This window comes from Gluconobacter cadivus (assembly GCF_015244745.1).
GTDB classification, from domain to species: domain Bacteria; phylum Pseudomonadota; class Alphaproteobacteria; order Acetobacterales; family Acetobacteraceae; genus Gluconobacter; species Gluconobacter cadivus.
This window is the reverse complement of record NZ_JABCQI010000007.1, coordinates 57,672-173,014: the sequence shown is the minus strand read 5'-3', so window position 1 is coordinate 173,014 and position 115,343 is coordinate 57,672. Positions and strand designations below refer to the sequence as shown.

The following is a 115,343-nucleotide window of genomic DNA, read 5'->3' as shown; positions in this document are numbered from 1 at the left end:
TCGCAGTCCGGATGGCGTTTTCGGGAGCGTGGTCGAAGCGGACGGAGAGCACGCCGTAACCGATCGGGCCGGATACGGCGTAATACAGTGCGGGCGTGACACTGGCGCGGCTGTTTTTGAACCGCATGTCGGCGACGACGCCAATGATCGTCTGGATGTCCTTGCCGTGCAGCGTGATGGGCGTTCCGATGGCGCTGGCAGCGTCTGCAAAGCCGAGCGCGCGGATGGCGGACTCGTTGAGGACGACGCTGTGGGTGCCGAATGTCCAGCTCTGTCCGGCCAGAAAGCTGTCGAAGGGTGCGACCGGCATGGCGCGGCTGTCATAATCGTGGCTCGTGTCGAACAGGCGACCGGCGAGGAGATGCGCGCCCCAGACAGGCAGCGTGGAGGGCTGCATCGCGACTATGGCCAGCAGAGGCGGTGGGTCTGAACGTCCCGGACGGGTCGTATCGAATGTTATGCCCGCTCTTCCGCCGCCGGGTGCGTCGTCCGCAACCGTGACGCCGGTGACGCCGGGCAGGCCACGGACGAGATCGCTCAGGCGTTGCTGGCGCAGGCGCTCGGCCTGTTCGTTCGGCAGATAGGCCATCAGAAGGCCGGACTGCTGAAAACCGCGATCCATCGTCTGGAGCAGATGGGTCTGACGCCAGATGACCAGTGTGCAGATCGTCAGCGTCACGGCGAAGGCGAATTGAGCGACGGTCAGCCCCTCCCGCAGACGGCTGCCAAGACGCCCACTTCCCGGCATCCGGGCCGAGGCGAGAACAGCCGCCGGGCGGAAGCGCGAGAGCATCCAGGACGGATAGGCCCCCGCGCAGGCCCCGCCGATGATTGCGGAAGCCAACAGCAGGGGCAGGGCGAAACCGAAATCGAGGCCGACCGGCCAGCCGCTTAATGTGCTGATCCAGGGGAGGCTCAGTTCGGTCAGGACGAGCGCGATGACGGCCGCGATCAGGGCCAGACCGATGGCCTCCGCCGTGAAAGACAGTCCGAGTGTCAGGACTGTGGCGCCCAGCACCTTGCGCATTGCGACTTCCCGCGCGCGGGTTGCGGCAAGGGCCGTGGAGAGCGTGACGAAATTGACCAGACCCGCCCCGAGTGCGAGCAGCCCGACGACACCGAGAATGATCGGCAGGCGTTCATCCGCCCCGCCCCAGCCAATGGTCGCGTCGAAGAAATGGAGTGTCGTGAGGGGCCGTGCGCGAATTTTGAACGCCTTGGCGTCTTCCGATGACAGTCCGGCGGCATGACGCTGTACGATACCACTGAGAAGATCGGGCAGTCGGGATGCGACGGCTGGTGAAACCCGCACCCAGGTCTCGGCTGCGCTCATTTCCCACGAGGACCCGACCTGCATTTCGGAGGCGGAGGTTGGGACGAGAAGATCGAATTGTGGCGTGGTGTTCGGCGGCAGGTCCTTCAGGACGCCGGTGACATGGAGCCGTTCGGTCCGGCCCTTCTGCGTGATGTCCAGCGTCTTCCCCAGAACATCGTGATCCCGGCCGAAGAAACGCCGCGCCTGCGTTCGTGTCAGCACCACGCCTTCAGGAACAAGGGCCGTGCGCGGATCGCCCTCCGCCAGCGGGAGCGCGAAGACATCGAACAGGTGGGTATCGGTCCGGGCAATGAAGACGTCCCAGGCGTTGTCGTTGACGCGGACGGTCGCTCCGGAGAAGCCACGCAGGATCGCGGTCGCGTTCCAGTCCGGATGCTCTGCGCGGAGCGCATCGATCAGCCGGATGCTGGAGACCGAGGCTTCCTCGTCGGAGAAGGCATCCAGCCGGTAGATATGCCCTGCATCGGGGATCCAGCGATCGAAGGTGAATTCGTAACGCACGATCAGCGCAAGCGTCAGGAACGCCGCCATGCCGAGCGCCATGCCCAGCACGTTCAGGGTCGTGAACAGGCGGCGCTGGAGAATGCCGCGCCAGAAAACGAGGGCGATATGGGAAAGCATGGCGTTTACTCCGCTCTGAGCGCGCGGGCCGGTTCGGCACGGGCGAGGCGCAGGGTCTGTCCGAGGACGGTGAGGGCGGCGATAAGCAGGGTCACGAGGACCACGACTGCGAAATCGAGCCAGGAGAGCGCGATGCGCTGGTGGAAGCCGGACAGCCAGGAGCGCATCACGAACAGCGCCGGAAAGGCCGCCATGATGCAGGCCAGCAGCACGGGACGCAGGAAATCGCCGAGCATGAGGGTCAGCACGTTGTGCGTCGTGGCCCCGAGCGCCTTGCGGATTCCGACTTCATGGGTGCGTCGCAGGGCCGTGAAGGACGCCAGACCGTACAGGCCCAGACAGGCGATGAAAATCGCGATGCCGGACGCGATGGAGAACAGCCATCCCCGGCGCTGCTCCGTGATGTAGAACGTGGACATACGGTCCTGCACCGTGCGGAAACTGGTCGGATCATCAGGGAAAACCGGGTCCCAGGCCGATTTGAGGCGCGTTTTCATGATGTTTTCGGGCACGCCCGAGAAACGGACCGACGCATGGGGATAATCGAGGGCGGCGGTTGAATTGAACGTAATCTGCGGGGAGACATCATCGCGGGCGGAGACGAAGCGCATGTCTTCCATGACGCCGATGACCCGCAGCGTGACGGGACCGCTTTTGAGGGGCGTGCCTATGGCGCTTTCCGGTGAGGCAAAGCCCAGCCGGGACACGGCCGTGCGGTTGAGGACGACGTTCCATGTCTTTCCGGGCGATTTGTGGAATGCGTCATCACCGGGGCTGTCGTCTTCGCCATGGCTGTTGTCGAACCACCGGCCTGCAAGCATGCGGGGGCGATAGGTCGTGGCGTAGTCTCCGACGACCGTATCGCCGAGGACATGAATGTCTTCGCGATGGGGGCCGACAGGCGTCACGTTGAAGCGGTGGCGGTTGTCGATGTTCGGGGTCAGCTCTGACAGCGATGCGGAGACGACACCCGGCGTATGGCGCAGGGCCTCAAGGATTGCCCGTTGCTTTGCGATATCGCTCGTCATGATGTCGGAGCTGATCAGGATGCCGTCACGGGCGAACCCCAGATCCTGTGACTGCATGAAATGGGCCTGCCGGTTCACCACCAGTGTGCAGATGGCGAAGGCCACTGCGAAGGCGAACTGCACGATGACGAGACCGTTCCGCAGACGCGTTGCCCCGCGTCCGCCAGACGGCATGCGCGTGGCCGCCAGAACATGCGCGGGCTGGTAGGAAGACAGGACGAGCGCGGGGTAGATCCCGCAGGCAAGCCCCGTCAGCAGCACGACACAGAGGAGGAAGGGCAGGGCGATCTCGCACAGGGCGAGCGCGAGTGCGCCGCCAATGGCGGTACTGGCGATCGCTTCGCCGACGAACTGGACGAACAGTGCCTTTCGCGTGGCGCCGAGCGTCTTGCGGATGGCGACTTCCCGCGCGCGCAGACCGGAGCGGGCCGTGGCGAGATTGATGGCGTTGAGCACGGCAAGAAGAAGCGCGAGGGCGCCGATCAGTGCGAGAATATTCACCACCGAGCGATCGGTCGCGTCATCGCCGCCGACGACATGCAGGTCATTGAAATGCGTCTCGCGCAGACTGACGAGGGACAGGGCGAAGCGCCGTTCGGGGTGGACGCCCTCGCTGCTGTCATCATTCGCCGTACCGGACGCATGGTCGATCACGAAGCGGGTCAGGTTTCTTGCGATGGCGGTACGGTCGGCTTCGCTCCGCAGATGAAGGAAGATATTGCCCGAGCTTGAACCCCAGCGTGTGAACTGTGGTTTCTGCATTTCATCGGACGGGAAAGGCGTGAGGGCGTCCGGGGCGATCGTGACCGGACCGGACGCGCGCGCCAGTACGCCTGTGACCGTCTGACTGCTGCGGTGCCCTTCATGATCGGTTGTGAGCGTGCGTCCCAGCACGTCGGTCGTGCCAAACAGCGCCTGTGCCGTATCGGCGGACAGGACGATGGCGTCGGGCCTGCTCAGGGCTGAACGCGGGTCGCCGTGTTCAAGCGGGAGGGCGATGACGTTGAAAAAGGACGGGTCCACCATGGCGGCATCGGCGGAGATGCTTCTGTCGCCGTTATGGAGCTGGTAGTCTTCCGTTTCGTAGCGCGTCGTATCGACGATCTGCGGGAAATCGGTGCGCAGGAACGGAAAGGCGATGAACGGGACATCGGCATATTCCTGCGGTGCGCTGCCCGGGAACATGAGATGGGAGTCCAGCCGAAGGACATGCGCCGCGTCGGGAATGGTCGCGTTGAAGCTGTATTCGTAACGGACCTGAAGGGTCAGCACGAGGCAGACCGCCATGCCGAGCCCCAGCCCGAGGACGTTGAGCGCCAGATAGAGCGGCTGACGCCGGGCCTGACGGAGGATGCTGCGCAGGATGGTGAAGAGCATGACGGTTACTCCGCGCGCAGGGCGCGTGCAGGCTCGGCCCGGGCGACGCGCAAGGTCTGGAACAGGACGGTCAGGGCGGCCACAAACAGCGCCGCCACGAAAACCGAGGCGAAATAAATCGGAGAGAGCGCAATCCGTGCGTCGAAGCCCGACAGCCAGTTCCGCATCATCATCCAGGCCAGGGCACAGCCGATCAGCCCGGCTCCCACAACCGGCTTGAGAAACTGTCCCATCAGCAGGCCCAGAACGCGGCCGGTCGTTGCGCCCAGTGTCTTGCGGATGCCGACCTCAAGCATCCGGCGGGCGACGGTGAAGGAGGCGAGAGCGTACATGCCCATCACCGCGATGAAGATGGCAATGCCCGCGCCGATGGCCAGAAGCTCGCCGCGCCGTTCGTCGTCACGATAGTCACCGGACAGCAGATCGGTGGCCAGAACGGCGTTAAATGCGAGACCGGGTGCTCTTTGCCGCCAGATCGCCTGAAGAGCGGTTTTGACGTCCTGTTTCGAACGGTTTTCAAAGCGGATGCCGGCGCTTGTGAAACGGTACGGGGAGGACGTGTAGAAATAAACATGGGGAACGCTCTGTTCGCGTGCCGATTTCAGGCGGATATCATTTACCACGCCGATGATGCGCCATGACGCACGATCAGTATTCTTGCGGATCGTCTGGCCCAACGCGGCTTCTGGCGTTGTGTAGCCCAGTGCGCGTGCGGAACTGACGTCGATGATGGCTGAATGGATGCCGCTTCCTTTCTGCTGGTCGTCTTCGCCATGGGCGTCGTCGAACAGACGCCCCGCTATCAGGTGCATTCCGAAGAGCTGAAAGTAGTCGCGTCCGATATCCTGCCATTCGAGCCGCGGGCGGTGATCCGGCATGGTTGCGGGCGAAAAATAATCACCTGCGAAGAAGCCGTAATTACCCGGCATCGTGTAGAAATAGGACACCGTCGTCACACCCGGAATGCTGCGGAAAGCATCCATGAGCGACAGTTGTGTGGCCGAGGGGCCGACATTGTCGATGAACGGAATGAAGGCCAGCCCGCTGCTTTCGAACCCGCGGTTCATGTCCCGCACGAAAACGGACTGGCGCAGGATTACCACGCTTGAGGCACTCAGCCCGATCGCAAAGCCGAACTGAACGACCACAAGTCCGAGACGGACGATGGCGCCAAGGCGGCCCATCGTCGCCATGCGCGAGGCCGCAAGCACTCTTGCGGGCTGGTAGGACGAAAGCCACAGAGCCGGATAGGCGCCCGCCATCAGGCCCACGACGATCGTCAGCGCCAGGAGTGTCGGCAGCACAAGGCCATAGGGAATGACGATATCCCATCCGCCCAGCGCGTTGACTGTCGGGATGGCGATTTCAATCAGGGCCAGGGCCGGGATGGCTGCGCACAGGACAAGCAGCATCGCCTCGCCCATGAACTGGACGATCAGATCGCGTCGTGTGGCACCCAGCGTCTTGCGCATCGCCACTTCGCGGGCACGGAGCAGACCACGGGCGGCAGACAGGTTGATCTTGTTGATAAGGGCGGAGAGGAGCGCCAGAACGCCGATGAGCCCCAGCATGATGACGCCGGTCCGGCTGGCGTCCGAGGCCCCCAGCGTTCCGTCAAGGAAATGCAGGGACGGCAGTTCGCGGACCCGCCAGTCGCGTAATTCCCCGTTCTCCCGCACCCGTGCGGGCACATGGTCGTTGGAAAACTGCGCCATCGCATTCTGCATGTGTCTGGCGTCGGAGGGGCTGCGGAGACGAAAGAAGAGATATCCGCCCTCGATCCCCCACTGCATGAAGGCCGGGGAGGCCAGCATTGCACTGTCGATCGGGATCAGCATGTCGGGTCTGAGTGTCGTATTGCCCGGGACCGGGCCGAGAACGCCGGTTACAGTGAGGTCCGCCTTGCGCCCGTCGTGATCGACCGTCAGTCTGCGCCCGATCACGTCGATCGTATGGAAATAGGCCAGTGCGCGTTCCTGCGAAAGAACGATGCTGTTTGGTGCCGACAGCGCGGAAGCCGTATTGCCGCGCAGAAGCGGGTAGGGCAGCGTCGCGAAGAAATCGGGATCCACATAGAGCGCGTTGGACGCGTGGATATCGTCCGGTGTGATAATGGAAATATTGTCGGGGCGGATGCGCGTGGCATGTGTGATTTCAGGGAAAGCTGTCCGGAGCGCGTCGTAAACCCGGAACGGGGCATCCGCGATTTCCGCCGGTTTCCCGCCGGACGCATTCACCGCATCCAGTCGATAGATGTCGCCTGAATCGGTGAGCCACCGGTCGAACGTGAATTCGTAGCGGACGATCAGCCCAAAGGTGAGGCAGGTCGCAAGCCCAAGGGCCAGTCCTGCGATGTTGATGGCCGTATAGAGCCGATGATGGCGCATCTGGCGAAAGAACGCCGTGAAAACAGGAGAGACGTATCGGGAGAGCATGACGGTCACTCCGCGCGAAGGGCACGGGCGGGTTCGGCCCGGGCGAGGCCGAAGGTCCGGCCGAAGATTGTCAGCGCACACAGCAAAGCGGCGAGCAGCGTGGTGAGCACGAAATACAGAGGCGTGAGTGCGACCGGGTTGTCGAAGCCCGTGAGCCAGTTCCGCATGAACAGCCAGGCCACAGGCCAGGCGATCAGGCTCGCGTACAGGACAGGGCGCAGGAACTGCCCCAGCAGCAGGCGCATGATCTGCGCGGTCGTGGCGCCCAGTGTCTTGCGGATGCCGACTTCATGCATCCGGCGTTCGGCATTGAAAGCCGCCAGTCCGTACAGACCGAGGCAGGCGATGGCGATGGCGACGGCCGCGCCAATGCTGAACAGACGGCCGCGTGCGAAATCGCCCCGGGTTGAGTCCGCGATGATTTCGGTCATGGTCTGCGGCTCGAACGGAACGCCGGGTGCCAGTGTCGGCCATGCCCTGCGCAGTGCATCCAGAACACGGGGCATTGCACCAGGTGCGGTCCGGAACGCGATGATCCCCTGCTCGATCGGGCCTGTTTCAAGTTCGTAGATCGGGGGAGGCAAGGTGTCCTGCCCGGAATTGAGAATGACGTCCTCGACGACACCGACAATCGTGCGTTTCTCGGCGATATGGCTGTCACCAAACATGAAGGTCTGTCCCAGAGCGGCCTGCGGCGAGGAAAAACCGAGCTTGCGCGTTGCTTCCCGGCTGAGGACAAAGTTCTGCGCCAGCACGTCCGGATTGCCGTTTTTCGTATGTGTGACATCTGTCGCGTGGGCGGATGTTGTCAGGCGTCCCGCGAGCAGGTGCAGCCGGAACGTCCTGAAGAATGCTTCGTCATGGGCGACGGTCTGCGCCATGAAGGCTTTCTGGCCGGGTGCGCGGTGGACGCTCCCGACGTCGTAGCGCCCGAGTGTCCCTCCCGCCGAGACGGACAGGTCGGTGACTTCGGGCATGGCGCGCAGGAGGTTCACGATGGCGGTCTGCTGCCTGTCCAGCGCGGTGAGGTTTTCCGTGGCGATAATGGCGAGGCCGGGGATCGTCATGCCCCGGTCCAGATGACGCAGATGCAGCGCCTGCGCGTTGACGACGAGGGTGCAGATCCCGAGCGTCACGGCGAATGCGAACTGGAGCCCCACCAGAAAGAGCCGGATCCGTGCACCGAAGCGCCCCTGTGCCGGAAGGCGGGCGGAAGCGAGGACCGGTGCGGGTGAAAAGGAGGACAGCATGAAAGCGGGATAAAAGCCGGCTCCCAGCGTGAGGACGACGATGACGCCGCAGAGGAGGGGGAGTGTCCAGCCGTAATCCAGCGCCACGGCCCAGCCCGAGAGGCTGGCGACCATCGGGAGCGCGATTTCCGTCAGGATCAGTCCCAGCATGGCCGCCAGCGTCGTCAGCACGAGGGTTTCCCCCAGAAAGCGGATCATCAGCCGGGTGTGGGAGGCGCCGAGAACTTTGCGGATGGCCACTTCCCGCGCCCGACCCAGAGACTGCGCGGTGGCGAGATTGACGTAATTCATCGCTCCCGCGAGCAGGGAGAGGGTGCCGATTGCGGCGAGTGCGAACAGCACGCTGCGTGATGCCCCGTCCTCCGCCACGCCATCGGAGCCGAAATGAACGAGCGGGAGAGGAACAATCTTGAGGGTCATTTTTTCACCCCCCGGATCTTTCTGCTCAATGGCGCGGGACATCGGGGAGGTCATCAGGACGTCATGGGCGTTTTGCAGAAAAGACTGGCGCAAGGCGGGTGTGGGCAGCACCGCGTAGGTTTGCGCGCACATCGTGTCCCAGCCGTCGCACGGGCGGTCCGCAGCAGTTTTCGGGATAGCGGCAATCAGATCGGTCGGGATCGTGGTGTTGGACGGATGGTCGCGAAGCACTCCCGCGACACGATAGACGGAAGTCTTGCCATGACGCGTAACCTCCAGTGTCTGGCCGAGCGCGGGTTTTTCCCCAAACAGCTGCCGCGCCATGGTCGCCGACAGGATGATGTTTTCGGGCGAGGAGAGAACGGCTGGCGAACCGGCTGTGAATTTCAGGTCGAAAAGGTCGAAGAAATTCGGATCGACGAAGCTGACCGTCTGGTCGTAATGCACCGTTTTGCTAATGTCCGAAGGCGCCACCAGGTCTGCGGAGATCTGTTCAAGGCGCGTGCCTTGCAGGCCGGGAATACGGGTTTGGACGGCCGGAAGCATCGGATCATGAAGCGCGGCCATATGAAATGTGCCGCTGCCGATCATGAAATCAGCCTGCAGTTCGTAGATCGACGCCGATTGCCGGTAAAAGCCGTCCCAGCCCAGTTCGTAACGCGCCACCAGCGCCAGGGTGAGAAACGTGGCCACGCCCAACCCAAGACCGATCACATTCAGGGCGGTGTAGAGCCTGTAGCGCACGGCCAGTCGCCAGAAATCCGACATCATCGTTCTCATGGCCCTCGTTCCTCCCTTGCTGTCGCTTCAGATCGCGTTGCGGACGGAGACGACGACCTGTCCGTCGAGCATGTCGATGCGGCGGCGGGCGAGGTCGGCGTGGCTTGGAGAGTGCGTGACCATGATGATGGTGGCGCCCTCGTCGTTCAGGCGCTGGAGGATGTCCATCACCTGTGCGCCGTTTTCGGTGTCGAGATTGCCGGTCGGTTCGTCGGCGAGGATCAGGCTCGGTTCGCCCACGATGGCGCGCGCGATGGCCGCGCGCTGCTGCTGACCGCCGGAAAGCTGGGACGGGTAATGCCGTGCACGATGGGCGATGCCGACATGGTCCATGGCATGGGACACACGGCTCTGCCGTTCGGCTTTGGGCATGTTGCGATAGATCAGGGCGAGTTCGATATTCTCCTCGATCGTCAGTTCGTCGATCAGGTTGAAGCTCTGGAACACGTAGCCCAGATGCTCGCGGCGGAATTTCGCCAGTTCTGCCTCGTTCATCGCCGTCAGTTCATGCTCACCGAAGCGGTATGAGCCCCCGGTCGGGCGGTCGATCGTGCCGAGGATGTTCAGCAGCGTGGACTTGCCGCAGCCCGACGGCCCCATGATCGCGACGAATTCGCCTTTTTCGATCTGGAGTTCGATGTCGTGCAGAGCGGTCGTCTCCACTTCGTCGGAGCGGTAGAGGCGCTGGATGTGCGAGAGTTCGATCAGCATGGTGTCCGGTCCTGCAATGCGTTGCGTCAGTGAATCGCGAGATGGCTGAAATTCTTGTAGGAATTGTAGGAAGAGACGATCACCCGATCGCCGTCATGCAGGCCGCCGGTGATCTCGACCTGTTCGGGATTGCGGCGGCCGGATGTGATCGACACGCGGTCCGCACTCTGCTCGCCCGAGGCTAGGACGAAGGCCGAAGAGCCGCCGCTGGCCTCCAGCCATGCTCCGTTGGGCAGGACGAGCGCGCGATGGGTTTCGCCCAGCGTGATGCGCAGATCGATGCTTTCTCCGCGCCGCAATCCGGCTGGCGGCGGTCTGTCGAATGTGAGTTCCGCGCGGAACTGACCGTTCGTGACCTGCGGGTGAACCCTTGAGACGGTCATGGGAAGTTTCGTGTCGCCCAGATCGGCTTCGGCCCGCTCGCCGACCGCGACGCGGCCGAGATAGAATTCATCGATATCCGCATCGAGCCTGTACTGGCCTTCGCTGTCGATCTGGCCGATCTTGTCTCCGGCCTTGAGAGACTGTCCCGGCTGGAGATCGAAATTGGTCAGGCGTCCATCCAGCGGCGCACGGAGGTCGAGCGCTCCAAGACTGGCCTCCACCACGTCCAGATTGGAGCGCAGGCGCTGGGCCTCCTCGTCGATTTCGCCACCCTGCCGGTCCGCGACCTTCAGATCCTGCGTCAGGGCGCTTTCAAGGCGTTTCAGGCGCTGGGCGTAATAGTCCGCTTCGTCGCGGTAGGACTGGACGTTGGCGTCGGATTCAAAACCCTGATCGTGCAACTGCTGGCGGATGGAGAGTTCGCGCTGGGCCTTGAGCAGATTGTAGCGTGCCTCTGCGCGCTGCGTTTCTTCGGTCGTGCGCGTCTGTTGCAGGGTCAGGCGCTGGGCGCTGACGGCCCCAAGCTGGCTTGCGATCTGGGCTTCGCGGGAGGTGACGTCGAGCTGGAGTTGGGGGTTGGTCAGATGCGCCAGAACGTCTCCCTTTTTCACGAGCGCGCCGTCCTTCGCCACGACTTCGGACACTTCGCCGCCCTGAATGGCATCAATGAAGGTCACGTTGAGCGGGGCCACGGTGGCGCGGACGGGAAGGTAGTCGAGAAAGGGCGCGGATTGGACGGTCGCCACTGTCAACTGCTCCTGGGAGACAGAAAGCGTTCCCGATGCCGGGACGAGGCGCCATCCGGCCCAGATCAGGCCCGCAACCGCGACGGGGGTACCATAACGCAGAGCCCGCCGGGTCAGGATCCTGCTCCGCGACGGGACGACTGCCCGGTCCATGACGGCACCGGATGCAGGGCGGAGTGCGGCGTTCGGCGGGGCTTTGGAAACGGGTTGATCCATGCACTGTTTCTCCTGTTGGCAAACAGTGTATCATGGCGGAAATGGAATTTAACTCATTGATAAATAACGATAAAATTTATTCTGATTTTACGGGTATGTCCGGTTTCGAACAGGGTGTCCGGAACCGGACACCCCTGAGAGGTCTGTCAAGATCACAATGAATGCAATCCGAAACGAATCGGGGGAATCCGCTCTTCCGGCACCGCGTCTTCTCTTCGTTGATGACGATCGCGATGTGCAGGTTGCGGCCCGTCTGCTGTTCCGTCGCAGCGGGCTGGACATTCTTTCCGCGCATGGGGCGGATGAGGCGTTGACGCAGCTGGCGTCGTTTCCTGTCGATCTCGTGCTGCTCGATCTCAATTATACGAAAGGAATGACTGCTGGTGCCGAAGGGCTGGCCCTGCTCAGGGACATGCTGGTCCTGCGTCCGGACCTGCCGGTGATTGTCGTGACCGGCCATAGTGGCGTGACGATTGCTGTTGCGGCGATGCGCGCCGGGGCTGTCGATTTCGTCATGAAGCCCTGGAATAACGAGCGTCTTCTGGCGCTGGTCGAGGGGACGCTGAAGAAATGCCGGGCCCGTCACGCGACTGAGGCAGAACCCGCTCTGATTATAGCGTCCGATGATCTGAGGCGGACCATTGCCGAAGCGGACCGTCTGGCTGTGACCCGCGCGTCACTGATCATCACGGGTGCGCCGGGTGTCGGGAAGATGCTGCTGGCGCGGCGCATTCATGCTCTTTCTTATGAAGACGATCCTGCGGTGATGCTCCGTGCGGAGGATTGCGAGGCTTTGCCGGAAGGGCGGGGAACGTGGATCTTTCGCAATATCGAGGCGCTGTCTGCGCCCATGCAGCGCCGTCTGGCGGACAGGCTGGACGCACGCGTGGCTCCACGGGTGATTGCTCTGTCCTCGCGGGATCATGCGGCTCTGGAGGGTATGCTGGATCCGCGGCTGATGCTGCATCTGGGAATGGTCGGATTGACCCTCTCTCCTTTGCAGGGGCGAGCGGACGATATCGTTGCTCTGAGCGCGCATTTCCTGCGGTATTTCGCAGCCCGGCATGGACTTGCGGAACCCGCAATGGACGAGGGCCGGCTTCGGTTGCTGTGTGAGGAAGAGTGGCCTCAGAATGTGCGCGGTCTGCGTGCGGTGATTGAGCGGGCTGTACTCACCGGGACATGGGAAACGGCTTCCGAAGAGGCCGAAGCGGTTCCGAACGCAGCGCTGACGCTGCGCGATACCGAGCGATCCCTGATCGAGACGGCATTGCGCAAGCATGGATTCAATGTGACGCAGGCTGCGCGGGAACTGGGTCTGACCAGACCGGCGCTGTATCGTCGTATGGCACGGTACGGGCTTTAGATGCGGGTCGTAGCTGAGACGTTCCTGCGGCTTTGCGGCATCGTGGCGGCCTGTCTGCTGACCATTCCGGCCTGGCAGCGGGGGTTTTATGCGACGGCCCTGCTGTGCATATGCGTCGGGCTGATCTGTGCAGGGTCTGTCGTTGCGGCGCAGATCCGGGTGACGCGGCGTCTGAAACGGCACGAGCCTTCCGTCGTGCGTCCCGTGGATCGGGAAAAGCTGCGGAACCGGGCGCTGCTCGATCATGCGCCTGTGCCGCTTCTGGTCCAGTATGTGGATGGGACCCTGCATGCCGCCAATCGTGCGGCGCGGCGTCTGTTCATGACGGAAGGGGTCCTGCGTGAGCCACCCGAAGCTCTCATTGCGGCTTTGGAGAAGGAGGCGTCGGGGCCGGAAAAACGCCTGATCCGTCTGCCATCCGTCGGGAGTGCGCCGCGGGTCTATGCGCTGTCGGTCGGAAAAGGTGCCGGGGCAGGAGGGATCGTTGCGTATCTGGCGCTGACGGACATCGAGGCCGGGTTGAACGCTGCGGAAGCTCAGGCGCTGCGTGGTCTTCTTCAGGTTCTCAGCCACGAGATCATGAATTCCCTCACACCAATCGTTTCCCTGTCCGCCACCGCCGAAGAGCTGTTTTCCGAATGTCGGGGACCGGCAGACAGCCGCCATGAGACAGGGCCATTGATTGCGGAGGCGCTTGGAACGATCCGGCGTCGTGCAGAGGGGCTGGATCGGTTCGTGCGCGGCTATCGCGATCTGGCGCGTCTGCCCAGACCGGATCTGAAGCCCGCAGACCTTGGCGCGCTGGTGCGTGAAATCGTCACGCTTTTTATGGCGCGCTGGGGTACGCGCGTGGTGCTGGACGTGGTGGTGCCTGCGGGGCGGCTCATGGTCCGACTTGATGCCGCGCAGATGGAACAGGCGCTTATGAATCTTCTGAACAACGGGGCCGAGGCTGCTCTGGGACAGTCTGCGCCCCGAGTGCAACTGGCTGTTGAAATGGCCGATCGGGCCGTTCTGATCAGAATCCGCGATAATGGTTCAGGGATTGATGCAGCGCTGCGGGAACAGGTTTTCGAGCCGTTTGTCTCGTTCAAGGCGGGCGGCAACGGGATCGGACTGCCTCTGGCGCGCCAGATTGTCAGGGGACATGGCGGGACGCTGGTCCTGAGCCAGGCTGGTGAGCGATCGGAATGGACGACGACCTTTGACGTGCAGATATGAATGGCCCGCTCAGGCTGGCTTCGGAGGGTCTTCTGACGCAGCAGCGGGATAGAAAATTTTTCCGCGGCTGATGTCGACGCGGACATTCTGCATCTCCTGTGGGGAGAGGTCTGTGGGTGTAATCATTTCAAATGCGGCCTCGGCGGTAACGATCTGATAGCGGAAAAGCCCGTTGGAAAAATGGGGGCGTTTTTCCACGGAAGCCTGTCCAGCCCCGGGCAGGAGGAAGACGTCATGTGGGCGGATAAAAGCGGTCGCGTCTCCGTCTGGCCCCTCGAACGGGAAAGGGGCGATGTCGGTATTGTCCGGAACGAACTGACCAGACCGGACGGTACCCGGAAATTTGAGGGTTTCGCCCAGAAACTCCATGACAAAGGGCGTTTGGGGGGCAGCATTCAGGGTGGAGGCGTCGGCGGCCTGAACGATGCGGCCCTCCTGCATGACGACGAGCGTGTCTGCGACGTCCATGGCTTCTTCGTGGTCATGGGTGACGAGAATGGTCGTCAGGTTCATCCGGTCGTGCAGGTCCCGGAGCCAGCGGCGGATGTCACGGCGGACCAGAGGGTCCAAGGCGCCGAAAGGTTCATCGAGCAGGAGAAGTCTGGGGCCGGTTGCCAGTGCGCGGGCAAGGGCCACGCGCTGTCTCTGGCCGCCGGAAAGCTGGTCCGGGTAGGCTTTTGCGAGATGGGGAAGCTGGATGAGGTCCAGAAGTTCAGTGACGCGGCGCTGGATGGCGGCGCGATCGGGGCGCCGCGCGCGGGGCAGGACGTCGAGGCCGAAGGCGATGTTCCGGGCCACGGTCATGTGTCGGAACAGGGCATAGTTCTGGAAGACGAACCCGATGCCCCGGTCCTGTACGGGGCGGTCGTGGATGGGAAGGCCGTCGATCAGCAGTGTGCCTTCGGAATGGGAGGAAAGGCCTGCAATGGCTCTGAGCAGGGTGGTTTTTCCGGCTCCGGATGGCCCGACAAGCGCGACGAACGCGCGGTCTTCGACGGTTAGCGCGATGTTATCGAGCAGTTTGCGCGAAGAGCGGGGAGCGTATTGCGTGAAGGCTTCGAGAGTGATGCTCATGGATGCTGTTTTCTGAAAGAACGCTCGAGAAACATGCGGATCAGGACCGTTGTCATTGCGACAAGGACGAGAAGGGCCGCCATCGCGAAGGCTGCTACGGACTGGTAGCCGTTATAGAGGGTCTCGATATGGAGCGGCATGGTTTCGGTGACGCCGGGGATGTGGCCTGAGATGACGGCGACTGCGCCGAATTCTCCCATGGCGCGGGCTGTCGTGAGAAGAACTCCCGAAAGAAGCGCCCAGCCTGCGTCGGGGAGCGTGACGTGGATCAGAGTTTTCCAGAAGCCCGCGCCCAGCAGGAAGGCGGTTTCTTCGGCGGCACGGCCCTGCTGTTCCATATAGGGCATGAGGGTGCGTGCGACGTAGGGGAAGGTCACGAAGAGCGTTGCAAGAATGATGCCGGGGACGGCGAAGGCGATGTGTAGGCCGTGATGGCCGAGCCAGTTTCCCCACCATCCCTGCCGGCCGAAAAGCAGCAGCCAGACCAGCCCCGCAATCACGGGAGAAACGCTGATGGGGAGTTCGATCAGGCTCACCAGAAGGCGGGCACCTCGGAAGTCGTATTTTGTCAATGTCCAGGCCGCAGCGACGCCGCCTGCCGTGTTGATGACCGTCACGATGGCGGTGACGCAGGCTGTCAGGCGGATGGAGGATCGGGCTTCCGGGTCTTTGAGGGTTTCAAGAGCCGTATGCAGGCCCTGACGCAGGGCTTCGTGCAGGATCAGGACCACAGGCAGGACGATGAGAAGGCCGATGATGGTGTAGCTGAGCAGGGTCAGGACAACGGGGGTTATCCGGGAAGACTGACGGGTCATGCGCCGTCCTCACGGAGCAGTCCGGAAGAAACCGAACGGCGCAGATGGCTGACGGCAACGAGGCAGAGCAGGGCCGTGACAAGCAGGATCAGGGCGATGGAGGTTGCGCCATCATAGTTGAATTCCTGAAGCCGCATGACGATCAGCAGCGGTGCGACCTCGCTGTGGAAAGGCTGGTTGCCCGCAATGAAGATGACGGAGCCGTATTCTCCGATGCCCCGTGCAAAGGCGAGCCCTGCACCGCTCAGAAGCGGGGGCGCGAGAGCGGGCAGGAGAATACGGCAGAAACGCTGCCATCCCGATGCGCCCAGAAGGAAAACGGCTTCCTCGACATCTTTGGGAAAGCTGCGAAGCACGGGTTCGACGGAACGGACGATGAAAGGCAGTCCGATGAAGGTCAGCGCGATGACAATTCCGGCGGGAGAAAAGGTGAGTTTCAGTCCCAGTTTTTCTGCAGGGGCGCCGATCCATCCGCCGGGGCCGTAAAGGGTGGCCAGAGCGATGCCGGTCACGGCTGTGGGAATGGCGAAGGGGAGGTCGATCAGGGCGTCTACGGCGCGATGGCCGGGCGGTCGGTAGCGGACGAGGGTCCAGGCCAGCAGCAGGCCGATCGGCAGGTCAATGAGGACCGCCAGGAAGGCGCAGATAAAACTGACCCGCAGGGCGGCATACATGCGTGCGTCATGCAGCGCATGGATCATCGGGCCGAGGCCGTGCTGCCAGGGCCGGAGCAGCAGCGCCGTCAGGGGGAGAACGACGAGCAGCCCGGTCCAGAGCAGGCTCAGGCCCAGCGACAGTGAAAAGCCGGGTAATGTCTGGCGTCGGCGCGGGAAAGAACCCAGGCCCGTCACGGTCAGGGGTTTCACACTCAGTGGCTGTAGATCTGGTCGAACACGCCGCCGTCCGAGAAATGGGTTTTCTGCAGGCGGGTCCAGCCGCCCAGGCTGGCGACGTCGAAGGTTGTGGTGTGTGGGAAGACTGCGGCTGTTTCGGCCTGAATCGCAGGGTCCACGGGGCGGAAATAGTGTCTGGCGCCGATCCGCTGGCCTTCTGGGGAGAACAGGAAGTCCAGATAGGCGCGGGAGACGGCTTCGGTTCCGTGTTCCTGCACGTTGCGGTCCACGGTGGCGACGGGAGGTTCGGCAAGAATGGTGAGGGGGGGCACGACAATATCGAATTTGTCCGGCCCCAGATCGCGCGAGGCCAGCAGGGCTTCGTCTTCCCATGCGATCAGAACATCGCCCAGGCCGCGCTGGACGAAGCTGTTGGTAGCGCCACGCGCGCCCGTATCAAGAACGGGGACATGCGCAAAGAGCGCCTTGAGGTATGCTGTTGCGGACTGTTCCGTCCCACCGGGCTGATGAAGCGCCCAGCCCCACGCGGCCAGATAGTTCCATCGTGCGCCCCCGGATGTCTTGGGATTTGGGGTGACAACCTGAATGCCATCGCGGATCAGATCGGGCCAATCGTGGATGTTCTTCGGGTTGCCTTTACGCACGAGGAACACGATCGTGCTGGTATAGGGCGTTGAATTGTGCGGCAGGCGTTTCTGCCAGTCTGTAGCCAGAAGGCCGTTCTGGGCGAGAATATCAATATCGTAGGCGAGACCCAGCGTGACGACATCCGCGGGTGCGCCCTCCAGAACCGAGCGCGCCTGCGCGCCGGAGCCGCCATGCGATGACGTTACGACAACGCTGTCTCCGCTATGGGTCTTGGACCAGAAGGCTGGGAAGGCATGGTTGATGTCGCTGTAAAGCTCGCGCGTCGGGTCATAGGACACATTCAGAAGGTGGTAATCCGCAGCATGTGCGGCGGACAGGCACGGACCTGCGATGAGGGTTGCAGCGAGAGCCAGTGTTCCTTTGAGGGTGTAACGGCGGGACGACAGGTTTTTCATGGCCATGGCCTTCGGGAGCAGGGGAATGTCGGGTCGATCTATATAACAAAAACAAAACGTAATTAATTAAAACAACGATATCATTTTGATTATAGATCTGCCTATTGCCGTCAAGCGTGTCCCGGAGCGATTCTTGAAAATCGGCTGAAAAACAAAGATTTCAGAAGAAAACAGAACGATTCTGCAACGCGGGATTGAAAATACCGAAGGGTTTGTGTTTTCAATAACGATGAAATAGAGGTTTTAAATAATAAAACTATCAGGATCAGTTTAATGACCCTCATCTCCGCTTCTGCTCACCCGAAAAAAGCGTGCTGCGTTCCGCAGGCGGCGCGGGCGTCTTCGCGCGCGCCGTCTGTTCCGGTGTTTCAGGATCGTCAGCCCTGCCGTACCTCGGGCTATGAGGACATGGTGCTGATCGGGGAGGGAACGCACCAGATTGGCGCTGATGATTCCGAAATCCATGTCGCGGATGGCGAGGGGCCGGTTCGGCTCGTGGAGGTCGATGCTTTCTGGATCGATAGATATGCTGTCAGCAACCGGCAGTTTGCGGCATTTGTCGCAGCTACGGGGTATGTGACGGAAGCCGAAGCGGAGGGGTGGTCGTTCGTTTTCGAAGGAGTGGCGACGGCGACAGCGAAGAAGCGCCGTCTGCGCGGTTCTGTTCCGCAGACGCCGTGGTGGCTGCCGGTCCGTGGCGCGCAGTGGCGTCATCCTGAAGGGCCGGGGTCGCATATTTCGGCCCGTCAGGATCATCCGGTCGTGCATGTGTCGTGGAATGATGCGACCGCTTATGCGGTCTGGGCGGGCAAGCGTTTGCCGACGGAAGCGGAATGGGAAATTGCCGCGCGGGGCCGGATGCAGAATTTCCGTTACCCCTGGGGAAATGAACTGCGTCCTGATGGGGAGGCGCAGTGCAACATCTGGCAGGGACGTTTCCCCGATGAGAACACCCGCCAGGACGGGTATGTGACGACCGTGCCCGTTACCGCATTTCCGCCGAATGGATACGGCCTTTACAACATGGTGGGCAATACGTGGGAATGGTGCTCCGATTTCTGGAGCCCGGTCTGGCATCAGGCTGAAAATGCCCTGACGCGATGCAATCCTTCAGGACCACCCGAGGGGACGGACAGGGTGATCCGGGGGGGATCGCATATGTGCCATCACTCCTATTGCAACCGGTATCGCAATTCGGCACGGACCCATACGACGCCTGACAGCTCTCTCGGCCATATCGGTTTCAGATGTGCGTCGTCGGCTGTGGTGGATCTGTGAGCATGGATCGACCCTCCAGAGCGGTGAGCCGCCGTCATCTTTTGGCGACGACGGGCGCGGCCGGTGTGGCGTTTTCGGCCGGTGCTGGTGTTAATGCCAGGGCGAAGACCATCTCTGCCGCGTCAGAGACCCCGGCAGGCCGGAAGCCGAACATTATCTGGATCGTCTGCCATGATATCCATGCGCCTCTTCTGGGATGTTACGGCAATCCTCTGGCGGTGACGCCGACGATTGACGCACTGGCCCGCGAGGGAAACCGCTTTAAAAGCGCCTATGCCACTACCCCGGTCTGCTCTCCGTCGCGTTTCTCGCTGGTCACGGGGCTGTATCCGCAAAGCTGTGGACCGGCGGAAAACATGCGCGCTGTGGCCCGCATTGCAGGACAGTTCGAAAGCCTTCCGGAACTGATGCGTGGGGCGGGGTATTACTGCACCAATAACGTCTTTACCGACTACAACTGTGACCTTGATCCTGCGACGATCTGGGATGCGTGTTCAGTGACGGCACACTGGCGGAACCGCCCGGCGGGGAAACCCTTTTTCGCGGTCTACAATTATCTCATCACGCATGAATCCCATCTGTTTGAGACGGGTGCGACCGTGACTGATCCTGCGCGGGTCCATATTCCGCCCTATCTGCCGGACACGCCCGATATCCGGGATTCGATTGCGCGCAACATCGACATGGTGAACCGGCAGGATAAAGCGGTGGCCCATATTCTGGGCGAGCTTGAACAGGACGGTCTGGCTCAGGACACGATCGTCATGTTTTTCGCCGATCATGGCGGGGTGCAGCCCAGAACGAAGCGATACTGTTATGAAGGGGGGCTGCACGTGCCCCTGATCGTGCGGTTTCCAAAGAAATTTCAGCATTTTGCGCAACGTGCGGCCGGGCAGGTCAGTCCGGATCTCGTGAGTCTGGTGGATATGGCGCCGACGACACTGTCGCTGGCAGGGGCGGCAATTCCCCGGCATATGCAGGGACAGCCATTTCTCGGGCAGCACGTTCCCGCGCCACGCGATCATGTGTTCAGTGGTCGTAACCGGATGGATGAACGGCTGGATCTGATGCGGACGGTCCGGAGTGGGCGTTACCGCTATATCCGTAACTACATGCCACATCGCATTTACGGACAGCATAATGCGTATGAGTGGAAAGGTCGCGGTTACCAGTCCTGGGAAGAGGAGTGGCTGGCGGGGCGTCTGAACGCTGTTCAGGCAGCCTTCTGGCAGGACAAGCCGGGTGAAGAGCTTTATGATCTTGCGAGTGATCCGCATCAGATCAGCAACCTGATCGACGATCCGGCGCATCAGGCTGAACTGCAACATCTGCGGGGTGTGCTTGATGCGCAGATGATTGCGATCAACGATAATGCGTTCCTTGCGGAAGGGCTGCGACATCAGGGGTATCAGGCAAGCCGCGAGCCTGGCGCTTATCCGTTGCCTGCGCTGATGGCGCTGGGGGCGAAGGTGACCCAGCGGAGTGCGGAACATCTTCCGGCGTTCAGGGCCTCTCTTGGAAATGATAGCGAAGCCGTGCGGTACTGGGCGGCTACGGGTATTCTTGCGGTGCAGACGCCGCTGGATGCCCGGACCACTCATGATGTGGCATTGGCATTTGGAAAAGAGCCGTCTGTGGTGATCAGGGCTGTGCTGGGTGAAATTCTGCTGAATGGCCCCGATGCTGCTCAGGCCATCGACTGGGTTGCGGGAAAGATCGCGCAAACGGGTGATCCGGAGGGGGCCCTGGCTGCGGTTCTGGCGGCGACTTATGGGCGGAATGTGCGCTCTCCCGCTGTAACGCCGGCTGTTCAGACGGCCCTGACGGCGCGTGTTTCGCCGCCTGACGTGCAGGGTGTTCTGGGACTTTTCGCGGTACGGGCCGCCGCACGGTATCTCAGCGAAAAACGCGCCGGAACCTATACGCCGCGTCTGAAACAGCCGTCCGATTTTGATGCAGCCGCCATGCAGAGTCCGGCAGGAAAGAAGCTGGTGGCGGCCATGGGAGGCAGGATCAGCGATCCGCAGATCTAGAGGCTGCGGGAAGAAACTCTCAATTCTCTCATACTCTCCGCAAAGCTTTTGGCTCTGCGCGGGGGCAGAATATCCGCAGGAACATCATGGTACAGGTCAGACGTCGCACCCTTCTTGCCTCAGGCGGAGGCGCCTTCATGGCAAAAGGATATGGGCAGTCCCTTCCGAAAGGCAGGTGGACGAATATTCTCTATCTTCATTCCCACGACAGTGGACGGTCGCTCGAGCCTTATGACAGCGCGGTCTCTACTCCGGAAATAGCCTCTCTGGCGCGTGAGGGCGTGACGTTCCGGCAGGCGTTCAGTGCGGCACCGGTCTGCTCTCCTAGTCGTGCGGCTCTGCTGACCGGTCAGTCTCCCCATCGTTCCGGAATGATTGGGCTGGCGCATCGGGGTTTCAGGCTGAACGATCCGCGGCAGCTCCTTTTCCGGGACCTGCAGAAATTCGGATATCAGGCCGTGCTGACAGGGATGCAGCATGTTGCCGCTGATCCGGACACGCTGGGGTATGACAGGAATCTTGCCTATCGCGACGAGAGCGGGAAATGGCGTGCGGAAGCTTCTGTGGTGGCACCGATAGCCGAGCGGTTTCTGGACAGCCGGCCCAGACAGCCGTTTTTTCTGGATGTCGGATTTTTCGAGACGCATCGGGAGTATCCGGACCCGACCCCCGCGGATCTGGAGCGTGTGCGGAGCGTTCCGCGTCCATTACCCGATACGCCGGAAATCCGCCACGATTTCGCGGCTTTCGGGGCAAGCGCGCGTCAGTTGGATGCGGGTGTCGGGCGGGTTTTGCAGGCTTTGTCCAGAAATGGTTATGACCGCAATACGCTGGTTATTTTCGTCACGGATCATGGCATCGCTTTTCCGGGCATGAAATGCAACCTGACGGATGACGGGATCGGAACGGCACTGATCATGCGAGGGCCGGGTCTGGCCGTGGGGCATCAGTCGGACGTGATGGTCTCGCAGATTGATGTTTTTCCGACAGTTTATGATTACCTGGGCATCCCGCGTCCTTCCTGGCTTGCGGGGCAATCTTTTCTTCCGGTCTTGCGGGGCAGTCAGGCGGAAATCCGGGATGCCGTCTATGCTGAGATGACGTATCACGCGTCATATGAACCGATGCGGGCCGTCCGGACGCAGCGATGGAAATATATTCGCAGATTTGGAAGTCGCAGGCAGCCCGTGCTGCCGAACTGCGATGACAGTCCCAGCAAGTCCGTCTGGGTCGGGGCCGGATGGCCGGATCATCGTCTGCCTGAAGAGGCTCTTTATGATCTGACGTTCGATCCTGCGGAAACCGGTAACCTGTGTCACGATCCGCAGTATGGAGACGTTCTGCGGGAAATGAGAAAGCGCCTGCGGCGCTGGATGCAGGAGACGCAGGACCCGCTTCTCAAAGGGCCTGTGGCGGCTCCGGTGGGGGCGGTTGTCAATCCGCCCGATGGTCAGTCCCCTTCGGAACCGACGGTGCCTGCCTGAGAAGGGAGGGCTGGCGTCATGACTTTGGCCGCCAGCCCTGCGATTGTATTATTTTTCCGGATCTGAAGCCGGAACCACGACTGTTTCGGTATGGGAGACGGTCGAGGGCACCCATCCATATGGCACGGGCTGGATACGATAGACCCAGTTGGAGCGCGTTGTTTTTCCTGAAGAGCTGCCGGGCGTTTCACCTGAATAGGGCGAAACATATTCCCACACGATTTCACCCGTGGGCGTGACCTGGAAGAAGCGTCCGTTCATGCCTTCGTCGATCAGGGTATTGCCATTGGGCAGCCGGTCCACGGAGCTGATGAAGCTGCTGTAGAAGGACCATGGCGGGCCGCCGGAATTCTCGCCTGTGTACTGCCAGACGACCTGCGCCGTTACGGGATTGATTTCCAGAATTCGCGAACCGTTGGCGACCTGCAACGGACGGGCGGGATAGCCTGCTTCTCCCTGATTGTCGAAAACGATCAGGTTGCCTGCCCCCGGTAGGCCTTCGGGAATAAGATGCGCGTCATGCTGTCCGACGAACTGGTCGACGGCGAAAGGAACAGCAGGTTCGCTGCGGCGCCGCTGCGGGAGGTTAGGGCCCAGACGCCAGACGACCTTGCCGGAATGGCGGTCCAGGATTGCGATGAAGTTGGCCTCCCGTGAATCGATCAGGATGTTGTCCGGTGCGAAACGTTTGTCTCCCGCGCGATACCAGTGGTTATCGCCTACAAGCTGCATGTTGTTGATATGAAGGTAATCCGGATTTTCAGCATGCGTTACCAGTTGAAGCTGGCTGTCGGTAAAGCCGAATTCCCGAAGATGGTCTCCGGCCTTCCAGGTCCAGCGGATTTTGCCGTCCGGGGCGATCTCATAAATCACGTCATCCAGTACCGGCTTGGCCCCGCCGGGGATGGAGCGGTTCTGGTTGGCCAGAAGAAGCGTGCCGCCATCGGGCAGGCGGGCCCAGTCATGATGCTGACGGGCATTGCCTTCAGGCGACTGAAGACCCCATTCCCAGAGCGTTTTGTCAGACCAGTCCACATAGCCGAACGTTCGGTTACGGAAACCGGCTGTGGCTCCGGGGATCTTGTGGGTGCCGTCCCCGCGGATTTCCGAAAGCTGTAGCCCGATAATGCCTTTCTGCCCCTGGACCAGAGCGGGATCAATGTATTTGGCGGGGAATCCGGCTTGTGCCCATTGCCGGACCTCGTGACCGTTCATGTCGATGAGATGGGTGTGATTGTCGCTTCCGGAAAACAGGATGAAGCTGTTGTAAGCCTTTTCGGGGTTGTAACGGGTGACGCCGGTCGGCACCACGCTGGGGACGGCTTTTGCTGCGTCGGGGATGGCCATGAGGGCAGTGCACAAGGCCATCGTGCCCATAGCGCCGGTGGAGAGCCTGAGTGGGAACGAAGCCATATCACTTACCCTGTTATCTGGAATCATGGTCTCCCGGAGGAGTTTGCCAACTGAAACCGCTTTTCGAGGTTCTTTCAACCATCAATATTGGTTTTTATGAATTTACATCCTATTTTTTGGTTGTTAATATTTTTAACCATAATTGATAGTTTAATAATCCAGACTGAAAGCCCGCAGATGACCCGATTTGTCCAGAGGCGTCGCGCCTTCCTTTCCACTGTCGCAGGGATCGGCCTTGGCGCAATGACGGGGCCGGGAGCGCGGGCGATCGCCCAGCCGGGGATTTCGGGCCGTTCCGGCGAAAGAGCAAAGGCACCGAACATCATTTTCATTCTTGCGGATGATCTTGGATACGCGGATGTGAGCTGCTTCGGCACGCCGGGTTTTACGACGCCTTCCATTGACCGTATCGCGCATGAAGGCATCAAGCTGACGCGCGCCTATGCGAATTCCGCCGTCTGTTCCGCGACGCGGACGGCCCTGATTACCGGGCGTTATCAGGACCGGATTACCTGTGGTCTGGAAGAACCGATTGCCTCATCCAGCGGGAAAATCGGGCTTCCGCCGGGATTGCCGACCCTCCCGGAGCAGCTTCACAGGGCCGGGTACAGGACGGCTCTGGTGGGGAAGTGGCACCTTGGGAGCCCTCCGGAGTTCGGGCCGCTCAAGAGCGGCTATGACCATTTTTACGGTATTTCTGGTGGCGCTGCCGACTATTTCACCCATCAGGGAAAACCCGGTGAGGACCAGTTTTATCGGGACGACCATCTGATCCACGATCATGGTTATCTGACGGGGCTTCTGGGGGACGAAGCCGTTCGGCTGGTCGAGACGTTTGCACAGGACCCGTCGCCATTTTTCCTCAGTCTGCATTTCAATGCGCCGCACTGGCCTTGGGAAGGGCCGGAGGATGAGGCCGAATCAAAGCGCCTGAAAGGCAGGATCTTCGACTATGATGGCGGAACGCAGAAGACCTATGGCCGGATGGTCAGAGCCATGGATGACCAGATCGGCCGGGTTCTTGCGACACTTGACCGCCATCAACTGACGGAAAATACGATCGTCGTGTTTACCAGCGACAACGGCGGCGAGCGTTTCTCCGAGATCTGGCCTTTTACGGGCATGAAGGGGGAGCTTCTGGAGGGTGGGCTCAGGGTGCCGGCGGTTCTGAGGTGGCCCGCACGGGTGAGGGCAGGGTCCGAGAGCGACCAGACCCTCATCACGATGGACTGGCTTCCCAGTTTCCTGGCTGCTGCGGGCGTGACGCCGGACGCAACTTTCCCGTCCGACGGCACAAATCTTCTGCCGTTCCTGAGTAATCCGGAGAAACGCCAGTCGCGCTCACTGTTCTGGCGTTACAAGATCCATGACCAGCACGCTCATCTCGATGGCGATTACAAATATTTGAAAATCGGGGAGAACGAATTTCTCTTCGACGTTGTCAGCGATCCGCGTGAGAGAGCCAATCTGAAAGATCGCAAACCGGAGCTTTTTGCCCGTCTGAAAAAGGAATGGGCAGTCTGGAATGCAACGATGCTGCCTTTCCCGCAGGGCAGTTACAGTTGGGGAGCGGATGCCCAGGATTTTGCGGATCATTATGATGCGTCCCGGTCTGACTGATGTGGGGTTCACCAAAGCAGACCAGAACATAGGACATATAACATTATAAAATAGTGTAAATAAATACATCCCGAATCCGATTCGTTCGTATGGACCGAATCAAAACGACGATATATCGTTCTTATGTAAAAACAACGATATATAAATGTTAATGCGGTTCGGGAATATTCTGGTCATGAAGAAAAAATACGTCCTGCTTACCGCCATCGCTGCCGTGGTTGATGTGACGGGGTGGGACAGTGCGCAGGCACAGAGCGCCGTCCCCAAAGAAGGAATCGCGGCCACGCATACCGCGCACAGGCACCATACGGCAAAATCGGTTCCGGCAGCTCGGCCCACTCTCAAAGCGGTCAGGGCGCCGGTCTCCGATCCGGAACGGATCCATGTGGTCGCATCTCCGGTGCAGGCAGCAGCGCATACGATTGACCAGGAAACGCATGCGCTTCAGAACGTTCCGCAGGCTGCGACACGGATCGGTGCACAGGAACTGAAGGCCGAACATATCACGGCCCTGCCTCAGGCCGCGCGTCTCCTGCCGACCGTTCAACTCAATATTTCCAATCCGCGCAACACCACAATCAATATCCGTGGTCTCGGAGCCGCCGGAACGGCAGCGACGGATGGGATCGAAGGGGGCGTGGCGGTGTATGTCGATGGTGTTTATCGTTCACGCCCTGCGACTGCGCTGAGCGATCTGGTCGATCTGAACGGGATCACCGTCCTGCGTGGTCCGGCGGGAACGGAAGGGGGCATGACGGCCACGGCAGGCGCCATCGAACTCACAACGGCCGCGCCGGATCTGCATACCCGACATGTCTATGGTGAAGCGGGGGTTGGAAATTATGATTATAACCGCTGGAGCCTTGGGGTGACGACGCCGCTCGTCAAGGACAAGCTTGCGGTCCGGCTGAGTGCGTTGGGATATGGCAACAGCGGCTGGGTCAAAAACCTTGCGGGCGGGGGCGATATTAATGGCCAGACAAGCCGCTCTTTCCGCGCACAGGTTCTGTATCACCCCACGGATGAGCTGAGTGTCCGGCTGACGGGAGATTATGCCCATCTTCGTGAAAACTGCTGCTCTGGGGGGCTCTACAAGATCGTTGCAACCAAGACGGATGGCAGCGCCGTAGCGGGAACGCTGCCGCAGCGTTTGGGTTGGGCGGGATATGGTGGCACGGCCCCCTCCAATGCGCCTTATACCATCAACCGAAGCTCTCTTTCTGACGCAGAGCAGGAAGACATGGGGCTTTCGGGCCATGTGGACTGGCACCATGCCAATTTCACGCTGTCCTCCATCACGGCTTTCCGGTGGTGGGACTGGGCACCGCATAATGACGGTGATCTGGGGCCGGCCAATGCCATTCTCAACAGCAATGCCAAGGTCGATCAAAGGCAGTTCACGCAGGAACTCCGTTTTTCCAGTTCTCTGGGGCGTCTGCTCGATTATCGGGTTGGAGCGTTTTACATGTGGCAGGAAAACCGTGTTTACGGCGATACCCGCTACGGGCCGGATGCCGGAGCGTGGTATGGATATGGAACCGGAAGCTCACCCGTCAGCGGTATTTCTGCCGAACAGGCCTCGAATGTCCTGAACAATTATGACGTGCGCAGCTATGGACAGCCCACCACCAATTATTATGGGCTTTACGCGAACGGGACCTGGCACATCACCCGCAAACTGGATTTCGTGACGGGCGTACGATATAATTACAGCACCAAGACGGGAAGTTTTTCCCAATGGCAGGTTACACCCGAAAGCTATAATTCAGCCATCACACCACTGGCTACGGCACAGAAAATCTGGGGCCTGTATGGTAGCAATACGGGGTATGGCGCGCATGTCGATAATGGTTTCGTAACCGGACAGTTCGTTGCGAAATACCATGTGGCGGATAATGCCATTGTTTACGGCCGCTATGGCCGCGGTGGAAAATCCGGTGGCCTCAATCTGGTCTCTTTTTCTGCGAGCCAGCTTTCTCAGGGCGCAGTTTCGCCGAATGTGGGCAAGGAGACGGACGACTCTTTTGAGGTCGGGGCGAAGGCGCAGTTTCTTCAGAACCGTCTTCTGGTCAGCGGTGCGCTGTATCAGACGAACGACCACAACTATCAGGTCACGGCAGTTCATGAATATCAGGGCGCGCTGGTTTCCTATCTGAGCAGTGCTCCAAAAGTGCGGGTCCGTGGTGCGGAGATGGACATTCATTACAGCCCGCTTGCCAATCTCGTAACGTCTCTGTCTGCGTCTTATAATGACGCCCAGTTCCTCCAGTATTCCACAAGTGCACCACCGGAACTGGCATGGAAAGGCGCTTACAGTCTCGCCCATACGCAGATTCCGTTCGTGCCGAGATGGGCGCTGTCGGCTGCGGTGCAGTATTCGCACGGGATCGGAAAGATTTTTTCCCGCCCTCTCGATGCCTATGCAGGTGGGAGCTACAATTACAACACCCGCATGAACACCTCCAGCAACAACTCCGTTTATGGCTGGGTGCCGGCTTATGGCACGCTGAACCTGAATTTCGGGTTTCGCGACCATCAGGGGCGTTGGGAACTCGCGGGCTTCATCAATAATGCAACGGACGAGCGGCGTGTCACGCAGATTTCCCAGGGAAGCGCCGCTTCGGGAAATGGCAGCTGGTACGCCTATGTCACGCAGCCCCGCAATTTCGGCTTTATTGCCCGCGTGAACTACTGAACCGGCGAGGAATGGTCATGAAAAGACAGATGTCTCTGGGCCTTCTTCTGGGCAGTACGCTTTTATGGGGTAGTGTTGTGCAGCATGCCCGTGCCGCAGAACCGTCCGAGGCGACGCAGGGCTGGCCGCAATCGCCACAGGCGCCCAAGGGGGCGCCGAATATTGTCGTGATTCTGATTGATGATGTCGGATTTGGTGCGACGAATGTTTTTGGTGGCCCGATTTCGACACCGGATTTCACGCGTCTGGCGGATGCCGGGCTGCGGTATAACAATTTTCACGTCAATGCTTTGTGCTCCCCGTCGCGGGCATCCTTGCTGACGGGATATAATGACCGGCAGGTGGGGTTCGGAAATATCGAAGAAGCTGCTTCCAGACATCCGGGGTATAATACCGTTCTGCCTGCGAACGTGACGCCGGTTGCCGAAGTTCTCAAGGAACACGGATATAATACGGCGGCGTTCGGAAAATGGCACAATACGCCTTACTGGCAGATTAGCGCGGCGGGGCCGTTTGATCTGTGGCCGACAGGGCGGTGGGGGTTCGAACATTTTTATGGGTTTCTCGCCGCAGCGGACAATCAGTATTATCCGCGTCTTTACCGTGACCAGACCCCTGTTGAGCCGTCTTCCACGCCGGAACAGGGCTATTATTTCACGACCGACATCACCAACGAAGCCGTCCGCTGGCTGCATCAGCATGACGCCGTGGCGCACGATAAACCGTTCTTCCTTTATTATGCGACGGGTGCGACGCACGAGCCGCATCATGTGCCCAAGGCATGGATTGCGAAATATAAAGGGAAGTTCGATCAGGGCTGGGATGTTATCCGGCAGCAGAGCTTTGAGCGTCAGAAGGCGCTTGGCGTTATCCCGGCGAATGCGGAACTGACACCGCGCCCCTCCACCCTGCCTGCATGGGACAGTCTGTCTGCGGATGAAAAGAAGCTGCTCGCGCATCAGGCCGAGGTCTATGCCGCTTTTGCCGAAGAAACCGATCATGAAGTCGGACGGCTTCTGGCGACTCTGCGGGAGGAAGGCATTGCGGACAACACGCTTGTCCTGGAAGTGTTCGGGGATAATGGCGGGAGTGCCGAAGGCGGGTTTCTGGGGAGGGATGCGAAGACTGCGGAGGGCGGAACGCCGGATGTCAGGACGCGTCTGGCCGACAGTGATGCGCTGGGAAGCGAGTTGTATCTCAACCATTATGCCGCCGCATGGGCATGGGCGCTGACGTCTCCGTTTCAGGGCACGAAACAGGATGCCGCCCATCTGGGTGGGACGACGGACCCGCTGGTCATCTCTTGGCCCGCACGCATCCACGACACTCATGGAATACGGGGTCAATTCGGGCATCTGAACGATATTGCGCCAACGCTTTATGAAGCCGCCGGGATTACACCGCCGTCCCACACGGCGGGCGTTGAGCAACTCCCGATTGAAGGCCGGAGCCTGCTTTATACGTTCGATCATCCCGACGCTCCGTCGCGGCACAAAGTGCAGTATTTCACTACGAGCGGAAATCTGGGCATTTATTCCGATGGATGGTGGGCCGGACAGCTTGCTCAGGAAACATGGGAGGTGGGTGACAACCGCGTGTATCTGACCCGTGGGACACAGCCGCAGACGCATCCGTGGGAGCTCTACAGGTTGAGCGATGACTACAGTCAGGCCCATGATCTGGCTGCGAAATATCCCGAAAAACTCAAAGAGCTTCAGGCGCTTTTCCAGCACGAGGCCAGCCGTAATCATGCAGATCCGCTCCGGCCCGGAGTTGACGCATATCCGCTTGGTACGGCGACAGGCCAGACGGTCTTTACATACCGCTCTGGCGTGGATCGCGTAGGGCCGCGTTTTGCACCGGATCTGGGGCATGATCCGTATACGCTGAGTGCTGATGTCGATGTTCCTGCGGGCGGGGCGCAGGGGGTGATTTTCGCCGAGGGCGGGCGATATGGGGGTGTCACCCTTTATGTTTCGAAGGGGCGCCTTGTTTATGAAGCCAATGCAAATGGTGTGCGGACAGGACAGATCGTAACGTCTGCTCCTTTGGCGGCAGGACGGCGGCATATTGTCGTGACGGTCACACCGGAGCAGGAGCGGACAGCGGGGACAAGCGATGCGGCAGCGGAGATGATCCGGCGCTGGGTGGGCGGGAAGCCGGTTCCCGCGACGGTAGGGCTTTCCGTGGACGGAGCCCCGGCCCGGCAGGCGCGTTTCAGCAACATCGCCCTGTCATCGCGGGAGACCCTCGATATCGGTCGTGATCTGGGATCTGCCGTGAGCCCGGCCTATACGGTGCCCGCAGCATTTACGGGCCGTATCGACACGGTCACCCTCACGACTGCGCAGTCCTCCGGCCAATGAATCCCGTTCCATCACAGGAGGCGCAGGCCTTGATCCGTTCAATCCGTATGAACCGGCGGACACTCCTCGCCGGAAGCGCAGCGCTCGGCACGGTGACTTTGGGGCTGTCGGAGGGGGCTGCGCAGGCGGCTTCCAGGGCAGTCTCGCGGGCGCCCAACATCATTTACATCATCGCGGATGACTTGGGTGTGTATGATCTGGGCTGTTACGGCCAGACCAGAATCCGCACACCGCATATCGACCGGATGGCGGCTCAGGGCATGAAGTTCACGCAGGCTTATGGTGGCGCGCCCATCTGCTCGCCTTCCCGCTGTGCGCTCATGACGGGGCGTCATATGGGACATGCGTCCATCCGAGACAATTTTGCGCTCGCCGGAGGCGTGGTCGGATACAAGGGGAAGGAGCAGATCCGCAGGGCCAATCTGTTCGATAAGGAACCGACGGTCGCGTCCGTTCTGAAAGAGCAGGGATATGTGACGGGGCTGGTGGGGAAGTGGCATCTCGATGGTTACGATCCTGATGCCATCCCGACGCGGCACGGGTTTGATGAATTCCACGGATGGTTGACGCAGACGGAAAAGACGCAGGGCTATTTTCCGGAGAAATGGTACGACGGCACGACGTTGCAGGATGTCGCGGGAAATGCCGGCGGGGGGCGGGCTGTCTACGAAACCGACATCGTGACGGATCAGAGCTGCGACTTCATCAGGCGTCATCGCCAGAAGCCTTTTTTCCTGACGGTCGCCTATAACGCGCCGCATAGCCCGCATATTACGCCAGCCGAGGGGGATTATGCAGGAGAGCCCTGGGGCGCCCGGGAAAAGGCCTATGCGGCTATGATCGAATTTCTGGACGCTGGCGTCGGCAGTATTCTGCAAACGCTTGAAGCGTCGGGGCTGGACAACGATACGATCGTGTTTGTGTCGTCCGATCATGGGCCGAGATCCGAACCCACGGCGGAGCAGACGGAGGTTGTGACCTTCTTCAACTCTCATGGTCCGTTGCGAGGCTATAAACGCGAGCTTTACGAGGGCGGAATCCGTGTTCCGCTGATTGCGCGCTGGCCTTCACGGATCGCCGCGGGCACGACGAACGGGACACCCGTTTATCATCCAGATTTGCTGCCGACGGTTCTCGGGCTGGCAGGGCGCAGTGTTCCTGTGGTGACGGATGGTCGCGATCTGACACCCGTTCTGCTGGGGCAGGGGGAGCTGCCGGAGCGACTGCTCTACTGGGAGACGTATGAGCCGTCTTTCTGGCAGGCGGCGCGTCTGGGGCGATGGAAAATCGTGCGGCCTGTCGGGTCGTCCCGGCTGGAACTTTATGATCTGACGGCAGATCCGGGCGAAAAGCGTGATGTGGCCACCAGATATCCCGAGATTGTCCGCGAGCTCTCAGGACGACTTGTGTCGGAACACAGGCCGTCGCGTGAATATCCGATCGCCCTTTAACCAACGAAAGGGGACACCGATCATCGTCCGCCCAAGCAAAAGAGACGATGATCGGTGACTTTGCTGTCAGGCCCTGAGGTCGTGCAGCAGATCGTGTGCGTGCTGGGCAGCCATTCCGGCTTTCAGGTCCCTACCAACGCTACGTACGCAGAGGGCGAGGGACAGGGCACCGGCATCGGGATGGCCCTTGCTCCGTTCGCCGTGCATTTTCGCCCGTCCCATCCGGGGCAACAGGTTGCGTGTGTCCTGCGCGGCCTGATAGGCGGCCTCTGCGCCTTCCATCCAGGCTTTGACAAGCTCATGGCCCGCGGCCAGTTCCCGCTCCAGCGTTTCCACAAACGGGACCAAGGCATCCACGAGAGTCTTGTCGCCGGGCCTGGCCCTGCCGAGCAGCATGATGCGCTCCATACTGTTGCGGGCGCCCTGCGAAAGCTGTTCGGCACTCGGCAGACGGCCATCATCTAGCGCCGTGCTGAAGGCCCGCAGACCTTCTCCCCAGAGCGCACCCGATGTGCCCCCGGCACGGTCGGCCCAGGCATCGGCTGCCGTGGCCAGAACCGTAGCCGGGCCGGCACCGGCATTGGCTGCGTTACGGGCGGCGCGGGCTGATGCTGCGGACCCGCGCGCCATGCCCTGTCCATGGTCGCCATCGCCAGCAAGGGCGTCGATATGCCCCAAGCTGGATTCCTCGGCGGCCAGCATCTTCGCCAGATTTTCCATGACATCCGCAACACACGCCCCGCCCTGACGGCCCGCTGCGGTAGCGGAGCGCATATAGACGATCGTCGCCTCATCTTCGACGGCAAGGTCAGCCACGCCGTCCCCGACTAACTTGTCATGGCGCAGGGCCGCGGAATCCACTGGCGCGCGCCAGTACTCCTCAAGATCCTCGTCGAGCCATGTCAGAGTCAGGGAACAGCCCGCCATGTCCAGACTGGTGACATATTCGCCCACCAGTGGGGCCACGAGGGTTAGCCCGGCGTTTTCGAACATTGGCGCCAGCGCGTTCCACAGCACGAAAAGCTCTTCCTGCTTGGTGCTGCCCAGACCGTTCAGTAGCACAGCGACACGTCGCGGCGCTTCGTGGGGAATTTCGGCCAGCAGACGGTCGAACAGGATTTTTGCCAGCGCTTCCGGGCTGGGGACGTCCTGTTCATCAATTCCCGGCTCACCGTGAACACCCAAACCTAGGGCCATGCGGTTCTTGGGAACTTCAAACAGTTTTTCAGTCTCGCCGGGCAGGGTGCAGCCGTCGAAAGCCACGCCGAAGGTGCAGGTCTGACGGTTCACGCGATGCGCGACTTCCTCGACCTCATCAAGCGTCAGTCCGGCTTCGGCAGCGGCCCCGACGATCTTGAAAATCGGTAGGTCTCCCGCAATGCCCCGGCGGCGTTCGCGGGTGGAGGCGTCCGAACTGGCCACGTCATCGGCGGTTGCCAGAACGCGGACGTCATAGCCCTCTTCGCGCAGACGGTCGGCGGCAATCCCGAAATTGAGCACATCGCCCGCGTAGTTGCCGTAGCCGAGGATGATCCCTCCGCCGAGATCGGCCTGTCGGGCGATGCTCTTGATGGCCTGCGTAGAGGGGGATGCGAAAATGTCGCCTGCCACGGCAGCATCGCCGAAGCCCTTGCCGACATAGCCCGCAAAGGCGGGATAGTGGCCCGAACCGCCTCCCAGCACGACGGCGACCTTGCCTTTGGGGCCGGGTTTTGCCCGCAGAACGCCGCCACGGACGAGGCGCACAAGGTCATGATGGATCAGGCTGAACCCACGAAGGGCTGACATTGCGAAATTGGATGCGTCGCCGCAGATCTTGGTCATGTGTTTTTCCTCCAGTCGTGTCCCGCAGCGGGACCGTCAGGCTGCATCACGGTTGAGGTAACGACGGGCCAGTGCGTCGAAGGAGATGGCGAGGACAACGATCCCGCCGCTGACGACCGACTGCCAGTAGGGCGAAATTCCGAACAGGACGATGATGTCTTCGATCATGCCGATGATGACTGCACCCAGAACCGCTCCGACCGGACTGCCGATGCCGCCGGTGGTTGCGACACCGCCAATGACGGCTGCGGCGATGGGTGCGAGAACCCATGTGTCACCGATGGAAGGCTGGGCCGTTCCCAGACGGGCCACCATCAGGATTCCGGCAAGGGCGGACAGGAACCCGGCGAGGGCAAAAGCGCCCATGCGGATGGCGTTGACGCGGATGCCCAGCATCCGGGCGGCGTCCGGGTTGCTGCCGATGGCGTAGATGTAGCGGCCGACGGGCGTGCGGAACATGACGAACGCCACAACCGCCAGACACACCAGAAGCACGACGAACGGCACGGGAACACCCATGACGAGCCCACGCCCGAGAAAGGAGATGTCACGGGGAATGCCCGTAATGGCCACGCCTTTGGTCGCAACGAGGTTGGCGCCGCCATAAACGCCAGCCATACCGATCGTCAGCACCAGCGAGTGCAGGCGGAGTTGCGTAATGAGCGCTCCGTTCAGCAATCCGCACCCGGCTCCCATCAGCAGGCACAGCCCGAGCGAAAGCCAGGGGTTCAGCCCAAGCTGCACCATTAAAATGCCGCCGACCACACCCGCCAGGCCACCAATGGCACCAACGGACAGGTCAAGCTCGCCCAGGATCATGAGAACGGACTGTCCGATCGTGACCAGCCCGACAAAGGCCAGCGCACGCGCGATGATCATCATGTTGAAGGACGTCAGGAAGTGCGGCGACAGCGCACAGGACGCCCCGAAAATGATGACGAGCGCGGCGATGACGCCGCCCAGCGGATTGCCCACCAGACGCGACACCAGAGCCTTCATGGGCGGCAGTTTCGGTGGCTTGGACGGCGCGGCGGGGAGGGTGGTTTCAAGCGACATGACGGGTCTCCGGGGCGCCGATGATCGCGCCGACAAGCGTGTTGACGTCGGTGGTGGCCTGATCGAACGAACCCGTGATCCGGCCGGAATACATGGTGATGATCCGCGAGGCGCAGCGCTGAAGCTCGGTCATTTCGGACGAAACGAGGATGATCCCCACGCCTTCTTCGGCAAGCTGCTGCATGATGCGGTAAATCTGGAACTTGGTTCCGATATCGATCCCTTTGGTGGGTTCATCGAAAATCAGGACGCGCGGCCTGCGGGCCATTGCGCGTCCAATGATTGCCTTCTGCTGGTTGCCGCCTGACAGATGAACGATTTTTTTGGACGCGGAGGACGTCCGGACGTCGAACTGCTGGATCGTCTCCGCCACGACGTCATTTTCACGCCGGGAGGAAATGATGCCGCCGCGCTGCATGCGATCCAGAACTGAGAGGCTGATATTTTCCCGCACGCTGAGCAGCGGGAAAATGCCGTGATGTTTGCGCTCTTCGGAGAGGTAAACCATCCCCATCGCTACGGCACGGTCCGTGCGGCCACGGGGGATTTCTTCTCCGTCGAGGAAGCACTGGCCGGATGTCGCCCGATGATAGCCGAAAATCGTCTGCATCAGTTCGGAGCGGCCCGCGCCGACAAGCCCCGCAAATCCAAGGATCTCGCCCCGGCGCAGGGTGAAGGAGGCATCCGAAAACCCCGGTCCTGAAATCTGTTTAGCGCTCAAGATGGTGTCGTTTTCACTGACGGCGAAACGCGGCTGGAACTTCTCTTCCAACGAGACGGAGCTGCCGGACATGAGCTGGATCAGGTGCCCTTCCGTCATGCCCTGCATGGGGTAGGTGCCGACGCTGCGGCCATTGCGCAGAACCGTTACCGTGTCGCCCAGCTCAAAGATTTCTTCCATCTTGTGGGAGACAAACACGATCGCGCAGCCGTCATCGCGTAATCTGCGGATGATCCGGAACAGATGCTCGGTTTCGTTCGCCGTCAGCGAGGAGGTCGGTTCATCAAGGATGAGAACCCTGAATTCCTCACGGCAGGCCGCGCGCGCGATCTGAAGAAGCTGCTGGTCCGGCACGCTGATGCGGTTCACCAGATGGCCGGGTTTTGCATGAATTCCGAAGCGCTGGATGAGGTCTGCCGCAGCCTTTTCCATGGCACGGCGTGAGACCGTCAGATGGCCGAACCCGGAGCGGTCGAACGGCATGAACATGTTCTCGGCCACCGTCATGGAACCAAAAAGGCTCAGCTCCTGCGGGACATAGGCGACTTTCGTAAACAGAGTGCGGTCCGCCAGCGCGTCTCCGCCTTCGATCAGGACGCGGCCCTCATCAGGGGCGACGAGGCCGGTCAGGACCTTGATCAGGGTGGATTTTCCGGCACCGTTTTCGCCAGCGAGAATATGGATTTTCCCTGGCTCCAGCGTCAGATCCACATGATCGAGTGCGACCACGCCGGGATAGGTCTTCCGTACGGCTTCGATCTGAAGAATTGTCATGGTCGTGTTTCCCTTGTCCTGATCGTACGGCAAGATGTCAGAGGGTTTTGCTGGTCAGAAGATCAATTCCGGTATCGATATATTTGGGTGTCTTCTGTCCCATGGCTTTTTGCCAGGCAGAGATGACAGCCCAGTAACCCTGCATTTCGGGGCGGCTGGAGGCGGAAGATTCCGCTACGCCGTCCTTGATGAGCTGGATCATGTCATTGAGGTTGTCGAGGCCGACTTCTTTGACTTTCCCGGTCTTGCCGCCCTCGCGGATGGCCTGTCCGATGCCCACCGGCCCGGAGGCATCGCAGGCGACCCAGCCCACCAGATCCGGATGGGCCTGCATGATGGCGGAGGCCTGTTTCTGTGCGGTTTCGATGCTGTCATTGTCGATCCCCGTCGCGACGACTTTCATGTCGGGGTATTTTGCAAAGACCTTCTTTTCACACTCGGCCCGAAGCGTATGATTTGGCGCTGTGGGCACACCCATCATGATGGCAACCTCACCCTTCTTGCCAACGAGGTTCGCCAGCCGCTCGGCCGCCATAGTGCCCTGTTCGCAGAAATCCGCGCCGACGGCCGTGATGTCCATGCCTTCGGGCGGCAGGGAGTCGAACACCGTCATCGGGATTTTCTGATCCGCTGCTTCGTCCATGGCGGCGCGATTGCCCTTCTCATCCAGCAGATCGAGGATCAGGCCATCAGGATGGGTCGCGACAGCGCGTTCGATAATGTCGTTCTGCGAAGACACATCGGCCGTCTGCGGCGCGCGATATTCGATTTCAACCGGGCGGCCCGTTGCTTTGGTGATCATGTCACCAGCGGCCTTCGCCCCTGTCATGGCTTTGTCAAACCACGGATGGACCGTCTTGGGGATCAGAACGAAATGCAGGGGCGCGCCACTCTCCGCCGCACAGGCGACGCCGGAGGACAGAACTGGCGCAGCCGCCAGCATTGCGGCAAAAGCGAATGCCGTTTTCATAACTCTGTTCTTTCGAAAATCAGCCAGAACCTGTTCGGGCTAAAAGTTTTTATTTCAGCAGCTCATATTCGCGGAGACGGGCTGCCGGTATTTCCTGCCGAGTGCATCAATTCCGGCAATATTGCGCGCCGATGCACTTGTGGGATCGAAGGTGCAAGCCAGCCAGGCTTCCACGATCGACTTCGCCACTTCCGGCCCGATCACCCGCGCGCCCATGGTGATGATATGCGCGTTGTTCGACAGGGCCGCGCGTTCGGCGGAATAGGTGTCATGGGTCAGCGCCGCTCGGATGCCGGGAATTTTGTTGGCGGAAATGCACACGCCAATTCCGGTTCCACAGCACAGAATGCCGCGGTCGAATTCACCGCTCAGAACCGCCAGCGACACGCGCTCGCTCAGTTCGGAATACAGTTCGGCCCGTTCATCTTCGGGATGGGACATGTCGACGACGACATGGCGTCCAAGCGTCGAGAGATGCTGGGTCAGAAGTCTCGCCAGGCCTTCTCCGGCGCTGTCTCCACCAATGGCAATACGCATGGTCATTTTTCCTGTTCTTGCGTTCAGGCGACCGTTCAGGCCGCTATTTTGTCCGAAACCAGATCACGCACACTGTCGATGAGGGCCATGAAGTCCGTCGCCTTCCAGGCCGCCCGCCCGATGAACACACCATCCACATCCGCAAGTCCGACATAGCTGCGGATGTTGTCCCGCGAGACGCTGCCGCCATAAAGCAGCGGGATGCGCGCACCCTCTGCACCTGCGAGGTCCTGCACGACACCTCGAAGGCGGGTATGAACATCCGAGACGAAGTCCGCGTCCGCCGGGCGGCCGGAAGCTCCGATGGCCCAGACCGGCTCATAGGCAATCAGGACATGCGCCAGATCGTTTCGCGCCACGCCATGCAGTGCGATTTTGGTCTGCCGGGCCAGCGTTTCGTGCGAGACGCCAAACTCGTACTCGTTCAGCGTATCGCCGATGCAGATGAGCGGGCGTAATCCGTGACGGAGGGCTGCGTGAACCTTCAGGTTAACGGTCCAGTCCGTCTCGCCGAAATGCTGGCGACGTTCGGAGTGGCCGATTTCCACCATCGAGGCGCCGCAGTCCCGGATCATCTCCGGCGAGACTTCGCCCGTCCAGGACCCGCTGTCTTCCCAGTGCATGTTCTGCGCGCCCACCATCAGGGCGCTGTCTTCCAGCACGGTGCAGACATCCTTCAGGGACGTGAACGGCGGGATGACGAAAGGCTGGATCCCCTGCGGCGGAACAAATCCTTCAAGGGCCTGCGCTGAAGCGATGGCTTCGGCCGGTCCCTTGTTCATCTTCCAGCTCGTTCCGATCCAGACCTGATCCATTTCCGACCTTCCGAGAGGCTGAATGTTCATCCCGATTCTCCGTGTTGCAGACCGGTATATGTTAGCTTGAGCGTTAAAGCATAACATAAAAGAGTTACCAATACCAAAAGTAACGATACAAAATTTAGGAAGTTCAGAAGAAAAATCCTCTTTGAGGGCGATTTTCTTCTGAATTCTTGGGAAACCCGCTCTGCTTTATAATCACATAAAAATGTTACGCTGCGCGCTCCAGCAGGACCGCTTCGGTCACTACGCTATCCAGATCCGCCTCTCTGAGGGGCGGTACGCCCTGAGCGCCCAGTTTTTCATGATAGAGATGTGTTGCTTCTTTTGCCGACAGCGCGCCGTCGGTCACGCTGCGCATGGCCTCGATCAGCAGAAGCGGGTCATCTGCATCCACGATCTTGCGGCCGAAAAGCGCTGCGCGCGCACCACAGCACTGCGCCTGATGGATCAGTTCCAGACAGTCGCGCGTTGTTCCGCTGCTGCCCCCCATGATGCCCACGATCACGGAAGGGTCGAACGCACAGAGTTCGCTCAGGGCGTCCGCGCCATTGAAGGGCACCTTGAGGAAAACGGGGCGTTCTTCACGCCGCAAACCTGCCAGACAGCGGACAATCATGTCGTTCAGATAAAAGCCGCGATCCGCCTGTGCGATCCGGCCTTCATTGGGATTGAAGACCTCAAGGAAATACGAAAAGCGGCTTTCTTCGGCTTCTTCCCGAAAGCGGGCGAATTCTTCCAGCGCAAAGCTGTCCTGTTCGGCGTCGCCGTTGAAGGTCATGGAATACAGGCCAAGGCTGGTCTGCGCTTTTTTCAGCGATGCCGAGCGGAAAGGAACGGATTTCTGGGACTGGTAGGAGCCACCCCGTCCGCGCCACAGATCCGTCGTGTCATTGGCCCGGATCGCGGACTGGATCCGGGTTCCGGCAAAGCCGTCTTCCGCGATCAGGGTCTCCAGAATGGAGGCCGACGTCAGCATGATGTCCACGATGTCCTGCTGGAGGATGCCGTGGATCACGTCGACATATTCGCGGCGCGTCCGGAAACGGGAATGACCCTGTCTGGGGTCGCGACGCAGGCCTGTGGCGCTGACGCCCGCGGCCATGTCGGAATCCTTGGCATCTGCGAGAATGAAATCCGTACGGTCGTCCTGACCGGCCAGCATGCGCGCGATTTTTTCTTCATAACGGTTCATGGTTCAGGCTCTCAGGGCTGTCTGTGAGGGGGAGGTGTCGGGGAGGTCGCCCTTCAGGTTGTGGCGCTCCTGCGCTTCTTTCCAGGCGGCGCGGCACTGCCGGTCCGTTTCCTGTGCGCTCCATCCGAGAGCTGCACCCACGACACCGCCCACCTCGAGAACGACGTCGGGTGTGAGGAGGCCGCTCAGGGCAACCGGCGTCCGGCGAAAGAGAACATCGGAAAGGGTGCGGACCAGTTCTTCCGAAGCGATGAAGGCCAGTTCGCGACGTGTGTAGGTCGGGAGCGTCCGCAATGGCGCGTCGGCTTCTTTCTGGCAGAACACCGCAAAAGCGCGGGCGCGCGATCCGTACCGTTCCAGCAGAATTCCGGCCCTCTGGCGCGGCATGCCATAGGTTACGAAAAACTCGTCTAGATACGCGGAATAGCGCTCTGGCGCCGGATAATCGCGGCCGCCGCCAATCGGGAAAGTCTTCGTGGAGAGGTGCCGTGCAGCGCCCAGAGTGTCGAGAAGCTGGTCTGCAACCTCTTCGGCCAGCCCACGGAATGTCGTCCACTTCCCGCCAACCAGTGACAGGAGGGGCGTGTCTCCAAGCCGGTTTTCATGCACGATATGATCGCGGCTGATGGCTCCGGGATCGGATGCATCGGTCGCGGGGAGGGGGCGGACGCCACTGTAGCGGTAAACTACGTCATCAGAACTAAAGCTGAAGCCGGGGAACAGATCCGCGACCATTCGCAGCATGTATTCCTGTTCGTCGTCGGTGCAGGTGGCGGTATCGGGATCTTCGATCCGGAGATCCGTTGAGCCGACCAGAACGTGACCGTAAAACGGATAGGCCAGACAGATCCGTCCGTCCGGCGTTCCGAAATACATCATGCGTCCTTTGAGTTCGCGCAGAAGTCCGTCATGCCGCAACAGCAGGTGCGAGCCTTTCGTGCCGCCGATATACCGCGTCTTCTCGCCGAGGACGGCATTGATGCGATCGATCCACGCGCCTCCCGCATTCACAAGCGCCCGTGTGCGGACATTGCGTGTCTCTCCGGTCATGCTGTCCCTGAGACGCAGAATGCCATCGGCAAATGAAACCGGAACACTATAGGTCGCAACCCCGCAGCCGGTCCCGACATTCAGCCCGTCCTGCACACATTCATAACCAAGCCGCTCGGGCTGGGTGATGGCCGCGTCATAATATTGTGCGGTGGCGAGAACGTCCGTCGCCATATGCGGCCATTCTTCCCGTGTCCTGCGATTGAGGAAGAGGCTGTGTCGGGGCATGACACGCGCGCGCCGTCCCAGAAAATCATAGATCTGAAGCCCGGCTTCCAGCACCAGAGCCCCCCGGTCCGTCATTTTTCCGCCCAGACGCAGGAATTTCCTTAAAGACGGGACGATGCCTCCGAACCAGGAGCGGATTGGCAGAACCGTTGGCAAGGGTTTGACCACATGCGGCGCATTCCGCAGCAGAAGATTGCGCTCCAAAGTGGACTGCGCGACCAAGCGGAATTCACCCGTTTCGAGATATTTGATTCCGCCATGGATCAGCCGCGAGGGCGCGCAGGAGGCGCCGGAACAGATGTCGCTCCTATCAACGAGCAGGACGCGCAGATCCTGTAGGGCCAGTTCGCGAAACAGTCCGGCTCCGTTGATGCCGGCCCCGATAATGACGACATCGAACTCCGCAGTCTCGCGGATATCTTTCAGTCCGCTCATGGCCGTGCTCCCTGTGTCATGGTGCTGGCCATGGCGTAGTTCAGAACCGGTCCGGCCTCCACGAGATCGTTTTCGCGAGATCGTTCTGTCGTGGCAGGCTTCAGCGAGGACGTTCCGCCATCATAAAGATCTGACCAGAACGGCCTCATGGCCTGTGTCAGTGCGACATAGCGGCGATAAATTCCCTCATAAACGCGCTCGCGGTCCGGCTGCGGTCTGTAGGTGTGCATCGGCACGTCCTGCGCGGCCACGGCATCTTCAAGGTTCGCGTACAATCCTACGGAAACGCTCGCCGTCAGGGCCGCGCCCAGAGCTCCGGCTTCGCGGACTTCGGGGATGCGGACAGGCATTCCCAGAATATCCGCGAACATCTGGGCGATGGCAGGCTGTCCGCTTCCACCTCCCGAAATTCCGATCCTGCGGACGGGTCCGGTCTGTTTGAGGGCATCGACATGTTCACGATGATTGAAGACCGTTCCTTCCACCATTGCCTGAAACAGATCCGCCCGGTCATGCCAGGATTGCACGCCGAACAGGGACGCGCTGGCGGGGGCGTCATAGGGCGAGCCGAACAGGAACGGGTGATACAGCGGAACCGCAGGACGGGTTCCCGGCTGGGACAGGCGCGCTTCTATTTCCGCAGAAAGAACACGGGCAGCGTCCTGATCGCCGGGCATGAGGATTTTCGCCAGCCATTCGAGATTGCTCGAGGACGCCGGAGAAATCGCCATGCAGTTCCACAACCCGCGACGATATCCTGCCCGACAGGCCCAGCCTTCCCCGACGACAGGCCGGTCGCGGAAAACCTCGTTGATCGAAAAGGTTCCAGCCGTGATCGACAGATCGCCCGCTCTGGTATGGCCCAGACCGACGGCTGCGGCCGTCACATCATGCAACCCGACCGAAACCGGCGTTCCGACCACAAGTCCCGTCAGGGCTGCGGCTTCCGCCGTCACGACGCCACCCTGCTCACAGGAGAAGCGCATTTCCGGCAGCGCAGCCCGGATGTCCGCAAGGCCCAGAACATTCAGCAGATCGTCGCTGTAATCCTGCGTGTACAGATCGGTAAAAGACGTGCTGGCCTCGGTCAGATCCGTCGCGATTTCACCCGTCAGGCAGTAACGGATCCAGTCCTTGGCAAAAATCACGGACCCGATTGCCTGATACCGTTCCGGTTCGTTGTCCCGGATCCAGGCAAGAAGTGTGTTGGCCGAATAGACGTACGGACGCTGCCCCGCGATCGGGAGCGTCAGATCGGAAATGCCGTCACGCTTCCATCGCTCGTGAATGGCCGTCGCCCGGCTGTCGAGCGACATGATGCCCCGGCCCAGTGGATTTCTTGAGCGGTCAAGTAGAAAAACACCATCCCCGTGCGCCGTGACCCCGACAGAAGCAATGGCGCTCCCCTCCAGTCCTGCGGCGCTTAGCGCATCGCGAATGGATCCGATAACGGCCTGCCACGCTTCGTGCATATCGCGCTCGACATGGTGCGGGCGCTCCATGTGCTGTGCGACACGGCGTCGCCCTGTTCCGACGATGGCCCCTGTGGACGAAAACACAACGGCTTTGGTCGTGGTGGAACCGCTATCGATTCCGATGATGAAATCCCGGCGCATTTCTGGCCCTCCAGACGGCTTCAGTGTCAGGGACACGCAAATTCGAAGGACAGCCATATCACCGATTGCGAGATATAGAACACATATATCTGTGATATTTTAAGATTTAGTGTGACTTATCACGCTGATGCCCCGATGACGGGCCAGAAATCTGATCTGCTGCGGATAACCTGCGCGGTTGTCATCACAGCAACCGTGAGCCATAAAAACAGGGAATGCTTCTTCTTGAGTGGATGCAAAAAGAAGCGCGTCTTACTGCCCGCAATCAGGCACTGATATGTCCATCCATCGCCTGTTTTTCTAACTGTTTGGGACTGATTACATATGAAAATAGCTGACTGGATGGTGGAATCAGGCGTTGCGTTTGGAACGAGCGGCGCACGTGGACTTGTGACGTCCATGACGGATGCTGTCTGTTTTGCGTATACCGTCGGCTATCTCAAACATTTACAGACGCTGGGTGAGTTTGCTCCCGGAACGCCCGTCGCTATCGCCGGAGACCTGCGACCGAGTACGCCGCGCATTTTGCGCGCCTGTGCGACGGCCATTCTCTGGATGGAAGGCCAGCCGGTAAACTGCGGTTTTGTGCCGACGCCTGCTCTGAGCCTCTATGCGTTTGGCAGGGGCATTCCGTCACTCATGGTGACGGGAAGCCATATTCCGGACGACCGGAACGGCATCAAGTTCAACCGTGCGCGCGGCGAATTTCTCAAAAGCGACGAAGCGGCCATGCGGCATGAGGACGTCACACTGCCGGATGGCTGGTTCGATGAGCACGGCGCGCTAAAAATTGACGTCACAGTTCCGTCTCTGACTGATGTGTTGCCGGAATATGTCGCCAGATATGTCGACTTCTTTGGTCCGACAGCGTTGTCGGGTCTGAAACTCGGAGTCTATCAGCATTCTGCCGTGGGGCGTGACGTTCTGGTGTCCGTCGTCGAAGCCCTCGGGGGGGAAGCGCATCCTTTGGGTCGCTCGGACGTGTTCGTTTCGGTCGATACGGAAGCCGTGCGTCCGGAAGATGTCGTTCTCGCGCGGGACTGGGCTCAGACCGGACAGTTCGATGCGATCCTGACGACGGATGGTGATTCTGATCGTCCGCTGCTGGCGGATCAGAACGGTCGCTGGCTCCGGGGTGATGTGCTGGGTATTCTCGCGGCCCGCAAGCTTGGCGCCGTTTCCGTCACAACGCCTGTCAGCAGCAATACGGCGCTGGAAGCGTCAGGCGTTGCGCCCTTCGTTCAAAGAACGCGCATTGGCTCGCCGTTTGTCGTGTCAGGCATGACGGATGCTGTGGAGAAGGGAAATGTTCCGTCCGTTGGTTATGAAGCCAATGGGGGCTTTCTGCTCGCCAGCGATATCGAGCATGACGGCCGACGTCTCGTGGCTTTGCCGACGCGCGATGCCGTCCTGCCGATGCTCTGTGCGCTGGTTTCGGCCCGAAGCAGGCAGAGCGGGCTTGCGGAACTGCTTGAAACACTTCCGCCCCGCTTCACGGTGAGCGACCGTCTGAAAGATGTCCCCACAGAGCAGAGCAAGGCCCGTCTGGCTCTCCTGCGTCAGGATGTTCCTGCTGTGAGCGGCGCTTTGGGCTTCGTGGAGGCCTGTGGGCCTGTCGCGACCGTCGATGAGACGGACGGTATCAGGATGACGTTCGAACTTGGCGACATCATTCATCTGCGGCCATCCGGGAATGCGCCGGAATTGCGGGTATATGTTGAGTCGGCGACCGCCGAACGGGCCGAAGAACTCCTGACACTAGGTCTTGAATCTGTCAGACGCTGGATGGCGTAGGCGACAGCCCCCTGATCAGGCTTTGCACCTTATCAGGGGCTTTGTCTGATCAGTGAGGGTTGAAAGCCGGAAAGGCGGGACCATAAACGGCGGCGGGGCCATTCATGATGCCGATCTTTCCGCGGACACCGTAAGTCTGGGCTGGAAACTGGATGGTGCTGTAGGGACTGTCGCTTTGGACCCAGTAATCACTGCTGGCCTTGCCGCCAGACTGGTTGACAAGAATGATCGATCCGGTGGTCATGTAAAGAGAACCTGCCGGTTTTCCGACCAAGGCGTGCAACCGGATCGGAGGCGTCTGCGGAGGAGCAAGTTCTATATGCCCGTCAAACGTCCACGGGCCGGAAATGAAAGCGGTTGTCGCGTTATAATCGAGACGTGATGCGAGCCAGTCCAACTCCATGCCGCCTTCATCATCGACGCCGAGTGTGTTGTTGAAAACATTGACGTCTTCCAATGCAATCCGTTCACCGGCATCCGAGGGGTTGGGAATGGTATAGATCCCCGTCGCGTTATTATGGATCTGAACATGCGAGAGACCGAAAACATAGGCATGGTTCCCGAAAGTCAGTCCCCGCCGAAAGCCTGAAATGGAGACGTTTTCCAGCGTAATTGCAGCGGCACGTATGTTATCATCATCTTTGTTGTCCAGAACGATTCCGTCTGCTTTGGACTGACCGGTCAGAACAAGATGATCAATGCTGTTAGAGGCAGTATCGTAACTTTCCGGCTGCCCTTTCCCATCTGATGAGACAAGGATTGCAGGCTGCCCATCGGGAAGGCTGGAAGCGTCCAATACGCCATTGGTCAGAGTTGTCGTGAGCGGATTGAGGTGCAGGGTGTTCTGAAGTCTGTAAACCCGCCCATTCAGATCGACCCGACAATGGGCTGGCCATGCGGGACAGGCTGCGATCATCGCGGCAGGATCATTCGGACGGGCAATGACAGGTGAAGTGGAAATCGACACTGCCACCAGGCTGGCGACCGCGAGGATCTTCAGTGAGTGAACTTGCATGGCGGTATGTCTTTCCCACTTGTAAAAAACGTCTGTCAGGAAAGAATTTTTCCTGCACTATGCCGGGCTGCCTCACTGGCCGCTTGGCAGAAATATCCAGACAATCGCCCCTGAAGCATCTTGAAATAATAGGCTGTCATTTCAGATCGTCTGCGAATGATGCTGAGACAGATCCCTCCGAAGGGGCGGATAAAGAATGTCATGACTGTTTTCAGGGCTGCACGGTTCTTGCGAAGGACATACCCCATCCCAATGCCATAGTCATAGGCGCGTTCACGGTTGAGAGTGGGCGGTTTGTCCATATGGCGGACCAGAAGGGCGCGATCGTGATACCCTTTCGATCCTACCGCCATCAGGCGGAGGGCAAGGTCAGGGCCCTCTGCAGACCCAAATGGGGCTCCAATCCCCAGATCTTCATCGAACCCATTGATTTTTTCAAACGTGTTGCGCGGCATGAAAAAATTGAACTCGATCAGTCCGGTCCAGATGTTATGCTGGTTCAGGTTCTGGCTTTTTCTCAGCCAGCGCCCCATGGCTGTGGGGGCGCCATCCAGATTGAGCACGGCACCAGTAATGAAGCCTGTATCATCTGTTTTGCGGAAATAGGCGTTCACCCGTTCCAGCGTGTCGGGCTCGTAAATGCAGTCGTCGTCCGGAAAGGCTATGAGGTCGCCCACTGCGAGGTTCGCGCCAAAATTGCGAGCATAACGCAGTCCGTTGATCTCGGGGCGAAGGTGTTTCAAAGGCCATTTGGCGCTGTATCGAGCGACAAGATCTTCGTAGATGTCCGATTGACTCTGATCGACCAGAATGACTTCGAAATCTTTGAACGTCTGCTTCTCTAGCCCCTGCATGAAGGCCTCGACTTCGGCAGGGCGGGCCAGAGTCGAGACAACCAAGGAGAATCGCATCTCAGGAAGCCTTTTTATTTGAATGAAGTGTTGCAGCGCGTTCTGGCGTAATGCGGTTCCTCAGCAGGTCGCCAAGTCCGATCAGATTGCCTAGCAAACGGCCTTTGCGGTCGATGTAATATTCGGGTCTGAATGATTTCAGGGTGTTAATAACGAGATGCCTCCCCGCGCTTTTCAGGGCGTTGGACCAAGGATACGTTCCTTTCTGGGCCAGATAAATGCAATTGATGATCTGGGAGTAACCTAGCCGCAGTTCGGAGCCTTTCCCGGTCTTGTTTCCAAGGTGCACACCTTGCGCGCTGTTGACCTTGACGACCCGGCCGTGGGGCAGAAGAGAGCGGGAAAAATCTATGTCTTCATACCAGGAATAGAGAGGGAGTCTTTCATCGAAGCGCGCGCCAAGACGTTTTATGGCGGCGCAACGGAACGCCATGTTGCAGCCGTAAGTGTTGAAAGCATCTTCGATTTTAGAAACTGCCGCTGTGTCGGCCTGGGCATTCAGACGGTTTGCATCTTCAATCAGCAGACCGGGCCCTTGTGCGCCATCCGCCAGAACGTGTCCTGTTGCGCCCAGAATATTGGGATTGTCACGAAATGCTTCGATGATACGGGCGATATATGTGGGGTGGGGAAAAAAGTCGTCATCGAAAAACAGGACGATATCTTCGTCTTTAAGGCGGTCAAGGATGACATTGCGCTGAACGGCAGCTCCCTGGTGCCCGGTAACGAATTCGACTGAAGCCATGTCCCGAAGTGTCTGGGGAATAGCGGAAATATCGTCCGGTTTGGCGTAACTGATGATGATTCTGTGTGGTTTGACCGTTTGATGAGCCAGTTGACGCACGAGTTCGGCCAGAATTGTTGGACGGCTACTGGTGGCGATACCCACAACGACCTGCATTTTTTCTGTAAAAAGCACAGTCTCTTCAGTGTTCGTGGGTGTCGGCTGCATCTGTCGGTTGTCCTCATGAGAACCGTGAGGGCAGAGGAGGTCTGCCGAGGGCATCTGGGTTGTATCGGGGGTCATGAATTAATTCGATCCGACGTTTACAATACGGTTGCCACGCTGTTGCGCTAGGGAGACGAGCACGTCGCGGGCTTTTGTAGCGTGTGTCATATCGAGGTAAACGGAACATGAATGATCGTTGTTACGGATTGTCAGATTGTAGCGACTATTGACGATTGTTATGAAACGACTGTTGGCATTCCATAGAGCCATATGGCTAAGTGCGGATGTAGGAACCGGATCAGACGCGAAAAGGCGTTTCGAGGCTCCATCCATGACTGTGCACCATAAGACCATCTTTCTTGGGGAAAGACCTGCGCTCTCGTCCTGTCCACAGGCAGGTACGATGGCAGCGATGCCAATCATTATCGCCAATAGGCGGGAAGCTGTCAGCATTTGGCAGATTCCTCGCGCATGATGTCTAGAAGCTGTCTTGCGGCGATCGTCCAGCGGTATTTCTGAACCTGTTCGTATCCCGCGCGGCGAAGGTCATTGGCGCGTTCGTGATTGTCGAGCAATTCAATGACACGCGCCGTCAGATCGGCGGGGGTTCGACCGAACAGGGCGGCTTGACTGCACACTTCGCGCAGGACGGGAATATCGCGGGCAACAACAGGGCAACCGGCTGCCATAGCTTCTACGGGTGGGAGGCCGAAACCTTCATAGATGGACGGAAAGACAAAACAGGCGGCTTCACTATAGAGCGCGTGCAGCTCCGCATCCGTGACCCTGCCGACATAGGTTGCGTGTTGCAGATCAGGAGCGCCTGCGCTGAAAACCCGTCCGTTCATTCCACCGCTGATGACGAGTTTGATCCCGCGCTGACCCAGCGTTGCGGCGAGGTGATCAAGGGCTGCAAAATCTTTGTGAGGTGCTTTGTTGCCAACTGCCAGAACGTATTTTCCGCTTTCCAGACCATGGGTCTCTAAAACGGATCTGTCCGCGGCAATGCGGGTGGCATGATCCGCACCCTCGGTGATGACGCTGATACGTGCAGGATCGATCTTTAAATGACGTGCGATGTCATTTCTGGAAAACTCTGAGACCGTAACGATGCGCGTTTTGCCCAATGCCAGAAGGCGATGCAAAATCTTGTAATAGGCGCGAAACTGACGCGAGTAAGACTGTGGCGTTGAAAAGACACCGGCATCATGAATGACAACCAGTTGTCGACTATGCCGCGATGACAGGCGAAGAGGGGCCGTATTGCCCAGATTCACGAGTAATCCTGATGCCGCGGCTTTTGGCAGATCAATCTGTTCCCAGATCTGCCCCTGGAACCGGCCAAAGGAACGTGCAGAAAAACCAAGATCGACAGACACTGAAGTCCCGGGATTTGTCCGGGGTGTCAGGAGTTCTGGGGGTGGCAGATCCGCAGGCCAGATTTCCGAAAGGGCACGCGTAATTTCCGTCGCAAAACGCTGAACGCCACTGAGCGACTGGACGGAAAAGCGTCCGTTAAGGAAAAATTTGCTCATTGGAGAAACAGCCATTACGAAGAAGAAACAAGTTTGCGATAGTGTGAATAATCACCCATACGAAGGCTTTCTTCCGGTCGCAGGTTTTCGATATCGACAAAGGTCAGGACCGCGCCCAGACAGTTTGCGTGATGTGTCCGCAAAATTCTCTGCGTTTCGATCACGGCACTTGCGGATGTCTGATGCCATTTGACGGCGATGATGACACCTTCGGCAAAGGACGCCAGAACGCCCGCTTCGGGAAAGCTCAGAATGGGTGGCGTATCGATAATGATCTGATCGTATTCGCCGCGATGCTTCTCCAGAAATTCTCCGAGGGCGCCGAAATTCAGGACGCCGGGTTCGCCTGTCTGGCTGGCGACGAAAATATCCAGCCCCGGGAGGGCATCATGGATGAAACCTTCTTCGTGTGCTCTGAGGTCGAGCGCCCGCAGGACGCTGGGCCGATGGGCATCACAGTCGATCAGAAGAGCGCGTTTGCCGAGTGCCCCGATGCTGGCAGCCAGCGAAATGGCGAGCGTGGTCTTTCCTTCGCCGCTCTCCGCAGAGGTGATGACCGTGATCTTCGTACGGATCGAGGGATTGCCGAAGGTCAGGATGGCCCGCATGGAGTTGAGCATCCGGCCATACAGGGAGTCCCCGGATGTCAGTTGTTCACGAAGCGAGCCTCTGAAACGCGGGAGTGCGCCGAGCCCGAACAGCCGTGTCTGCTGCTCCAGTTCGGCGAGCGTCCGCAGACTACTGCGGGAGCGGTCACGCAGAAGGGCCGCACCAGCGCCCAGCCCCAGAGAAACCAGGAACAACAATATCCCATACTGCTTTTTGGGCGGTCCCGCCGGCCCCAGAGGCTGGTTTGCCGGTGTAATCAGGCGCGCCTCTGCTTGCTGAATGGTGGTTTCTGCGGAGACCTGACCAAGGCGTGAGAGGTAGTCACGATACAGGGTTTGTGCCGCAGTTGCTTCCCCCACAAGCTGGCGAAGCCGGATGTCTGCGTGTTCTTCCTCCGTGACATTCGCCTGCAGGGCGTTAGTGCGCTCTTTTAAAGCATTGACCCGCTGCTGGGCAGCGTCCGCTTCGTAACGCAAATTCTGAAGAAGTTTCTGGCTCTCTGCCGCAATCTGGGCATCGATGCGTGCGGCCTGGGCGCGGGCTGCGACCAGCTCCGGGTTCTGTTCCAGTGCCGTGGATGCGAGTGTCGAAATACGGGCGTTGATCTGGGTCTGCTGAAGTCTGAGGCCTTGAATCAGGGGGGAGGCGGTGATGGCAGTAATGGTTCCAACGTTACCGCTAGAAGCAGCCTCGTGATAAATAGCCTGTTTGCTCGCCAGATCTGCTTCTGCTTCGCCGAGTTCATGATTCATCTGTGTCAGATGAAGGTCATTGGGTGTGGCAGGCAGTGCAATACGGGCCGTCCGACCAGAATCGCCGCCCGAATCATCGCCCAACAGGTAGAGATTATGCTCCTGCCTGTACCGCGAGAGTTCCTGTTCGGCTTGGATTGATCTTTGGCGGAGGGGAGCGATCTGTTCCTCCAAAAGGAGGCTCGCGTTCCGTGCGGCCTGAATCTTGGCCTGTTGCTCGAAATCGAGATAGGCTTTGACGTAGCCATTGGCGATGGCGGGCGCCAGATCAGGACCTGCAGATCGTGCAGTAATTCCTATGATCGCGGAGCGCCCATCATTGCTGATGTGAACTTTCCCCATGAGCAGACCGGAAACCACCTCGTTACGTTGCTGCGGCGTCAGAGGAGGGGAGGCTTTTTGAAGGCCAAGTTTTTTCTTGAGTTGTGACACAAAAGAAGGATTCAAAGCCTTGACGTATTCAGGAGTGTCCGCGAGGTGCAAACGCTGCGTCACCATTAGGGCAATGGTTGGGCTTTTGAGGATATCAATCTGGGTATTAAGAGCGACCAGATCCAGCGCACGGTCTGCATAAGGACTGAGTTCCGATGGGGAAATCATGCCCCGTGCACCGATCGCAATTTCGGCGATAGATTCGTAATAGGGCTTCAGTGTCGCAATGGCGGCTGCTCCCAGAAGGAAAGTGCCACCCGCAACGGAACACATTAGAAGTTTGTGTTGGCGAAGGATGGAGAAAATTCTACCGAAACCGGCGAATTCCTGCTCGGGGGCAGGACCAATGTCCATCGGGGAATACTGTTGTGGGGGCATTGCACCGGAAATCTGGCTCATGAGTGATGTGTCCTGCTCACCGTGCGCCGCGTCTCAGGAAAACGGCGGGTAGGGTTTTCGCAAGAATTGCGATATCGTGCCACAAAGTCCAGTTACGCACATACCATCGATCCAGCTGGACGCGTTCCGCATAGCCGGTATCGCTTCTGCCACTGACCTGCCACAGCCCGGTAATTCCAGGACGGATGGCTTGGTAATAATCGAAATTCTCGCCGTAATGACGGACTTCTGCCTGAACGATGGGTCGTGGCCCGACCAGGCTCATATCGCCGCGTAATACGTTGAGGAGCTGCGGCAGTTCATCAAGGCTCGTTTTCCTGATGAAGTGACCAACAGGGGTGATTCTGGGATCATTGCGAAGTTTCTGGGTTTCCTGCCATTCGGCCGCGGCAAGAGGATCGGTTTCCAGAAGCTGCTTCAGCAGTTCATCGGAATTCTTCGCCATTGAGCGGAATTTCAAGCACTTGAACTCACGCCCGTTCTGGCCAATCCGTCGATGACCATAGATTGGCTGACCACCCTCCAGAGCAATCAGGACATAGAGGATCACATAAACGGGCAGGACCAGAATGAAGAGAAGCAGGGCGGCGAGAAAATCAAAGGTGAATTTGAGCCTGCGCTGAAGCGGATTTTCCAGATTGCTCTTGTAGGACAGAATAATGGTGTCGTGGCTGAAATAGGACGATTGTGTCAGGCCATGCGTGGGCATCCCGGAAATCTGCGGGATCAGCGCAAAAGGAACACGCCGACGCGTCAGCCACTCGATGATATCGCGTGAATACGTGTCGGTCGGGTCGAGGCAGAGGAGAAACTGAAACCTCGAAGATGCATTCGCATTTTCAGAAGCCAGCAGAGACCCTATTGCGGCTTCGGGGCTCAGGGATCCGATGATTTCGTAGCTGGAGAGCGTTTCGCTGGCCAGAACATGACGTACCTGAGCAGTTTCGGTCTCGTTTCCGATCAGGACCGTAGGAATTTGCCATAACCGCAGCGCGTGGAGAATGCGCCTGGCGCACTGCCGCATGAATTCGCCAAAGAAGGGAAAGATAATCCAGGGCAGCAGAAGCGCAGAGCGTGGTCCGGAAATCTGAAAGGCGAAAGCCCAGAAACCTGTCGCCAGCAAGGCACAGAAAGCGGCTGTGATCAGGCGCCCGAACTCACTCCAGAACGGAAACCGGATGCGGTATTCTCCGCTCGCAAACATATAAAGGAGAACGCCGAGGCAGATGGGCATAAGAGAGCCCATCGTGTGCACCGCGTTGATACGGGCATCCAGAAAAGCTGGGTCTCCAGAGGACATGTTGTGCAGGACTGAGGCGACCCAGCTGCCAAACAATACCGAAAAGCATAAAGCGATCACGTCACTTACAAGAAAGACGAAAAAAATCCTTGATGAGCGATCAGATGTTAATCGGGAGCGCACGCCGTCGGGCGCAGTTAAGGCTTCCCTGTCTGGAAAAATTTCGAGAGCGTCTTGGGGGAAAGAAGAAGGAAATAGGCTCATCGGCTCTCTGCATTTCAAAGATGCTACCGGATGCGATAGCAGCGTTGTTCCCCAATTAGTCTCCGGGCGAACGGGTACAAAAATAACGATCTCTCGGTAATTAAGACTTTTTATAGACACAAAAATATATGTACGTCTACAATATTGACAATTAATAAATCGTCATAGCGTATATGTCTCATATCTGTCGCTATTGCTGCAATCGAAGCATTTCTGGGTGGATCTTTTTCTGTTAGAAGAGGTCCTATGTTCGTGTGTCGTGAAAAAACTGGTTTGCGTCTGTTTTTTGCGCTTGAGATCGGGATCGCCTCGCAGCTCTCCCTGTTTCTGAGTGGGGCGGCGCATGCGCAGGTCGTGACACAGAATCTCTCTGCGCTGGGAAGCGCCGAAGACGGCCTTTCTGTCGATGCGTTTCAGTCTGATACGGATCGTCGCTATGGATCACAGGGTCTGCAATATGGGCCTTGGGCGATCAGTGGAGGGGCGTCCGAAGGATGGGGCTATACCAATAATGCCGACCAGATGATGGGCGGGGTTCCAAGTGTGGCCAGTGTAACCAACGCCAATCTTGAAGGACTTCTGACCCAAAATCGAAGACTGCTTGATATCGGGGCTACCGTTAGCCAGCAGTATTATCCGGAGCGAAAATTACAGAACCAGACGAACTGGACGGCCTTTCTGCGCGGATATGAAAAGATCGGCCGCCATCGCCTCTCTTATCGGTTTGATCATGAGAAGATGACCCAGATGCCATCTGATCTGGGGGCTGCTGAGGTCAATCAGCCCATTCCTTATTTTACGGAAGATCTCAGTCTGGATGATAGGATCGAGACGCGCGGAAGATTGTCGATCATTCCGAACTTCGATCTGAAGCGTTTCCTTTTCACAGACCTTCCAGGCGATAACATCTATCTGCATCAGTCCTATCGTGACCGGCTCCTTTTCTCTGAAGGCGTTGGGGTGCGCTACAGCCTTGCGGAAGGCAGCGATCTGTTGCTGATCGGGCAGGGTGTTGAGATCCGGTACTCCAATAACCGGTTTCATCTTCCTTCACGAGATTCCAACGGCTTTTCGGCTCTGCTCGGCTATGATTATGAAATACCGGGTCCTTTCAGTATTCGTGTTTTGGGGGGGTATCAGAATCGATTCTATAATGTCTCAGCCTATAAAACCCTTAATACGTTTTATGCAGAGCTGCGTGGGACATGGACCCCTACACGCATGACGCGAGTGTCTCTGACCGTATCACGTGGGATTTCTGATAGTGCTTTTGAAAGCGTGATCGGTTTTGTTTATACGACCGCTGCTCTTGATATCCGTCAGGTCTATTCCCGTAATGTCGTCCTGCACGCCGGCTTCCAGATTCAACAGGGCGGAGCTGGACAGAGCCCGGCTATCTTCAACAATACCCCGTTGTATCAGACGATGACGTCCCAGTTGAATGCCAACTTCAGCGTTGGCGTGGACTGGGCATTGGACCAGCATTTTTCTCTTGAGGCTTCTAACGTCTATCGAAATACGAATGCTTCGGGGAGCAGCCGATACAGCATCGATATGGCTATGATAAGTGTGAAATATCAATTATGATAAAGTTCTCATCATGACAGAAATCTCCCGAATGTCGCTGTTACAGAGTGTGCGGAAATATATCCTTTTTCCCATATCGGGCATTGCTCTGGCGGCCTGTAGCCCGGGTGCCGGTCTGTCGCCGGTTCCTGTCTACGACCCAGTGCAGTATCGTCTTGGAACCGATGACGAGGTGCGTCTGATAACCTACGGGCAGGATCAGCTGACCTCTGATTTTCGAATCGACAGTGCAGGCAATATTGATATCCCGTTGCTCGGGAACGTTCACGCGTCGGGTCTGACGACAGAACAGCTTGGCCAACAGGTTACAGCGGCTCTGCGACAGAAAGCCATTCTCCGGGATGCGAAGATTGCGGTTCAGGTTACGGCCTACCGTTTGATTTCAATAATCGGCGAAGTCGAACATCCGGGGCAATATGCGTATCAGCCGGGCATGACGATGCTTTCCGCTGTCGCTGCGGCTGGTGGGTTCACTTACCGGTCGTGGGAGCGATATGCCTACACAATCCGCCAAGAGGGAAATTATACGGTCGCCGGACTGCTTTATCCTCAGAATTTCGTAAAGCCGGGGGATGTCATCAAGGTCTATGAACGGCATTTCTGATGCCGGGCGTCGCAGGCTCTTACTGGGTTGTTACTCTCAAGTGGCAACAGCTCAGGAAAAGAGCCAGTAACCGCCAGCGATCCAGATGAATGTTCCCAGAAACGCCGCAAGTCCAATTCCGCTGCCAGCGATGGGCGATGTATCTTCCACCGAAGCGGGTTTCGTTGAATGAGTGCAGGCACCTGTCATTGACTGGCGTTCGATGGCAGCAGAATGAGAAAAAAGAGACATGGAATCCATCCGAGTTGCGATCGTACATGAATGGCTTGAAAACTGGGCCGGCTCCGAGCTTGTCATTGAGCAATTAATTAAGTGTTACCCGGATGCAAAAATCTTTGCCGTGGTGGATTTTTTGTCTCCAAAAGACCGGGCGCGGCTCGGTGGCCGTAAAATCCAGACGTCATTCATTCAGAAACTGCCCTTCGCACGTCGCCTTTTCAGGCATTATCTTGGTCTGATGCCGCTTGCCGTGGAGCAGTGGGATCTCAGTGAATTCGATATCGTCATCTCCAGTCATCACGCAGTGGCAAAGGGCGTCATTACAGGCCCTGATCAGTTGCATGTGTCTTATGTGCACTCGCCGATGCGGTATGCGTGGGATTTCCAGAACACCTATCTTCGCCAGAGTGGATTGAATCGTGGCTTGCGGGGCTTCTATATCCGCTGGCTTTTCCATCGCCTGAGGAACTGGGACGTCCGTGCCGCGGCCGGAGTGGATGCGTTTATCGCCAATTCCAATTATATCGCCCGGCGGATACGAAAGACATGGCGGCGTGAGGCTGCGGTTATTCCGCCTCCCGTTAATCTGGAGCGTTTTTCGGTCGCACAGGTGAAAAAGGACTACTACGTCGTGGTGTCGCGGCTGGTGCCTTACAAGCGGATTGATCTGGTGGTCGAAGCCTTCAGGAACATGCCTGATAAGACACTGATCGTTATTGGCGGTGGTACAGATCTGGAACTTGTTCGGGAAAAGGCCGGAGACGCTCCGAATATCTCGATCAAGGGGCATGTGTCCGATGCCGAACTCCAGTCGACGCTGGGTGGCGCCAAGGCTTTCGTCTATGCGGGCGAAGAAGATTTCGGTATTTCGTTGGTTGAGGCACAGGCAGCAGGAACGCCGGTGATTGCTTATGGCCGCGGGGGAGCCTGCGATATCGTCCAGTCAGGCGTGACAGGTCTTCTTTTTGACACCCAGAGCGCGGAAAGCATCGTCGCAGCTGTTCAGGAGTTCGAAGAGCATGAACAGGATATGACCCCGGAACTGTGTCATCAGAACGCTCTCCGTTTTTCGGAAGAGCTGTTCCGCTCACGCTTCACATCCTTTGTCGAACAGCAATGGCGAGACTTCATGCCATCCCGGCCGAACGACAGGGTCTGATATGCCTCTGACCGCGATGGGGCTGATTTTCTGGCCCCTCAGCTTCATTTTCTTCTTTAGGAAAGATCCGCAGCGTCTCTTGGAATTGACCCTCATAGGAGGAATCTTTCAGGCGGCAGCGGTTCTGGTCATGGGAGGGCTTGGCCTGCAGCCGACAATGGCTCCGGGCATGCTCTTCATTGCGTTCATGGGTCTTCAGTTCATGCTGGGGGTCAAGTTCCCCGCGGTTGGACCGACCCTCAAATTTTGCGTGCCGCTTTTTATCTCGTTTTTCTGGGCGCTCCTTGGTTCCATTCTGCTGCCCCGTCTGTTTGAAGGGGTTGTGCTAGTTTGGCCCCAGAAAATGGACGACGTAGCCGCCCGTGTTCCGCTTGCGCCCACGCGCGGGAACATGACCCAGGATTGTTATCTGGTTTTAGATCTTGTCATGTTTGTCATGACTGTTTTTTTTCTGACCCGGCGTGAGGCTGATCCACGTCGGCTTTACAATGCCTATCTCCTGGGAGCCGCTCTGGCGTGTGGGATCGGTTTCTGGGAGATGGCGCACCGTCTGGTTGGAAGTATTCCGTTTCCGAAAGAACTTTTCTACTCCAATCCAGGCTGGGCCGTGCTCGATGGGCAGATGAGCGGCCCGGTGCCGCGCATCAATGCAACCTTCACCGAACCTTCATCCTGTGCGACATTTCTCACAGGGACGCTTTATTCAACCGTATGGTCCACTCTGAGAGGGTATGGAAACTGGGCGACACGGTTAATGATTTTCATGAGTACCCTGTGTCTGCTGATGACGACGTCGACGACGGGATATGTCGCCATGCTGGCTGGATTGGTCCTGTTGATCGTTTACGCCGTATTAAGTCGTGAGAGGCGATTGTTCCGACGTCTGATGATGTTCATTGCAGGCGGAATAGTGTGCATGGGGGTGACGACATTGGCTCTGACGGCTTTTGCGCCTGATGTTGTAAAAGCGGCGTCGGTAGTCATGCTGGAAACTCAGGACAAGAAACAGTCGGCTTCTTATGAGGAGCGGACCCAGAAGGACGCTGATTCGTACCAACTTGCATTTGACACCTATGGCCTTGGGACCGGTTGGGGCAGTGACCGTTCCTCCAGTCTTCTTCCGGGCTTTCTGGCTACGATAGGCGTTGTAGGTGTTCTGATTCTGGTGATCTGGAATGGAAGCCTGTTTCTGAAAATCTATCGCACGATCAAGGCGGCAGCGGGTGAACGATCGCTTGATGCATGGATGATCGAGGCAACATTTACTGCCCTGCTCGGGCGAACGGTGGCGACCCTGATTTCAGGGCCAGTTCTGGGAACGATGGATTTTTATGTGATGCTGGCCATGCTGGTATCATCGTTGATTCGCCTTCAGACCAAAGCGGGAAAGCGGGTGCGTGCCTGACGGCCTCATAAGTTTTATCGGGTTTTTTAGCGACTTCGGAGACGAAAATATCCTGTGGCCGGTGATGGCCCTGACTGGTCTTCTGTTGATTGTGCAGGCGCGGCGGAAAATATTTTTCCAATGGCTGGCTCTGGTGATCGTGGTGTTTGGCGGAATGCTGGTGCTTAAACTGGAGTTTGAAGCATGCGGCCGGATTCCGGGCCAGAATCTTTACAGCCCGAGCGGGCATACAGCAGGTACGACGTTTGTCTATGGCAGCATGATTGTGTTGTTTGGCAGGCTGCCGATCGCGGGTTTTGTGGGGGCTCTGGCGATTGCACTGCTCGCTGGCGCTGCACGTGTCTGGTTGCATGTCCATTCCGTTGCCGAGGTGTGTGTGGGGGGCGCTTTGGGAATGCTGGGCGTTCTGTTGCTGACGTTTGCACGCTATCGGGAAATACAGACATCCTCGAAACAAAAAAAGCCTGATTGGTCTGTTGTAGTGCTTCTTGTGGGCGTTCTGGTTGTGGCTTTGTCACTGCATGGTCTGAGGTCTCCAGCGGAAGTATGGCTTGAATATTTTTCTCACCGGTTTGTTGCGCCATTCAGGCACTGTCCTGTAACACTCTCCACAACCTGACCTTATATTTCTTCAAGTCTGGAAAAGTCCCATGAGTAAACTCGGATTCCCGTTATTTCTCCGGCCCGAGGCAAAGCTGCAAAATGCGAAGAGACTGCTGGAGCATGGAAAGGCCAGGCAGGGACTCAGACAGCTTCATACTTTGGCGACGTCAGGAAATGAGGAGGCTCAGTTTGTTCTGGGAGAGCTTTATCTGGCGGATAAAGACGTCCCTATAAACCCCGGAGAAGCCCTGCGCTGGTTTCAGAAAGCCGCAGAACATGGTCACGCCCAAGCGTGCCATAAACTGGCACAGTTGTGTTACATGGGATTGGGCCCAGCATCCGTAGATCGCGCGACAGTTTTTGAAAGAATTCCCGAACAGGGAGCGCCTGACTATGAAGGCGCCTTGCACTGGGCGGAGAAAGCCGTTGACGGCGGAGATCCCGACGGTATGGCGATGATGGCTCATCTCCTGATGCAAGGGCCTGACACTCTGCGCGATCCTGAAAGAGGGCGGGAACTTTATCGCAGGGCTGCTGAGGCTGGCAATGTGCAGGGTCTTTATGGCTATGGTCTTGATCTGCTTGGAGCCGCGCAAAATGCCGCGGAGCGCGAGCAAGGTCTATCCTATATCCGCAGGGCCGCGCAGGCTGGTCTTGCGGATGCTGAACTGACTCTCGGAACCGTTTTGGAATATGAGGGCGGAAAAGACGCGCAGGCCTTCGAGCATTTCATGAAAGCTGCTGAAGATGATCGGCCTGCGGCACAGATGAAGGTTGGAATCGCCTATTATCAGGGGCGTGGCGTGGAGCGGGATGTTTCCAAAGCCGAGACGTGGTTGCGCAAAGCCGCACAGGGTGGAGAAGTTGAAGCGATTGCGTTGGTCGGAGATATCAATCTTCAGGGCGATGGTGTTAGTCCCAATTTTCCTGAGGCCCATTCCTGGTATCGCAGCGCCGCAGAATCCGGACACGCGGGGGCTGCGGTAACACTGGCCCAACTGGTCTATAATGGAATGGGATGTGCTGCTGATCCCGCAGAGGCGAAAAGGCTTCTGCATTTAGCAGCATCGCGAGGAAACGCTGCTGCGAAAGAATTGCTGCAACGTTTCGGGTAGGAAAAACTGACAGGGATGAATGCCTGTCTGGCAGACAGCGTGCCTGTCAAAGCGCGACGCGGTTTTTCCTCAGCTTTGACATGCATAGTCCAACGACCCTGGCTTCTACCGATCCAGGTTTTTTTCCGGTCATAGACCAGAGTGCGAGCAGTGCAAGAACATAAGCCATGAGGCCAGCGCTGCCGAGAATGAAGAGTTTTATAATGCCGGGCCATGAAGCCGGCAGGAGATACCATTTAATGCTTTCTATACTGAGCCATGACACAATGCCGGCCAGGCAGGTCCGCCAGTTCTGAAAGAAGACTTCGCCATAAGAGACTTTGATCAGGGTTTTTGTGGTCGAGAGATAGATAAGCATCATGATGAATGCGACGCAGATGCGTCCCCAGCATGCTCCCAGCGCTCCGAATAAATAGGACGCTCCTGTGACGATAGGGATCTTGAAGGCAAATTCCAGAGAATTAAGGCGCATGTAAAGGTGGTTTTTCTTGAAAGCCATGACCAGTGCTGAAATGCCTTCTGCCAATCCTGCAAGGATCGGTGGAATGGCGAGCAGGGAAATATAGGTGATGGATTTTTCCCACTTTGCCCCCAGAATCGTGTGGACGATCTCCCCTGAAAGCGCAGACATTTCAATAAAAATAGGAAGAATGATCATGAACACACTGGCGTTCGACAACTGGTAGAGATTTCTGAAGTGATCCATGTTGTCCCGCCGCGCCACAAGGGCAGAAAGCAGGGGGCGACTGAGAGGCGCGATAATGGCCTGTGACGGAATCCCCACCAGATCGCTCGCGATCGAAAAGGCTCCCAAGGTTTGCGGAGGAACCATGCGTCCCAGAATAAGGCGGTCATATTGCCAGTTGATGGCGCTGATGATCTGGCCTCCACTGCTCCAGCCAAGAAAATTTCTGAAATCGCTCCATCGCGATAGCGTAAAGCGTGGTCTGTATGGAGAGATCACATAAGAAACGATCATCCCAAAAGCAGTATTTGTAATCGTTGCGGCTGCAACAGCCCAGTAGGAGCGCGTTGTCACGGCCACAATAACCGCAACGGTCATAGAACCAAATTTTCCGAGAAAATCGATGATACATTCGCGCGTAAAATCGAGACGCTTTGTGTAAAGCGTCAGGGTCGGACTCCACATTCCGCGCAGGGCAGGAGCCAGACTAAGCGCCATGAGCAGCGGAAACAGCCGGGAGTCGTGGTATATAATGGAAAATGGGAGGGAAATGACGAAGATAATAATACAAATAATGGTGCCGCGCAGGAAGCTGAGCGTGAATGATGTGTCGAGATGATCTTTGTCTATGGTCTCCAGAACAACGAGCGCCTGAGATAAGGGAAGTTCGAAAATGGCTTCCGTAAGATAAATGACGGACATGGCCAGAGACACGACGCCAAAATCTGCCGGCAGCAGAAGGTGGGTCAGAACAACAAGCGACACAAAATCCAGGAGACGACCTGACAGCTTGGCCCCGAGCAGAAGTGCCGCACCGCGTGCGGCTTTTGCGCCGACGTTCGTAAATGTTTCCTGCTCCGGGATCGGGGCATTTTCCGGTTCGAGGCTATTAGTCACGAGAGTGCGTCAACCCTTCAGCGCTATCATTCTGGTTATGGATGCCTCCAGTCCAGGAGATGTTCAAGTTCTAAGATTATTTCTTTTGAGACGTTTGTTCCATGCCGTGAAAATAAAATTATCATCATTCGTCTTTGCGTTTTGCCGAATTATTTTGGTTTGTCACCCGCCTTTCATGCTGTTGCCTACAAAAACCCTCTCCTAAAATGTTTTGATGTTATTTCGGGAGGGCAGCGCCATGACCTCAAAATTGCTGACGAGGGTGGAAAGACCTGCGCGCGGATGCAGGTTACCCAATGCAGTCAGATTGGATTGTGGAAGATCAAGGTTCCGATCTGCTCATTCTTTCCAGTGCAGGGCATAGCGCTAGCATATTTGCCTACCAACCCGATTCCCGGTCCATATTAATGGTTTGTTCGGAGCCAAGGCCATCGGCGGCATGGGCGTCTCGTTGAGAGAATGACAATGCTCCGTTGATTTTCCGTATATTTTTCATCGATGCTCAAAAATTAAGCATTTGTTCTAATAGGGCAAAATTAATCACACTTTAACTATTGGGAATATCTGCCGAAGATATTTGGCTTTTTTGACGAAAAGTCTGGATTGGATTTTTTTTGTTGGGCCCTTTCCGCTGGAAAGGCCCTCTTAGTTGCGCATATTTCGGCCTTGAGGGCGATGTTGATAACAAAAAAACTCATTAACGTCTTATTAATGAGAAAAGATTTTTCGGATGTGCGAGTAAGTGCACATTATTCGATCCAAAAGTGCGCTAACTCAATAATTGAGCGCCTTGGGATTGATTGTAATATTTTCGGGACTGCTCCCGATAGTACAGGATAACTGCGACATGGCTTCGACTTATTGGACCGGCGGCACTAGCGGCGATTTTTATAATGTCACGAACTGGTCGACGGGTGAGTCTCCGACCACGTATCATGACGTTTCCATTTTCGGTACGAGCGCTACTGTCACGGCAGAAGCTGTCGCGAGCACGGTCAGTGCAACGCCGGTTCCCAGCCTGACAATCGGTGGATACGGCACACTCGACATCACGGCAACGTCCTGCCAGTCCAGCGAAAGCTCTCCTGTCTTCTCGACCAGTGCTTTCCAGGTGTTCCAGTACGGCACGATCGTGATCGATACGCCGTCTGCAGTTCAGCTTGGCGACATCAACGTCATGAACGGCACTCTCACCATCGAAAACAACCGTAGCAACGTTTTCATGGGCGCGGGTTCTCGTCTGAATGGCGGCGGTACGCTGAATCTGGTTGATTCCACGTTTGGTAGCCAGACAGCCAGCATCAACGTCGAAAATTCGATGCACATCACGCTCTCTGGCAACAGCACGATGTACACGGGTTTTCTGACGACGGGTGTCTCTGTTGCATTCGACTCAAAGTCGAGCGAGCAGTTTTTCCTCAATGGTTCGGACGGAACGGTCGACACCAAGTTCTCGGGTGTTTCTTCCAAAACCCAGTTCGGCATCACAGCCAATACGGGCGAGACCCCGCTCTCAGCATCGTACGTCAAGAACACGGACGGTAGCTACAGCCTCGTTGTGCAGGAAAGCGATAACCACACGCTGACCCTGAACAGTGTCACGATGGCTTCCGGATATACTCCGGGCACCCTCGCGATTACTCAGGATAAGAGCGGTAATTATCTTATTTCTGATACGTCCGCGAACAGTGGCAACTCGGGCAACCATTGTGGTGGGCACGGTGGCCACTGGGGTCATCATGATGGAAACTCGAGCGGTCATTCCGGTTGGAACGGCCACGACGGTCACTCGGGATCGAACGGTCATAATGGCTCCAGCACGGGTTGTGGCGGCCATGGCGCGAGCTGGGGCTGGGGTTGGGGATCGGGTGGCTGTGACTACTCCTCTTCCATCAAGCAGATCATTGCGTCCTGGAGCAATGCTTTCTCGTCCTGCAAGGGTTGGCAGTCGAGCAGCTGTGGCAGCAGCAACTGGTTTGGTGGCAACTCCGCCCAGTCCGGTAGCGGCTGGAGCTCTTCTTTCAACTGGGGCCAGCAGAGCGGTTCACACGGCTGCTTCTCGTCATCGGGACAGTCTTCGTCGCATTCCCAGGCATCTGTGATCCACAACACGTCTCACTGGGGCTGCTAATCGCTCTGGCGATTAGTCTGTTCCGGGATTGAAGAAGAAGCACCTGGAAACGGGTGCTTCTTTTTTTGTTTCCAGTATGAATGTTGGAAAATAAACCGTTTCAGGAACAACAAACAGAATGTCTGACAGGACGCACGAGCCCACCGGTTTGAGTAGCTCTTCGGCGGATCATATCCCGTCTCTGCAATCACTGCGGGGAATTGCGTCCATAACCGTATTGTTGCGTCATTATGTGCGTTGCTTTCCTGGAGGCGAAACTTTCTGGCTGGCATACCAGAATATCTTTCTGAATTCGCAGGCGGCCGTTGTTGTATTTTTTGTTCTGAGCGGCTTCGTCCTGTCTCCGTCTCTTTTCAGAAAGTCCATAAGCGTGAGTGGGCTTGCCGGATTTTACGTCCGGCGCTTTTTCCGCATTGTTCCGTTGCTTGCAGTCGTAACGGCTTTATCGCTTATTTATGTAAAGTCGTCTTTTTCGACCTGGGACGTGCCATTTACCAATTCTTGGTTTGCCGGGTTGCTTCCGCATGGCGTGCCGTTATCGGCCTCGATCCTGGCCAGATGTTTTGTTGGCATGAATAGTGCTCTCGTTCCCCAGAACTGGACGATCGCCTGCGAATTACTGGTGGCATTGATATTGCCATTCTTGGTCAAAGCCTGCACAGGACGTTTCTGGCTTGCTGCACTGACATTCGTCATTGCGGCGGTATTATCGTTTATTGCTGCCGATGGTGGCGGGAAAAGTCTTCCTGTAGTTTACGCGGTCGATTTTGTTGTCGGAATTCTGACCTTCAGGATTTTACAGGCTCATGAGAAACGATATTCCGACCTGTTTTTCTATGCGGCGGTGATCGGACTTGTTGGGGCCTGGAAGATAGTGGAGGTGGTGACAGGCCAGGTTGATCCGCCATTCAACGATCCGTTCCGCAGTCTTGTCGAAGCCATTTTTGCTGCTGTCATCATTTATGGCCTTGCGACAAAGAGCCATATGTCCCGGCTTCTTTCGGTGCGCTGGCTGGTTTGGCTTGGAGATATTTCCTTTGGAATATATCTCGTCCATTTTCTGGTTATCGTCATTGTTGCGCGGTTGATGACGTCTTTCCTGCTTCCGTACTCGCTTCCTGTACAGGCTTTCCTGATGCTTGTTCCGGTTCTCGCAATATCCTTGGTAGCGTCGTATTTTTCCTTTCGTTTCATTGAAATCCCATTCAATGACTTTGGAAAAAGCCTTCAACGTCGCGTCAGGACCGCTCTTCCCCGGGGATGACTGATTGAAATCAGGCGTCTTCTCCTCCCGTCAGAGGGAGGAGAAGACGTGGTTTTCAGTAGCGTTCGGGAACGAGCATGGTCTCGGGTGTGGGTTCGCGCTCATAATCCGGATGGAAGACCCGCTCCGGCAGCACAACTTCTGTGCGGCTGACGGGTTCGTAGGGCACAAGTGACAGGAAATGGGCGATGCAGTTCAGGCGCGCGCGTTTCTTGTCCACGGCGGGAACGACCCACCAGGGTGCTTCGGGGATGCTGGAGCGTTCCAGCATGACTTCCTTGGCTAGCGTGTAATTTTCCCAACGCCGACGGCTTTCAAGATCCATCGGGCTGAGTTTCCACTGCTTCAGCGGGTCTTCGATCCGGGCGCGGAAGCGGGATTCCTGCTCTTCATCCGTGATCGAAAACCAGAACTTGATGACCCGGATTCCGCTGCGGACCAGCATGCGTTCAAATTCGGGAACGGAGCGGAAGAATTCTTCATAGTCTTCGTCCGTGCAGAACCCCATGACACGCTCAACGCCGGCACGGTTGTACCAACTGCGATCAAAGAGAACGATTTCACCTGCGGCCGGAAGATGGGCCACATAGCGCTGGAAATACCACTGCGTGCGTTCGCGGTCATTTGGCGCCGGAAGGGCGGCGACGCGGCAGATCCGGGGATTCAGACGCTGGGTGATGCGCTTGATTGCGCCCCCTTTGCCCGCAGCGTCCCGGCCTTCAAAGAGGACGACAATCCGCTCGCCACTGGCCTTGACCCAGTCCTGCAGCTTGATGAGCTCGCCCTGAAGGCGGATCAGTTCGCGGAAATAAGTGCGGCGGAATTCACGGTCCGCAGGATCGAGACCTTCGCCTTCATTTTCTTCCAGAGAAAGCTCGAATTCTTCATCCAGGTCATCGATGATTTCGTAGCGCATGCGCGCCCGAGCCTGTTCGTCTGGCGAGAGACCGCCGAAATCGTTGTCCTGCGTCATGAATAGTTTCCTTTGTCACCGGCTTTACAGGCCGTGAACAGAACCTTACCGGGCAAAGCGGAACCGAAGTTTGAAACTTAATTGAAATCATAAAACCGGTTTTAGAAGGACGTGGTCATGTTCAGACCCAGAACGGCTCCTCGTGATGCGGATGAGGCGCCTTTTACCGGTTCCTGACCGCCCAGATTCCAGAAATACTGAAAATCCGGTTGGAGGGTGACGTAATCGCGGATCGGAACCTGCCAGGTCAGTTCGATATGGTTTTCCGGCACCAGAAGTCTGGCCGAACTGTCTGAAAGACGAATAACATCCCGTGCGTTTTCCTTGGCGCGATGGCTGAAAAATCCTGTTCCCCAGCCGATTCCGATCACGTCATTGGGGCGGGAAGGGACAAAGCCCTGAAAGGTCAGTCCGGCCTCCACCTCGGCGGTAAGACGGTTTCGGGTGCCACTGGCCATGGTGGCGCGTACGAAAGTGTTGATGGCCTTGACCGGATCGCCCATCGTTCGCCAGAGCGCCTGATCAAACACGACATAACCCAGCCAGGTTCCGGAATGGTAAAAGGGCGTACCGGTGCTGTCCGGACTTCCCAGAAGGCCACCCTGATTGTCGAAACGCGGGTCTGGAAAGCGGCCTGTATCGTACAGTCCGCCAATTTTCCATGTTCCCGGAAGGGCAGGGGCATCCTTTCCCGAAAGGCTTTGTGCTGCATCGACCCAGAACTGGGCCTCTCCCATAAAAAGAGTGCCGCCCTTTGTGGAAAAGGTCGTCCCTGACGGGTCGATCCGTGTCGGACTGAGGGTGCTGTAGAAAGGGCCTCGGGTCGGATTGTCGTCCGTGATGGCGAGCATGAGGACGAGCGGGTAGGCGGGAGACCATTTGATCCGTGTTCCGACGGCGGAAAACGGCCATGAAGGGCCGCCCGAATAGAGATTGCTGGATGTCGAGAGTGGCCAGCCGAAACTGGCATTCAGGAACAGGGACGCGTTCTGGCTGACCAGAAACTCGGTGTCCAGATCGATCGTTCCGACGCGAATATCCAGCCGGTTTCCAAAAAATCCCTGCCCGTACCAGAGTTCAAACAGGCGGGTCGTCCGACCGGCATCGTAACCACTGACCGGATTGAGGGAGCCAAGGCGTTCTCCGGCCAGAGACCGTCCCCGGACCTGAATGGCGCTGATATTGAACAGCCCGTCATGCCATCCGAAGGCCCGACGTGTTTCCAGCAGAAGCGTTACGGCCGTCATGCCGTCATAGGTCGGACCGGGGTGCAGGCCGCCGGAGGCGAGACCCCAGACTTCCTCGACATCCTGAAGATTGAACCGGATCCCTTTTCGTCCCAGCCATGATCGTGCGCCGCCGACATCCCCGAGAAGTTCGGTTCCCGTATCTTCAGGGGGCAAAACAAAACCCGGTGCCGGGGAGGGCAGGGGAACGCCTGATGGCAGCACATCGGTGACGAGCGGCGCTGTTGCCGCCTGTGCGGTTCCGATCAGGAAAACCAGAGCAAAATATCGGCCTGTCAGCCGCAGAAGCGAAGGAGAATGTCCTTCGGACATGCCGGTATCCCGTCAGATGGAGGCGGACAGGAACAGCGGTGGGAAAACCGGATCTAGTGCTCCCGCAGGGCTGGAGACGTGTGGAGATCGGCAATGACCCGGAACACGGTCTGGCAAGACGGCTCCCCTTCCCTGAGGGCATGGACTGTCCGGACCATTCACAGGACGGGGAGAGGGAAGTGAAGTGAAGTTATTATGACGTGGCAGAGTTCAGGGCCAGCCGGACAGGACCCTGTCTTTCACGCTCGTGGGCAGCGGTACGTAATCCAGATCCCGCGTTACGTCATCGCCCTGTTTCAGGCCATATCTGAAAAATGTTTTTGTGGCGGCGGCTGCCGTCCTGTCTGTCGGATGGGCAGGCACGAGAACGAAGGTTGCGCTCATGATCGGCCAGGCCTGCGGCGCCGGGGCCTGAAGAAGATTCACGGCGTAATGGTCCGCGTGCGCCCAGTCCGCGCTGGTGGCGGCACTGGTGAAAGACGCTTTTTCCGGCGCAACGAACTGCCCTGCATGGTTTTTCAGCCGGACGGTATTGAGCCTGTTCTGACGCGCGAACGCATATTCCACAAAGCCGATGCCCCCGATGGATTGACGCACGCTGGCTGCGACCCCGTCATTGCCCCGCGCTTCCGGTCCATCCCCCCACATTCCGGCTTTCCAGTCGGGCGCGATGTCATGCAGATAATCCGCGAAAACATGGTTGGTGCCCGAGGCTTCCTCGCGGTGGATAGGAAGCACATCCAGATCCGGCAGGCGCAGGCCGGGGTTCAGGGCCCGGAGACGTGGATCGGCCCATGTTGTGATCGTGCCGTCAAACAGCGCAGCGAGTGTTGGTCCGTCCAGTTTCATCTGGTTCGAAGCAATGCCGGGGACATTGATAATCACCACAATCGCGCCCAGTGCGGTCGGGAACTGATAGAGGCTGTTTGAGTCTAGCAAGGCGGCCGCGAGAGGAAGATCCGAGGCTCCGAAATCCGCGCCAGAAGTCATGACAAGCTTTTGTCCCGCACCGGAGCCAACGCTTTGATAGGTGAGGGACAGGCCGGTCTGGCGATGAAAACCTTCGCCCCATCCCCGGTAAAGCGGGGCGGCAAAGCTGGATCCGCCGCCGGTGAGGTCAGCGGAATAGGCCGTCGCGCAGAAAAGGACCCCAAGAACGCCCATCACGCAGCGCGCGATCCGCTTGCCCCAGTGATACATGCTCAACCACGCTCCGCTTTATGGCCCGGTTTGTCTATCATTACGGACGAGCGTGTGACCATGCCTCTTCGCATGATCAGGCATCGATATCGTCCAGATAATCGGCAGAGGGAACAAAGAACAGCGAGCCTGTGACGGGACGGCTGTAATCCAGCAGACGGTCATAATTTCCTGCCGGTTTGCCGACGAACATGTTGTGCAGCATTTCCTCCGTGACGGACGGTGAGCGGGCATAGCCGATGAAATAGGTGCCGAACTCGCCCTTGCCCGCCTCGCCGAACGGCATGTTGTCGCGCAGGATATCGACCTGTTTGCCGTTGCGCGTCACAACGTTAAGGGCGTTATGGGCGTAAGCGGGTTTTGTTTTGTCATCGAGTTCGACATTGGACAGCTTTTTGCGGCCGATGATCTTTTCCTGCATCTCGACGGGTAGGGTGTTCCAGGCGTCGAGATCGTGGAAATATTTCTGCGTGATGACGTAGCTTCCGCCTTTGAAAGCCGCGTCTTCGTCGCCGATGATGGCGGCCTCGCAGGCTGCGGCATTTTCAGGGTTTTCCGTGCCGTCCACGAAACCGATCAGGTCCCGGTCGTCGAAATATTTGAAACCGTGGACTTCATCCACAACCGTGCAGACGGCGCGCAGGCGCTCCATGACCAGCTTGGCCATTTCGAAGCACATGTCCATGCGGGTGGCGCGGATATGGAACAGCATGTCGCCGGGTGTGGAAACAGCGTGATGGACGCCTTTGATTTCCTGAAACGAATGCAGTTCCTGTGGACGCGGGCCGGGAAAGAGCCGGTCCCACGCCGTTGATCCGAACCCGAGAACGCAGGAAAGCTGCCCGTTCAGATCCCGGAAGCCGACCGTGCGGCGCAGGCCGGAAAGATCCGCGCAGAGGCTGCGGATGGTCTTTTCCGCATCCGTGCCGGGATTGATGTTCAGGACAAGGAAAATGGCGGCGCGCGTCAGAGGGGCGGCAACGGGCTGGGGCGTGGCGTCGGACATCGGAACAGTCTTTCCATCAGCGTGGCAATATATGTCTGGTTGTTGATAGCGCGCGTCCTGTCAAACGAACAGGTTATGAAAACGGCCGATCCCCGTTTTGAAATACGGACTGCGTGCAGTAGTGTCCGGCCACAAACGAAAAAAGGTCATCATGGACAGCAATCTGAAATGCCCGGTCTGCGGGTGCGAACATGTTTATCCGGACGGCGCGCTGTGGATGTGCCCGGAATGTGCGCATGAGTGGAACCCGGCCGAGACGGGAGCGGAAAATGACGCGGCGTCCGGCGAGATCCGGGACGCCAACGGCAATGTTCTGGCGGATGGCGATACGGTTACGGTCATCAAGGATCTGAAGATCAAGGGCTCGTCCATGGTCGTCAAAGGCGGGACCAAGGTGAAGAACATCCGCCTGTCGGACGGCGGAGACGGGCATGATATCGCGTGCAAGATTGCCGGGATCGGGGCGATGAACCTGAAATCCGAGTTCGTCAGGAAGGCCTGACGGACGGCGCCGGGCCGTCCAGAATATCGTGGGCGGCTTTCAGCGCCGTATGTAGTTCAGGGTAGATATTCCCTGCTCCGAGGGCGGATGTGATGTGATGCCGGTCCATGTCTGAGCGCAGATAGACGCTCACTCGTCCGAAAATCAGTGTAATTCCGCGCTCCTGGAGTTGCGCGATCAGATCCCGCAGGTCGGCGGCGGCGGAATAGTCGATGTCCGTGACGGGGCTGGCATCGAGGACAACACAGCGGACCGGGTGTGGCGCGTGGTCCACCAGAGCCAAAAGGTCCTGCCGAAAGCGCGTCGAATTGGCGTAGAACAGATCCGCGCAGAATCGGAAGACGATGAGGCCCGGAAGCGTTTCCAACCCGTTCTTCGCAGGCAGGGCTTCCAGAATGCCTGTGCCTGCGGCCTGTTGCAGGACTACCGTATGCGGCTCGTAGCTGTGCCGGACATGGCGAAACAGCGAGAGCGCGATGGCGAGGAAAATGCCTTCCTCAACACCAACCCCCACGACAACGGCGGCGGTCGTCATGGCCAGCCAGAATTCCCCCGGGCTTTCCTGCCGGATTGCGCGCAGGCTTTTCAGGTCGATCATCTCGATGGCGACGGTAAAAACAATCCCGGCCAGAACGCAGCGGGGCAGGGCCTCCAGCGGGCGTGTCAGAAACAGCAGCACCATGAGCGTCATACAGGCGAACGTTACCTGCGCGACCTGACTGCGTGCGCCGGAACGCACCGCCATCGCGGTCTGGGTGGGGCTGCCATTGACGGTGAAGGTACCGCTCAGACCGGCAGCGATATTTGCGGCGGACAGCCCCAGAAGGTCGCGGTTTTCATCGACGGTTTCATGAAACCGCTCTCCGAAGACCCGGGACGTGGCGGCACTCTGCGCGATGATGACGAACACGCAGGACGCCGCCACGGGCAGGAGGCCGAGGAGTTCGTTCCATGAGACATCCGGCAGGTCGAAATGCGGCAACCCGCCCGTAACATGGCCGAGTGTGGGAACGCCGTGATGCGGAAGGTTTAGCCCCATGCTCAGCGCGATGCTGCCGATAACGACACAGAGCCCGGTTGGCAGATGCGAGGCGAGGCGCTGTCCGGTCATGAGAACCCCGACCGTAAAAGCGGAAAGTCCGGCGACAACAAGGCTGGCCTGCGGGATCTGCCGAAGCGTGCCATACGCCTGAAGCAGCGGGTTATGCGCGCTGACGGACACGCCGAGCATGTCGTGTAGCATCGCGATGCAGACCTGCACGCCCACACCGGCCAGAAACCCGGTGAGAACGGTACGGGATAGGAAATCTGCCAGAAATCCCAGACGGAAGACCCGCGCCACAAGCAGGAGGGCTGCACAGAGCAGCGCTGTCATGCTGACGAGCGCCATGTAATGCGGGCTGCCCTGCGGCGCCATCTTGCCAATCGCGCTTGAGAAAATGGCCGCCGTTGCGGAATCGGCTGCGACAACCAGATGTCGGGAGGACCCAAAGGCTGCAAATGCCACAAGCGGCAGCAGAACCGTATAAAGTCCTGTAACCGCGGGCATGGCCGCAATGCGCGTATAGCCCAGCACCTGCGGAATATTCACCGACGCCAGCGAGAGCCCCGCGATAATATCGGTCCATTTCCGGCGAGGCGCTGTGGGTTGGGGCTGTGCTGACATGAGCTGTGTTTTAGGCCTGTGGTCGGGATCTGTCTTCACAATGTTCCGGAGGAGGTTGGGTCCGGCTCGAAAATGGCTCATGATCTGCCAGATCAAGGACGGATCTTTCGTCCATGCAGCCAGAAGGAACAGGATCATGACCCAGAGAGTAGCGCTCGTGACAGGTGGATCACGCGGCATCGGTGCGGCCATTGCGCTGAAGCTGGCGCAGGATGGTTTTGATATCGCCATTACTTACGCCCGCAATGAAAAGGCCGCGCAGAAAGTCGTTGGCGAAGTCGAAGCACTCGGGCGTCGTGCCGTTGCGGTACAGGCTGATGGTGGCAGCGCGGACGGCAACATCGCAGCGATTACGAAGACGCATGAGGCGTTCGGGCGTCTGGACACGCTGGTGTGCAATGCAGGCATCTATCCCTATGGCCCGATCGCCCAGATGAGCGTGACGCAGATCGAAGATGTTCTGAACCTCAACCTGCGTGCGGCGATGATCGAGACGGTTGAAGCCCTCAAATACATGACGACGGGTGGTCGCCTGATCTATATCGGCTCGGCTTTTGGCGAGCGCGCACCTTTTCAGGGTATTTCACTCTATGCCGCGACGAAGGCCGGTCTGATCGGGTTTGCAAAAGGCGTGGCGCGGGATCTCGGGCCGCAGGGCATTACGGCGAATGTCGTCGAGCCCGGCCCGATCGCAACCGATCTCAACCCCGAAGACGGTCAGGGTGCCGCTGTCATCCGCAGCTTCACGGCCACGGAATCCTACGGCAAGGTTAACGACATTGCCCGCACGGTGTCCTTCCTCGCCAGTCCCGATGCGTCCTACATTACGGGCGCATCCATTCTGGTGGATGGCGGCCTCGTCGCCTGAGACCGGAGACAGATTTCATGTCCGTCACGATCTACGGAATCCCCAACTGCGATACGATGCGCAAGGCCCGCTCATGGCTGGCCGAGCACGGTGTTGCGTTCACTTTCCATGACTATCGCAAAGACGGAGTTCCGCAGGCGCGGCTGGAAGGCTGGGTTGCGAAACTGGGTTGGGAAAAGCTCCTGAACCGCTCGGGAACGACGTTTCGCAAACTGCCGCCCGAGCTTCGGGAGGCTCTGGATACGGACCGGGCGCTGGCGCTCATGCTGGAACATCGCGCCATGATCCGGCGTCCTGTGCTGGAGGGGCCGGATGTGCTGCTGGTCGGGTTCCGACCCGACGACTACGCAAAGGCTTTGTCCGGTCCTAGTGATCCAGACCAAGCGCCTTGATTTTGCGGTGCAGTGTGGCGCGGCTCACGCCTAAAAGACGTGCGGCCGCGCTCACATTTCCACGGACTGTCCCAAGGGCGGAGCGGATCACCTGCGCCTCTGCCCGCCGGAAATTTGGCTCTTCCTGACTGTCGAGCAGAGGCAGGAGCGCCGGAAGGCCCGATAATTCGCCTTTCGGCCAGTTCATATGCTGGCGGCTGGCATGGGTGGCGCCACGGATATGCCCGTCCCGATCCAGCGCAACCAGCATGGCCGAAGACGATGTCGACGGCCCAAGCGTCAGGATCATGTCCTCCCGGAAACGGTCGTGAAACAGTTTCTCTTCGACGCGCCGGGCCGTTGTCTGGAGCGCATCCATCAGAAGCGGCGCGGCAGGCAGCACGTTCTCGGCCACGAAAGAACTGATGTCGATGGCCCCGGCGAGATCCCCGATGGAGTTATAAACCGGCACGGCCATGCCGGTCAGCTTACGGAAACACAGACGCCAGTGCTGGTCGTGAACGACCATGACCGGGCGTTCCTCGCGCAGACAGGTGCCGATCGCGTTGGTCCCGGCATTGGCTTCATCCCAGACCGCACCCGCCTGAAAACGCCACCGTCGGCAGCCGCTCAGATTGCTGCGCTGCGTGTGCCGGGAGAGGACGACGCCGGTGGGGTCGGCCAGCATGACCGTAAAATCCAGTGGATCCACGAGCGTATGCAGGCGCTGCATTTCCGGCAGGGCGCTCTGGATCAGGCGCTGCGTACGGCCGCTGACAAAGCGCAGTTCGGGCTGGCTGAGCACCTGCGTTTCCCAGCGTTCGGACGGATCCAGATTGTAGTTCGTGGAGCATCTCGCCCAGGAATCCGACAGGCATGTCCGGGCAGCGGCAGCGGTCATTGTGCCCCCCGTGCGGCGGGATAAGGCACCCGGTGTCGAAAACCTGTCGCAGTTCTGCGACAGGTGCGGCGCAGACAGTCACAATCGGGTGAGGGTGGAACCATACGGGATAGCCTGCGGCGAAGACATTCAGGAATGACGGGTTCTGGAAAAGGCGAAGCGTTGCGTATCGGGTGTGTTTCTTCGCAGGCCATCGGTAACGCAATACTCCTTTCTTTTCCGGTTCAGTGCTGTGGGTCGGAAGGGACACAGGCATGAAAGCCGGAGCTTTTGCAAGCGCCGGTCATTGCCGCTCCTGACGTACGAACAGAGCTGTCCCGTCCGTCACAGCCATGACGGAGCGCTAACGGTAACGCGTTCCGCCGATGATCAGGAAAGACAAATCATTTCAGAGAGAATGGTTTTCGTTTTTCGCAAGAACGAGGTGTCATGTCTGCTTCACTCCAGAGGGTAATGTCTCCATTAACCTCTATCCTGCTCGCAGTTGTCGGGCTTTTCCTGCTGGGAGGGGGAGGATATCTCCTCGTTCTCGGTGGTTCGTGGTTCTATGCCCTGATGGGTCTTGTGATGCTTGCCGCCGCGGGTGTCAGCTTCCGCAATCCGCTGCTGGGCGCGCGTCTGTACGCTGCACTGCTGCTGGTGGCGACCATCTGGTCTGTCTTCGAAGTCGGGTTCGACATCTGGGGTCTGGAAGTCCGTCTCTTCACGCTCGTGGGGATCGCGGCCTGGATGCTGCTGCCATGGGTGTGGCGGACCGGTCAGACCTGGGTTTCGGACAAGCGCGAGCTTCTCGGTTCTGCCGTGATCGCGATGATTGCGATTATCGCAAGCTGCTTCACGTCCTACTCCATCAACGGCACGCTCCCCGCTGACCGTATGGCCGCGACCAACCAGTCCGACCTGACGGCCAAGGACACGCCCGACGCCGACTGGCCGGCCTATGGCCGTACGGTGGGTGGAGACCGCTACAGCCCGCTGGCCCAGATCACGCCTGCGAATGTCAGCAACCTCAAGCGCGCCTGGGTGACCCGTACGGGTGACGTTCAGAAGGCCGATGAAGGCGTTGTTGCAGGCCCCGATCAGGGCCACGAGTTCAACCTTGAAGTCACCCCGATCAAGGTCGATGACACGCTCTATCTCTGCACGCCGCATAACTGGGTCATGGCGCTCGATGCCAAGACCGGCAAGGTGAAGTGGAAGTTCGATCCCAAGCCTGCTGCCGAGGATCTGGCTGCGAACGTCTATCTGGCCTGCCGTGGCGTGTCTTACTACAAGGCGCCGGACGACTATACGGCTCCTGACGGCTCCAAGGCCTGCCAGAAGCGCATTTTCTCCCCGGTCGGTGACGTCCGCCTACTGGCGGTTGATGCTGAAACCGGCAAGCCCTGCGAAGATTTCGGCGAGCACGGCTTCATTTCCCTGCGCCAGTATCTCGGTCATGTTCCGCATGGCTTCCACTTCGTGACGTCTCCGCCGCTGGTGGTGAAAGATCGCGTTGTTCTGGGTGGTTGGATTTTCGACAATCAGGCGAATTTCGAGCCCTCCGGTGCAATCCGTGCGTTCAACCCGATCAACGGTGAGATCGAATGGGCCTGGGATGCCGGCCATAATCCGGAAAACTGGAAGCCCGGCCCGAACGACGAGCTGACCCGGGACACCCCGAACGCATGGGGCGTTTACACAGCCGATCCGGAACTGGGCCTTCTGTATCTGCCGATGGGCAACTCGCCGCCGGACAACTGGGGTGGCTCGCGCCGTCCGTTCGACGATGCGACGTCCAGTGCCACGATCGCCCTCGATATCGAGACGGGTGAACGCCGCTGGACCTTCCAGACCGTGCATCACGATCTGTGGGACATGGATCTGGCCATCGGACCGTCCATGGTCGATCTGCCCGGTCCGAATGGTGAAAATATTCCGGCTCTGATCCAGAGCACGAAGCGCGGTGAGTTCTTCGTTCTGGACCGCCGCACCGGCAAGCCGGTTCCGGGCTATCCGGTCGAGGAACGTCCGGTTCCGACCGCAGGTGTCGCACCGGACGATCACGTGACGCCGACGCAGCCTTTCGCTGTCGGTCTGCCGTCCCTGACGCCGCCTGATCTGAAGGAAAGCGACATGTGGGGCGCGACGCTGCTGGATCAGATGATCTGCCGCATCCAGTTCCGTCAGTCCGCTTACGAAGGTCAGTTCACGCCGCCGCATGTCGGCAAGACGACGATCGTCTATCCGGCATTCTATGGTGTGGTGGACTGGCAGGGCGCCTCAATCGATCCGCAGCGTAAACTGCTGATCGCCAATGCGAGCTACCTGCCGTTCCGGATCCGTCTGGAAAAGCGTCAGAAGGCCGAAAACGCTGGTATTCTGCCGAAGTGGAATGGTCAGGGCGACAAACCGGAAGCCAAGGGCGATGCGCTGAGCGTTTCTCCCGACTACGGCACGCCCTACATCGCTTATACCAGCCCGTGGCTGAACCCGCTTCAGATCCCCTGCAAGGGACCGGTCTGGGGTACGATCACCGCCATCGATCTGGTGACGAAGAAAATCGTCTGGCAGCATCCCGTCGGCACCACGCGCGACACGGGTCCTTTCCGGACGCATAACAACCTTCCGCTTCCGACCGGCATGTACAACATCGGCGGCAGCGTCCTGACCAAGGGCGGCGTGTCCTTCATGGGAGCGACGGCCGACGATTACCTGCGAGGTTTCGACATGTCGAACGGCAAGGTCATCTGGCAGGACCGTCTGCCTGCTGGTGGACAGGCAACACCGATGTCCTATCAAATTGATGGGAAGCAGTATGTTGTGATCGCCGCAGGTGGTCATGGGGGCCTTGGCACCCGCAGCGGTGATTATATCATCGCCTATAGCCTGAATGGAGACCAGAGCGCCGCCGCGCACTGAGCCTCCGCTTACGGACGGAGCGTGTCCCCCTGAGGACACGCTCCACACTCCCGCTCAATCTCTATGGAAATTCACGTCATGCGTCGCAAATTCACGCTCGGAGTGCGTCTTGGTGCCCTGACCGCCTGGTTGCCTGCTGTTGCTCTTGTTCCGGGTTTTGCCGCTCATGGCGCGGATATTCCCCTGGCCATCATCGGCCCGCACGAATACGACCTGCCGGTGGATTTCAAGCCATTCAACGTCGTCGTACAGTATGGCGACGGGAATGCTGCCGGTTCAGTCTATGACAGCGGCGGCCAGCGCCGGGCGCATGGCGGCAGCCATACCTGGAGCGGCATGACGAAATACGTACATTTCCGTAGCTTCGACGCGATCCCGCATGTCAGCTTTGCGTTCGAGCTCATCCAGTCCGAGGCCTATACGCTGGCCAACGGGCAGAACTGGGGCGGTCTGGGGACGACGATCGTTGGCCCCGCAGCATGGTTCAAGCCCAATAAACACAGTACGCTCGGCATCCAGACCTTTATGGAAACCCCGTCAGGGACGCGGGATTCCATGGCGATGCATTACTGGGCGAACCTGTCGAGCATCATTTTCGACTACGAATGGAAGCATTTCAGCTTCGATGGCGATCTGGGCAGCGTCGTGAGTTCGACCAAACACCGTAACGGCGAGCATAGCTATTCGCCCGGCAACGTGTTCTACACGAACCTGCGTTTCAGCTGGAAAGCCACATCACGTTTTGAGCCGTTCTTTTCGCTCGACTGGCAGAACAGCGGCGGCATGCACGACAACACATCCAATCTCTGGGTCGCCAATTCAAGCAGCCGCGAAACGGCGCTGGGCGTCGGTGCAATGTTTTACATCACCAAACGCCTGTCGTTCACGCCTCGTTATTCCCATTCGGTCGAAGGACGGAACGTGCCGGAAACGAACGCCTATTACATGAAGATCGCCTATCTTTTCTGACCGTCAGGCCGCCGCCTTCGGCCGGAAACGTGCCGTGGTGATGTCACAGTCATACTGTGCGGCGGTTTCGCAGGGATTGCTGGCGAGTTCGTTGACGGCCTCCAGAATACGTTCAACCTTGGCGTCATCCATCAGCACGCTGAAATTCAGACGTGTCCAGCCCGGCTTTTCGATTTCCTGACCGGACAGGATGGCGCCACGGATCTGACCGGACTCAGTCTCGTCGATCCCCAGCAGACGATGCGCGTACGGCCCCGCGCACGCACAGCCGCCACGCACCTGAATGCCGTAACGGTCCGACAGCATGCGCGTGAAAAGCTGTTGATGGATGAACACATTGTTCTTCACATCGCGGATCCGGAATGAAAAGATCGGAAGCGCAGCAGCGGTCGGGTGGCCCAGAATTTCAATGGCGGAATTGCTGCTCCAGGCTTTTACGGCCCGGGCGCGTAGTTCCGCATTACGCTGCGCCATATAGGCGTCTCCGATGACATCCTTGACGATGAAGGCCAGCGCGGCACGGATGTCCCCGATCACGTTCGGCGTGCCGCTTTCCTCGCGGGACGCAAGATTGGCGGAATAGTCGTGGTTCCACGGCGAGACGAACCGCACGGTGCCTCCGCCCGGAAGAACGGGCAATGTGCGCGAGACTGCGGCGTTGCGCACAATCAGAATGCCCGAAGCCGCAGGGCCACCGATAAATTTGTGGCAGGAAACGACAACTGCATCTTTCTCGAATGGCGTTCCGGGCTGCATGTCGATCGGGCAGTACGGTCCGGCTCCGGCATAATCCCAGATCGACAGGGCACCATTTTTCTTGAGCAGGGCGGTGACGGCGTTCACATCCGTCAGAATGCCCGTGACGTTGGAGGCGGCCGAGAACGAGCCGATTTTCAGGCGGTCCGCCGGGCAGGATTTCAAGGCCTCTTCCAGAATAGACAGGTCGGGCCCGCCTTCGGCTGCCTCAGGAATTTCGACGATCTCCGCCCCGCTCTCGCGCCAGGGCAGGATATTGGAATGGTGCTCGTAAGGGCCGATAAAGACGATCGGCCGCTTTCCTGCATCACACAGAGCCGGAATCTCCAGCAGATGCACCAGACGGTTTAGCCCTGCCGTCGCGCCATTCCCCATAAAAATGGTTGTAAAATCGGAGGAGGGAGCGTGGCAGAGCTGCGAGATGGTCGCGCGGGCGCTGTTGCGCAGCCGCGTCATGTAGGCGCCGCAGAAGGAGGCTTCGGTGTGGCTGTTGGCATAGAAGGGCAGGATCTCGTCCATGATGAACGTCTCGATCTGCTTCAGCGCACGTCCGGAGGCAACATAATCGGCGTAGAGCAGTGATTGCGTGCCGAACGGCGTCGAGAACTTCGCACCATCGCCGATCACGCCCTTGGCGAGCGCTGCCAGCCCGTTGCTGCGCAATGTCTGCTCGAACTGTTCAAGAATGGCGGTGCTGTTGTCGAGATTGCCGATCGTTTCCATAGCGCGATGTTTTCCCCTGCGTGATAAACGAACGATAGACCGACCGAACGCGCGAAAACCGCTTCTTTTTTGAGGATAAAAAATCCTTTTTGTGGTCATATGATGCGTTATGGCCAGAAGAATCGATCAAACAGACAGGGCGATCCTGAGAATCCTCCAGAAACAGGGTACGCCCTCGCAACGTGAACTCGCTGAGAAGGTCGGGCTGTCGCAGAATGCCTGCTGGCGGCGGCTGAACGCCCTGCGCGAGGATGGGGTGATCGCTCATGATACGGTCCGTCTCAATGCGACTGCGCTGGGCTTGACGCTGACGGTGTTCGTGTTGATGCGAACGCGCCACCACTCACGCGAATGGTTCGAGACATTCCGCAAGGTTGTCGGTTCGATCCCGAACATAGTTGATTTTTATCGGATCGCGGGCGAATACGATTACCTTTTGAAGGTGGTGGCCTGCGACATGAACGATTTCGACCGTGTGTATCAGCAGATCATCAGCAAGGTGGAACTCGATGCCATCACGTCATACATGACCATGGAAACCCTGGCGGACAACAGGGACCTTCCGGTCTGAAACGCCCATCCCGTCCACAGCAGGAAGTCTTTTGTCCATGAGCCAGCCCGACCAGCTTGCCCACAGTCTGCGTACGCGCCATGTCGTCATGATCGCCCTCGGGGGGGTGATCGGTGCAGGATATTTCATCGGGGCGTCCGCGGCACTCTCGCTGGGTGGACCTGCGGTCCTGCTCTCTTATGCGCTGGCCGGAACGCTGGTGTTTCTGGTCAATCTGATGATGCGCGATCTGGCGCTGAAAGTACCTGGACGGGCCTCATTTTTGGGGCAGATCCAGTATGCGCTTGGGGAGCGTGCAGCCTTTGTCGCGGGCTGGGCGTACTGGCTGACATGGATCATTGCGATTGCCGTGGAAGTCATCGCGGTCGCGACAATGCTCGCTCCCTATATTCCGCTGCCTTATGCCGTTATCGAGGTGCTTATCATGGCCCTGATGACAGGCGTGAACCTCATGTCCGTCAAAGGGTACGGGGAATTCGAATACTGGTTCTCGGCCATCAAGGTTCTGGCGATTGTCTGTTTCATCGGGATCGGTGTTTGGGCGCTGCTGAGTCGCCCTATTCCGGTGCATGAAAACCTGTTCGCGCATGGCGGTCTTTTGCCGCATGGCTGGCTGGCACTGCTGGCAGTCATTCCGACCATCCTGTTCTCCATGGGCGGCAGCGAGATTTCCACCGTCGCAGCCGTTGAATCCGACAATACGGAGCAGAATATCGTCCGCGCCACGCGCTCCATCGCGCTGCGGATCGGCGGGTTCTATATCGTCTCGATCGCGCTGGTCCTCTGTCTGGTGCCGTGGAGCGATGTGGTGTCAGGTTATTCGCCGTTCCTGCTGGTGCTGCACCGCCTGCACGTGCCATTCGCGGACGTGGCCCTTGCGCTTGTGGTGATGACGGCGGCGCTGTCCAGCCTCAATTCCGGGATCTACGTGACATCGCGTATTTTGTACGAACTGGCAGAATCCGGGTCTGCGCCCAAGCTGTTCCTGACGGTGGATACCTCCACGAAACTCCCCCGTCGGGCCATTCTGGTGAGTGCGCTGGCCTCCATTTTCGTCGCGGCCGTGGCCGTGTTGTCGCCAACGCTGATCTTCGGGCTGCTCGTCAGTCTGACGGGCGGGTTCATGGTGTTCAACAACACCATGATCGTGGCTGGACGTCTGAAACTGGTGCGGGAGTCTGCGTGGAGGGCCTATGCAGCGCTGGTACTGATTGCCTGCACGCTGGTTGCCATGCTGATTCAGCCCGAAACGCGCTCACAGATTATTCTCGGGGCAGGCGCGCTCCTGCTGATCTTCGCCGCAGAACGGTTCGTTCCACGGCGCCAGCCGGACTGATGCCTCAATAAGGCACAGCCAGATCCCGGTTGTTGATTTTTTCAAAGACCGGTTTTGGGGTGTCGTGAAACGTCTGGAATGAGAATTTCCGGTAACTGATATCCTTATATCCCCGGACGAACATCACCCCGTCGCTCAGGTCGGAGAGGGCTGTCCAGACGGTGTATTCAGAGACCGTTTTGCCGGATTCCTTCTGTGTCTCGCCGCCAAGCGTATCAGTGGTAATGTTTTTCATGCGATCGAACCGGTTCATGATATGCGCCAGAATATTGACCGCATCCCCCGATGACTGGGCCACGGGTGCATAGCTGGTGTAGTAAACGCCGCGAATGAAACGCCCGACAGACGTGTCTGAGGATGGCAGATCCGAGGCCGCAATCCCGCTATCCGGCTGGACGACCTTGATGCCTCCCAAAGTGGCCGCAGATCTGTCCTGATTGGTCAACTGCGTATAATTATTCAGGTTCTGAAGATGCCACGGAAAATCCGGCCCGTTTGTCATGACCTTTGTCGGGTTGTCATAGACATGAAATTTTCCATTGAGTGTCTCAACGACGATGCTTCCGCCGTTTTTATCGTAAAACGCAAAATGAAAAGGCGATTTCACACCGCCCAGTCTGGCTAGAACAGGAGACCAGAAATGCCCATTGTCAACGGCTTTCCGGACTTCATCCACGGTGGCGAAATTAGCCAGTGCCCATTCCCCAAGCGATGTTACGGGGACGGACTCTAGATAGTCTGATTCCGCAAGTGGAGTGAGGGTGGCGTCCGGCACCATATTGGCGCTGAAAGACAGGCCCGCCCCATTCATACCCTCAAGCATGTTGTGGTCGTCACCATCATCATAGACGGGCGTGGTAATCGCCAGAATGGGATAGAGAGACTTGTAATGCGCTCCGGCACTGCCGTTCGGCGCTTTTTTCTGGAAGGCCGTTTGTGCTGGATAGAAAGTCACCCATGACGGCAGATCTTCAGGAAGCTCCAATGTGCGTCCATGAAAAACATGGCCTTTGTTATCCGTAATCGCCAGGCTTGAGCAGGCCTGTCCGATTGCCGGAAATAAAAGGACAGAGGACAGCATCATACTGGAAAGAGACGTTATTTTCATTGGGCTGGTCCTGAAAATCGTATTGATAATTTTTGTGTGGATAATTCAGAATTTTCCATCTTCACTAAAGACGAAATATTTATCGGGAAGTTTCTTAACTTGGAGTAAAGTCACATTATGAGCCATGGGCTGGGACTTCTAGAATAACGCTCCCTGTGCCGGGCTTCCGGGGATGCTCGCCCCAAAATCCCGCTCGATCCAGCATCGGAGCACGCGCAGGATCTGCTTCTGCTGTTCTGATGTCAGGGGCTTGCCCGGCCCCATGCCGTGCCATTTCGACAGACAACTGCGGCAACAGGCCCCCGTCGCATGCTGGGCGATGAAGACCGGATGACCGCGCATGGGGGTTTGTTTTCCGTCGCGCGGTGGATGTGCCGGAGCGAGGCGTTCGGCGATGAACGTTGCCCCATGCTCCATGACCGCATCAAGGCCCCGGCTTTCCAGATAGAGTCGGGCCTGATCGTCCAGATGAAAGCGTGAGCGGAAACGGGATCGGGCGAGGCGTTCGAAGAGATCTTCGGGGTCAAAACGGCTCACTGATCCACAACCTTCTGAAAAACAGGCAAAAAATCGCGTGAGAGGACGCAAGCCCCCTGTAAGAACATTTGTTCTTTCTCCATATGGTGATGAATGGACGCTTTTCCGAGACGCTCCCGCTCATCTTCCGGGGCAGGAGACATCACAACATTGACGGTTCTCTCGCCGCTACAGGTGCAGGACCTGTTCTCTGCGCGGCTGGAAGAAATCTGTGCGGCTTTCGACGACTGGGGCTTTCCGCTGATTGTGGCGGGGCAACTTGGCGATGCCGCGCCCAATTCCTATCCTAAATATTACCAGCTTCCGCTGACCGATCCGCAGTTCGGGACTGCCCTGTCGCTGGAGGTGCAGAAATCCGTTCTGGCGCGAGCGGGTATCGGGCCCGGTGATTATGTCCATGTGACGGGCATGCTGCGGGCGCGCCAATATCGGGGGCAGATTGTGCTGCGTTTCGAGGCGGTGGCCGTTGAACTTCACGATCCTGCGCGGCAAAAGGTCGAGCGTGCCGAACGCTCCGTACTCGACGTTCTGCGCGGACTGCCCTGCATCTCGCATCCTTATCCAACACGGCCCGAGGCGCGTCTCCTGCTGATCCATTCAGCGGCCTCAAGTGCACTGGTAGCGGAAGACTTTCTTCAGGCGCTTGGCGGCGCGTGGCGTCCGGAACGTGTCAGAAGCCTGCCCACGGCCATGAACGATCCCGGCCGTCTGGCGGAAGCGATTGGCACCTGTCGTGAAGAGATCGTTGTTCTGATCCGCGGCGGCGGAGATGCTTCGGATTTCGTGGTGTTTGAAAGCCCACAGGTGATGGAAGCACTGGCGGTCTGTCCGGCGCATCGCGTTCTGGGTGTGGGACATACGGCCAACCGGACGCTCGCCGAGCGTGTTGTGGATCATGCTGCCACGACACCTGCCGATGCTGGGCACTATATCCGGCGTATGAGTGGCCGGATCTGGCAGGAGCAGGAAGAAGCCCGCGCGCAACAGGAAGAAATGGCCGCACTTCGAGACAGCGTGGCGCTGAATATTGCGCCGGAACGAGCACCGATCGGAACTCGTCTGCGGAATGGGTTGATCCTGCTTGCGATCGGCCTGATGCTGGGGCTGCTGCTGACGCGGCTACTCTGACCTGTCAGGCTGTCGTGCGTTTCGTTGTGATCAATCAGACCACACGCGATGTGTCCGCGAAATAATTATCCTTGGCGCCGAACCTGAAAAAGTACGGCGCTGAGACACTGCATTTCGGCAATTCGTGGTGTGTTCTGTCGTTTATGGCCTTCAGCGAACATCCACACGGACGAACGGTTTTGTGGCCGACGGATCAGTCATGGCGTGCATTTCGATCTGGATGGACTGGGCACCGGCTTTTTCAATATGAGCTGCCACACCCGCTGCCAGATGATCGGTCACGTCCGTCAGAGCCTGTGCCTGTGCGTCCGGATTGGGTTGGGGTGGAGCGAAAGCCTGTACGATGAACAGGACATTTGCCTTGCGTGACAGGGCAGTTTTCGCGGCCCGTTCGACAATGGGGCCGTATTCGGATTCCGGCGTGCCGTCTGGAATCGACAGGAACGGAGCATGCGGTGGGGGAGCCGGAGGTGCGGGCGGAATATAGGGGTGTGGAGGTTTGCCCGCGTTCGGATTGAACGTGCGCTGGTCCAGCAGCTTACACCCTGACAGCAGGGGCGCGGCCAGAAGCAGCCCTCCCATCAGGAGGGCGGAGTGCGGAACAAAGCCCCGCTGCGAACGGAAATGTCGGACGAATGGTGCCATATCGCGCGGAACCGTCGCAGGAACGGAGGGTTTGAGCAAGATTATAGAGTCAACTTCATGAAAAACTGTTGATGCCCCCTGTCGCTCTGCTGTGGCGGTGCTATGGAGGATGCCCGAGTTTTTAAAAAACGGAGTAGGGCAGGTCATGGCTGTAAAAATCGCGATCAACGGTTTCGGACGGATCGGACGGCTGGTGCTGCGTGGCATCATCGAGAGCGGTCGTACGGATGTCGAGGTTGTCGCCATCAACGATCTGGGTTCCGTCGAGGCCAACGCGCATCTGCTGGCGTATGACAGCACGCATGGCCGCCTTCCAGGTACGGTCCGCGCCGAGGGCAACAGCCTGATCATCGAAGCGAATGGCCGCACCTACGGTCCGATCACGGTCTCGGCTGAGCGTAACCCTGCACAGGTTCCGTTCCAAGGCGTTGACGTGGCGATGGAATGTACGGGTCTGTTCACGTCCCGCGAAAAGGCCGCTGCCCTGCTTGAAGCCGGTGCAAAGCGCGTCGTCATTTCCGCTCCGGCTACGGACGTCGATGCGACGATCGTGTTCGGCGTGAACAACGACGTTCTGACGCCCGACATGAAGATCATCTCCAACGCGTCCTGCACCACGAACTGCCTCGCCCCCGTGGCATCGGTTCTGGACAAGGCCTTTGGAATTGAATGTGGCTACATGGTCACGATCCATTCCTACACGGGCGACCAGCGCACGGTGGATACCCTGCACAAGGACCCGCGCCGCGCCCGCGCCGCAGCCCTGAACATGATCCCGACCTCCACGGGTGCTGCCAAGGCCGTTGGTCTGGTTCTGCCGCATCTGAAGGGCAAGCTGGACGGAACTTCCATCCGCGTTCCGACGCCGAATGTCTCGGTCGTCTCGCTGGATTTCGTCCCGACGCGCGCTCCGGCGTCCGCCGAAGCCGTCAACGAAGCCATTCGTGCCGCTTCGCTCGAAGGCTCCCTGAAGGGTATCCTCGAATACAACACAGCGCCGCTCGTCAGCTCGGACTTCAACCATGACAAGGCATCGTCGATCTTCGATGCGACGCAGACGGTCCTGGTCGATGGTGGCAAGCTGGTGCGCGTCTGCTCCTGGTACGACAACGAGTGGGGCTTCTCCAACCGCATGGCCGATACGGCAGCCCTGTTCGGGAGTCTCTGAGTGATGGCCTTCCGCACCCTTGATGGTGTGGACGCACGCGGCAAGCGCGTGCTGGTCCGCGCCGACCTCAACGTCCCGATGCATGATGGCGTCATTACCGATGACACCCGTCTGCAACGGGTTGCGCCCACGATCCGCGAACTGGCCGACAAAGGCGCGCGCGTCGTGGTGTTCAGCCATTTCGACCGTCCGAAGGGACAGGTCGTCCCGGCTCTGTCGCTGCGCCCGATCGCGCTGAAGCTCGGCCAGATCCTCGGCCAGCCGGTCGGCTTTGTCGCCGAATGCGTCGGTCCGACCGTGGAAGCCGCAGTCGGCGGGATGGCGGACGGGGACATCATCGTTCTCGAAAACACGCGCTTTCATGCGGGTGAAGAGGCCAATGACCCGGCCTTCGCCAAGGCTCTGGCACAGAATGGCGACATCTTCGTCAATGACGCGTTCTCTGCCGCGCATCGTGCCCATGCCTCGACCGAAGGCGTGGCGCGGGATCTGCCGTCTTTTGCTGGACGTCTGATGCAGGCGGAACTGAGCGCGCTGTCGGCGGCTCTGGAGAACCCGGAGCGCCCGGTCGGTGCGATCATCGGTGGTTCCAAGATCTCGACGAAGCTCGATCTGATCGGGAATGTCATCGAGAAGGTGGACACGCTGTTCATCACAGGGGCGATGGCCAACACGTTCCTCGCGGCTGAAGGCATGAATGTGGGCAAGTCCCTGCAGGAAGCCGACATGCACGAGACGGCGCGGAAAATCGCCCATCTCGCGCAGGAAAAGGGCTGCGAGATCATCCTGCCCGTCGATGCGGTCGTGGCGCGCGAGTTCAAGGCCAATGTCCCGACCGAGACCTGCCTGATTGGCGAAGTCCCGGACGATGCCATGATTCTCGATGCTGGTCCGCGTACGGTTGAACTGATCCGCGAGCGTCTGGACACGCTTAAAACGCTGGTCTGGAACGGTCCGCTGGGGGCTTTCGAGATCGCGCCTTTCGACAAGGCGACCGTCGATGTCGCGCAATATGCCGCGCAGCTGACGGAAGAGGGCAAGCTCAAGACAATCGCTGGCGGCGGCGATACGGTCTCGGCTCTTCGTCATGCCGGTGTCGTGGACAAGATGACCTATGTTTCCACGGCTGGCGGGGCTTTCCTCGAATGGCTGGAAGGTAAAATTTTGCCGGGGATCGAGGTTCTTCGTTCCGCGGGCCACGATCTGGGGCTCACCTGAACAAAAGCCGGGGAGGGCAACCTTCCTGGCTTTTTTATTCAGAAGTCAGCCTGTCATAAAAAAAGCCCGTCGGAATATCCCAACGGGCTTTTTTCGTGATGTGTCTCTTCAGGCCTGAAGGCCGTTTTCGCGGCGGCGCAGTTCCACTTCCGCGGCCATGGCTTTCTGGAGCTTCTCCATGGCACGCGCTTCGATCTGACGGATACGCTCGCGTGAGACGTTATAATGATGGGAGAGATCTTCCAGAGTGGAGGGCTCTTCCTTCAGGCGCCGCTCACTCAGGATGTGACGCTCACGCTCGTTCAGCGTCATCATGGCCTGATCCAGAAGCGCCTTGCGGCCCGTGAACTCTTCAGAAGCAGCATAGGTCTGCTCCTGATTGTCGTGGTCGTCCACGAGCCAGTCCTGCCATTCGCCTTCGCCATCAATGCGGAGCGGTGCGTTCAGACTGTGATCCGGCGCGGCCAGACGCTGGTTCATGGACATGACGTCCTGTTCCGGCACACCCAGAGTGGTCGCGATGGAGTTGACCTGCTCTGGCTTCAGATCGCCGTCGTCAATCGCCTGCATCTGTCCTTTCAGACGACGCAGGTTGAAGAACAGCTTTTTCTGCGAGGCTGTTGTACCGATTTTCACCAGAGACCAGCTATGCAGGATGTATTCCTGCATGGCGGCGCGGATCCACCACATGGCGTAGGTGGCAAGGCGGAAACCACGCTCCGGGTCGAACCGGCGCACGGCCTGCATCATGCCGATATTGCCCTCACTGATGAGTTCGTTCACCGGCAGACCATAGCCACGATAACCCATGGCGATTTTGGCCACGAGGCGCAGATGGGACGTGACGAGACGGTGTGCCGCGCTTGTATCCTCGTTCTTGCGCCACTGGCGGGAGAGATCGAGCTCTTCCTGCGGGGTCAGCAGAGGGAACTTGCGGATTTCCTGAAGATAGCGGGTGAGGTTGTTCTCTGGACCCACTGAAATGACGGCTGGGGATGCCATGGTCTTCGACTCCTTTCGCCCGGGGCTTAACCCGCATCCGGATGAGATGGAGACTCATACGGACCGGCGACGGGATAGTTCCGTCTGACCCAGGTGACGCATTGGGAAGGACTTTCACGTCCCCGACCGTCAGCCCCCGGACTGGGCGACCTCTGGTGGTACGATCCGTTCCGGCGGCGCGTCAGCTCGTCGGATGAGCTTTTTATGACAGGCTCAGCCAAAAAAGTCAATGGCCTTTTAAGGTTTAGCCGATCAGTCTCTTTTTCAAGGTCTGGAAATCTTCTGGAGGGGTGGTTTCGAACGAAAGCTGCTTTTTCGTCCGCGGATGGATAAATCCGAGTCGGGTTGCGTGAAGCGCCTGACGGGGAAAATCGAGGGCCGCTTCCTTCGCATCCTGCGGCAGACCACGCGCCGCTGCGGGAATCCGCCGCAGGTAGACCGGATCGCCGAGCAGGGGGTGGCCTGCATTTGAAAGGTGAACACGGATCTGATGGGTGCGTCCAGTGGCAAGACGACATTCGATCAGGGAGACGGCGGCCTGATAGGGTTCGATCAGCTTGAATCGTGTCAGGGCAACCTTGCCGCCGCTTCCGACAACAGCCATGCGTTTACGATCCCGCTTGTCCCGGCCGATATTACCGTCGAATTCGCCTTCCAGCGGCAGGAGCCCCCAAGCGAGGGCCAGATAGGCCCGGTCGATGTCGCGGGCGGCGAAGGCTTCGGACAGGGCATTATGAACCATGGCCGTCTTGGCCACGACCATCAGGCCGGACGTGTCCTTGTCCAGACGATGCACGATACCGGGGCGCTTCTCCCCTCCGATTCCTTCGAAACCTTCTCCACAATGGCCGAGCAGGGCGTTGACCAGTGTGCCCGTCTCGTTTCCGGGAGCGGGATGGGTGACAAGCCCGGCCTGTTTGTCGAGCACGATCAGGTCGTCGTCCTCATACAGGATGTTCAGCGGGATCTGCTCAGCGATCGGACGGGCAGGGAGGGGCTCGGGGAATGTTAGCAGCAGTTCCATGCCGTCACGCAGCGTTTCCGCCGGTTCGCAGACCGTCTTTCCGTTGACGGAAAAGCTGCCGCCTTCAATCAGGGCCTTGACCCGGGAGCGTGAAACCGTGCCGATGGCGTCCGCCAGCGCGCGGTCGGCCCTCTGGCCAGCCGTGGACGCATCGACAACAAGACGGAATGGGGAAGCAGGATCAGACATGACACAGGGTGTAGCCGAGGAAATGGCGAACAGCGAGTCGCAGACACCAAAAGCGCTTCTGGCCGCTGTAATTTTGATGGGCGTGCTGATTATCGCGGCCGTTTTCGGATTGATCGGCGTGATTGCCTACCGCTTCCTGCATCCGCGTCCGAGCGTTACGGCAACTGTGCCGCTGGCTGAGGGAGGCTTCTCGCGCCTGGCTCTTCCGCTTGGTGCGGGCGAGCATATTACGGCCGTTACGGCGCGTCCTGACGGTCTGATGGCGGTGACACTCAGCGGTGCCGGAAGTGACCGGGTGCTGTTGTGGAACCCGGAGGCCGGAAAAATCGCTGCCGAACTGGATTTTGGAACCCCCGCACCATCTGCACCCTGATCGGTCTGAACCTGCCGCCGTGTTTCCGCGTTAAGGCGGCAGGTTTTGTGAAGGATCTCGGATAATGGGACGTCTGATTGATGCGGCCTTGGCCGTCGGTACGGTTTTTGGAGTGCAGTACGCCTCGCGTGAAATCAGCCCGGCGGATGATCCGTCCACGCGCCGGTGGTACGACCGGCTGAACAAGCCGCATTTCAATCCGCCCGGTCCGGTTTACGGCATCGTGTGGACGATTCTGGACGGGCTTCTGGCTTGGTCGGGGTATCGGCTTCTGCGTGCTGAAAAATCCTGTTGCCGGACGGCGGCGCTGATCCTCTGGGCCCTGTGCGTTGCAGGGGTGGCAGGCTTTCCGTTCTTCGTGTTCCGCAAACGGCAGCTTGGAACGGGTCTGGCCATTTGTGTCGGCCTGATCATGACGTCCGGAGCCTCGATCTGTGCAGCGCACAAGGTGGACTGCAAAGCAGCTTCAATGCAGGCTCCGTTTTTTGCATGGCTGATCTTCGCCACCTGCATTCACGAAGAAATCTGGCGTACGAACTAAAGACGCCTCAGGCGGCGTTCAGAATGGCCGCCATAAGCCCGGGAAACCGGGCGTCGAGTTCCTCGAGCCGTAGGGAATTACGGTGCTGAACGCCCTCGATCCGGGTTCTCAGGACGCCGCTCTCACGCAGGACCTGAAAATGGTGCGACATGCTGGATTTGGGCCGCGTTCCAATCAGAGTGGCGCAGTTGGCTTCCCCAACGCGCCCCAGATGTCGCACGATCTCCAGACGCGCGGGATCAGCCAGCGCACGCAGCACCGGAATCAGTTCGAATGTCGCGGAGTCAGGATGGTCGTAGGCAGCCATAAAGGTCTTATCCCTTTCCTGAAGTTTTATCGCAACACTTGCTTTGTTCGAGTTTTATCGAACAATATGGTGATCAGTCCATTGAAGGAGAAGCAGGATGCCAACGCTGTTCGATTCGATTGATTTCGGTCCCATTCACGCGAAGAACAGGATTCTGATGTCCCCTCTGACGCGCGCGCGCGCCGACAGGAATGCCGTTCCGACTCCGATCATGGCGGAATATTACGCCCAGCGCAGCAGCGCCGGATTGATTATCAGTGAAGCCACAGGCATTTCCCGCGAAGGTCTGGGGTGGCCGTTTGCTCCCGGCATCTGGTCGGATGAGCAGGTGGAAGCCTGGAAGCCGGTTGTGGCCGCGGTTCACGCCAAGGGCGGCAAGATTGTCTGCCAGCTTTGGCACATGGGACGGATGGTCCATTCTTCCGTCACGGGCACTCAGCCTGTTTCGTCGTCCGCGACCACAGCTCCAAACGAAGTTCATACCTATGAAGGCAAAAAGCCTTACGAACAGGCGCGTGCAATCGACGCCGCTGACATCAGCCGTATTCTGAACGATTACGAGAACGCGGCGCGTAACGTCATCCGTGCGGGTTTTGACGGTGTGCAGATCCACGCGGCCAATGGATATCTTATCGATGAATTTCTGCGGGATGGGACGAATCTCCGCACTGACGAATATGGCGGTTCGCCGGAAAACCGTATCCGCTTCCTGCGTGAAGTGACCGAGCGCGTGATTGGCGCGATCGGTGCGGAACGCACAGGCGTCCGCCTGTCCCCAAATGGTGATACACAGGGTTGCATCGACAGTGCGCCGGAAACGGTCTTTGTCCCGGCTGCCAAACTGCTTCAGGATCTGGGCGTGGCCTGGCTCGAACTGCGCGAACCCGGTCCGAACGGAACTTTCGGCAAGACGGACCAGCCCAAACTGTCCCCTCAGATCCGCAAGGTCTTTACCCGGCCGCTGGTTCTGAATCAGGACTATACGTTCAAGATGGCACAGGAAGCACTGGCAGAAGGACACGCCGATGCGATTGCCTTTGGCCGGAAGTTCATCTCGAACCCCGATCTGCCGGAGCGTTTCGAGCGCGGCATCGCTCTTGAACCTGACAATATGAAGACTTGGTACAGTCAGGGGCCGGAAGGATATATCGACTACCCGTCCGCGACCTCAGGCCCTAACTGAGCTTTGAGGCAGTCCGGGAGCTCTTGGTCGCTCCCGGATTTTCAGTCAGACGGGCCGGACGAGTTCGTACAGCGCGACCGCCGCAGCATTGGAAACGTTCAGGCTCTCCATGTCGCCGGGCATGTAAACACTGGCGATTTCGTCGCAGGTCTCACGCGTCAGGCGGCGCAATCCAGCCCCTTCGGCCCCCAGAACCAGCGCCACACGACGCCCGACAAACCCTTTTCCATCCAGTCGTGTGCCACCGGCATCCAGACCGACAACCCAGAAATTCTCGGCCTGAAGCGCCTGAAGGGCGCGGGAGAGATTGACCTCACGCAGAATGGGAACGAGGTCGAGCGCGCCTGAAGCTGCCTTCGCCATGGCGCCGCTTTCCTGCGGGGCATTGCGATCCTGCACCAGAAGCGCTGCCGCTCCGAACGCCGCAGCCGATCTGAGAATGGCGCCGATATTGCGCGGGTCCGTCACCTGATCAAGCACCAGAACCGGGCCGGTACGCTCGACGATATCGAGAATGGCGAGTGTTTCCAGAGGCTCAACACGCAGGCAAACACCCTGATGCACGGCATCGCGCTCACAGAGTTTGTCGAGGCGCTCACGGTCCACAATCTGCGGCTTGTGCGATGCGCCTTCGAAAGACGCCGCAGCTTCGCGCGTCGCCAGAAAATCATGGATCACACGCTCAGGATTGGCGAGCGCCGCCTGCACGGCATGGTGCCCATAAATCCAGTAGCCGGAACCGGAGTTGCCAGCATGACCGCGACCGGAACGGCCATTACGCCTGCCAGAGCGCTCATCGGAGGAGCGGGACGGCTGGTTAGCGTGCGCGGAGGGAGGGGAGGCGCGATCCGTAGAACGGTCGGGAGCGGAGCGGGAGGGAGATCTTCTGGCCATAAAAATCATATAATCGACAACAGGCGATTGACATAGCCGCCAATCCGCCATATCTCAACCGCCGACCCGGAGAGGTGCCCGAGTGGCTAAAGGGGGCGGACTGTAAATCCGCTGGCGTACGCCTACGTTGGTTCGAATCCAACTCTCTCCACCAGGTCACCAAAATCTAATAAATCAAATAATCATAACTTCGTGCCGGTAGCAGCCAGCTGCCAGTTCGTTGTTCTCTTGTCAGCGGTTCTCCCATCATAACGATGTGCATCGTGTGGCGCGCACAAGAGAAGTGATTTGAGCGGCAAAGATTTCCTCTTCCCAGAAATGTCGAGCGGGAGTTGCAAGAGGCGACAAACCGTTGCTTGGGAGCATAGTATCTTGGTTTCGAGAGGTATTTCGCTCAGCGTATGAACCAGTAGCAAGGATATTGCTCCTGGACTTTCATCAAACGGACGGATCGTTTTAGCGTCAGCGCCGGGTCTGACTGGGCTGGACTGCTTCAGATCACTATTTTTTCAATCCGAACCGGAGGCAAAGGAATCATATACTATACCTAGAATAGGAAGATTTCCCCAAGAATCCGCATTGTATATAAGGTAGATCCAGCTAGAACAGGCGCAGAAATTGTAGAAATTATATAGCATATATTTATGATATTCAGGTAAACATTTTCATTATATTCGACGTTATAGCGATTAATATATAATATAATACTAATATTTATTCTATATTTTCATAGTAGTATTTTTTTAATTTGGAATTTACGAAATCGATTGTGAGATTAATTTTTGAGGAACTCAAATCCCTCAGCGTCGTTCACAACGGTATAGTATTATACAAAAAAAACAAAATAAAAAAATATAAGTAATTATATTTTTTGGAGAATGCTATGGTCTTCTGTAATGAATTTATTTCGATGAATTTCTCAAAGGCGCAGGAAGTTCCAACAAAAAAAAATATAAAAAACACCATTATTGTAACTATAAGTGGTATTGGGCATGAAGATGAATCAGAAAAATATATCTTGCTAGAAGATAGTTTTTTAGATTTTAACGTTTTAGGAATAACAAATAAAAAAAGAGATTTCTTCATAAATGATTCTACTGAAAATTCTCTTGATTTTCTAAGAAATTTTCTAAAAGATTTTTCTAAAGTAGTAATAATAAGCCATTCTATGGGAGGATTTTTTGCATTTTATATATCTAGCTACATAAAGGTAGATTTATGCATTGTTTGTAGTCCATATTTATCTCTTTCAGAAAAGGAAATGAATTTAAATGATAGTGAAGAGTTTATTTTATTTGACAAAATAAATAAAAGCTACATAGAAAATTACTGCCTTAATAATATTAAGGTATCATCCCTTTCACCAAAAGATCAGGATAAATTTATAGTTATACTTGATTTATCAATAAAAGATGATAATAAGACATTTTACTTAATTAACAAATTTCTTAATAAAATTAATGTTGTTGTTCTTCCGGGTTTGGGGCACTTATCATTATATTGCCTTGAAAAAAGAAAAATTCTTAGTTCTGTGATTAGAAATCAATTAAATGAATCCTATTCATTGCCGACTAAAAACATATTAGAACATATTCTTAATTCTTATCTCGAATTTCCTCTTTCCCGAGAGGAAAAGATTTGCATTAAAAATCAAATATATTTTAATAACCCAGATCAATATGGAGGATACTACTATTTCGTTTATGATTATCTTCCAAATGAAGAAAGCTCGGAGTTATTTATTATTATTAACAAACACGGTTATATAATGAGTTTTTATTCGTCGATAGCGGGCTCCTTTTGGTCAGAGTTTCCATTCGAAGATAATAGATTTTCTCCTATTATCGTAGATAGCCAAAAAAAAACATGTTTTTGCTTCTATAATTCCAGTCTTATTGAAATGGATTATAATAAAATTAGTATAGAGACAAATAAAATTGATAAATTTTATCGAAAAATTCCTTTTTCAAGAGATTTTTTTGAAATATATTTTAATAATTTCAAGTTTGATGATAAAATTGAAATTTATTCTGCAATAGATATAAATAAAAAAAAGAAAAAAAATAAATTCGCCTTTGTTTTAAATAAAATAACGCGATTTTTCAGAAGGTAATAATAAATATTTACTATAATTTCTATTATTATAGATGTATCGCATATCATAAAAAAGATAGAGTATATTATCCAGGTTTTCGAGATAGTTTCAACACAGAAAACGGTAAATGCCGGAGCGAGAAGTGTCTGTCCCGGGATTCCCGTATTAATATGATCAGAAAATGCGCCGGAGAGTTTACGAGTGATCTCCGGCGGTACTGTCTTCAGTCCAGCGGTGCGATTTTCACGACAATATACGGCATGACTTCGAGGTCTTTGCCGTTATGAAAAACCGGCAGGCGTGCCCATTGTCCGACCGTGCCGTACAGAGCGCCATTGGCGTAAGTCAGACCATCGGGTTCGGTCAGGCGCGGGTCATGTGCCACCACGGAAACCTGACCATCCGGCCGGTGTCGCAGGATGGCATGGCGCTCATCATCCGTGATGTAGAGCGAACCGTCCGGGCCAGTTGCCATACCATCGCCCACTCCGGTTTCGCCTTCATCCTTCACAGCCTTTTCCAGATTGGCTTCGCTGGTGTTCGGATCAGACAGAACAGCGGTTGGCGCAGAATAGAGGCGGCGGCTGCTCTGCGGCTGCCAGTAGAGCGTCTGTTGGTCTGGGCTGAGAGCAATCCCGTTTACGCCACCCTGAGGGATCGTGGCATGCGCCGGATCGTAGCGTCCTGCCACACCGTCCATTACGGCAACAAAGCCCTGAACCGGCATGACGGAGACCGTGTCCGCCAGAATGCGACGCTGATGTCCCGTGGCCAGATCAACGACGATCAGTGCGGGATGCACATCGACGGACGTGTCGGTAATGAAAGCGGTTCCCGCCTTGCCATGAGTCAGGTCGATGCGGACGTCATTGACGTGGCTGTCCGGCAGAAGGGCTGGGGCGCTGAGGGGAATGACCTGCGCGATTTTTCCGTTCGCGGGGTCAATCCGGAAGAGCTTTTGCGCGCCTGCTACCGTTCCTGTGCCAGCGACCATGCCTTCATCCAGAACCCAGAGCTGCCCGTTGGCATCAACGGTCATACCTAGCGGCGAGACGAACTGTTCCTGTGAGGCGGCATCGGGGAAGGGGGTCAGCTTACCTTTCGCATACAGTCCCAGTTTCGGGCCGGAATGGTCGTGGGCGCTCCGGGGGAAGCCGAGCACCATGCGTCCATCGGGCAGAACGGCAATGCCGGAAGGTTGAGCGTTGGAAAAGCGTCCGATGATCTGCACATTGCCGGACGGAAGTGTGCCTTTGTCGACGGTTTCGGCGGCGAGAAGGGGGGAGGCAGTAGTAAGTGCTGCAATACCGACGCTGAAAGCGAAGGTTAGAAATGTCTGACGAGCCATAGCTGAGATCTCCTTTACCGATAAAGGAACAGAATGGCTCAGGCATGACAACCCACGCCCACGTGAGTGCAGAAGATCAGCGTTCCAGCAGGCGCGCGCGCAGGGCAGGGTCGTGGGCATACAGGAACAGCCCATGAATCCCGCGCGTAAGGATGACGTTCAGGGCATTAAGAATAACGCGCTTTTTTGCCTCGTCGGGCGCGGCGATTCCATCCCGCCCCTGAAAGGCTGCGCTGTCTTCATATCTTTCCGGCCTGACGCCGATCCGGTCATGTTCTGCATCGTAAAACAGGGACGGCCCGAGAATGACCCCCGCATAATTCAGGTCGAACCCCTGAATCGTATAGACTGACCCGACCTCGTCGATCGTATCCGGGCGTTCGGCCCAGGGGAGTTTTTCGCTTGGCAGGGAACGGTCCCATCGTAAATGGAAGTCGCCCTCGGTGATGAAATGGTCTTCACCATTGAGCGTATAGGGATAATCATAGGTCGAAAGCAGACGGCAAAGGCCGTATTTCGCGTTGCAAACACGCAGGTCGGCATAGAGCTTTGCGCAGTCGTCATAGACCCGCAGATCGAAGCGCGGATCTTTGGGCAGGGGTAGGATCTTGCCCTGCCCCAAAGCGTCGATCCACGAACATGTGGCGGTACTGGCCGCGACACGGAACTGGGTTTTGAGATGGAAAGTCTCTGAAGGGCGATCTTTGCGGAAGCTCTCGAGAAGATCACTGGACCAGTGGCTCTTGAACTTCAGAACCTGCAACGGATCAAACACGATCACTACGATCCGCGCCCAGCGGAGGATTTCTTCCAGATGGTTCTGCTGGGAGAAATGATTGTACCGGTCTGGACGGGTCAGCAGCAGATGCGCCTCGTCCACCAGCACGATATCCGCGCGTTGTCCGGTCTTTGCGGATTTATTGATGAAGGTCGTGGGGCGTTCGTAGTCGCTCTTACGCAGATTGGGCATGGTGGTCGCGATATTGCGATAGAGCTTGAGCATCTCCGGATGGTTGACGATCAGCATGTTTCGCAGACCTTTCAGTGGGTCGGCGGGTGAACCATTCCGCGCCCGGGTCTGGAGTGTGTTGAAGATTGCGTTCAGGACGACGCTTTTTCCTGTGCCCGCCGCGCCTTCAATAATGAAAAGGGCGCTGTCGTCCTGTCGGTGGCATTCGCAGAATGAAAGCACGCGCTGTAACAGATCCATCTGCGGCCCGGACAGTGCGCGCTTTGGGGAGAGCTTGCCTGTGGCGGCATTCCCGGAAACGCTCACGACATTCAGTCCGTCGCGATATCGGCGACTTTGGCATCCGTGGCCCGCTGAGCATCGGCGGGTGTTATCCGCACGACCAGCCCCTGACCACCCGCATTGATATAAACATGCGCGCGCGGCATCGCGTCCTGTGATAGGACAACCGGGATTGGGGTTTTCGATCCGAACGGGCTTGTGCCGCCAGACTCGAAGCCTGTCAGATCATGCGCCTTTTCAGGGCTCATCATGCGGGCATTCCGCCCGTCGAACAAAGCTGCCACCTTCTTCAGATTCATGCGCTGATGCGCGGGGGCGACGACACAAACGGCCTGTTTCTTGTCCACTTCGACAACCAGCGTTTTGAGCACGTCTTCCGGCGCCACGCCGATTGCTTCTGCCGCCTGCATCCCGATCAGACCGCCATTGGGGGCATACTCATAATCATGAACGCTGAAAGGAATGTTCCGGGCCGTCAGAAAGGCGGTTGCGGCTGTTTCTCGGGTCATGTGCGTGCTCCGTCTCCAGAAGCAGGCCGTCATACGCCGAATGGCTGAAATCCAGCGAAAATCAGCGGGGATCGCCCTGTCCAGGACCTGCAATATCGTGTTGTCTGTATGGGCGTGCAGGGGCCGGTTGGCAACATAAGAGACGTCGGAAAGGTACTGATCACTTTAATTCGGGACTGTCGCTGAGTTGCGTGATGTATCGTTATTCATGAGACGCATGACATTTTCTCTGTTACTGTTTAACGCTAAAGAAAATGCTGTCCGGTCCAAGGTCGGGAGAATCGTCGTGACGATCCAACAAGTCGGAAAGCTGTCGGGAGAGGTATCGTGAATCAGAAAAGCATCTGGGTCGGGACGAACTGGAAAATGAACAAGGGGTCGGCCGAAGCCATCGCGGATGCCCGCGCCCTGGCGTTTTTTCGTCCCCCGGAGGGCGTCCGGTGTTTTCTGGCCCCACCCGCCACGTCGCTGCGGGATGTGGGAGCGGTCCTTCAGGACAGCCCCCTGATGGTCGGCGCGCAGAATATGTACTGGGAGGACAATGGGGCGTGGACGGGTGAGATTTCCGCCCCCATGATCGCCGAATGCGGCGCGTCCATTGTCGTGCTGGGGCATTCGGAGCGTCGGCAGCATTTTGGGGAAACGGACTGGACGGTCAACCTGAAGGTCCGTGCAGCGCTTCGGCATGGCCTGCGCCCTCTGATCTGCATTGGTGATACGCTCGACGAATATGAGTTCGGTGTTTCGCAGGAGACACTGGCGCGGCAGACAAAAATTGCGCTGCATGGGGTTTCACAGGAAGACCTTGAACGGGTTCTGGTGGTCTATGAGCCCGTCTGGGCTATCGGATCGGCAGGCCGTCCTGCTGAACCGGCTTTCGTCTCCCAGATCCATACGACGCTGCGTGGTGTCGTGCAGGAGATCGCGGGGCAGGGCAGTTCCGTGCGGATTCCGCTGCTTTATGGCGGTAGCGTTTCGCGCGGCAATATCCGCGACTATGTGGCCCTGCCGGACGTGGATGGCGTGCTGATCGGCCGGGCAGGCTGGGATCCAGCGGATTTCATGGATCTGGTCGAGAGCGTGCGTGATGTGGTCTCTCCGAAGGTTCCTGCATGATGAATGCCCTGCTTACGGAAGGGCAGGCACTGTCTGGCCGCCGACGCGGGATCCTTGATTATGTCACCGAACATGGCGTGGTGCCGGTCGCTGACCTGCTGAAACGCTTCTCGCTTAGTCGGGCTTCGATCAACCGGGATCTTCTGGTGCTCTGTGCGCAGGGGTTGGTACGGCGGATCGGAACGGACATCACGACGCTTCCGAACATCGGCGCATCGGCAAGTGTGATGTATCGCAGGGTGCAGGCCGTTGCTGAAAAACGGGCGATTGCGACCTTGGCTGCCTCCATGGTGAGCCAAGGCGACACCGTGGCGCTGGATGATTCCACAACCGCAGGGGCGATGGCCGACAGACTGTGCGAAATCGCCCAGTTGACGGTCGTGACGAACAGTCTGGGCGTCGTCAGCCGTCTGGGGTCTTGCGAAACGGTCGGGCTGATCGGTCTGGGAGGACGTTATAGCCCGACGTTCGATGCCTTCGTGGGAAGGATCTGCGAGCAGGCTGTGATGTCCATGCGGATCAACATGGCATTCGTGTCGGCGGCCGCAATATCCGGTGTGACGGCCTATCATCAGGTTGAGGCCATCATTCAGGCCAAGCGGGCCCTGATGGGCGTGGCGGATTGCCGCGTTCTTCTGGCAGACAGCCGGAAATTCGATACTGTGGCCATGAACCGGCTGGCGCTCCTGTCCGAATTCGACGTCGTGATTACGGATGACGGGATCGATCCTGCCTGCGCCGGGCAGCTTCTGGACGCGGGCATATCGCTGAGGATCGCCAATGTCCCGCGCCCCGCTCCCGGACTTACTGCGAACTGACAGCCGTCTGTCGCGTCATGACCGGAGCGATTGGCCAGAACGTGACGGAAACTTTCGCCTGCAAGGCTCCAAGTTCGTCCTGAATATAAGTCATGTATTCGTGCAGTCCGCGGGAAATGATGTCCTCTGCCGTCTGGTCTTCGAGCGTGGCCCTCAGATTGATGATGCGTTCCTGTAAAGGCCCGCACTGGTGGCGGAGGTTGTAGTGTGTGGACAGGGCGTTGAGCGTGTTCTCCACCTGCCGCAGATTGAGCATCAGGGAGCGCGGAAATCCTTCGTTTTTAAGCAGAAATCCCACGACATTGGCCGGTGTGGTCGTCACGGGTTGAAGTCGGCGAAAGGCATGGTAGGCCGCAGCCGACCGCAGGACGGACCCCCATTGCGTCAGGTCCATCTGCGACCCAGAGATTTCGCCACCCGGAAGCAGTGTATGGTAGCGGATATCGATCAGACGGGTGATCTGGTCGGAACGCTCCAGATATTTCCCTAGCAGATAGAACAGCCACGCCTGATCGCGGTACAGAGTGCCTTCGGTAACGCCGAAATGCGTCTGGCAGTCCTGTTTGATACGGTTGCACAGCCCGGACAGACCATTGCGGCGAATGTCGGGCGTGGACAGTTCCATCATGCTTTGGGTGAAAATATTGAGCTGCATCCACATTTCGGTGGAGATCAGCGGACGGGCCGAACGGGCATTTTCCCGAACCATATGCGCCATGGCGCGGATGGATGTCGGGTTCGTGCTTTCCGTGATGTAGAAGGCGAGGATATTTTCTTCCGTCGCGGGCAACGCATAAAGGGCGGCGTAGCGCTCTTCATCAGAATTGATCTGAAGAATGGAATCCCATCCCGGACTACCATCGGGATTGCGGACGAAGGCTTCCGTTACTTCCAGAATACGGGCGAGATTTTCGATCCGCTCCATATAACGTGCGAGCCACATCATGCTCTCGCCATAGCGCGACAGCAGCGTGTTGAGATTGGCGAGCATGGCGGGAAAGCGTGTGCCGGTCTGTGTCATCGGGCCATCACCCAGGTGTCTTTCGAGCCGCCGCCCTGTGAGGAATTGACGACCAGCGAGCCTTTGCGAAGGGCCACGCGGGACAGGCCACCGGGGAGGACCCATGTATTTTTTCCGGTCAGGGCGAAAGGTCGCAGGTCCACATGCCGGGCTTCCACACCGCTGGGACAAAGCGTGGGAGAGACCGAGAGGTCGATGACCGGCTGGCTGATATAATTGGAAGGATCTTCGAGCAGCTTTGCGCGGAATTCGTCCAGTTCAGTCTGGGTGGCCTGCGAGCCTATCAACAGGCCGTAGCCACCGGACTCGCCGACGGGTTTGACGACCAGCTTGTCCATATTGGCCAGCGTATAGGCCAGCCCCTCCGGCTCGGCGCAGATATGGGTCTGGACGCTGTCGAGGATCGGGTCTTCGCCAAGATAATAGCGGATGAGGCGGGGCATATAGGCGTATACGGCCTTGTCGTCCGCAACGCCCGTTCCCAGAGCGTTCGCCAGCGTGACGTTACCCCGGCGATAGGCTTCCACGAGGCCGGGTACGCCGAGCATGCTGTCCGGATTGAAAGCCAGAGGGTCCAGATATTCGTCGTTGAGGCGGCGATAGATGGCATGAACGGGTCGCAACCCCGCAACGGTCCGCATGTAAACGCGATGGTTCTCGACGATCAGGTCCTGGCCTTCGACAAGAGGCACGCCCATCTCGCGCGCCAGAAAAACGTGCTCGAAATAGGCGGAATTATAGATGCCGGGCGAGAACAGCACGACCTGCGGATCGGTCACACCCTCGGGCGCGACCTCGCACAGGGTCTGATGCAGCTTGAGGCCGTATTCCTCAACCGAACGCAGAGGCATTCCTGAAGCAAGGTCAGGCATCAGGCGCAGCATCATGTGCCGGTTCTCGATGACGTAGGAGACGCCCGACGGCGTGCGCGCATTGTCTTCAAGCACCATGAAGCGGCCGCTGCTGTCGCGGATCAGGTCGGTCCCGTTGATATGGACATAGACGTCACCGGGGACGCGGACGCCGACCATGGCCTCGCAGTAATTGGGGTTGCCGAGGACCAAACTGGCGGGGATGATGCCGTCCCGCAGAACATGACGCTCATGATAGATGTCCCGCAGGAACAGGTTGAGCGTTTTGACGCGCTGCTGCACGCCGCGGTCGATATGATCCCATTCCGGGGCAGTGAGAACGCGCGGGATCATGTCGAAGGGGAGAATGCGGTCGATCGCTTCGCGGTCGGAGTAGACGGTGAATGTGATGCCCAATCGATAGAGCTGCGTCTCGGCCGTGCTGGTGCGATGACGCAGTTCCGAAAGATCAAAACCGGCCAGACGGTCTCGCACGGTCCTGAGTGCGGGGGGGATGTCATCCGTCCGGCGCATGAGTTCGCAGAAAAAATCCGGTGTGTCATAGGCGGCGAAAATACCTGCCGCGGCCTTTGCCGGAGCCAGTGCGGAAAGGCTGGTCGCGGAGGGATCGGGAGACTGTAAAACCGGCTTGTTCATTCTCTGCCTCACACCCTGTTTTCCCCGACCCCGTTTGCTGAAGGAAAGCCCGATCAGCCGTGCCGCTTCGTTACGATATTTTATTAACGGAGCAAGATTTCGACGCTTTGCCAAGCGTGAAATTTGGCGTTTGGACAGATCGGGGAAAGTCTGGCGGAAATTGTTGCGGTTCCCGACAAGACTGATAGGGTAATGGTTTGAACGGCCATCAGACCCGGTGGTTGCTGGAGCGGGATGGCCCGAAAATCCTGTGTCTGGAATGCATTTCTGAAACTGATTGTCCTCAGGGCCTGCCGAGCATGAATTCCCGCGTCGTACTGCGTCACCATACCCGATACCAGTATGACCGACCTGTCTTTCTGGGCCGTCAGACCGTGCGTCTGTGTCCGGTGCCGCGTGTGGCCTCTGTCATCCGGAATTATGCGCTCGACATATCGCCGGATACTGCGGATGTGCTTTGGCGGCACGATGCGTACGGCAACCGTGTGGCGGAAGTCCGGGTTCAGGAGCGCGTTACGGCGTTTGATGTTTCGGTCAGTATGGAGGTGGATCTGGGTAGCCAGCCGGGTGAGGCAGGAGAAGCAGAAACACCGGTCTGTGCCGCCTACAGGGATGTCGATACGGCTGGGGCGCAGGTGTCCCGCTTTGTCGAAGCCTGGCGGGTTGCGGGGGAACAGAAGGTTCCGTCCGTGGTGGCGGATCTCAACCGGGCTGTGGCGGAGCGTCTGACCTATCAGCGCAGATTTGAACCGGGCGTGTGGACGCCTGAAGAGACGTTGCAACGAGAAAGCGGCTCATGTCGTGACAGCGCCTGGCTTCTGGTAACGATCCTGCGGCATCTTGGGTTTTCGGCACGGTTTGTATCCGGCTACCTGATCCAGCCGGATGACGTCACTGGCCTGAGCTGTGACCTGCATGCCTGGGCTGAAGCGTGGATTCCGGAAGGTGGTTGGGTTGGTTTTGATACGACGTCCGGTCTGATGGTGGCGCAGCATCACATTCCGCTGGCGGTCGCCGGGCGTCCCGAGGAAACCGCGCCCATTTCAGGACTGCTGGACCGGTGCAAGGCCACGTTTGAAGTCACGATGCGTGCGACACCGCTTCCCGTCGGGAACATTGCTCCGGAACTGGCCATGATCGGGGAAGGCGGTGTAATGCATTCCCATGAAGCTCTTTGAGTGCCAGTCCTGCGGACAGATTCTCTTTTTTGAAAACACGGTTTGCGAGCACTGCCGCCACCCCGTCGGGTACCTGCCGGAACAGTCTCTGCTGACTGCGCTGGACCCGGCTGGGGAGCGGCTGTGGCACCCGCTTGAGCCCTCGGCCCGGCACGAGAGTCTGCGCTACTGCTCCAATCATGATCATGACGTCTGCAACTGGCTGACCGAACCTGACCCGCAGAGTGACAGATCGTTCTGCTTTGCCTGTCGCTTCAACCGTACGATTCCGAGCCTTGATATTCCCGGAAATCTGGAGCGCTGGCGCAAGATCGAGGTGGCCAAGCACCGGCTTTTCTACACGCTTCTGCGACTCAGACTGCCCATTCGGGATCGACGTCAGGACCCGGAGAACGGGCTGGTGTTCGACTTCCTCGACGATGCGTTGGACGGATCGGCCCCCGTCATGACGGGGCATTCCAACGGCGTCATTACCATCGCCATGCGCGAAGCCGACGATGCAACGCGGGAGCGGATGCGTGTCGAGATGGGAGAATATTACCGCACGCTTCTCGGGCATTTTCGGCACGAAATCGGGCATTATTACTGGAACCTGCTGGTGCGCGACGCCGGGCGCCTGGAGGAGTGCCGAGCCGTTTTCGGTGATGATCGTGCGGATTATCAACAGGCACTTCAGGTCTATTACGACAGCCCCCCGCCACCCAAATGGCAGGACAATCATGTCAGCGTCTATGCGACATCCCATCCTTGGGAGGATTTTGCAGAAACCTGGGCGCACTATCTGCACATCGTCTCAACGCTCGAAACCGCTTGTGCTTTCGGTGTAAGCGTCAATCCGCGTCTTGAGGGGATCGGCCATGCTTCCGGGCGAACACTCGAAGATCCGTATACGCAGGCATCTTTCGAAGACATCATGCAGGCTTGGTTGCCCCTGACCTACGCCGTGAACAGTCTGAACCGCTCCATGGGGCTGGCGGATTTCTATCCGTTTGTGCTGACGGCAGGTGTCATGCACAAACTCGCTTTCATTCATCGCCTGATCCGCGAAAGTCAGAGCGCCTGAATTCAGGGAAAACTCTACGGAACGTTTGCATACGTCATGATGTAACGAGGCTTGCGACGCCCTGTCAGTCCAGTCGGACGGAAGGACGCACAAAGGTTTCCACCCAGTCCGAGTAACAGGACATCAGACCGCGATAATAGCCAAAGAGTTCCATCTGATGCTGGCGATACAGCATCAGATGCGCCAGCCGCGCCGAAAAACCATGCGAGATTCCTCCGCCCCAGACGGTGCCCCCCGGGAGGGCGGCCCAGCCATTGTATTTTCCGAGCGCCACAATCGCGCCTTTGTTATGGAAGACGCAGCCCGGGACTTTCCGGCCATGTTCGATCCATGCGGGAAGATATCGGGCCAGATGTTTGGCCTGTTGCCCCGCGACCTGAGCCGTGGCGGGCAGGGGATCGTCCTGAATGAAAGAGCAGTCCCCCAGCGCGAAAATACGTTCATCGTCAATGGAAGAGAGGTTCGGATTGACGAGAATCTGGCCTGTCCGGTTGATCGTCAGTCCGCCATAGGCAGTAGTAACTTCGGGGGCTTTGACACCTGCCGCCCAGACACGCAGCTTGGCGGGAACGTAAGATCCATCTTTCAGAATGAAGCCATGGGCGTCCGCTCCCGCAACGCGGGCATTGGTCTGAACGGTCACGCCGATATGTTCGAGTTCCTTTTGGGCAGCCGCAGAAACGGATTCCGGAAAGGCGGGGAGGATACGCGGGCCTGACTGAAGAAGCGTGACATGCAGCTTGGGCGGTGCCTTACCGAAAGCGTGCAGATTATACGGGCCTACGATTTCCAGCGCCTTGTGCAGCTCTGCGGCAAGTTGAACACCCGTCGCACCGCCGCCGACAATCGCGATGTCCAGTTCGGACGTGTTGGCGAATGCGCGAAGCAGTTCCATACGGAATTTCTCGTTGAAAGCATTAGCCTCCACGAGGTTGTCGATGGACATGCAATATTCTTTAACGCCGGGTGTGCCGAAATCATTGGCGCAACTGCCGATCGCAATGACGATCGTGTCGTATTTCATACGGCGGCTTTCCAGAACGACGGTGCCGTCTGCTTCCAGAAGCGGGCTGAGGATCACTTCCCGGTTTTCGCGGTCAATGGACGCAACTTCGCCCGGCCAGAATTCGAAATGATGACCGCTGGCCTGTGAGATGAAATTTACTTTATCATTCTCGTTGCTGAGCGTGCCCGAGGCAAAGCAGTGCAACATTGGCTTCCAAACATGGGAAAAGCTCTTGTCGATCAGCGTGATGCGCGCTTTTCCGGGCTTCCCCATCGATTTTCCGAGGCGCGTTGCGAGAGACAGGCCGGCGACACCACCTCCGACAATCAGGATTTCAGGTCGAGACAGCATCGGTTTTCAGGACTCCGTTGAGGGGACGGGCATCAGAAAAAGATACACGGGAGAAAGCTGTTTACGCCTCGCCACGGCAGTAAACAGTGAGGTTCGGAAGAGACTATTATGAGCGTTCCGGATATGACGAAAATCATATTCAGGTGACTGTAATAAAGTTCGGTGAGTTCTTTCCTGTTTCGTAAAAACTCAAATAAGCGTGATAAATTTTTACAAAATATACTGAAAATATTTTTTTAGATGTTGTTTCCCTCCGATAAGAAAAGAGGTGTTTTCAGTAGTCTAAAACCAGAAAATATCGTGATCTGAGTTAAAATTGATAGAAAATGTCATTATAAAACGTTAAATGAAACAAAACATTAACAAGAGAAATAATCAGAAACCAGTAAATGTCCCGCGCAGCGAGAGCAGATCTCTGTCTTTTCCAGTCCAGGGTTTTACGAATGTCTTTCTCAAGTCGGTCTTTCGCGTTGGCGCTTTCAGCGTCCGTTCCATGTCTTGTGCCTGTTTTTGCTTTTGCCCAAGATTCCCAGAACGTTTTTTCTCTTCCTGCGCAGTCTCTCACATCTGCTTTGACGGCTTTCAGTCAACAGACCGGGGTTCATGTCGCGTTTGATGCCAATGCGGCAAACAGTCTGCGTTCTGCTCCCCTTTATGGGAAAATGGATAATCTGAAGGCACTTCGCAGGCTTCTTGGTAAGAATGCCTTCAAAATTGACGCATCAAATCCCAAAAACATCACGCTGCATGCGAGACCTGCCAGAAAATCCACCGGCACTGAAGCTGATATGGTGGACAACCTGACAGTAAGGGGAAGCCGTCACGAATTGCGGACCAAGCGTAATTTTGCGGGTGTCGTTGATTCGATCACTTATGATGACACGTCCAATCTGGGTGGAGCGACGTCCATGGCCCAGCTGCTGACGCAGCTTCCGGGGGTCACGGGGATCCGTAATGGCGACGAACCCCGTTATATCAGCGTGCGTGGTGTGTCGTCGGATCTTAACCAGACGACACTGGACGGTATGACGCTCGCAAGTATCAGTGACGGCGGTAGCATCCGCCGGCGCGTCAATATGCAGAACATACCGGCCGAAATGACCGGTGAGGACGATATTTACAAGACTTTTACAGCCGAACAGGATGGGGGTGCCATCGGTGCGGTCATTAACATGAACCCCCGCAGCGCCTTCGACCATGATGGACTTTATAAATATATCAATGCTTACGGCATTTACGGCACCGAAAAAGGATCGGCAGGCGCCAACAGGATCCCCGGCATGTCGCCACATCTGGGGCAGGGTGCCAAGGCTGTTTTCTCTGACCGGTTCGGTGCACACAAGGAATTCGGCATCATGACCTCGTTCCGGTACCAGAGGCGGACCCGGAACACGACCAAGAAGTGGCAGGAAGACAGCTACAATTATTATAATGCCAAGGGCAAAATTCTAAGTCCGAATGATCCGAGTACGCCGGGGTGGAATGGCATGACCGCTCCTCGCTATGTCGATGGCGGGAGCTATTCCAACGATTTGAACTCTCTGGGTGGGGCCGCGCGTCTTGAATGGCATCCTGAAAATAGCGGATTTAATGCATCCGTTATGGGATATTCCTACGAAAGATGGGAAAATTCCTTCATGGAGCACAACGAATACCTGCTCGACGATACAGCGATCTGGAACCAGACCCCCACGTCCGGCCGTGAATACATCTATCGCGCCCGGACGATCGGCCGGAAAGATAACTGGCGGATGAATACCAATGGTGTTCTGGGGAATTTGAGCTGGCACGACAATATTTCGACGCTGAAATTGCGCGCTGGCTATACATGGGAAGACTATTACAATCACGAGCCCTATGTGACTGCGAGAGTCTACCCTAAAGAAAATGCAAAAGGCGCTGTTTACGCCGATTATACTATAAACAAAGATAATGTCGCCAATCTTGTCGATATTATCGATATGAACAAACTCCTCAACAGCGGTTATGCTTTCCAGACAGTTCAGCAGGAATACGACCGTGACCATGAAGGGGTTACGAACGTCCGCTTGGATTACACGCGTAATTTGAATCCGGATTTTCACGGGTTTGGATTTGCAAGCGGTTTTGAATGGCGCAGTCTGAACGCCACCAATTCGTCAGATCAGCTTTGGTACAAGCCGGGCGGAAATGCGGCATCCAGCATGTTCATCCCGAATATGCAGAACCCGAACGGGCCATTCTTCGATCTGACGAATTTCCCGTGGGACAAGCAGACCCCTGATCCCGCCAAATCCAAAAATTACACGGAACTGGCATATTTCCGTTATCAGGAACAACTCTTTGATGGGTATGTTTCGCTGCATTATAAGTGGCGGAAGTCACAGATTATCGCCGGTGTCCGTGCTGACTCGGTGAACTTCAATGCGTTTATTCCAGACACCGACAGTTTATCGAATCCGACAGGGAAAATCGAGAAAAACCGGGGCGGTTATATCAACCCCCTTCCTTCCGTGACATTTGTGCATGAATTTCCCAAAAATCTGATACTGCATGCCGTCTACAGCCAGTCGGTAGGTCGCCCTCAGCCGACGGACCTCGCGCAGGCTGCACAATATAGCTGTGGTGACTCCCAGAATACGCAACCCGGAGACATTAACTGTTCGCTGTCACGAGGCAATCCTAATCTGATGCCGCGTAAGGCTCAGAATTTCGATATTTCTCTTGATAAATTCTTCAATCGCGGAAAAGGCGTCTTTAGCGTCGCTTATTTCGACAAGATGATCACGCATGACATCTATACCACCCGATCAACCGAATTGATCAATGATGAACTGACTTATGTCACGCAGCCGCGCAACGCCAATAATTCATCACTGATGGGGGTCGAGGTTTCTGTGGTTGATCGCAGCATTCAAGGCCCATGGAGGCAGTCCTTTGACATCAATGCCAGTGGAACCTGGATGCGCGGTCGGATGACCTATCAAGGTGTCAACGTCTCATACAAGCTGAAGCAGCTGACCGAGCAGCCCTCCTATGTCTTTAACGGGAGCGTGACATGGCACATCCCGCAGATCCGCGGTGCAGTCAAAGCAGCCTTTTCATATTCTGCGAAATATCTTGAAGGTCTCAATGACGACCCGACCCAGATGTATGGTTACGGCTCCCAACCCAGTCTGGATCTTGGAGCCTGGAACGATATTACCGATAATCTTCGCCTGAAATACGAAGTCTATAATCTGGCGGGTTCGCATACGCGGATGTATTACGGAGAGCACCTCAATCGGCTGGAAGCGAAAGAAGATTACGGCCGCAGTATTTATTTTGAACTGGTTTATAACTGACGTTCTAGTTTTCCGATTGCCCCCGGAGTACGCTCCGGGGGCAATACGGTTCAGGCAGCGAAGACTTTTGAAATGGCGTCCTGTGCTTCCTGCTGAATGGCGCGCAGGTGTTCCGGGCTGACAAAGCTTTCCGCGTAGATCTTGTAAACATCCTCCGTGCCGGACGGACGTGCGGCGAACCAGCCGTTCTCGGTGACGACTTTCAGGCCACCAATCGGCGCGTCATTACCCGGTGCGCGGGTCAGTTTGCTGATGATTTTGTCACCGGCGAGCGTTTCCAGCGGGAACTGTTCTGGCGTGAGTTTGCTGAGCTTTGCTTTCTGTTCCGGGTTTGCCGCTGCGTCAATGCGCTCGTAATAGGGTGTGCCAAGACGGGCGATGATTTCATGATAATGGGCGCTGGGGTTCTTGCCGGTCTTGGCTGTAATTTCAGCCGCCAGAAGGCCCAGAATGAGACCGTCTTTGTCCGTGGTCCAGACGGAGCCGTCGCGCCGCAGGAACGTGGCGCCTGCGCTTTCTTCACCGCCAAAACCCAGCGATCCATCCATCAGACCGGGCACAAACCACTTCAGGCCGACCGGCACTTCCACCAGTTTGCGTCCCATTTCGGCTGCCACGCGGTCGATCAAGCCACTGCTGACGAGCGTCTTGCCCACGCCAAGTTCCGGGCTCCAGTCCGGGCGGTTCTGGAACAGATAGGAAATCGCCACGGCAAGATAATGATTGGGGTTCATCAGGCCATCGGGCATGGCGACGATGCCGTGGCGGTCCGCATCCGTATCATTAGCGAAGGCCACGTCGAAGCGGTCTCCCATTTCGATCAGACGTGCCATGGCGTAGGGGGAGGAGCAGTCCATGCGGATCTGCCCGTCCCAGTCGGCAGTCATGAAAGAGAAGGTCGGGTCCACTACGTCGCTGACGACGGTGGCGTTCAGGCCATAGCGGTCGATGATGGGCTTCCAGTACGCGACGGCTGCGCCGCCCAGTGGGTCGATGCCGATTTTCACGCCAGCGTCCCGAATGGCCTTCATGTCGATGACGGAATCCAGATCGTTCACATAAGGCGTGATGAAATCGTAGCCTTTAATGCAGGCTTCCTGCCGCGCCTGTTCATAGGGCAGGCGTTTGACGTCTTTCAGGTCGTTGGCGAGGAAGTCGTTAGCCATGTCCTGAATGGCTTTGGTGATGGATGTATCGGCCGGACCGCCGTTGGTCGGGTTATACTTGAACCCGCCATCTGCCGGAGGATTATGCGACGGCGTGATGACCACACCATCGGCAAGGCCCGTGGTGCGGCCCTTGTTGTAGGTCAGGATGGCATGGGAAATGACAGGCGTCGGCGTATAGCCGCCATGTTCGTCGATCCGCACGTCAATGCCATGAGCCGCGAACACTTCGATAGCGGATTTCTGTGCTGGACCAGAGAGCGCGTGGCTGTCCATGCCAATAAAGAGCGGCCCATCAATTCCTTCGGCCTTGCGATGGCGGCAGATGGCCTCGCAGATGGCGAGGATGTGGTTTTCGTTGAAACTGGTATGGAGCGAGGAACCGCGATGGCCCGATGTTCCGAAAGACACCCGCTGCGTGGAGACCGCAGGATCGGGTTTGCGATCATAATAGGCTGCGATCAGGGCGGGAATGTCGGTGAGTTGGGAAGAAGAAAGTGTTTTTCCGGCCAGGGGACTGAGATGGGACATTGCTTCAGAGTTCCTTGCATCCACGTTGAGATATTGCCGTCTGTTGACGGCCATAACGCATGAACGCCCTATGCGGGCGCGTCGTTCAGGCAGGAGAACGTGTATCTGGATCGATGTCCAGAGAGATGCGTCAGTTCTATGAAGATTGAACGTCAATGGCTTATGGAAGCCCAAGTGCGGAAATGTCCTCATCTCAGTTCAGAGAAATTCTAAAAATTTATCATTTCTTAAATAATTCAAATCAATCTGCTCCAGAAATATCGACATGATTATTTTTAGAAATACTTATAAAATAAAAGTTCCATAGCGATAAAAATTTATTTTTATCATTGCAATAAATTTTCCTGCATTTTAACGAATGATTCTCCTTCATATAAAATATGTTTTGATTATTTCAGAGTAAATTCATTTATATTTTTGGAGTTTGTTATGTCATCTCCTCCTTTGGAAACTGCAGATTCTTCTCCCTCTACAAAGCCCCCGCAGGCACAAATTAAAAATCAGACTGGCAGTTCAACGACCCTGGATGCGGCAGCAATTGCAGCGAAACTCTCAGAGCTGAAAACATCTTCTAAAGGCCTGACATCATTAGAAGCTAAAGACCGTCTCGCCAAAGATGGCCCAAATGCCATTCAGGCGCATGAAGAAAGTCGCTGGAAAAAGCTATTGGGCTATTTCTGGGGACCAATTCCCTGGATGATCGAGATTGCAGCAGTTATTTCGTTTCTGCGTGCAGATTGGCCAGATTTTTTTGTTATCGCGGGCTTGCTCCTTTATAACGCAGCCATCGGCTTCTGGCAGGATAATAAAGCAGCCAATGCGCTGGCCGCCCTCAAAAAAGGTCTGGCTCTCAAGGCCTCTGTATGCCGCGACGGTGTGTGGGCCTCCATCGATGCAACTGAGCTTGTGCCGGGGGATGTTGTAACGGTTGCTGCGGGAGAAATCGTTCCTGCCGACCTGCTGCTCATTGATGGAAAATATCTGTCTGTTGATCAGGCCGCTTTGACGGGCGAGTCTTTGCCGGTTTCAAAGAAAATTGGTGATGGAGCCTATTCCGGGTCGATTGCGCGCCAGGGCTCCATGATCGGTGTGGCTGTTGCAACAGGGAATAATACTTTTTTTGGCCGTACCGCAAAGCTGGTCGCGTCCGCTGGAAGCAAGTCACATGCAGAGCAGGCTGTTCTGCGGATTGGAGACTTTCTGATCATTCTTGCGGCAGCGCTCGCCGTCGTGCTGGTCGGAGCGCAACTCTGGCACGATCTGGCTTATCATGGTGTCTGGCATTGGAGCGAAGCCGGCGGGATCGCACAGTTTGTGCTGGTTCTTCTTGTCGCCTCTGTACCAGTGGCCATGCCGGCGGTGATGTCTGTAACGATGGCGCTCGGAGCACTGGCACTTTCGCGACAGAAAGCCATCGTGTCACGTCTGTCAGCCATTGAAGAACTGGCAGGTGTTGACGTGCTGTGCTCGGACAAGACCGGAACACTCACTCAAAACAAGCTGACACTGCAAGCTCCGATCCCATTTGGAACCGCCAAAGCAGACGATCTCGTTATTGCCGCCGCTTTGGCGACCCAGAAAGAAAGCACGGACGCCATTGATCTTGCTGTTCTCAAGGCGCTTCCTGACAATAATCCGCTGGGCTCTTACAAGCCTGTGGATTTTATTCCGTTCGATCCTGTCAATAAGAAGACCGTCGGCATTGTGCAGGACGCTGCCGGGCATAAAATCCGATATGCCAAGGGCGCCCCACAGGTTATCGCGACACTGTGCGGAATGAAAGAAGAGCCGACTGGCGCGAATGATAACACTCCGACGGCCGAATATTTCGGTAAAGTTTCCGAACTGGCCAGTCATGGCACCAGATCTCTGGGTGTGGCGGTTTCTCAGGATGATGGGGCGACCTGGACCTTGCTGGGGCTTCTGCCCATGCTGGATCCGCCGCGCCCGGATGCGGCAGCAACGATCGCACAGGCGAAAAAGCTTGGGTTGTCCGTAAAAATGGTGACAGGCGACGACGTCGCGATCGGCTCTGAAATCGCCCATCAGTTGGGACTGGGCGAGCATCTGCTCAAGGCGAGCGACATCTTCTCAGCAGATATGAATCCAAACAAAATTCCGGTTGATGCGGCACGCGCCGTTGAAGTCGCTGATGGATTTGGGCGCGTCTTTCCCGAGCATAAGTTTGAAATTGTCAAAGCCTTACAGGAACTGGGCCATATCGTCGCCATGACAGGTGACGGCGTTAACGACGCTCCTGCTCTCAAACAGGCTGATTGCGGGGTCGCTGTCAGCGGGGCAACAGATGCAGCCCGTTCTGCAGCGGCCTTGGTCCTGACGGCTCCGGGACTATCAACAATCGTGAATGCGATCGTGGAAGCGCGAGCGATCTTCGAGCGTATCACGTCATATATTTATTATCGTATCGCAATGACGACCGATATCATGTTCCTTGTCGTCGCCGCATATCTCGTTTTCGGTTTCCAGCCTCTGACCGCGATCATGATCGTCGTTCTGGCGCTGCTGGACGATATTCCGATCATGACAATCGCTTACGACAACGTCGTGACGTCGCCCGAACCGGTGCGGTGGAACATGCACCGTATTATTTCGTTCTCTTCCATCATGGGTATTGCGTCTCTGGCCGAAAGCTTTGGGCTTCTCCTTCTCGGCGTCGGCTGGATGCATACGCCTTGGCTGATGGACATTGTTCCGCTTACAACCGCTCATCTTCAGACCATGATTTTCCTGCAACTTGCTGCTGGCGGCCACCTGCTTCTGTTCGTTGTGCGCACCCGCAATACGATCTTTCGGCCACCGTATCCCAGCCGTCCGCTCTTTCTTGCAGTTGTTGGAACGCAGATTGTGGCCGTGCTGCTGTGCGTCTTCGGCATTCTCGTTCCAGCACTACCCTGGATCATGATTGGTGTTGTTTGGGCTTATGCCTTGATATGGATGGTGATTATCGACGCCATCAAGATTGTTTCCAATTCTCAGATAAAGCGTCGTGAAAAGAATAGTCTGAAACTGGTTCAGCCTATTGCTCACAGCTAATTTTTGATTTCAAAAAAGGATTATTGTTATGGATTTGCGTCGTAAATTAATTGTTAAGCCGAAAACTGCAGTGCGACTTAAGGATGTCAACGCATCTTATCACGCGCATTACAAAACAGAGCATGACGCCGATAAGGATATTGAAGAACATCAGGCACTTGTCAGTGCGTATCAGCAAAAATTATACGCTGAAAAGAAACATGCTCTTTTGATTGTTCTTCAGGGCATTGATGCTGCCGGAAAAGACGGAACCTGCTGGCACGTCATGAAAGCGATGAACCCTCAGGGAACATCCGTGCATGGTTTTAAACAGCCAACAGAAGAAGAAAAGCTTCACGACTTTCTATGGCGCGTTCATCCCCATACACCTGCTCGCGGACAGGTCAGTGTCTTTAACAGATCGCATTACGAAGATGTTCTTGTGACGAGAGTACATGATCTGGTTCCCAAAAAAATCTGGTCAAATCGATACGATCTTATCAATGATTTTGAAAAAATGCTGGTTGCGAACAATGTGACCATCCTGAAGTTCTTCCTATATATTACGCCGGAAGAGCAGCTGGAACGCTTTCGTCAACGCCTGGACGATCCGGTCCGGCAGTGGAAAATCAGCGATGCTGATTATAAGGAACGGGAATACTGGGATAAGTATACTGCCGCCTATCAGGACATGATGGAAAAATGTTCTACAAAACATGCACCTTGGTACATTATTCCGTCGAATAACAAATGGTTCAGGAACCTGGCTGTATCCAATATCATCTGGAAAACCCTTCAGGATATGGACCTGCGTTTTCCTGAACCGACCGTTGATATTGAGGAAATCAGAAAAGAATATCATCAGGCAAAAAAAGAAAACATTTAATCGGCTGCTCAGGAGTGGTCTTCAAAATTGAGTTTTGATGTTTCCGATGTCTGGGCTGGTATAGTTTATGAATATAACACTTTTTATTTTTCTGATGGTTTATCTGGCGATGGGGCTGGGCAAGTTGCCCGGCTTCAAAGTCGATCGTACGGGCGCGGCCATGATTGGTGCCATGGCGATGATGGCCGTTGGCAGCATCGGGGCCAAGGCTGCATGGGTGGCAGTCGACTATCGAACGATCGGAATGCTGTTCGGCCTGATGGTCGTTTCGGGCGCATTTGCTGAATCAGGTTTTTATGAATGGGCGGCACGCAAAGTTGCAACGCTTTCTGTTGGCCCCGTAGCACTTCTGGCCGTTTTCGTTGCTGTGTCTGGGGGCCTCTCTGCACTGCTGACAAATGATGTCGTGGTCGTCGCCATGACGCCTCTTCTGGTATCCGTTACCCTGGCGCGTGGTCTTAATCCGGTTCCGTTTCTGCTGGCTTTCTGCTTTGCAGCCAACACCGGATCGGCCGGGACTTTAATTGGAAGCCCCCAGAACATGATTGCGGCCCAGGAGTTGGGGATTTCATTTACAGGCTTCTTATCCGTAGCTGGAATACCGGCCTTGTTATCCCTTCCAATTGTATGGGGCATTGTTGCCTGGATGTATCGGGGCAAATGGACTTTAGATCATGCAAGGGTTTCGGAAGGGGAAGATACGGACAAAA

At 57.5% G+C, this 115,343-nt stretch carries 89 protein-coding genes and 1 tRNA gene (2 of these 90 cut by a window edge); 41 read left to right on the top strand and 49 right to left on the bottom strand.

What is annotated here, in order from left to right; translation table 11 throughout:
- The 6 genes in view from HKD28_RS11380 to HKD28_RS11355 are tightly spaced (at most 27 nt apart) and all read right to left on the bottom strand, a layout consistent with a single transcriptional unit that may run on beyond the window.
- On the bottom strand, nt 1–1,957 hold the 5' portion of the coding sequence (locus tag HKD28_RS11380; protein WP_194268213.1) for an ABC transporter permease. Its footprint begins 479 nt before the window's first position; only the first 1,957 of its 2,436 coding nucleotides appear in the window; its start codon is at nt 1,955–1,957; its stop codon lies off the left edge, out of view.
- 5 nt (nt 1,958–1,962) lie between these two features.
- The gene (locus HKD28_RS11375; protein WP_194268212.1) at nt 1,963–4,362 is read right to left on the bottom strand and encodes an ABC transporter permease; all 2,400 of its coding nucleotides are present in this window, start codon (nt 4,360–4,362) and stop codon (nt 1,963–1,965) included.
- Between the two features lie 5 nt (nt 4,363–4,367).
- Nucleotides 4,368–6,797 (bottom strand): ABC transporter permease, encoded by a 2,430-nt coding sequence (locus tag HKD28_RS11370; protein WP_194268211.1) that lies wholly within the window; start codon nt 6,795–6,797, stop codon nt 4,368–4,370.
- 5 nt (nt 6,798–6,802) lie between these two features.
- Nucleotides 6,803–9,247: an ABC transporter permease gene (locus tag HKD28_RS11365; RefSeq protein ID WP_194268210.1), complete on the bottom strand. Its 2,445-nt coding sequence runs from the start codon at nt 9,245–9,247 to the stop codon at nt 6,803–6,805.
- 27 nt (nt 9,248–9,274) lie between these two features.
- Entirely contained in the window at nt 9,275–9,958 is a 684-nt protein-coding gene (locus HKD28_RS11360) for an ABC transporter ATP-binding protein (RefSeq protein WP_146859045.1), read from the bottom strand.
- Between the two features lie 26 nt (nt 9,959–9,984).
- The gene (locus HKD28_RS11355) at nt 9,985–11,304 is read right to left on the bottom strand and encodes an efflux RND transporter periplasmic adaptor subunit (RefSeq protein ID WP_235993435.1); all 1,320 of its coding nucleotides are present in this window, start codon (nt 11,302–11,304) and stop codon (nt 9,985–9,987) included.
- A 157-nt stretch (nt 11,305–11,461) separates the two neighbouring features.
- Between HKD28_RS11355 and HKD28_RS11350 the strand changes: the two genes are divergently transcribed.
- Entirely contained in the window at nt 11,462–12,670 is a 1,209-nt protein-coding gene (locus HKD28_RS11350) for a sigma-54-dependent transcriptional regulator (protein WP_194268209.1), read from the top strand.
- Entirely contained in the window at nt 12,671–13,891 is a 1,221-nt protein-coding gene (locus tag HKD28_RS11345; RefSeq protein ID WP_194268208.1) for a sensor histidine kinase, read from the top strand.
- 9 nt (nt 13,892–13,900) lie between these two features.
- Here the strand turns inward: HKD28_RS11345 and HKD28_RS11340 are convergent, their stop codons facing one another.
- Genes HKD28_RS11340 through HKD28_RS11325 form a run of 4 tightly spaced genes read right to left on the bottom strand, consistent with a single transcriptional unit; the run spans nt 13,901 to nt 17,683 of the window.
- A complete protein-coding gene (locus HKD28_RS11340; RefSeq protein ID WP_194268207.1) occupies nt 13,901–14,965 on the bottom strand; it encodes a sulfate/molybdate ABC transporter ATP-binding protein in 1,065 nt (354 codons plus the stop codon).
- On the bottom strand, nt 14,962–15,780 hold the full coding sequence (locus HKD28_RS11335; RefSeq protein WP_194268206.1) for a sulfate ABC transporter permease: 819 nt from the start codon (nt 15,778–15,780) through the stop codon (nt 14,962–14,964). The genes HKD28_RS11340 and HKD28_RS11335 overlap by 4 nt, the downstream gene beginning before the upstream one ends.
- On the bottom strand, nt 15,777–16,631 hold the full coding sequence (gene cysT, locus HKD28_RS11330) for a sulfate ABC transporter permease subunit CysT (RefSeq protein ID WP_328750332.1): 855 nt from the start codon (nt 16,629–16,631) through the stop codon (nt 15,777–15,779). Before cysT ends, HKD28_RS11335 begins: the two co-directional genes overlap by 4 nt.
- A 17-nt stretch (nt 16,632–16,648) precedes the next feature.
- Nucleotides 16,649–17,683, bottom strand: a complete 1,035-nt coding sequence (locus HKD28_RS11325) for a sulfate ABC transporter substrate-binding protein (protein ID WP_194268205.1) — start codon at nt 17,681–17,683, stop codon at nt 16,649–16,651.
- Between the two features lie 267 nt (nt 17,684–17,950).
- Between HKD28_RS11325 and HKD28_RS11320 the strand changes: the two genes are divergently transcribed.
- The 3 genes from HKD28_RS11320 to HKD28_RS11310 all read left to right on the top strand — a co-directional run bounded on the left by HKD28_RS11320 (nt 17,951) and on the right by HKD28_RS11310 (nt 22,472).
- On the top strand, nt 17,951–18,955 hold the full coding sequence (locus tag HKD28_RS11320; RefSeq protein ID WP_194268204.1) for a formylglycine-generating enzyme family protein: 1,005 nt from the start codon (nt 17,951–17,953) through the stop codon (nt 18,953–18,955).
- Between the two features lie 2 nt (nt 18,956–18,957).
- The gene (locus HKD28_RS11315) at nt 18,958–20,988 is read left to right on the top strand and encodes a sulfatase family protein (RefSeq protein ID WP_194268203.1); all 2,031 of its coding nucleotides are present in this window, start codon (nt 18,958–18,960) and stop codon (nt 20,986–20,988) included.
- 86 nt (nt 20,989–21,074) lie between these two features.
- Complete coding sequence (locus HKD28_RS11310) at nt 21,075–22,472, top strand: sulfatase family protein (protein ID WP_194268202.1); 1,398 nt, start codon at nt 21,075–21,077, stop codon at nt 22,470–22,472.
- A 48-nt stretch (nt 22,473–22,520) separates the two neighbouring features.
- Here the strand turns inward: HKD28_RS11310 and HKD28_RS11305 are convergent, their stop codons facing one another.
- Nucleotides 22,521–23,885 (bottom strand): aryl-sulfate sulfotransferase, encoded by a 1,365-nt coding sequence (locus HKD28_RS11305; protein WP_194268201.1) that lies wholly within the window; start codon nt 23,883–23,885, stop codon nt 22,521–22,523.
- A gap of 177 nt (nt 23,886–24,062) precedes the next feature.
- Here HKD28_RS11305 and HKD28_RS11300 point away from each other — a divergent pair, with 177 nt between their 5' ends.
- From HKD28_RS11300 to HKD28_RS11285, 4 genes are all read left to right on the top strand, one after another.
- The gene (locus HKD28_RS11300) at nt 24,063–25,505 is read left to right on the top strand and encodes a sulfatase family protein (protein WP_194268200.1); all 1,443 of its coding nucleotides are present in this window, start codon (nt 24,063–24,065) and stop codon (nt 25,503–25,505) included.
- A 175-nt stretch (nt 25,506–25,680) separates the two neighbouring features.
- Nucleotides 25,681–28,200: a TonB-dependent receptor gene (locus HKD28_RS11295; RefSeq protein WP_194268199.1), complete on the top strand. Its 2,520-nt coding sequence runs from the start codon at nt 25,681–25,683 to the stop codon at nt 28,198–28,200.
- A 17-nt stretch (nt 28,201–28,217) separates the two neighbouring features.
- A complete protein-coding gene (locus HKD28_RS11290; RefSeq protein ID WP_194268198.1) occupies nt 28,218–30,566 on the top strand; it encodes an arylsulfatase in 2,349 nt (782 codons plus the stop codon).
- A 29-nt stretch (nt 30,567–30,595) separates the two neighbouring features.
- On the top strand, nt 30,596–32,017 hold the full coding sequence (locus HKD28_RS11285; protein WP_235993434.1) for an arylsulfatase: 1,422 nt from the start codon (nt 30,596–30,598) through the stop codon (nt 32,015–32,017).
- 66 nt (nt 32,018–32,083) lie between these two features.
- On the opposite strand, the gene HKD28_RS11280 is transcribed toward HKD28_RS11285, so the two are convergent.
- The 9 genes from HKD28_RS11280 to HKD28_RS11240 form a co-directional block, all read right to left on the bottom strand.
- Nucleotides 32,084–33,841: a dihydroxyacetone kinase family protein gene (locus HKD28_RS11280; RefSeq protein WP_194262487.1), complete on the bottom strand. Its 1,758-nt coding sequence runs from the start codon at nt 33,839–33,841 to the stop codon at nt 32,084–32,086.
- Nucleotides 33,842–33,877: 36 nt separating this feature from the next.
- Nucleotides 33,878–34,897 (bottom strand): ABC transporter permease, encoded by a 1,020-nt coding sequence (locus HKD28_RS11275; RefSeq protein WP_194262488.1) that lies wholly within the window; start codon nt 34,895–34,897, stop codon nt 33,878–33,880.
- Entirely contained in the window at nt 34,887–36,392 is a 1,506-nt protein-coding gene (locus HKD28_RS11270; RefSeq protein WP_194268197.1) for a sugar ABC transporter ATP-binding protein, read from the bottom strand. The genes HKD28_RS11275 and HKD28_RS11270 overlap by 11 nt, the downstream gene beginning before the upstream one ends.
- 37 nt (nt 36,393–36,429) lie before the next feature.
- A complete protein-coding gene (locus HKD28_RS11265) occupies nt 36,430–37,362 on the bottom strand; it encodes a substrate-binding domain-containing protein (protein ID WP_062108616.1) in 933 nt (310 codons plus the stop codon).
- A 54-nt stretch (nt 37,363–37,416) separates the two neighbouring features.
- Complete coding sequence (locus HKD28_RS11260; RefSeq protein ID WP_194268289.1) at nt 37,417–37,899, bottom strand: RpiB/LacA/LacB family sugar-phosphate isomerase; 483 nt, start codon at nt 37,897–37,899, stop codon at nt 37,417–37,419.
- A gap of 35 nt (nt 37,900–37,934) precedes the next feature.
- The gene (locus HKD28_RS11255; protein WP_194268196.1) at nt 37,935–38,744 is read right to left on the bottom strand and encodes a triose-phosphate isomerase; all 810 of its coding nucleotides are present in this window, start codon (nt 38,742–38,744) and stop codon (nt 37,935–37,937) included.
- A 184-nt stretch (nt 38,745–38,928) separates the two neighbouring features.
- Entirely contained in the window at nt 38,929–39,912 is a 984-nt protein-coding gene (locus HKD28_RS11250; RefSeq protein WP_194268195.1) for a beta/alpha barrel domain-containing protein, read from the bottom strand.
- Nucleotides 39,913–39,915: 3 nt separating this feature from the next.
- Nucleotides 39,916–41,625 (bottom strand): glycerol-3-phosphate dehydrogenase/oxidase, encoded by a 1,710-nt coding sequence (locus HKD28_RS11245; RefSeq protein WP_194268194.1) that lies wholly within the window; start codon nt 41,623–41,625, stop codon nt 39,916–39,918.
- A complete protein-coding gene (locus tag HKD28_RS11240) occupies nt 41,622–43,241 on the bottom strand; it encodes an FGGY-family carbohydrate kinase (RefSeq protein ID WP_194268193.1) in 1,620 nt (539 codons plus the stop codon). Before HKD28_RS11240 ends, HKD28_RS11245 begins: the two co-directional genes overlap by 4 nt.
- Before the next feature lie 342 nt (nt 43,242–43,583).
- On the opposite strand from HKD28_RS11240, the gene HKD28_RS11235 reads away from it, so the two are divergent.
- Nucleotides 43,584–45,035 carry a phosphomannomutase gene (locus HKD28_RS11235; RefSeq protein ID WP_194268287.1) on the top strand — a complete coding sequence of 484 codons (1,452 nt, stop codon included), beginning with the start codon at nt 43,584–43,586 and terminating at the stop codon, nt 45,033–45,035.
- A gap of 49 nt (nt 45,036–45,084) precedes the next feature.
- On the opposite strand, the gene HKD28_RS11230 is transcribed toward HKD28_RS11235, so the two are convergent.
- From HKD28_RS11230 to wbaP, 6 genes are all read right to left on the bottom strand, one after another.
- A complete protein-coding gene (locus HKD28_RS11230; protein WP_194268192.1) occupies nt 45,085–46,050 on the bottom strand; it encodes a hypothetical protein in 966 nt (321 codons plus the stop codon).
- Between the two features lie 35 nt (nt 46,051–46,085).
- The gene (locus HKD28_RS11225) at nt 46,086–46,961 is read right to left on the bottom strand and encodes a glycosyltransferase family 2 protein (RefSeq protein ID WP_194268191.1); all 876 of its coding nucleotides are present in this window, start codon (nt 46,959–46,961) and stop codon (nt 46,086–46,088) included.
- A 1-nt stretch (nt 46,962) separates the two neighbouring features.
- Nucleotides 46,963–47,913, bottom strand: coding sequence for a glycosyltransferase family 2 protein (locus tag HKD28_RS11220; protein ID WP_235993433.1), 951 nt, complete (start codon nt 47,911–47,913; stop codon nt 46,963–46,965).
- A gap of 443 nt (nt 47,914–48,356) precedes the next feature.
- Nucleotides 48,357–49,445, bottom strand: a complete 1,089-nt coding sequence (locus HKD28_RS11215; protein ID WP_235993432.1) for a glycosyltransferase family 4 protein — start codon at nt 49,443–49,445, stop codon at nt 48,357–48,359.
- Nucleotides 49,446–49,459: 14 nt separating this feature from the next.
- On the bottom strand, nt 49,460–51,637 hold the full coding sequence (locus HKD28_RS11210) for a GumC family protein (RefSeq protein WP_194268189.1): 2,178 nt from the start codon (nt 51,635–51,637) through the stop codon (nt 49,460–49,462).
- A 16-nt stretch (nt 51,638–51,653) separates the two neighbouring features.
- Nucleotides 51,654–53,141 (bottom strand): undecaprenyl-phosphate galactose phosphotransferase WbaP, encoded by a 1,488-nt coding sequence (gene wbaP / locus HKD28_RS11205; RefSeq protein ID WP_235993431.1) that lies wholly within the window; start codon nt 53,139–53,141, stop codon nt 51,654–51,656.
- Nucleotides 53,142–53,414: 273 nt separating this feature from the next.
- On the opposite strand from wbaP, the gene HKD28_RS11200 reads away from it, so the two are divergent.
- Entirely contained in the window at nt 53,415–54,728 is a 1,314-nt protein-coding gene (locus HKD28_RS11200; RefSeq protein WP_194262500.1) for an outer membrane beta-barrel protein, read from the top strand.
- 13 nt (nt 54,729–54,741) lie between these two features.
- Nucleotides 54,742–55,332 carry a polysaccharide biosynthesis/export family protein gene (locus HKD28_RS11195; protein WP_235993430.1) on the top strand — a complete coding sequence of 197 codons (591 nt, stop codon included), beginning with the start codon at nt 54,742–54,744 and terminating at the stop codon, nt 55,330–55,332.
- Between the two features lie 51 nt (nt 55,333–55,383).
- Here HKD28_RS11195 and HKD28_RS11190 read toward each other — a convergent pair whose 3' ends face one another.
- The gene (locus HKD28_RS11190) at nt 55,384–55,563 is read right to left on the bottom strand and encodes a hypothetical protein (protein WP_062031013.1); all 180 of its coding nucleotides are present in this window, start codon (nt 55,561–55,563) and stop codon (nt 55,384–55,386) included.
- On the opposite strand from HKD28_RS11190, the gene HKD28_RS11185 reads away from it, so the two are divergent.
- The 4 genes from HKD28_RS11185 to HKD28_RS11170 all read left to right on the top strand — a co-directional run bounded on the left by HKD28_RS11185 (nt 55,562) and on the right by HKD28_RS11170 (nt 59,833).
- Nucleotides 55,562–56,710, top strand: coding sequence for a glycosyltransferase (locus HKD28_RS11185; RefSeq protein ID WP_194268187.1), 1,149 nt, complete (start codon nt 55,562–55,564; stop codon nt 56,708–56,710). The genes HKD28_RS11190 and HKD28_RS11185 overlap by 2 nt on opposite strands.
- Before the next feature lie 85 nt (nt 56,711–56,795).
- A complete protein-coding gene (locus HKD28_RS11180; protein WP_194268186.1) occupies nt 56,796–58,115 on the top strand; it encodes an O-antigen ligase family protein in 1,320 nt (439 codons plus the stop codon).
- Nucleotides 58,108–58,734 (top strand): phosphatase PAP2 family protein, encoded by a 627-nt coding sequence (locus tag HKD28_RS15765; RefSeq protein ID WP_194268185.1) that lies wholly within the window; start codon nt 58,108–58,110, stop codon nt 58,732–58,734. The genes HKD28_RS11180 and HKD28_RS15765 overlap by 8 nt, the downstream gene beginning before the upstream one ends.
- A gap of 31 nt (nt 58,735–58,765) precedes the next feature.
- Nucleotides 58,766–59,833 carry a tetratricopeptide repeat protein gene (locus HKD28_RS11170; RefSeq protein WP_194268184.1) on the top strand — a complete coding sequence of 356 codons (1,068 nt, stop codon included), beginning with the start codon at nt 58,766–58,768 and terminating at the stop codon, nt 59,831–59,833.
- A gap of 46 nt (nt 59,834–59,879) precedes the next feature.
- Here HKD28_RS11170 and HKD28_RS16015 read toward each other — a convergent pair whose 3' ends face one another.
- Nucleotides 59,880–61,415, bottom strand: a complete 1,536-nt coding sequence (locus HKD28_RS16015; RefSeq protein WP_328750308.1) for an oligosaccharide flippase family protein — start codon at nt 61,413–61,415, stop codon at nt 59,880–59,882.
- Between the two features lie 847 nt (nt 61,416–62,262).
- On the opposite strand from HKD28_RS16015, the gene HKD28_RS11160 reads away from it, so the two are divergent.
- Together HKD28_RS11160 and HKD28_RS11155 are read left to right on the top strand one after the other, a co-directional pair.
- Nucleotides 62,263–63,546 (top strand): hypothetical protein, encoded by a 1,284-nt coding sequence (locus HKD28_RS11160; protein ID WP_194262507.1) that lies wholly within the window; start codon nt 62,263–62,265, stop codon nt 63,544–63,546.
- Between the two features lie 118 nt (nt 63,547–63,664).
- Nucleotides 63,665–64,810 carry an acyltransferase family protein gene (locus HKD28_RS11155; protein WP_194268182.1) on the top strand — a complete coding sequence of 382 codons (1,146 nt, stop codon included), beginning with the start codon at nt 63,665–63,667 and terminating at the stop codon, nt 64,808–64,810.
- A 55-nt stretch (nt 64,811–64,865) separates the two neighbouring features.
- Here the strand turns inward: HKD28_RS11155 and ppk2 are convergent, their stop codons facing one another.
- From ppk2 to HKD28_RS11135, 4 genes are all read right to left on the bottom strand, one after another.
- Entirely contained in the window at nt 64,866–65,783 is a 918-nt protein-coding gene (gene ppk2 / locus HKD28_RS11150; protein WP_099287011.1) for a polyphosphate kinase 2, read from the bottom strand.
- A 101-nt stretch (nt 65,784–65,884) separates the two neighbouring features.
- A complete protein-coding gene (locus HKD28_RS11145) occupies nt 65,885–67,342 on the bottom strand; it encodes a carbohydrate porin (RefSeq protein WP_235993429.1) in 1,458 nt (485 codons plus the stop codon).
- A 210-nt stretch (nt 67,343–67,552) separates the two neighbouring features.
- Nucleotides 67,553–68,542 (bottom strand): phosphate ABC transporter substrate-binding protein PstS, encoded by a 990-nt coding sequence (gene pstS / locus HKD28_RS11140; protein ID WP_194268279.1) that lies wholly within the window; start codon nt 68,540–68,542, stop codon nt 67,553–67,555.
- A gap of 76 nt (nt 68,543–68,618) precedes the next feature.
- Nucleotides 68,619–69,548 (bottom strand): Dyp-type peroxidase, encoded by a 930-nt coding sequence (locus tag HKD28_RS11135; RefSeq protein WP_194268181.1) that lies wholly within the window; start codon nt 69,546–69,548, stop codon nt 68,619–68,621.
- Nucleotides 69,549–69,699: 151 nt separating this feature from the next.
- On the opposite strand from HKD28_RS11135, the gene HKD28_RS11130 reads away from it, so the two are divergent.
- Nucleotides 69,700–70,050 carry a zinc ribbon domain-containing protein YjdM gene (locus tag HKD28_RS11130; protein ID WP_194268180.1) on the top strand — a complete coding sequence of 117 codons (351 nt, stop codon included), beginning with the start codon at nt 69,700–69,702 and terminating at the stop codon, nt 70,048–70,050.
- Here HKD28_RS11130 and HKD28_RS11125 read toward each other — a convergent pair.
- Nucleotides 70,037–71,716 carry a SulP family inorganic anion transporter gene (locus HKD28_RS11125; RefSeq protein ID WP_194268179.1) on the bottom strand — a complete coding sequence of 560 codons (1,680 nt, stop codon included), beginning with the start codon at nt 71,714–71,716 and terminating at the stop codon, nt 70,037–70,039. The genes HKD28_RS11130 and HKD28_RS11125 overlap by 14 nt on opposite strands.
- 136 nt (nt 71,717–71,852) lie before the next feature.
- Between HKD28_RS11125 and HKD28_RS11120 the strand changes: the two genes are divergently transcribed.
- Nucleotides 71,853–72,584: an SDR family NAD(P)-dependent oxidoreductase gene (locus tag HKD28_RS11120; RefSeq protein WP_194268178.1), complete on the top strand. Its 732-nt coding sequence runs from the start codon at nt 71,853–71,855 to the stop codon at nt 72,582–72,584.
- 17 nt (nt 72,585–72,601) lie between these two features.
- Nucleotides 72,602–72,976: an ArsC family reductase gene (locus HKD28_RS11115; RefSeq protein WP_194268177.1), complete on the top strand. Its 375-nt coding sequence runs from the start codon at nt 72,602–72,604 to the stop codon at nt 72,974–72,976.
- On the opposite strand, the gene HKD28_RS11110 is transcribed toward HKD28_RS11115, so the two are convergent.
- Nucleotides 72,951–73,856 carry a helix-turn-helix domain-containing protein gene (locus HKD28_RS11110; protein WP_194268176.1) on the bottom strand — a complete coding sequence of 302 codons (906 nt, stop codon included), beginning with the start codon at nt 73,854–73,856 and terminating at the stop codon, nt 72,951–72,953. The two genes, HKD28_RS11115 and HKD28_RS11110, sit on opposite strands and share 26 nt — an antisense overlap.
- Before the next feature lie 429 nt (nt 73,857–74,285).
- Between HKD28_RS11110 and HKD28_RS11105 the strand changes: the two genes are divergently transcribed.
- Nucleotides 74,286–76,757 carry a membrane-bound PQQ-dependent dehydrogenase, glucose/quinate/shikimate family gene (locus HKD28_RS11105; RefSeq protein ID WP_194268175.1) on the top strand — a complete coding sequence of 824 codons (2,472 nt, stop codon included), beginning with the start codon at nt 74,286–74,288 and terminating at the stop codon, nt 76,755–76,757.
- 78 nt (nt 76,758–76,835) lie between these two features.
- Nucleotides 76,836–77,726, top strand: a complete 891-nt coding sequence (locus tag HKD28_RS11100; protein ID WP_194262516.1) for a transporter — start codon at nt 76,836–76,838, stop codon at nt 77,724–77,726.
- 3 nt (nt 77,727–77,729) lie between these two features.
- On the opposite strand, the gene HKD28_RS11095 is transcribed toward HKD28_RS11100, so the two are convergent.
- Nucleotides 77,730–79,205, bottom strand: a complete 1,476-nt coding sequence (locus HKD28_RS11095; RefSeq protein ID WP_194268174.1) for an aminotransferase class V-fold PLP-dependent enzyme — start codon at nt 79,203–79,205, stop codon at nt 77,730–77,732.
- A 109-nt stretch (nt 79,206–79,314) separates the two neighbouring features.
- On the opposite strand from HKD28_RS11095, the gene HKD28_RS11090 reads away from it, so the two are divergent.
- Nucleotides 79,315–79,776 (top strand): Lrp/AsnC family transcriptional regulator, encoded by a 462-nt coding sequence (locus HKD28_RS11090; protein WP_194268173.1) that lies wholly within the window; start codon nt 79,315–79,317, stop codon nt 79,774–79,776.
- A gap of 37 nt (nt 79,777–79,813) precedes the next feature.
- A complete protein-coding gene (locus HKD28_RS11085; RefSeq protein WP_194268172.1) occupies nt 79,814–81,112 on the top strand; it encodes an amino acid permease in 1,299 nt (432 codons plus the stop codon).
- A 4-nt stretch (nt 81,113–81,116) separates the two neighbouring features.
- Here the strand turns inward: HKD28_RS11085 and HKD28_RS11080 are convergent, their stop codons facing one another.
- A complete protein-coding gene (locus HKD28_RS11080) occupies nt 81,117–82,220 on the bottom strand; it encodes a linear amide C-N hydrolase (protein WP_235993428.1) in 1,104 nt (367 codons plus the stop codon).
- A gap of 138 nt (nt 82,221–82,358) precedes the next feature.
- Nucleotides 82,359–82,757 carry a DUF4186 domain-containing protein gene (locus HKD28_RS11075; protein ID WP_194268171.1) on the bottom strand — a complete coding sequence of 133 codons (399 nt, stop codon included), beginning with the start codon at nt 82,755–82,757 and terminating at the stop codon, nt 82,359–82,361.
- Between the two features lie 150 nt (nt 82,758–82,907).
- Here HKD28_RS11075 and HKD28_RS11070 point away from each other — a divergent pair, with 150 nt between their 5' ends.
- Nucleotides 82,908–83,885 (top strand): exodeoxyribonuclease VII large subunit, encoded by a 978-nt coding sequence (locus tag HKD28_RS11070; RefSeq protein ID WP_235993427.1) that lies wholly within the window; start codon nt 82,908–82,910, stop codon nt 83,883–83,885.
- 150 nt (nt 83,886–84,035) lie between these two features.
- Here HKD28_RS11070 and HKD28_RS11065 read toward each other — a convergent pair whose 3' ends face one another.
- Nucleotides 84,036–84,569 carry a hypothetical protein gene (locus HKD28_RS11065; RefSeq protein ID WP_235993426.1) on the bottom strand — a complete coding sequence of 178 codons (534 nt, stop codon included), beginning with the start codon at nt 84,567–84,569 and terminating at the stop codon, nt 84,036–84,038.
- A 106-nt stretch (nt 84,570–84,675) separates the two neighbouring features.
- Between HKD28_RS11065 and gap the strand changes: the two genes are divergently transcribed.
- Together gap and HKD28_RS11055 are read left to right on the top strand one after the other, a co-directional pair.
- Nucleotides 84,676–85,698, top strand: coding sequence for a type I glyceraldehyde-3-phosphate dehydrogenase (gene gap, locus HKD28_RS11060; RefSeq protein ID WP_194268169.1), 1,023 nt, complete (start codon nt 84,676–84,678; stop codon nt 85,696–85,698).
- 3 nt (nt 85,699–85,701) lie between these two features.
- On the top strand, nt 85,702–86,916 hold the full coding sequence (locus HKD28_RS11055; RefSeq protein ID WP_194268168.1) for a phosphoglycerate kinase: 1,215 nt from the start codon (nt 85,702–85,704) through the stop codon (nt 86,914–86,916).
- A 108-nt stretch (nt 86,917–87,024) separates the two neighbouring features.
- On the opposite strand, the gene rpoH is transcribed toward HKD28_RS11055, so the two are convergent.
- Entirely contained in the window at nt 87,025–87,918 is an 894-nt protein-coding gene (gene rpoH, locus HKD28_RS11050; protein WP_194262523.1) for an RNA polymerase sigma factor RpoH, read from the bottom strand.
- A gap of 244 nt (nt 87,919–88,162) precedes the next feature.
- Nucleotides 88,163–89,131, bottom strand: a complete 969-nt coding sequence (locus HKD28_RS11045) for an RluA family pseudouridine synthase (RefSeq protein ID WP_194268167.1) — start codon at nt 89,129–89,131, stop codon at nt 88,163–88,165.
- Here HKD28_RS11045 and HKD28_RS11040 point away from each other — a divergent pair.
- Entirely contained in the window at nt 89,130–89,504 is a 375-nt protein-coding gene (locus HKD28_RS11040; RefSeq protein ID WP_194268166.1) for a hypothetical protein, read from the top strand. The two genes, HKD28_RS11045 and HKD28_RS11040, sit on opposite strands and share 2 nt — an antisense overlap.
- 64 nt (nt 89,505–89,568) lie before the next feature.
- A complete protein-coding gene (locus tag HKD28_RS11035) occupies nt 89,569–90,045 on the top strand; it encodes a TspO/MBR family protein (protein WP_194268165.1) in 477 nt (158 codons plus the stop codon).
- 7 nt (nt 90,046–90,052) lie between these two features.
- On the opposite strand, the gene HKD28_RS11030 is transcribed toward HKD28_RS11035, so the two are convergent.
- Nucleotides 90,053–90,352 carry an ArsR/SmtB family transcription factor gene (locus tag HKD28_RS11030; RefSeq protein ID WP_099287029.1) on the bottom strand — a complete coding sequence of 100 codons (300 nt, stop codon included), beginning with the start codon at nt 90,350–90,352 and terminating at the stop codon, nt 90,053–90,055.
- Between the two features lie 97 nt (nt 90,353–90,449).
- On the opposite strand from HKD28_RS11030, the gene HKD28_RS11025 reads away from it, so the two are divergent.
- Nucleotides 90,450–91,535 carry an alkene reductase gene (locus HKD28_RS11025; RefSeq protein WP_194268164.1) on the top strand — a complete coding sequence of 362 codons (1,086 nt, stop codon included), beginning with the start codon at nt 90,450–90,452 and terminating at the stop codon, nt 91,533–91,535.
- A gap of 45 nt (nt 91,536–91,580) precedes the next feature.
- Here the strand turns inward: HKD28_RS11025 and rlmB are convergent, their stop codons facing one another.
- Complete coding sequence (rlmB, locus tag HKD28_RS11020; RefSeq protein ID WP_194268163.1) at nt 91,581–92,429, bottom strand: 23S rRNA (guanosine(2251)-2'-O)-methyltransferase RlmB; 849 nt, start codon at nt 92,427–92,429, stop codon at nt 91,581–91,583.
- Nucleotides 92,430–92,497: 68 nt separating this feature from the next.
- Here rlmB and HKD28_RS11015 point away from each other — a divergent pair.
- Both HKD28_RS11015 and HKD28_RS11010 read left to right on the top strand, forming a co-directional pair.
- Nucleotides 92,498–92,583, top strand: a tRNA-Tyr gene (locus HKD28_RS11015).
- A gap of 756 nt (nt 92,584–93,339) precedes the next feature.
- Nucleotides 93,340–94,542: a transcriptional regulator gene (locus tag HKD28_RS11010; RefSeq protein ID WP_194268162.1), complete on the top strand. Its 1,203-nt coding sequence runs from the start codon at nt 93,340–93,342 to the stop codon at nt 94,540–94,542.
- Nucleotides 94,543–94,747: 205 nt separating this feature from the next.
- On the opposite strand, the gene HKD28_RS11005 is transcribed toward HKD28_RS11010, so the two are convergent.
- The 3 genes from HKD28_RS11005 to HKD28_RS10995 all read right to left on the bottom strand — a co-directional run bounded on the left by HKD28_RS11005 (nt 94,748) and on the right by HKD28_RS10995 (nt 97,633).
- Nucleotides 94,748–95,872 carry an SMP-30/gluconolactonase/LRE family protein gene (locus tag HKD28_RS11005; RefSeq protein WP_194268161.1) on the bottom strand — a complete coding sequence of 375 codons (1,125 nt, stop codon included), beginning with the start codon at nt 95,870–95,872 and terminating at the stop codon, nt 94,748–94,750.
- A 76-nt stretch (nt 95,873–95,948) separates the two neighbouring features.
- The gene (locus HKD28_RS11000; RefSeq protein ID WP_328750283.1) at nt 95,949–97,148 is read right to left on the bottom strand and encodes a DUF2075 domain-containing protein; all 1,200 of its coding nucleotides are present in this window, start codon (nt 97,146–97,148) and stop codon (nt 95,949–95,951) included.
- A 5-nt stretch (nt 97,149–97,153) separates the two neighbouring features.
- Complete coding sequence (locus HKD28_RS10995; protein ID WP_194268160.1) at nt 97,154–97,633, bottom strand: YbaK/EbsC family protein; 480 nt, start codon at nt 97,631–97,633, stop codon at nt 97,154–97,156.
- Nucleotides 97,634–97,960: 327 nt separating this feature from the next.
- Here HKD28_RS10995 and HKD28_RS10990 point away from each other — a divergent pair, with 327 nt between their 5' ends.
- The gene (locus HKD28_RS10990) at nt 97,961–98,749 is read left to right on the top strand and encodes a triose-phosphate isomerase (RefSeq protein WP_407925768.1); all 789 of its coding nucleotides are present in this window, start codon (nt 97,961–97,963) and stop codon (nt 98,747–98,749) included.
- Nucleotides 98,746–99,567 carry a DeoR/GlpR family DNA-binding transcription regulator gene (locus tag HKD28_RS10985; protein WP_235993425.1) on the top strand — a complete coding sequence of 274 codons (822 nt, stop codon included), beginning with the start codon at nt 98,746–98,748 and terminating at the stop codon, nt 99,565–99,567. Before HKD28_RS10990 ends, HKD28_RS10985 begins: the two co-directional genes overlap by 4 nt.
- Here HKD28_RS10985 and HKD28_RS10980 read toward each other — a convergent pair.
- Both HKD28_RS10980 and HKD28_RS10975 read right to left on the bottom strand, forming a co-directional pair.
- The gene (locus HKD28_RS10980) at nt 99,554–100,588 is read right to left on the bottom strand and encodes an alpha-E domain-containing protein (protein ID WP_235993424.1); all 1,035 of its coding nucleotides are present in this window, start codon (nt 100,586–100,588) and stop codon (nt 99,554–99,556) included. The two genes, HKD28_RS10985 and HKD28_RS10980, sit on opposite strands and share 14 nt — an antisense overlap.
- A complete protein-coding gene (locus HKD28_RS10975; RefSeq protein ID WP_194268159.1) occupies nt 100,585–102,096 on the bottom strand; it encodes a circularly permuted type 2 ATP-grasp protein in 1,512 nt (503 codons plus the stop codon). Before HKD28_RS10975 ends, HKD28_RS10980 begins: the two co-directional genes overlap by 4 nt.
- A gap of 299 nt (nt 102,097–102,395) precedes the next feature.
- Here HKD28_RS10975 and HKD28_RS10970 point away from each other — a divergent pair, with 299 nt between their 5' ends.
- On the top strand, nt 102,396–103,274 hold the full coding sequence (locus HKD28_RS10970; RefSeq protein ID WP_194268158.1) for a transglutaminase family protein: 879 nt from the start codon (nt 102,396–102,398) through the stop codon (nt 103,272–103,274).
- Nucleotides 103,261–104,337: a zinc-binding metallopeptidase family protein gene (locus HKD28_RS10965; RefSeq protein ID WP_194268157.1), complete on the top strand. Its 1,077-nt coding sequence runs from the start codon at nt 103,261–103,263 to the stop codon at nt 104,335–104,337. The genes HKD28_RS10970 and HKD28_RS10965 overlap by 14 nt, the downstream gene beginning before the upstream one ends.
- Before the next feature lie 64 nt (nt 104,338–104,401).
- On the opposite strand, the gene HKD28_RS10960 is transcribed toward HKD28_RS10965, so the two are convergent.
- A complete protein-coding gene (locus HKD28_RS10960; protein WP_194262536.1) occupies nt 104,402–105,694 on the bottom strand; it encodes an NAD(P)/FAD-dependent oxidoreductase in 1,293 nt (430 codons plus the stop codon).
- Nucleotides 105,695–106,083: 389 nt separating this feature from the next.
- Between HKD28_RS10960 and HKD28_RS10955 the strand changes: the two genes are divergently transcribed.
- Nucleotides 106,084–109,017 carry an outer membrane beta-barrel protein gene (locus tag HKD28_RS10955; RefSeq protein ID WP_328750279.1) on the top strand — a complete coding sequence of 978 codons (2,934 nt, stop codon included), beginning with the start codon at nt 106,084–106,086 and terminating at the stop codon, nt 109,015–109,017.
- Nucleotides 109,018–109,067: 50 nt separating this feature from the next.
- On the opposite strand, the gene pgm is transcribed toward HKD28_RS10955, so the two are convergent.
- Complete coding sequence (gene pgm / locus HKD28_RS10950) at nt 109,068–110,714, bottom strand: phosphoglucomutase (alpha-D-glucose-1,6-bisphosphate-dependent) (RefSeq protein ID WP_194268155.1); 1,647 nt, start codon at nt 110,712–110,714, stop codon at nt 109,068–109,070.
- Between the two features lie 429 nt (nt 110,715–111,143).
- On the opposite strand from pgm, the gene HKD28_RS10945 reads away from it, so the two are divergent.
- The 3 genes from HKD28_RS10945 to HKD28_RS10935 all read left to right on the top strand — a co-directional run.
- On the top strand, nt 111,144–113,768 hold the full coding sequence (locus tag HKD28_RS10945) for a plasma-membrane proton-efflux P-type ATPase (RefSeq protein WP_194268154.1): 2,625 nt from the start codon (nt 111,144–111,146) through the stop codon (nt 113,766–113,768).
- A 28-nt stretch (nt 113,769–113,796) separates the two neighbouring features.
- Entirely contained in the window at nt 113,797–114,633 is an 837-nt protein-coding gene (locus HKD28_RS10940; RefSeq protein ID WP_194268153.1) for a polyphosphate kinase 2 family protein, read from the top strand.
- A gap of 67 nt (nt 114,634–114,700) precedes the next feature.
- Nucleotides 114,701–115,343, top strand: the 5' portion of a protein-coding gene (locus HKD28_RS10935; protein WP_194268152.1) for an ArsB/NhaD family transporter. Its footprint extends 611 nt past the window's final position; the window shows 643 of its 1,254 coding nt (coding positions 1–643); it begins with the start codon at nt 114,701–114,703; its stop codon lies off the right edge, out of view.

Coding starts and splice junctions, on each gene's coding strand:
- HKD28_RS11125 (WP_194268179.1), bottom strand. CDS start 71,716: ATGTCAGCACAGCCCCAACCCACAGCGCCTCGCCGGAAATGGACCGAT.
- HKD28_RS11120 (WP_194268178.1), top strand. CDS start 71,853: ATGACCCAGAGAGTAGCGCTCGTGACAGGTGGATCACGCGGCATCGGT.
- HKD28_RS10965 (WP_194268157.1), top strand. CDS start 103,261: ATGAAGCTCTTTGAGTGCCAGTCCTGCGGACAGATTCTCTTTTTTGAA.
- HKD28_RS11290 (WP_194268198.1), top strand. CDS start 28,218: ATGAAAAGACAGATGTCTCTGGGCCTTCTTCTGGGCAGTACGCTTTTA.
- ppk2 (WP_099287011.1), bottom strand. CDS start 65,783: ATGACGCAGGACAACGATTTCGGCGGTCTCTCGCCAGACGAACAGGCT.
- HKD28_RS11145 (WP_235993429.1), bottom strand. CDS start 67,342: ATGTCCGAAGGACATTCTCCTTCGCTTCTGCGGCTGACAGGCCGATAT.
- HKD28_RS10955 (WP_328750279.1), top strand. CDS start 106,084: ATGTCCCGCGCAGCGAGAGCAGATCTCTGTCTTTTCCAGTCCAGGGTT.
- HKD28_RS10985 (WP_235993425.1), top strand. CDS start 98,746: ATGATGAATGCCCTGCTTACGGAAGGGCAGGCACTGTCTGGCCGCCGA.
- HKD28_RS11270 (WP_194268197.1), bottom strand. CDS start 36,392: ATGACAATTCTTCAGATCGAAGCCGTACGGAAGACCTATCCCGGCGTG.
- HKD28_RS10975 (WP_194268159.1), bottom strand. CDS start 102,096: ATGAACAAGCCGGTTTTACAGTCTCCCGATCCCTCCGCGACCAGCCTT.
- HKD28_RS10945 (WP_194268154.1), top strand. CDS start 111,144: ATGTCATCTCCTCCTTTGGAAACTGCAGATTCTTCTCCCTCTACAAAG.
- HKD28_RS11010 (WP_194268162.1), top strand. CDS start 93,340: ATGAATTTCTCAAAGGCGCAGGAAGTTCCAACAAAAAAAAATATAAAA.
- HKD28_RS10970 (WP_194268158.1), top strand. CDS start 102,396: ATGAATTCCCGCGTCGTACTGCGTCACCATACCCGATACCAGTATGAC.
- HKD28_RS11305 (WP_194268201.1), bottom strand. CDS start 23,885: ATGGCTTCGTTCCCACTCAGGCTCTCCACCGGCGCTATGGGCACGATG.
- HKD28_RS11295 (WP_194268199.1), top strand. CDS start 25,681: ATGAAGAAAAAATACGTCCTGCTTACCGCCATCGCTGCCGTGGTTGAT.
- HKD28_RS10995 (WP_194268160.1), bottom strand. CDS start 97,633: ATGACCCGAGAAACAGCCGCAACCGCCTTTCTGACGGCCCGGAACATT.
- HKD28_RS11350 (WP_194268209.1), top strand. CDS start 11,462: ATGAATGCAATCCGAAACGAATCGGGGGAATCCGCTCTTCCGGCACCG.
- HKD28_RS11235 (WP_194268287.1), top strand. CDS start 43,584: ATGGTGGAATCAGGCGTTGCGTTTGGAACGAGCGGCGCACGTGGACTT.
- HKD28_RS11130 (WP_194268180.1), top strand. CDS start 69,700: ATGGACAGCAATCTGAAATGCCCGGTCTGCGGGTGCGAACATGTTTAT.
- HKD28_RS11315 (WP_194268203.1), top strand. CDS start 18,958: ATGGATCGACCCTCCAGAGCGGTGAGCCGCCGTCATCTTTTGGCGACG.
- HKD28_RS11240 (WP_194268193.1), bottom strand. CDS start 43,241: ATGCGCCGGGATTTCATCATCGGAATCGATAGCGGTTCCACCACGACC.
- HKD28_RS11370 (WP_194268211.1), bottom strand. CDS start 6,797: ATGCTCTCCCGATACGTCTCTCCTGTTTTCACGGCGTTCTTTCGCCAG.
- HKD28_RS10960 (WP_194262536.1), bottom strand. CDS start 105,694: ATGCTGTCTCGACCTGAAATCCTGATTGTCGGAGGTGGTGTCGCCGGC.
- rlmB (WP_194268163.1), bottom strand. CDS start 92,429: ATGGCCAGAAGATCTCCCTCCCGCTCCGCTCCCGACCGTTCTACGGAT.
- HKD28_RS11155 (WP_194268182.1), top strand. CDS start 63,665: ATGTCTGACAGGACGCACGAGCCCACCGGTTTGAGTAGCTCTTCGGCG.
- HKD28_RS11275 (WP_194262488.1), bottom strand. CDS start 34,897: ATGTCGCTTGAAACCACCCTCCCCGCCGCGCCGTCCAAGCCACCGAAA.
- HKD28_RS11045 (WP_194268167.1), bottom strand. CDS start 89,131: ATGTCTGATCCTGCTTCCCCATTCCGTCTTGTTGTCGATGCGTCCACG.
- HKD28_RS11100 (WP_194262516.1), top strand. CDS start 76,836: ATGCGTCGCAAATTCACGCTCGGAGTGCGTCTTGGTGCCCTGACCGCC.
- HKD28_RS11355 (WP_235993435.1), bottom strand. CDS start 11,304: ATGGATCAACCCGTTTCCAAAGCCCCGCCGAACGCCGCACTCCGCCCT.
- HKD28_RS11325 (WP_194268205.1), bottom strand. CDS start 17,683: ATGGCCATGAAAAACCTGTCGTCCCGCCGTTACACCCTCAAAGGAACA.
- HKD28_RS11030 (WP_099287029.1), bottom strand. CDS start 90,352: ATGGCTGCCTACGACCATCCTGACTCCGCGACATTCGAACTGATTCCG.
- wbaP (WP_235993431.1), bottom strand. CDS start 53,141: ATGAGCCTATTTCCTTCTTCTTTCCCCCAAGACGCTCTCGAAATTTTT.
- HKD28_RS11310 (WP_194268202.1), top strand. CDS start 21,075: ATGGTACAGGTCAGACGTCGCACCCTTCTTGCCTCAGGCGGAGGCGCC.
- HKD28_RS11345 (WP_194268208.1), top strand. CDS start 12,671: ATGCGGGTCGTAGCTGAGACGTTCCTGCGGCTTTGCGGCATCGTGGCG.
- HKD28_RS11260 (WP_194268289.1), bottom strand. CDS start 37,899: ATGCGTATTGCCATTGGTGGAGACAGCGCCGGAGAAGGCCTGGCGAGA.
- HKD28_RS11245 (WP_194268194.1), bottom strand. CDS start 41,625: ATGAGCGGACTGAAAGATATCCGCGAGACTGCGGAGTTCGATGTCGTC.
- HKD28_RS11210 (WP_194268189.1), bottom strand. CDS start 51,637: ATGAGCCAGATTTCCGGTGCAATGCCCCCACAACAGTATTCCCCGATG.
- HKD28_RS11335 (WP_194268206.1), bottom strand. CDS start 15,780: ATGACCCGTCAGTCTTCCCGGATAACCCCCGTTGTCCTGACCCTGCTC.
- HKD28_RS11190 (WP_062031013.1), bottom strand. CDS start 55,563: ATGTCTCTTTTTTCTCATTCTGCTGCCATCGAACGCCAGTCAATGACA.
- HKD28_RS11040 (WP_194268166.1), top strand. CDS start 89,130: ATGACACAGGGTGTAGCCGAGGAAATGGCGAACAGCGAGTCGCAGACA.
- HKD28_RS11185 (WP_194268187.1), top strand. CDS start 55,562: ATGGAATCCATCCGAGTTGCGATCGTACATGAATGGCTTGAAAACTGG.
- HKD28_RS11250 (WP_194268195.1), bottom strand. CDS start 39,912: ATGAACCGTTATGAAGAAAAAATCGCGCGCATGCTGGCCGGTCAGGAC.
- HKD28_RS11025 (WP_194268164.1), top strand. CDS start 90,450: ATGCCAACGCTGTTCGATTCGATTGATTTCGGTCCCATTCACGCGAAG.
- HKD28_RS11055 (WP_194268168.1), top strand. CDS start 85,702: ATGGCCTTCCGCACCCTTGATGGTGTGGACGCACGCGGCAAGCGCGTG.
- HKD28_RS11225 (WP_194268191.1), bottom strand. CDS start 46,961: ATGCGATTCTCCTTGGTTGTCTCGACTCTGGCCCGCCCTGCCGAAGTC.
- HKD28_RS11255 (WP_194268196.1), bottom strand. CDS start 38,744: ATGAACATTCAGCCTCTCGGAAGGTCGGAAATGGATCAGGTCTGGATC.
- HKD28_RS10980 (WP_235993424.1), bottom strand. CDS start 100,588: ATGACACAGACCGGCACACGCTTTCCCGCCATGCTCGCCAATCTCAAC.
- HKD28_RS11085 (WP_194268172.1), top strand. CDS start 79,814: ATGAGCCAGCCCGACCAGCTTGCCCACAGTCTGCGTACGCGCCATGTC.
- rpoH (WP_194262523.1), bottom strand. CDS start 87,918: ATGGCATCCCCAGCCGTCATTTCAGTGGGTCCAGAGAACAACCTCACC.
- HKD28_RS11110 (WP_194268176.1), bottom strand. CDS start 73,856: ATGACCGCTGCCGCTGCCCGGACATGCCTGTCGGATTCCTGGGCGAGA.
- HKD28_RS11005 (WP_194268161.1), bottom strand. CDS start 95,872: ATGGCTCGTCAGACATTTCTAACCTTCGCTTTCAGCGTCGGTATTGCA.
- HKD28_RS11265 (WP_062108616.1), bottom strand. CDS start 37,362: ATGAAAACGGCATTCGCTTTTGCCGCAATGCTGGCGGCTGCGCCAGTT.
- HKD28_RS11170 (WP_194268184.1), top strand. CDS start 58,766: ATGAGTAAACTCGGATTCCCGTTATTTCTCCGGCCCGAGGCAAAGCTG.
- HKD28_RS11090 (WP_194268173.1), top strand. CDS start 79,315: ATGGCCAGAAGAATCGATCAAACAGACAGGGCGATCCTGAGAATCCTC.
- HKD28_RS11095 (WP_194268174.1), bottom strand. CDS start 79,205: ATGGAAACGATCGGCAATCTCGACAACAGCACCGCCATTCTTGAACAG.
- pgm (WP_194268155.1), bottom strand. CDS start 110,714: ATGTCCCATCTCAGTCCCCTGGCCGGAAAAACACTTTCTTCTTCCCAA.
- HKD28_RS11230 (WP_194268192.1), bottom strand. CDS start 46,050: ATGCAAGTTCACTCACTGAAGATCCTCGCGGTCGCCAGCCTGGTGGCA.
- HKD28_RS11135 (WP_194268181.1), bottom strand. CDS start 69,548: ATGTCCGACGCCACGCCCCAGCCCGTTGCCGCCCCTCTGACGCGCGCC.
- HKD28_RS11035 (WP_194268165.1), top strand. CDS start 89,569: ATGGGACGTCTGATTGATGCGGCCTTGGCCGTCGGTACGGTTTTTGGA.
- HKD28_RS11360 (WP_146859045.1), bottom strand. CDS start 9,958: ATGCTGATCGAACTCTCGCACATCCAGCGCCTCTACCGCTCCGACGAA.
- HKD28_RS11160 (WP_194262507.1), top strand. CDS start 62,263: ATGGCTTCGACTTATTGGACCGGCGGCACTAGCGGCGATTTTTATAAT.
- HKD28_RS11280 (WP_194262487.1), bottom strand. CDS start 33,841: ATGACCAAGATCTGCGGCGACGCATCCAATTTCGCAATGTCAGCCCTT.
- HKD28_RS11080 (WP_235993428.1), bottom strand. CDS start 82,220: ATGAAAATAACGTCTCTTTCCAGTATGATGCTGTCCTCTGTCCTTTTA.
- HKD28_RS11195 (WP_235993430.1), top strand. CDS start 54,742: ATGACAGAAATCTCCCGAATGTCGCTGTTACAGAGTGTGCGGAAATAT.
- gap (WP_194268169.1), top strand. CDS start 84,676: ATGGCTGTAAAAATCGCGATCAACGGTTTCGGACGGATCGGACGGCTG.
- HKD28_RS11220 (WP_235993433.1), bottom strand. CDS start 47,913: ATGCAGCCGACACCCACGAACACTGAAGAGACTGTGCTTTTTACAGAA.
- HKD28_RS10940 (WP_194268153.1), top strand. CDS start 113,797: ATGGATTTGCGTCGTAAATTAATTGTTAAGCCGAAAACTGCAGTGCGA.
- HKD28_RS11300 (WP_194268200.1), top strand. CDS start 24,063: ATGACCCGATTTGTCCAGAGGCGTCGCGCCTTCCTTTCCACTGTCGCA.
- HKD28_RS11340 (WP_194268207.1), bottom strand. CDS start 14,965: ATGAGCATCACTCTCGAAGCCTTCACGCAATACGCTCCCCGCTCTTCG.
- HKD28_RS11365 (WP_194268210.1), bottom strand. CDS start 9,247: ATGAGAACGATGATGTCGGATTTCTGGCGACTGGCCGTGCGCTACAGG.
- HKD28_RS11115 (WP_194268177.1), top strand. CDS start 72,602: ATGTCCGTCACGATCTACGGAATCCCCAACTGCGATACGATGCGCAAG.
- HKD28_RS11320 (WP_194268204.1), top strand. CDS start 17,951: ATGACCCTCATCTCCGCTTCTGCTCACCCGAAAAAAGCGTGCTGCGTT.
- HKD28_RS11375 (WP_194268212.1), bottom strand. CDS start 4,362: ATGCTCTTCACCATCCTGCGCAGCATCCTCCGTCAGGCCCGGCGTCAG.
- HKD28_RS11215 (WP_235993432.1), bottom strand. CDS start 49,445: ATGAGCAAATTTTTCCTTAACGGACGCTTTTCCGTCCAGTCGCTCAGT.
- pstS (WP_194268279.1), bottom strand. CDS start 68,542: ATGTATCACTGGGGCAAGCGGATCGCGCGCTGCGTGATGGGCGTTCTT.
- HKD28_RS11105 (WP_194268175.1), top strand. CDS start 74,286: ATGTCTGCTTCACTCCAGAGGGTAATGTCTCCATTAACCTCTATCCTG.